The following is a 115343-nucleotide window of genomic DNA, read 5'->3' as shown; positions in this document are numbered from 1 at the left end:
CGGACGGTGAAGAGCAGGTCCGAGGGATCCGCCGCTGCGGCCGTCGCAAGGCCGAGGACAGACAAGGCACCAGCAGCCAAAGCACGGAGGCTTGGAAGAAGATTCATGGGAGAGGAAGCAAGGGTAGGATCCGGGAAATCAGCGGCCGTTGAGCGTATCGATCTGGCTTACGCGGTGGAGCTGGAAGCTGCCGCGGACTTTCAGACCGATGTCCTTGTTAGGGCCCAGCGGCTTGTGGAGACCGAAGATCTCCTCGTCGTAGATGCCTGAAATACGATCCACGCCGTAGGGGCCGCCCGCATTAGCCTGCGGGTCCGTGGGCAGGAAGGAGAGTTTCACCCGCCGGGTGATATCGAAGCCGGTTGTGTGGTCCGGGTGGCGGCGGTGGCGGAAGGGATTGGTCGGGTGGTTGGCAGGCAACACGATCTCCGCGGCCAGACCCGTGCCATCGGGGCCGAAGCTGCCGGTCATCCGCAATTGCGGCAGGAGTGCGCGCGAAGCCGCGGCTTGCGCCGGGGCCAAGACCTCAAGGGCCGCCTGCTGGGCCTTGTCCTTGATCGAAGCCGGAGTGGCCAGCAGGTTGGCCTTCTCCTTCAACGCTGCGGTTGCGGCAGCGGCGGCGGCGTTCGCCACACTGCCGGTGAATTCAGAAGAGTGGACAAAGGAGGTGTAGTCGATCGAGGGCGTCGAAGTCGGTCCCATGTATCGCGCCACCGATGAGGCCAGCGCATCCGCCGCGGCCTTCCCTGCTTGGGTCGCAAGCGGAGTTTCCTCGGTAGCCGTGGCGAGAACGATCGCATTGAGGAGCTGTTCGACGGCATCCGGAGCGCGGGTATCACTATACGCCGTGACCTTCACGTTCAGGGCCGAGGTCCGGGCCTGGCTTACTTTCGCGATTTGGTCGAGCGCACTGCGGATCGCCGCGGTCTTGCGCCACTTGCCGCCGGAGGCAGGCGCCCAGGAGCCCTTCACCGCAGGATTGCCAGTAGCTGCGACCCAAGGCACCGCAATGGTGAAGGCGTTGGCATTCACCACGGTGACGACCTGCTCGCCATTGTAAGCGGCGTTCCCCGAGCCGGAAATCACAATCCGATCGTCGCTGGCAAGGCCGTGGTTGGGAGCGGAGATCAGCACCGGCTGCACCGTCGGAGGGGTGAACTTCTTGATCGCAACCGGGATCTCCCAAATGCCCTTCACCGAGGGATTGCCGGCAAAGGCCACAGGGATCGAGAAGGAATCGGCATCGATCCGCGTGATCGTTTTCACTCCGTTGTAAGCCGCTTGGCTGGAGCCGCGAATCTCGATGTTCGTCCCGTTATTGAGGCCATGATTCGGCGCGGTGATCTTCACCCCCACCGAACCGCTTTCCGTACCGGCGTAACCGGTGATCTCACCGGACCGCATGGCCCACACGCCACGCTCGGCGGGATCAGATTCAAAGGGCAGATCGACGCTGAAGTGATCGGCATCGACTTTCGTGACCAGCTGCTTGCCGTTGTAGGACTCCAGCGAGTCCTGGATCATGATCCAATCCCCCGTCTTCAGGCCGTGCCCCGGCGATTCAATGGTGAGCGGTGCAATCGCGTTGAAGGCCGCATAGCTGCCGATCGCACCACCTGGCCGGAACGCCACCGGAAAGCGGAAGCGGTCGTTGTCGATGCGCACGATCTTATAGATGCCGTTGTAGGCGGAGACAGCAGTCCCAAAGACCGCCACTTCATCCCCGGTCTGCAAACCGTGGCCCGCCGATACCACCGCCGTGGAAGCACCGCTCTCCGCGGTCTGGAAACCGCTGATCGCTTTCGGCGCAATGCCATTGGCCGCAGTGGTAGCGGCAGCGGCGGCTTCTGAAATCATGTCGCCCAAGAGCTCGCCGGCCAGGAATCCATCGTAGTCCGGAGTGGCTTCGGCAAAGGCTGCCGCGGTATTGAGCGCGGCTTGCTCCTTCTGCGCCTGGGTGGCGGAAGCCGGCAGACCGGCAAGCGTCGCCACGATGGCGTCAAGCATCTCGACGCCGCGGGTATCCTTGTAGAAGGAGCCGTCGCGCAACGCATTGGCCGCGGTGCGGGCAGTGTTGAGCGTAGCGGCGTTGCCGTTCGCGATCGCCTTCACCTTGGCCGCGTCCAGACTGCTTTGAAGGAAGGTATTGAAGGCAGCAGTAGCATCCGCCTGGGTGATCACCGGGGCCGCTGCGGTCTGGGCCGCGCTCGCCACCGTGGCTTGGGTCGCCCCGTTTTGGGCGGCGGCTGTGGCCGCTGCGGTGGCGGCCCGTTCCGCGACCTGGTTCACAGCGGCCGCGGCCTTGGCGTCGCCGAAGTCAAAGGCCACGCTGGAAATCCGGGTAGCCGCTTGCGGAGGGAAAGAACCGTAAAGCCGCTCGTCAGTCACCAGCGAGATATCGTTCTCCGACTCCTGGATCCCGGCCTTGCGTCCGAGGATGGCCACCTGCTTGAGCAAGCTGGTGCGACCTGCTGCATCGACGTGCAGGATCAGCCGCAGGCTCGCCGCATCGGAGGTCGGTGTCGGCACATTCGGGTCCGGAGCGCGCGGGATGTTATTGGCATCCAAGGGCACAGCCACCTCATTGACGGCACCCAAGGTCGCTTCCCCCACCCACAAGCCGCGATAGGGGCTGGACTGGGAGAGTGCCGTGCCGGACGACGCAACGAGGGCGCAGCACGCAAGCACGGGAAATGGTCGAAACAACGTGGGCTTCATGTGGGAGACGACGAACAGACGAACGGACGGCAGTCGCGGACAGGAACCGCAGGCTGACGGGCAAACAAACGGGAAGGGATCGATCAGTTACCGGTGCCGTCACGGAAACCGTTGACGGGCACCCAGGCCTCAGTCCCGAGATCGGTAGTGACCTTCAGGAGTGAGCCCTGCTTAGGCTTGAGCAATTCGGACGATCGGCACTGCATGGGTACGGCGATTGCCGTACCAGCCTCCAGCGGTGGCAGGGATTGATCCCATGCGCTGGCAGGCATTTGCACCGGGGTCGCGGCGATCGGCCGCGTGGCATCCCCGAAAGTCTTGACTACGAAGGACAAGGGCAAGGCAGGGGCATCAGTGCCCGGCACTTGCTGGATCGTCGGTGAAAGCGGGTGGCCGCAGGTATTGCGGAAGATCATCTGATCCGCCCCGCTACCTAGCAGCAGACCGCTCTCTGAAAGGGTCTCAATCCGCAGCGGCCCCTGATAGTCGGACGAGCCCTTGGTGTAGATCCAGAAGGCCTCGCCGGCCCGCATGGTCTCTGCGGAGGGCTGCAGGACCTTCTTCCAGCGCCCTTCCGACAAGCGATAGATGGTTTGCCCGTTGTGGGCCTTCGAACCGGCGAAAAACTCTGCAAAGGTCGGGCCACCTTGAGGGCGCACCCCGAAGCCCACGAAATTATAGGCATCCGGGCGCCAGGCTGGCGCCTGCATAAGCGCATCTCCCGCGGCCTTCCAGCTACAGGCGGACTTGGCATGAACCAAGTAAGCTTGGTTTCCAACCACGGCATCCAGCGACTTCAGGAAAGCCTCGGGCTTGCCTGGCGCATACCATACGCCCCAGCCCTGCGCCTTGAACAAGTCCACCGAGGGATCGGTGACGAACTGGTTGGGTGCCGGGTTCTCGAAGAGCGTAGCGACCGTATCCACTGGCAGCCCGGCGAAGACCTTCTCAGGCGCGGCATCCACTGGCTGCACCGCCAAATACACCGCATTCCAACCTGCTGAGAGTGCAATCTCTTGCACCCTTTGATGTCCGGTTTCTCCTCCCCGTGCTGTGGCAAAGGTCCCGACTGCAATCATCGCGACGCAAAGCCGAGTACCACTGAGGAGGTAGGGATACATGCGCCTCCGGATACAGGAGCGGCACCGAATTTAAAGCAAAATTGATAATTTGTTTTTGTAGTCGGCTAAGGTTGCCGGCGTTCCTCTGCTTCCACCCTGTCATCGCACTGAATCAAGCGAAGGCCCGCAATCCCTTATGGAGTAAGGCTTCCAGCGCCATGCCTGAAAGCCCGCCTAGCGGCCGAGCCACGACCTCGCTGAATGGAATAACTGTAAAAATGCGCTGTGGAACAATTTTGCCATATCTCCGGCTCAGTCCCTACAGATGCTCCATGCTCCCGGAACAGCACAAGTCATTGCACACGACTGCGATCTGTTAGAGAGCCGGAAGCCCGCGCAGCAGCGGGCAATTCCGGTCACGGCGCGTGACCGCGGTGGAACAAAAATCCGCCCGTGGACCGTCTTTACGAGCGGCCCACGGGCGGATGTTTTTTGGCTGATCTTTCCGCCTACGCGAGTTGCATCCCGGTGCCACCGTTCTCCACCACGAAGGAGGCCGGTGTGCTCAGGGCCGAGCCGGGACGGGTAACATAGTCCACGGTGCGGAAGTCCGAGCGCCAGGACTTTTCTCCGATAGTGCAGCTCACGTAGCCGCGGCGGGCCGAGTGATACTTCACGAAGGGATTCTCCACGCTGAAGCGCGGGAAGCCCGGGCGATAGTCCGCACCATCCCCGGCGGAAGTAATCGAGGTGCAGACGAACTCCGTGCCCACCACCTTCGAGTCCGGCTGGTCGAAATCGGTGACCAGATCATTCGCCCAGTGACTGTGGATATCGCCGGTGAGCACCACCGGGTTCGAGACCTTCAGGTCACTGAAGGCGCGCAGCAGAGCGCGGCGCTCCGCTTCATATCCCGGCCACTGGTCCATGCTGCACTCCACTTCATTGCCGGGCGCAAAGTCCACCCGTGCCATCATCACCTGCTGGGCCAGCACATTCCAAGTCGCGTGCGAACGCTTCAGCTCGCCCATGAGCCAATCCCGCTGGATCTGCCCCATCATCGTGCCGTCCGGGCGCAGCACATCCGGGCCCGGTGCCTTCATGCCGTCTCCGTACGGCTGGTCGGTGCGGTACTGGCGCGTGTCCAGCACGTGGAAATCGACGAGGCTACCGTGGCGCACGCTGCGATACAGTTTCATGCCGGGGCCCTTTGGAACGCACGCAGCACGCAGCGGCATGTGCTCATAGTAGGCCTGATAGGCGGCGGCGCGGCGTTTCAGGAAGATCTCCCGGTCCACCATCCCCTTCTCTTCCGGAGTTTCTCCCGCGTAGTTGTTGTCGACCTCATGGTCGTCCCAAGTGACCACCCAGGGGGCCGCGTGGTGCATCGCCTGCAGCGCCGGATCCGTCTTGTACTGCGCGTGGCGATTGCGGTAGTCTTCCAAGGTCTGGATTTCCGGCCCGATGTGACGGCGCACGCCTGCATCTTTCTCGGAACCTTCGTAGATGTAGTCTCCCAAGTGGAAGACCAAGTCCGGGCTCTCGGCCAGCATGTGCTCGTAGGCGGTGTAGTAGCCGGCCTCGAAGTGCTGGCAGGAAGCGAAGGCGATCTTCAGCAGCGAGGTTTCCGCCGCGGCCTTGTCCGGACGCTCCAGGGTCCGGGTGCGGCCGCGCGGGCTGACCTCGCGTCCCGCCTTGAATTGATACCAGTACCAGCGGTCCGGCTTCAGGCCGGTCACCTCCACGTGCACGGAGTGCCCCCAGTCCGGGGTCGCCACTTCCTTGCCGCTGGCGACCACCTTGGTCATCGCTTCGTCTTCCGCCACTTGCCAATGGACCAGCACCGGCTCCGGCGGCATCCCGCCACCGTTGAGCGGCTGCGGCGCCAGACGTGTCCACAGCACGAAGCCATCCGCCTCGGGATCGCCCGAAGCCACCCCGAGCTGGAAGGGATAAGCGGTAAAATTCGGATACTCACGCAGGGTCTGCGTGGCACCCAGCACCCGGCCCGCGGCCAGTGCCGTCAGCATGGAGGCCGAGCCACCGAGGAAGGAGCGCCGGTTCAGCCGGGGTGAAGCTAGCGGGAATACCGGTACAATGACTTTATCGGAATGCATGGTTTTCGATTTCTAACAATAACTGGTTCAGACCTCCTCGCGCTTCAGCCAGCGGAAGCGCACCACCTCGAATCTGCGGCCAAAGCCGGACAGGTTGTCTTCCGCCTTCGGGTTCAGGCCCTGCGAGTCGCCGTCGATCGGCACCGGTGTGCGCTGCACCACCGCCTCGCACCAAGCTTCCGCCGCCTTGCCGCCATCCGCCGCGAGCGAGCTGCCATAGGCACGGATCACAAAGCTGTCGGACCGAGCCGAAAGTGCCGGCCCAATGAACTGCAACAGGTCCGCCTGGGTCAGGAAGCCGGGTGCACCCCAGGCCACGGTCGCCGGCTTCAGTTGCTGATCGAGACGGGTCGGGTCCTGAATGTGGTCTTCATTGTTGTAGTCCGGCAGCTTGGTCCGCTGCAGCGGCCACTCTTGCTCGAAGGCGTGGTTCAAACCCGACTTGTCGATCGCCGCTTGGAGCGCACCTTTTTCTCCGGTCTCGCCGTCGTTCAGGCGCCGATTCACGAAGTCCGAAAGCGAGAGGAAAGGTCCCCGCAGCTTCACCTCCGCCACGATGCACGCCGCCAGTCTGCGGATTTCATCGCGCGTGAAGAGCCGCTCCCCGCTCCAAGCCGCCTTATCGGTCGGATCCTTGGCGTCCCAGTCTCCCCCGGTGGCCCCGTAGATTCGCGGGAAGGCGACCTTGTCCCCATACATGCCGCCGGCTCCGGATAGAAGCAAAGCCTCCCAAGCTTTTTCGCTGGTTGAATTCACGTTGAAGGCCCCGTCTAACAAGAGCTTTGAGGCCGCGCGGTGGAAGTTCGTCAGATCGCTCGACTTGATCTCCTTGGCCGCTGGATTCAATTGCAGGCGTCCATTCGGCAGCGGCGACTTCTCCGAGTCTTTCAGGAAGGCTTCTTTCTCAGCCGGAGTCCCCGTCGAAAGGAAGAACTCGTCCCACATCGAGTGGTTCACCTCGTAGCTCAGGTCATAGATCATCGTCTGGTCAAGCGGCGCATCCCGCAGCAGCTTCCGCGCGAGGTAGGCCCAGCTATCCTCCTTCGAGACGCCCACCGTGCCATTCGGGTTCGAGCGGCCGTCCATGTTGTAGCCGATACTGTCCTGGTTCCACCCGCCCCGGTCACGGTTGATCTTCTCGCCGCGCTTGGGCTCTGTACCCAAGCGGCCGATCCGCGGGTCCACCAGCGAATTTCCCAGCGGATAGGTCGGATGCCAGATGAACTCCGAAAGCTTCGCGTGCTGGAAGGCCCCCAGGGATGCGATCTCAGTGTCTTTCCGCGGCAGGTCGAAAAGGACCCGCGGATGACTAAAGCGGATCGCTTGGTCGAAGGGATCGCCATGATACAGGCCGTTTTCCAGGCGCGGCATCATGCTATTCCAGTCCACCGCCCCATCGAAGAGGTCCCGGGTGTAGATCCCGAAGAAGTGCGGCGCCACGTCCGTCACGTTCTCAAAGGGGCTGCGCAGGGAATAGGTCGCGCGCATGTTCCAAGTCGCCAGCGGCGCGCACTGAAAGTGAGGGGTGTTCGCCAAGCTACCCGAGCCCATGACATTCGACTTATGCTCCTCGAACCAGCGCAGACGGAAGCCGTCGCGGGTGCGCCGGTCAGGCGCTTGGCTCAGCGATGCGTTGCCCTTCGTCGATTTCGGGAAGGGCACGGTGTTCGTCTCGGTCCACTCCACCGGCAGCTCATCCTCGTCACCATATTGATAGGCGCAGGAAACAAAGCTCCCCTGTGGCAGCGCGTTGAAGGCATTGAGATCGACGCTGCCGCTGCCTTTCATCGGCTTCCAGAGCATCAGGTAGTCGTCCGACTGGGTATAGCCGTTGGTCTGAAGGTCATCCTTCGGCCGCGGCGGCACGAACTCCCGCCACTCCGTCGGCATGACGTGCACCCGGTTGTTGAAGATCTTGGAATCGTTCGACGGATTGTCCGGCTTGAAGAGCGGCTGATTGTCCGACCGGGTATCCTGATAGAAGCTGGATCCGGGACTCGGAGCCGATTCCGGATACATGATGTTATTGGAGAAGGTGATCTCATCGTAGCGCCGGCTCTGCCGCGCCGACCAGACCACCGTCTCTCCGGGCCCCAGCTTGGTCCCCGTCATCCGGAAGAACATGCTCCCTTGGACAGCACCGCCGCCGGCACCCGAGCCCAAGCCCCAGTACATCCGATAGTTCAGAAGTTGCCCGTTCGAGAGCGTCACCTGGATCTGCTTCTTGCCGTTGATGTGCAGATAAATCATCGAGTTCGGGACCTCGATCTCGAACTGGTAGGGATTCCACAAGGCCACCCGTGGGTAGAAATGTGCCCGCAAGCCATACGGAGCGACCGCATTGGTCGTGGCATCCTCGTAATAACTAAGGTTGTAGTACATCGACGCCTCCACCAAGGTCGGCATCAGGTCGTTCTTTGAACGGTCGTACAAGTCCACCGGTGCGGATTGACGCCCGCCACCGGTTGTGAGCTGCGGCAATTCAATCGGGGTGGTGTAATCGCCGGAAGGCGTCGTGGCTCCGCGGCGCGCCCAATCCCTCAGCAGCCCGAAATTCGGTGCCACCCGGTCGAGCCGTGCTGACGTTGCGGTCGCATCTGTCAGGGCAGCGGCATCGCGATTGCGCGGCCCCACCAGATTGTCCGCGTCCTTCACCCCCACGGAGGGAATGCCGTCGTAGTCGAGATTCGGAACCGAGCCCGAACTCTGAAGGTAGGCGGTAAGATCCTTCCGCCAGCCACCGGCACGTGTGTCGGTGAGCAGGCCCTTCGAATCGGTGGTGAAGTCGTGGAAGTTTTTCTCCGCCACTTGTGTGTCCCCGCCAGCCAGCTCGAGTTCGCCACTCGAGACCAGCTTGCCGCGCACGGCATCGTCCAGTTCACTGCCACCATCGGCAGCAGACCACGAAGCATCCTGCGCAAGTTGCAGCGGTCGCCACTGTGACGCACTCTTCACGCGTTGCGAGGCATCACGCGTTGCCACGTTCGCCTTGATTCCCAGGTCGCCAACCCACCAGGCATAGCTGCCGCGCGCTTCGCCGCCCTCGCTCAGGTCGACACGGGGTGCCATCACCTGATTGTCCGCCCCTTTGGCCACAGGGGTCTTCTGCGAGACGAGCTCCACCATGTCGTCCCGGTTACCGGCGTTGTCGCCATCGTTGCGCACGGTGCCCTCATTGCCGCTTACCAGGGTCGCAATCCGCTTCTTGCGTGCGTCCCACGATCCACGACGCATGTCCTTGAGGCCGCCGTTCTCATTGTCGCGGACGATGAAAGGCAAGCCGTCGTCCTGCGTGGTCCGCCAGACGCTGGTCCAATGCGGATTCGCGGCATCCACCAGCCGCCCATCCGTGCTCACCCGCTGGTCGGGGCCCAGATTTTGTTGCAACTCGCCGATCGCGATCTGCAAGGCCAGCCGCGCATTCGCGCGTGCTTCTTCCATGGATCGCTGCGAACCGGAACTTCTCAGCGAGATCGAGGACAGGGTCAGCAAGCCGATCGCCAGGAGCACCATCAAGGGGAATACGACCAGCGTCGCCACCAGGGCGAAGCCGCGGTCCGCCAGTTTCTCCAAGCGCCAGCGCAATGCCGGCGTGGTCCGAATGGAAGGATCTTCCACCTTCTGCCTCCGGCCGAAGCGGGCCAAGAGCCCGTACTGCCTGGCCTTCCTACAACTACTGAACATTTGCATGGATCGAACGTGGATTGCGCCGGAGCGCTTGTTAGGCGGGAGGAAGTGGAGGGTTTTTGAAAACTTGGGGGGAAAGGCGGCCGCCTCCCATCGGGAAGCGGCCGCCATGGTCAGGTCGCACGGTAGCACCGCGCTACCCGGGTCAGTTGTTTCGATAGGTCACCAAGAGGCGGAAGAAGCGCTTCTGCTGACCCACCACTGGCACGGTCAGCGAGATCTCGTTCGCGTCGTTCACCGTCGGCACCACGTCCGCCCAGCTCTGGAGATCATTGCTGCCCCTGATCACATAGCTCAGGCGGGGATCCGTGCTGCTCTTCAGGAAGCGCAGCACCGCATTGCCACCCGTCATCTGCAGGCCGGGCAGTTGGTTGAACGCGTTCGGATTCAGACCCAGGGCATACTCAACCAATGCCGGGATGCCATCGCGGTCCGCATCCGAATCTGGGTCCACACCGATACCGTTGGTGCTTGCCCATTGCTCGAAGGCGTTGCCCGTCGTTTCCTTCGCGGTGTAGATCACCAGCTTCGGCTTCTTGTCCGCATACTGGCCGGTGCTACCGGGCCAGAAGAACTGCCAGCCATCGGTCGTCTCCGGCTTCACGTTGATGCCGTAGTTCGGGTTCCCCTCGCGCCAGGCTTGCACCACGCTGGTCACGTCGAAGGTCGCGGCCGTTCCATTGCCGAGACCGGCGACGCGGGTTTTCTCCGCGATCGCGATGTCCGCGCCAACCACCGGGCCGTTGAAGCCGAAGTTACTCGTCGGCGTGAAGTCCGTCAGCATCCGGTGCACCGCGACCGGTCCGGCCGAGCGTGCATCCAGCGAGCCGCCCACGAAGGAGGCGGAGGACGAATTGATCACCAGTTCGGCGCGGACGATTTGTTCCTCCGCCGGGATTGCGCCAACCGCACCACCGAACTCCACCGGGAAGTGGAAGATCCCTTCCTGGGTCGCTCCGGTTGCTTGGTCGACGAAGGCCATCTCCAGCGTCGAGCCGTCGAAGCTCGGCTCCGTGCCCACCAGGCGGACGGACTTGTCCACGTTGTAGCTGTAGCTCTTGGTCTGCTTGCCGGGCATCACGTAGGACACCACCAGCTTCGGACGCTTGTTCACATCGTCATTGCCGGAGGTGCAGAAGTTCCAGCCATCGGACGTGCTAGCGTCGTAGATGGTGAAGCCCATGTTCGCCGTATTCGGATTCGCGTCGGCCGCCCAGATCCGCAGATACTGGGTCACGTCAGCGGACTGCACATCGCCTTGCGCGTTGTTGCCGAAGCCAGCGAGCGGCGAGCGCGAGCTCAGTCCACGCACCCCGGCGTTCGAGCCTTGGGTCATCTGGATGTAGTTCGTGGTGGAGTCCACCGGGAAGAGCAGACGATCCACCACCCAGGGGCCGGGCGATTGTGCGTTGTCCGCCACCGCCGTGGTGATCACCAGCTCCGCCTTCACGATCGTGGCACCCACCGGGATCTGGCCCGGGGCACTGCCGAAGAGGTTGTCAAAGCGGAGGATGCCGTTGATATCCGGGCTGGTCTCTCCGACGTCGAGGCCGTCGAGCGCATACTGCTGGACCCCGGATTCAATCTGGTGGGTGCCGTCGCTGCCCACCCGCTTGCCGAAGTAGCTGAGGTAGCCGTTCGCCCCTTGTTGGAAGGAGGTGCTCGCCACCGCTGCTTGGAAGAGCACGTTGCGGATTGTCGCGCTGGCCGCACCACCGGCAGGACTGTAGCCACTACCTGCGGCGAGGGTTACCACCACCGTCTCGTCCAGTTCGAATTCCTCGTCCGCCAAGGTCGGCACCTGTACGTCCACCGTGGTCACACCGGCTGGGAAGTTCACCGTGCCGGTCAGGCCTTGATAGTCCGCTCCAGCGGTAGCCGAGCCAGCGATGTTGTAGTTGACCGTCAGCGGCTGGGACGAATCGCCACCCAGACGGGCGAAGCGGAAGAGGAGATTCGCAGCACCTTCCTCCACCATGCTCACCTGCGAGGATACGAACACCTCCGTGCCAGCACCCGCGATCGGCGCGATCGGCGCGGCCAGGAAGCGGAAACCGCCGCTCTGGAAGCCACCTGAGATGTTGGGCAGGTCGTGGGAGAACACCACAAACTTGTTACCGGACGCATAGTAGGAGTAGATATTGTCGCCGCCTGCGCCGTTGTTGAAGTCGGCGGAGAGAAACAGCGCCGTGTTCGCCGGATTCACCGCGTTGCCGTCGCCGAACTGGATTTCGTAGCCGTTCGGGCCCTTCACCACGGTTGCGCCGACTGCCGCGAGATTCTCATTGAGCGGAGTCAGGGTGCCGTCATCCACCACCAGACCGCTGAAGACCTGCGGTGCCGTGGTCGGCACGTAGAGGAAGCTGATGCTGTCCGCCTCGGCGTTGCCGTTGTTGTCCACGCTGCGCACCAGCCACTGGTTGCCGCTGCGGCCAATCGAGGCGACGTTGTCAGAGTTTTCGCCCTGGCTGACCGCCAACAGGTTGCCGCTCATCGGCAAGCCTTCGATCACGAAGTCGCTGGTGCCGGTCTTGGAGATCGCAATGCCCGAGGGCAGGTGAGAGTTGCCGCCCACGATCGAGAGATCGGTCGCGACGGTGGCACCCATCCAGCCATCCGCGAAGGGGAAGTAACCCAGCGCAAAGCGCCCGGACTCCGGACGCGTCACGGGATCGCCGCCGCCTTGCTTGTTGTCCCGCACCTTCAGTGCGTAGTTACCGCTGGCGCTATAGCCGATCACGTTGTTGTCGATCGCGCCGCGGGTCGTCGCATCGGCGTAGTTGTTGCCGGCATAGTTGGTGCCGAAGAGGATACCGGAGTTGAATGCCAGCGGCGCGCCGTTGATCTTCACCGCAGGTTCACCGCGCACTTCGCCCGTGCCGGTGAAGCCCTTCAGCCCGGGAGTATTCAAGAGCAGGGTCCAAGGCGTGGTCTCGGTCGGCACGTGATCCGGATCGAGTTCCGTCACGTCGGTTTCCAGGTCACCCCCATCAAGGATCGCCATCGAGTATCCGGGGATTGTCGGTGCCGCGACCGAGGCCTCGGCGAAGATTCCCACCCGGTTCGCACCGGCCACCTTGTTATCCGCGGTGTAGGCGAAGGCTTCCACCAGACGGTAGCCCGGTTGATCGACCGCCCATTGCAGGTCATACGGCGCGGCAGTCTTGGAGCCGACGAGTTGGCCGCCGACGTAGAAGTCCACCTTGCTCACCGTTACACCCGCGGGCACCGTTGCCGCTGCGCTGAGCGTCAGGTTCTGGCCCACTTTCGCGGAGATCCCGCTGATGGGGCTGGTCAAGGCCAGGGTCGGCAGTGGTGCGTTTTCGTAAGCGAACACCGGCTCTTCGCCTGGTGTCAGGAACACGAAGTTGAACATGGCTTCGTCGTTCGTGGCGCCATCTTCCAGCAGACCGGTGATATTCCGGCTCTGGATGATCCAGCCCTCGTCGGCCGCGCTCCACTGGAAGCTGACAAAGTTGTTGGTGTTGTTCGGCACCGGGTTCGCGCCCGCGGGTGCCACGCCGCCATCCGGCGAGATAATCAGGGTGCCGTCTTCATTCAGCACGCCGGTGATCTTCAGCAGCCACTGGCCAGTGCCCATCTTGGTGATCGTGAAGGGGCCACCGCCCAAAGCGGTACCGCCGTCGCTACGCACCTTGCCCACTGCCTTCACCTGGCCCATTCCCGCCGCAGTCACCGGCACATAGGCAAAAGCCACGCCGGCATTGATGTAGCCGGTGCCGTTCAGATCGGCATTGCTCTTGAGCGAAACCGAGAAGGTGCCGTCCGGATTGGCGTGGGACAGCGCGAAGTTGGCGGCATTGTCACCACCCGTGACCAAAAGCACGCCGTTCTGGGCGGTGGCAAGCACGCCGTGGGAGCGAAGGTTTCTCAAGTCCACGAGCGAGGTACCATCCCCGACGTTCACGAACTCCTTGCCCAAACGGATCGCGGGCGAAGAATACAAGGTGGCTGCCGTCTTGAACTGACCGGTCAACCAACCTTCTGCATGGGGGAACCACGCGGCCGAGACGTCGATGTTGAGTTCCGAGGCGGCGCCTTGGATGCTCCCCAGGGTCGCATGGGTCGGAATATAGAAACCCGCGGCGTTCGGCTCGGAGTGGCTGGTGCCGTAGCTAATACCGGCCGGTCCGCCCGCATGCGGCGCGACGCCGTTGTTGCGGCCATTCTCCGAGACGGAGGTGAGCATCACACCCGCCACCCGGTCATTTGCGCGGGTGGCCGTGAACTGCATATTATAATCACCCTTGCTGCTACCGGCTTGAACGAAGGTGAAACCGCTCGGGTCACCGGGGATGGCTCCTACGGCGCTGGTACTTCCCAAGTACTGGGAGATCGTGATCGAGGTGTCAGTGTTACCAGTATTCTTCTGGACGATCTTCAAGGTCCCGTGCTCGACTCCGAAGGCAGTACTGCCCAGGGAGCAAGCTACGAGCGTGGCTAGCGCTTGTGCATTGGAATTTTTCATGCGGGCGCAGACCATCATCACCACCCCCTAGCTCAACGAGTGCTTAAGAGTGACAACCCGGCCAGCAATTTGATGGGTAGCCTTCGGTTAGGTGTCGCGATCGCCATAAAAGCCATCTAACAGACCAATCTGCGGGCCCTTCGGTGACCAAATCTTAACCTAACAATTTCTTCACGGAGCACGGGTTCCCAAAACACGCATGCGATGTCCTTGCTGCGGGATTTGCATGAAGCTCTCTCCAATCCTGCCTTTCGCCGTTCTGCTTCCACTCGCCTCGCAAGCCGCTGTGGAGGTCGGAACGCTCCGCGTGACCCAGCTCGCGAACAACAATAACAACGCCGATGCCGCCACGCCGGGCATCTCCATCACCATGGGCCCCGGCAGCACTCCCGGCGGGGCCTTCCTCCCCTCCTCCAATCGAGGTGACTACAATCTGGACTTCGGCCAGAGCAGCGACACCGCCAGCGGCGTGGTCATCAGTTCGATCGCGCAACTGACCCGCAATGATAACGCCACGGGTGGTCCTGCCACCGGTGACTTCTTCGCTACCAGTAGCTTCGGCATCAACGAGACCACCAATAAGTACTGGCTCGCCATTCACTGGGCCCAGGTGGGCGACAACCTCGAGGCGAACTACGATGTCTCCTACGCCTACCTGCCCTACGACGTCTATCCCGGTGGCTTCATCTCCAACGAGTTGAACAATGGCCCGCTCACCCGTTTCACCGGCACGCCCGGCATCCAGTTTGAAGACCCGACAACAAGCTCCGGCCAGTACCACCTCGATCTCTCGAAGCTGGAGGCCCAGGCCTCCCAGCACGGCGTGCTGCTCGTCACCGGCGCGAAGAACGAAGACAACTACGCGCTGTCCCGCGCGAATGCCGACGGCAGCTTCGACCTCTTCTGCCACGACAATGCTGCAAATGGCGGCTCCTACGAGAACGATGGCGTCGGCTTCTCCTATCTGCCCGCAAGCGCCGCAGGAACTGGCCGTCTGGTCGCCCTCGGCCGAGTGAACGGTGATGCTTCGACCGATGTGGCTGGCGGAACTTTCACCGTCGCCAAGGGCACCACCGGTCGCTGGTATCTCAGCATCCCCGGCCACAATCAGAATACCGGCACCCTCATCGTAAGCCCCGAAGGCGGAGCAAACAACAACGTCGACAACATCGTCGCCGCGGGTTGGGACGCCGCCAACCAGCGCTGGATCATCGAGAGCCGCGACCTCAGCGGTGTCGATCCACAGGTGCCCGGGCTCCAAAACATGGCGAACGCCGGTGAAGATGCCTTCAGCTTCGCCTTCTTCTCCACTGCCACTGTCGGCCATTCGCCCGCCATCTCTGCCACCACTCCCGCGGCTGAGGCGATCAAGGTGCCCGTGAACGCGCCGCTTTCCACCACCGTCAGCGATCAGGGCGGTGGCCCTCTCACGGTGCGCTTCTATGGCCGCCGCGTCGCCGCCGTCGATCCCACGGATTCCTTCAGCGTGGTCGCACTGCCTGACACCCAGTTCTATTCGGAGAATGTTGGCGGCCAGCGTGCCGCGCTCTTCTCCGCCCAGACCGATTGGATCGTCGCGGAAAAGGATGCGCGGAATATCGGCTTCGTGCTTCACCTCGGTGACATCTCCCAAAACGGTGACAATCCCGCCACCGCGCTCGAACAATGGACCAATGCCTCCAATGCCATGTACCGCTTGGAGAATCCCAACACCACCGGGCTGTCGAACGGCGTGCCCTACATCATGGCCGTGGGCAACCACGACCAAACCCCGATCGGCGATGCGGATGGCACCAGCACGAACTTCAATACCTACTTCGGCGTCCACCCGCAGACCGGCCTCAACCACTTCCGCGACAAGGCCTACTACGGCGGCACCTCGGTGCCTGACAGTGCCGACAACAACTACACGCTCTTCACTGCCGGCGGCATCGACTTTATCGTCATCAGCCTTGAGTTCGATACCACTCCGGACGCTGCGGACCTCGATTGGGCCGATGCCCTGCTGAAGGCCTATCCTTCGCGCCGTGGCATCGTCATCACCCACCACATGGTGAACACCGGCAACCCCGCGAGCTTCAGCACGCTGGGCTCCGCCATCTACGAAGCCCTCAAGGACAACCCGAACCTCATCCTGATGCACGGCGGCCACGTCGCCGGCGAGGGCCGCCGCAGCGACACCTTCGAAGGCCGCACCATCCACTCCCTGCTCGCTGACTACCAAGGCCGCTCGAATGGTGGTGATGCCTGGCTGCGGATCATGAAGTTCCGCCCTTCGCTCAACCGCGTGGAGGTCAGCACTTACTCGCCGGTGCTCGATGTCTTCGAGAACGATGCCGACAGCCAGTTCACGCTCGATGTGAACCTGAAAGACGGCATGGGCCCCTTCACTCCGATCAGTAGCGTGACCACCGCACCGGGCACCGCCTCTCTCACTTGGCCAAACCTGGAGCCCGGCACCCGCTACGAATGGTATGCTACCGTCTCCGATGGCATCTCCACCGCCACAACACCCATTCGCTCCTTCATCACCGCAGGCGTGCCCTTCGCCCCGCTGGTGGATTTCAGCTCTCCGGGGAATGGCAGCGTCCACGCCGCCGACTCGAACATCACACTCCAAGCGAGCGCCAGCGATCTCGACGGGTCGGTGGCGAAGGTCGAGTTCTACAAGGGCACCACCAAACTCGGCGAAGCCAGCACCCCGCCCTACAGCTTCACTTGGCAGAATGCCCCCGCCGGCAGCCACACGTTGTTGGCGAAGGCCACCGACGATGAAGGCAACGTGGGCGCCTCCGCTCCACTCGCCATCCAGGTGGTGGCGGAGCCTGTCGTGCCAAACGTCTCTACCGTCTCCAGTGGACGCTTCAATAGCGGTTGGGCTCTCACCGCGGGGTCTTCTGCACCGCTTGCCTTCACCTCACCCGGCTCGAATGAGGGCGATATCGTGATCCGCGTGAATGGAGCCACGGTGCCCTTCCTCTCCGGGGTGACCGCCGCCAGCAACTGGGAAAACGCGGGCAACTCCGGCACCGATTCCATCGACAACATCGTCGCTCCCTATGCCGATGGCTCCGGCAACACCGCGGTCAACGTGATCGACAACTCGAACCCGAATGCCGCCGACGCCAATCCGGCCACCGCGGAAGAGTTCGCCGGCACTGCCGTGGCGCGCTTCCCCTACGCCGCCGGCTGGACCGGTGCCAGCATCTCGGCGGAAGGCACCATCCTCGGTGGCAATTTGCCCGCTGGCAGCAGCGTGCGCCGCACCGGCGATGGCCTCTACGCGATTTCCGGCATCGCCACCACCGGCAACCTGCTCGCGTTCCCGAACGGCAATGGCGGCACCGATGCCGACAACGTGCTCTCCGTCCGCAGCTCTGGCGGCCAGTGGCTGGTGGACGTACGCGACAACTCCGGCGACTCCCAGAACGGCAGCTTCAGCTTCCTCTACATCCCTGCCGGCACACCGGGTGTCCTCAGCGGCATGATCAAGGCGAACGGCACCTTGGTCCCGCTCAACAGCCGCCTCGCCACCATGGGCGCAACGGTCACCAAAACTACCGACTATTTCGAGATCACCTTCGGCGACGGTACGGATGTCCGCTCCGCCAGCGCGGCGCTCTTCCTCACCGGCGATTCCGGCAGCAACGGCGCCGCATCGGAGAACATCCTCTCCTACTCCAGCTCCGGAAACGCCTTCCGCATCTTCAGCCAGGACCTGCCCCAACTGAGCGGCGCCTTCCAAGCCTCGGATGTCCGCTTCCTCGCCGTGCCCTTCAACCTCTCCTCCCTGCAACCTTCGCAACCACCCGTGACGGTCTCCGTCGCCGCCAGCGATGCCAGCGGGGGTGAGTATGGTGAAGACCGTAGCGTGGCCTTCACCTTCAGCCGTGGCGAGGCCGGCTCACAGCCGCTGAGCGTCTCCTTCGCGACTTCCGGCAGTGCCAGCCCAGGCGTGGACTACACCACCCTGCCCGGCAGCATCGTGATCCCTGCCGGACAGACCTCCGTCACCATCACCACCGAGATCCAGCCCGATAACTTGGCCGAAGGGACTGAGGAACTCAAGCTGACGCTTCTGCCGAATTCCGCCTACACCGTCGGTGCCTCCTCCGCTGCCACCGCAACCATCGCCGACCGGCCCTTCCAAGCCTTTCTCCACGCCAATGGCTCCCGCCCCGCGGATGCCGACGACGATGGCGACGGCGTCTCAAACTTGCTCGAATACTACTACGGCAGCCACGCCGCCGCCGCGGACAGCCGCGGCTCGCTCCGCGCCACCGCGGTCGCAGGCAATACCTTCTCCGCCCGCTTCCCCCACGCGAAGTCCGCTACCGATGTCACCGCTGCCGTCGAATGGTCCACCGACCTGGCCCAATGGCACCGCAGCGGCGAAAGCAACGGCGAGCAAGCCGCCACAATCACCCTGCAACCCGTGTCCCCACTTGAGGAAGATCCGGAAACGATCGAAGCAGTCCTCACCATCAGCTCCGGACCCATCCCCGCCGCAGTCTACCTGCGCCTCGTGGTCACTCCCTAAGCCATGGCGGCTCGGTTGCGGCGGGGCTGCGCTTTGCAGTCCCGCCGCAACTCCCTTAATCGTTACTTCTGCACCGCCAGCGAGCGGAAGGCGATCGCGCGCCGCACCGCTGGTGGAGCCGGGGCATCCTTGCCCATCACGGCATGCCAGAGGATCTCGTTCAGCTCGAAGTCATCGACCCGGTCGTACTCGCTGAAGTCCATCTTGTTGGACCGCTCTGCACCGTAGGAGAGCTCCGTATTCTTCTCCTCCAGATCCACCTGCGCGGGCTCGTGCGTGTAGGCTCCCAGGTCCGCTTGTTCGGTGAAGCTGTTGTACATCGGCCGAGCCGCCGCATCATATTGGCTCAGCGGCTCCAGCCCCAGGATCAGCTCCATCGTGCGGATCAGGCTGACCGTCGAATACATGGTGCTGTCCACCGCCTTTCGCTTCGTGTAGGGCGAGATCACCAGCCCCACCGTACGCTGCGCGTCCACGTGATCCGGTCCGTTCTGGGCGTCGTCCTCGATCACGAAGATCGCCGTCTCCTTCCACAGCGGGCCGTGCGAGACGTGCTCAACGAGCTGCCCCAGCGCCAGGTCATTTGCCCCTACGCAGGCCTCCGGGCTGAAGCCGCCGACCTTGGTACCCTCGGTATGGTCCTCGCCGAGACTGAGGATCGTGAATTGCGGCATCGTCCCCTCCTTCACGAACTTGTTGTACTCCGCGTTGAAGACCTCAACCCTCTCCGTGTCCCGGCACTTTCTCACGCCCGGCTTGGCAAGGCCGTAGTCGGGAGACATGTGACCCACCAGACCCGGCACCCGTGCCTCCATCTTGACCGCGCCATTCCCGTCGCTGACCCGCTTTCCATACTCACCATAGCAGCGGTAGCTCACGCCCGAACGAGCACACGCGTCCCAGATGTAGCCCGATGGCGCGTTTTGCAGCTCGCCCTCGTCATCGTCCTCTACCCCTTCGCGGCGCGAGTAGGTCAGGTGCCAGTCACGGGCAATGTAATCCGTGTTGTAAGCCATCGTGCTCCAGGGATGCCCATCGCGGCTCACCTGGCCATTGCAGAAGAGGTTGTCCAGTAGCACGAATTCCTCTGCCAGCTTGTGATGGTTCGGGGTGACCTTGCGCGGGAACATGCACAAGGCGGGATCGCCATTGCCCTTCGGATTCGGGCCCGCGGCCAGATCCCCGAACACCTGATCGTAGGTGCGGTTCTCCTTGATGATGTAGATCACGTGCTTGATCGGGCTCGGATCGCCCACCCGCTGAGGGATCGCCGTTTTCACCGGATGCGGCGCGGCCGTCAGCAGCTCGTCCGAATACGGGCAATTGCGGTACACCGCAGCCGTGTATTCCTTCAGTTTCTCCTCGTCCGGCACCGGCAGCACGGTCAGCGCTCCGCTCATCAGCGTGCCGATGTAGGGAAAGTCCCGCTTCGCCCGCGGCCTGTCCTTGGGCTGGCCTTCTTCCTTCGCGGCCTCCGCGGAGTCGTCGTCCTTCTTCTCGATCGGATTCGGATGCGAGCGCAGGCCCTTGCCCACGCCGATCAGCAGATTCTTACCGTCCGGCGTCACCGACACCGCGGTGGGATACCAACCGGTCGGGATGAAGCCCTTCACGCCGCATTGGCGCCGCTCTTCCACATCGATCACCGCGATGCAGTTGTTGTCGGAGTTCGCGACATACAGGGTCTCCCCATCCGGATCCAGGGCCAGCGCCTCCGGCGTGCTGCCCTCCGGAGCCTTCGGAAACAGTGCCGTGAAGATCGTCTCCTCCACCTGACCGCGCTTGGTGTTGATCACACTCACCGTGTTGCTGGAAGCGCAGGCAACGAAAAGGCGGCCGTCCTCATGCAGCACCATCTGGTTCGGGTGCTCTCCCACCGGGATCTTGCCCACTACCCGGAACTCCACCGGATCGACAAGCAGCACCTGCCGGCCCGCCCAGTCGCTTACGAAGAGCTGCTTCGGTCCCACCACGATGTCATAGGGCCTCCCGCCCAGCTCCAGCGACTTCGTGCTGCTGCCGTCCTTCAAGCTGATCGCCTCAAGCTTGCCCAAGTTAACGTCCAGCGAATACAACAAGCCCCGCTCCTCATCGCGCGCCACGCCGGATCGGAATGCCTTGGCATCCGCCACCTCGCCCGGGCCGGGTTTGGCTTCCGCTCCCGCGCGAGCTGGCGGCGGCTCGGTGGGGCTGGTGCGGATGAAGCTGTTGTCCTTCAGGTCGAAGCTGTGGAGCTTTCCGTAGCCACCGCCGGACCACCAGACCTTCCCCTCGCTCTCGTCCGCGGCCAGCCCATACCAGCTCTCACGGCAGGTGGCCGTTGCCAGCTCTTTCGGATCCTCTCCACCGATATCCACGAGGTAGAGGTTGTGCTTGTTGTAGCCGCTGGTCGCGACCAGCACCTTCTTGGAATCACCGAAAGGAATGATGTTCAGCGGCAAGTCAGTCGTAACGAAATGCCGGCCCACCGGCGTGAGGTGCCAGCCGTTTGGAAGGAGATAGCCGGTCTCGGTCGGCCCAACCGCCGGAGCGGCCTCCTGGGCCATTCCCGACGAAGCGATGGCGAGCAAGCAGCCCAGAGCCTGGATTGCCGCTCTTCCCGTCTTGTGCGTGTTCGGATGCATGATGGATGAATGAATTTTCATAATTTCACGCGCCCCGCCACCCATGGGCACCGGAGAAAAGAGACAGCATCGTCACAAGTGCCGGGGTGAACATCAAGCCCGCTCGTTTTACACGCCCGCCATGAAGTCGCGCGCGATTCTTCTGCTGCTCTCCTTATCCTCTTCCTTGCTCTGCGCCCAGGAGCAGACGGCCCCACGCCATACCTTGCGGGTCCTGCCGCTCGGCGACCCGCCACCCTTCCTGCAAGAGGTGCGCAACGGCGTGCGTTACGAACTGCCTGCCCCCGAAGGCAGCGTGCCGCCGCGCGACCTGCAGCTCGCCGCCACCATGGAAGGCAAGGAACCGCTCAAGCTCCGCCTCCGTCTCGGCTCTGCCTCCACCCCGCTGACATTTCCGCTGCCTGAAACCAAGGTCATCGAAGTCCGCAATGGCAGCTCCACTTGGCTCAAGATTCCCCTTTCTACTTCCGAGGCAAGCCTTGCGCTTATCTGGCGTGGCGGTCCGGATTGGAGCAAGGCCGGCGTGATGACCATCGGCGATGGTGCTACCGACCGCCAAGGCGACTGCCGCTTCGTCAATCTCACCGCCAAGCCGATGGGCCTGGTCTGGGGCAAGCAACGCCTGAAGCTCGAGCCCCGCACCAAGCTCTTGTCCAGCATCCCGGCAGGCACGGAGGAGCAAGAGCTCAGCATCCTCTACTCCGATGCCCAAGGAAACCTCCGCCCCTGCCTGGCCACCAAGGTCACTCCGAAGGCTGACAAGCTCCAGCAGTTCATCATCTACGCCTCCGACGAGAAGGACCCACGCACGCCGGTGAAGGTCCTTCCCTTGGAAGAGCCGCGTTAAAATAGCCGGCTCTGCGCTACTCCCGCCTCAAGCGATAGTAAACGCTCCCATCCGGCGGGGGCGGCACTTCCAGCATCCCGGGTAGCTCATAGAGGCTCTCCCACCCGGAGAGATCGAAGCTCCTCTCCAAACCTGCATCCAAAGCCTCCCAATGGAGAAAATGCCTGCCTCCCGACTCCACTTGCCGGAGTTCCAGCGGCTTTCGATAGCTCGCCACCAGCTCCACGTCTAACAGGGCGTCACTCGACGTGATCGAGCTCTGGTGCAGCTCGATCGCCAGCACATTCGTCCCCGCCACCAGCGAAGCCAAGGGAATGGCAAAGCTGTGGTAGTCCGTGACGTTCGTCGCATTCGCCGAGAGCGCCGTATAGGTCGCCGGCACCGGCAGCAACGCTCCGTCCGTGCTATTCGCCACCGGCAGCGCCCCATCGTTCAGCCACGCGAGCACGCCGTCATCGCGCCGGATCTTGAGGGTCAATCCCAGCAACTTCGAAGGATCTTCAATCCCGAAGCTCTTCCGGAAATAGAAGGTCCGCGTCCGATCACTCGAAGAACCGGCCGCCACCGTCGTGGCGAAGCTCACCCCGCCCACGCTGCCAAATCCCGCCGGCAAAGTTGCCGCCTTCCATTCCGTCGCCGCCGGGCTTGAGTCATCAAAGACTGCACCCTTCCAGCCCGAAGGCGGATCACTGCGAGCCTCACGGTAGCGCCAGCCGCCACTGCCCTTCGCAATCACCACCGGATCCGCGGAAGGCGTGCCGCGGATAAACCACGCCGCAGGCCCCGTGACCCCCGCAGCCACCGGCGTATCGAGCTGTAGCACCAGCGTCGCGTAGTTGCCCGGATTCGCCAATGGTGCCGCAATCGCCTTGATCGTCTCGCCGGGCTGGAAGCTCACGCTGCCACTCGCCAAGGGCTGGAGAGGCCCGAAAGGATCCGTCGCTCCCGCCAGATGCCACGAGGCTGAAACCACCCGCGAACTGAAGCTGCTCAGCCGGACTGAAAAGCTCCCCGGATACGCGGCGGGCTCCATCGGTGCCGCTGACCCTAGGACTGCAATCCCGACCTCCGACCCGGGAAGCGGCATGAATGCCTCAAGCTCCGCCGCCTGCGTCGCCGGATCAAAAACCTCGTTATCCGGATGATGCACGGGATCCGTCGTGCTCAGCAGATTGTCATGAACCGAAAAGACTGGCGCTCCGTTGTAGTTCCAGCTCGTCCAGTCATAGCCCCACACATCGTGGTAAGCATTGTGCGCCAGGATCGATTCCTTCAGCTCCAGCGTGCCATTGTAGGTCCAGTCGTAATTGTCGCCATAGCGTGCACCGTTGAGATTGCCGATGAAGGCACAATTCCCCACCACCGCCTGTGGACCGCCACCACTGGCGCCGTAACCGCACTCCACCCCTTGCCCGCAATCCGTGAAGACACAGCCGGAGAACGAAACCGAGCGTTGTCCGGAGAGCGAGTGGCCCTCGTGATAGACCGACTCATACCAGTTCCCTTGGAGAGTAGTCACCGTTCCTGCTCCGCCGTCAGCGCCGGAGTCGATCCCGTCGTCCTTGGTCCAGCCAATCACGCTGCGGCTTACCGTCTGCGTGCCATTGGTGAAATAGAGGCCGTCGTTGTCACCATCGACGAAAGTCGCATCGTCGGAAGGAATCTCCACCACCGCCGAGCGGTCCACCGTGACCGAGCTGCCATTCAGTTCGCCGCCACTGGCGCAGCGCTGCACCAGCGTCCGCTGCAGGTCGATCACGGCTCCGGCACGGCTGTTCATGGCCTGACCCTTGAGATCGATCATCCACACGTCCTCGGTATGCAATTCCGCTCCCGATGCCCCGACGAGAAACAGCGCCTGCTCCTTGCGATGCGAAGAGTATCCTGAATGGCTACTGAACCAGGTGGTGTCCGCACCTGCGCCCGTGAAAATTGTCCCGGCCGCCAAGACCCGCGAGCTGGCGAGGTTCAGCTCGATTCCGCCCCAGGGCTCAGCGGCACTCCTCGGCGTGAAAACCACCGGTTCGGCCAGTGTCCCGTTGATATCGAGCATGCCATTAGCGACCACCTCCACTCCCGGATCCAGCTTCACGATACTTCCCGGCCCGATCGCCAACGTGTTGCCAGCATTGATCGTTAGCGTACCGGTCACGTGAATCCTTGAGTTCGCCGGCCAAGCGGTCTCACCAATCGTCCCCGAAACATCGGTCCAAGTCGTGGCCGCCTCCACATTCACTGGGCGGCTTGCGGCGATTCCCTGCACCTTGCCCGCAAGATCCAGCGGACCAGCCGCCGTGAGTCCCGGCATCAGGCGTGATCCCCAGCCACGCCGCAACCAGAAGCCACGCCCGGAGAAACCATCCAGCGTCACCCGGCCGTTCAAGCGCAGGCCCTCGCCGTTGCCACTGTTAGACAGCTTCGCCACCACCGGCAGCTCCAAGCCCATCGGCCAAGCGGACGGTGCGATAAGATTCAAGCTACCGGCCGCAAAGGCACTGCTCGCATCTGCCACGACAGGATGCGGCGTCCACGCGGGCAGACCGCTCTCGGAACTGCCACGCTCTGAAGCCCGGATAACGAAGCGTAGCTCGCGGGTCTCCGCCGCACCGCCCCCTGTCGGGGTCTTGCTCACCGCAAGCAAGTGGAATCCCGCGGTACCGACCGCCACTGGACTCCCAGCCGGCACCGGCGCGCCATCGAGCGTCGCCACAAAATCGTAGCCCGCCTCGGCCACGATCGTGAGGCTGGCACTATCGTTATAGTAGCTCTTGTCGGCGACCCCGTTCACCGTGATCGCCGCAGCTGCCACTCCCGGAAGAGCCGTCAGAAGGAATAAAGCTCTCATGGCCCGGAGACAGCAGGAGTGACGATACGATAGAAACGATGCGGCTTGCCCGAAGCACCCGGGTCGTTCACCGAGGTCTCTCCCGTTGCACCCTGTGCCGGAAGATCGGTCAGCTTCTGCCAAGCACCGGCACCAAGCGCCTCTGAATACTGCACGGTGTAGGTCCGCCCCGCCTGCGCGGTGAAGTGGATCACTACGGCACCGCCTTCGAGGCTCACCTTGCCATCGAAACGGCTGGCGGCATTGTGCGGGTCGGTCCCCGCCAGATACTCGTTCGCGTTGGAGATGCCGTCGTGGTCGGCATCAAGCGCTCCATCAGCGGCAGAGCTCGGGTTAAAGCCGTGGGCAATCTCCCAATCGTCCGGCATGCCGTCGCCGTCGCTATCGGTGCTACCTTGCACGTTGGCGGTTCCCAGGGTGGGCGTCATCACGAAGAAGGTCCCCGAACCATCCGGGAAGCGTCCTTGGCTCTTCCCGTCCGCCTGGCTTCCGAATGCCACCGCATCCAGTTGCACCCCGCCAGCACTGAAGAGACCCAGCGCCCCCCCATCATTGTCCAAGGCGAAATTCACCCGCCCGGGGGTTGCGGCGCTACCATCCGCGATGAAGGACAGCCAGCGGTCGGAGCCGGTGCCTATGAAGCTGAGCGGCGGCACGAGCTGACGCCTCTTGTCGGAAAGATGGTCGCTCAAATAGTTGCCGCCAATCGCCACAGGTTGCGTACCGGAATTATAGAGCTCAAAGCCATCAGGACCGCTCGCAGGATCCGCCAGCCACTCGTTCAGCTTCACGGCGGAAACTGAACCTATCACCGCCGCCGCATTCGCCGCACCCCGGGTCGGAGTCGCAAGCACGAAGGGCCCTGTGCCATCCGGCACCCGGCCGATCGAGAGATCCGCCAGTTGGTTGCCGAAGGTCACCGAATCCCGCAGACCACCACCAATCGAAGGCGCATGGAAGAGATAGATGGCACCGCCTGCGCGATTCAGATGGAAGCCGGTATTCGCCGCCGACGCCGGCAACGAAGGATCGCACCCGAGAACCAGATGCCCGCCAGCCCCCAGGGTGGTGCCCGCAGGCATCACCCAGGCCCGGGGATTGCCCAAGTCCGTGCTCAGGCTCATGCCCGAAATGTCGATCTGCCCCGCGGAGGGATTCTCAAGCTCGACCCATCCAGCCAGCGAGCTATCCGGATTCGGCAGCGATTGGTTGTGCACCAGCACCTCGTTGATCCGCAGCGGTGGCACCGTCGTCGGCACCTGCACCAGCGCGTCGAGCTTCATGCCCCACACCACGTCGCTGCTCCCGGTATTCACCTGGTGAACCTCCACCGCGATCACATTGTCACCCTGCACCAGCAGTGATGCGGGCAGATCGATACTCTCTTCAATCGCGTCATCCACGGTCGCATTCGAGGTCGTGGTGTAGATCACGTCGCCCTCGTTCATTCGCACCCGCGCCGCGGGCTGGCCGTTCAGGTAGATCACCGCCCCGTCGTCCAGCATGATGCGCGCACGCAGAATCACATCATCCGTCGGGCCATTCCAGGTGAAGTGACGCCGGAAGTAATTGGTCGCAAAGGGCCGGTTCGAATTGCTGGCATTCCCCGCAAGCGTCGTGGTCTTCACGAATCCGGTAGCCGAGGGCAGCGCAGCGGTCTCGATATAGAGAAGCTGCCCGCCACTGGACCAAGCCGAATCATCAAAGCCCACCTGCTGGAAGGTTCCCGCATAGCTCGTGCTCGTGGCACGATACTTCCACGTGGCATTCACCGGGATCAGGGTCTGCGTCTGGACCTCATTCACCACGGTGCTGCCGGGATTCGGCCCGCCCGGCGTCGGCTGTGTGAAGAAGGCCACCTGGCCCGCCCCATCCGGCGTGCGCCCTTGCGCGATGTCCGTCGTCTGCGGCCCATAGACCACCTCATCCACGCGCCCAAGCTGCGGCGTGAACAGTCCAATTTCCCCCTGCGAAGCGGAGAGCTTGAAGGCAACATGATCCGGCCCCTGCTCCCCATCGCCATCCGCCTTGAAGAGCGCATAGCCGCCACCTGGGATAAACGTCAGCGGCGCAATCGGCGAACGATCGGGCCACTCCACCGGATTGTCGGTTAAGAAACCGCCACCCAGATTCAGCGGCAAGCTACCGCGATTGTACAGTTCGATGAAGTCCGTCGCGCTGGACACCGCAGCGCTGGCCAACCACTCGTTGAGCCGGATGTCCGACCAGGAGCCCTGCGCCGCAACGACATTCGGTCCACCAAAGCTCGGCTTGCACAGGTCCCAGCCACCATCACCTTCTCGCCGCCCGATCGAGTAGTCTGGCAATTGCTGGCCGAAGCTCACTCGGTCCGCCAGATCACCGTTCGCCTTCGTCAAGGAGAGGACCTCGCCACCTTCCGAGAGCGCGTAGTTGGCGCGTGGACTTGGCACTATGCCTGCCGTAGATGCATACACCACGTAGTAGGCACCGGGCGCAAGGATCGTGCCCGTCGGGAATGAATAGCGGTATGGCGTAGCCGGCGTATCGCTTAGTCCCCATCCGGAAATATTCACCGGCGCATTCCCAGAGTTGTGCAGCTCGATCATGTCCGGGAAAGTTCCCGAGAAGCCAAGCGTCGCGACATTGCGCGCCAGCACCTCGTGGATCTTCACCGGTGAATCTCCCGCAGGCGGCACATAGCCCGGATCGATCGTCCACGCATAGCTGGCGATCACCGCATCCCCACCGAACTCGGCATCGTCTTGGAAATACAAGGCATCGTTCCTGCCAGAGACCTCAAGCGTGTGCGCCCCCGCCCCAAGCCCGCTCAAAGAAATCACCTGCCCGATCGGCGTGATCGCACTCCAGACCCCGCCATCCAGGCGCCAGCGGTAGTGCGTGTAACCAGAACTCCACGAAGCGACCAGCGGCTGCGGCCCCACGTTTACTTGGATCGAATCGAGCGCCGTGACGGCCCCCACATCCGCGTGCAGACAAACGCCCAGCGGAATTACCCCGCCTTTGTCGCGGCCATTCCCAGCCGTGCCGCGGGCCGGCGAGTTCGGCTTGAGCGCCAGCCATTGCTTCATCACCTGCGCGCCTTCCCAGGAATTGAAGTCCGTCTCGGCCAGTTCCGGCACATGCACCAGCAAGGGGTCCAAATCGGCGTTGCCGCTGCCCGTTCCCGTCCAGGGGAGCTTCATCAGGTTGCCTGAAATGCTCACCGCCGTGGAAGCGCTGTCGTAGTTGCGCAGCAACTGCTGGCAATCGACCAGCACATTGTCCTCCGCGATCAGGCCCGCCGCGTAGGTCGTGGGTGGCGCTGGAATTGCATCCTGCAGGTTCAGCACCCCACCTTCGATGTCCAGACCACCACTGATCGTCTGGTGCACCACCGTGTTATTCCGGAAAGTATAGTAGTTTCCCTGCTTCGCGGTCAGCGCGTGATCCACGTCGTAGAAAATATTCCCGATAATCGTCACCTCGGAGGTGTCGGCACCATTGCTGCCACCAGAGACCGCCGCAGAGGAGTCCGGGGCACCGTTCTTGTGGCAGTGCAGGAAGATATTCCCTTCCACCCAGGTGTCTGTGCCATCCAGGTCGAGCATGTCATCGTCGGTCCCGTCGAAGACACAGTTCAATACCTGCAGAATCGGTCCGGGCCGCTGCCCCCCGGTGAAGTCAACCGTATCGTTGTAACCCATCGGCGAACCGAAGAAACAATGGCGCAGGATCCCGCGCCCGCCAGCTTTCACACCGAGAGTCCCGTGCACCAACTCGAACTCTGCGGTCGCCTCCGGGAACACGCAATCGCTCACCACGAAGGAAGCGCCATCCAGCGAGATATACTGCTGCGTCGTGTTCGCGAATTCAAGGTGATCGAAGATCACATCACCCGCATTCACATCGATCGCCCGCGTGCTATTTCCCGCGATGCTCGCATGCGAGATCACCGAACGCGGCGTCCCCGCCGCACCATTGATCACAATCCCACTCCACGTCGCCCCGCTCCCCGGTGCCGTCGTGAAGCGGATCCGCGCGGCCTCACTGCCCGGCGCCATGATCCGTCCGCCCGATGCCACGGTAAGAGTGGCTCCGCCCGCCAGATACACCGTCGTGCCAGCTTCGATGGTCAGCGTCGCCCCGCTCGCCACGGAGATCGATGCGGAGACCAGCCACGGACCGCCCGCCGCCGTCCAGGTCGTATCCGTCGTGATGTTCGCAGCCACGGACTGCACGCTGCCGTCGTCATACCAGACATCTTCCGACATCCGCTCCGTCTCTTTGCCCGTTGCATCGAAGGCCTGGATCAGCACCCGGTTGATCCCCGGCTTCAGGGCCACCGCCGGAGCACTCCACGTCGCCGTCCAGCCGGTCCATGTGACCGCCTGGCCATTCACCTTCACGCTGCGGGTCGTGATCGCATTAGCCCGGCCACCCAGCGCGGCACTCGCCGTGGTTGTATGCGGATAGCCGCTCAGCACCGCCGGTGCCGTTGTAACCGACAAGCCTAGCGGAATCTGAGTCGCCACCCAGGCCGTCCGCTGCGCGTTGAAGGTCTCCATGCTTGAGATCACGGCAGGATCCACCCAGCCACCCAGCATCTCCGCCGCCGTGGCATTGAAATTCGCCGGCGCGAAGGCCCCGTCGATCATCCGCTTGAGCTCGCTGTAATAGACCGGCGCGAACTCCGGATGCTTCATGAAGGGGTTCACCGGTGCCGGCGGACTCCCGGTCAGCGATACGATCCGGCACATCTCGAACAAACCCCGCGTCACCGAGCTGCTTGAGCTGCGGCCGAACACGCTGTCCAAGTCATAGGGGATCAGCCGCGCCCGCGGATCCGTCACGCCGATATAGATGTTGTAGTCGTCGCCATAGCCGTTCGACAAATTCGTCTCGGTGTTGTCCGCGAGCGTATGCATCGCGAAGAAGCCCATCCACTCGCGCACATCAACCTTTGCGTTCACCGCGCTCACGTAGTCCAGCTGATAGACCGGCGCATCCAGCGTCGGGCTCTGGCCCTTCGCCAAGGCCTGGGTCACGCCGATCAGATCGGACCAATTGTCCTCGCTGCTATTCGTCTTCTTGAAATAATTCTCCCGGTAAGGCGTCGGATCGGCGAGCGCCGGATTGGGATTGTTGCTCAGGTCGCGCAGATCTCCACCCGGCTCGGTCGCTGTGCGGTCAGGATCATACACGCGATAGGCATTCCCTGAGGAATCGAGCGGGAAGTGCAGGTCGGCAAACTCCGATCCGACCACTTCATTCGCCACATAAAAGCCATAGGAAGGCGCACCGGCACTCGTCGGATTCACCGCATTCACCCTCACCTGCACCGCCCGGGACGCTGCCATCGGCGCGCCCGCACGGCGGAAGATCGCGCTGCCGATCAGTTGATACGGCGTGTTCTGGGTATTGAGATTGAGTCCCGTCACATCATCCCACGGCTGCTCATTCAGGAAATTGATGCGGTAGCTCTGCGGCTGCGCGGAACGGCTGCCATTCCCGCGATTGCGCAGCCCGCACTGATAGCGCAATTCGGTCCCGGTCCCACCGCTCATGATCGCGGTGGCATTCATCTCCACCTCGCTCTGCGTTTGATCCAGCCCCGCGATCGGCGGCGCATTGGTATTGATCCGCGTCAGCTCCTGCCGGTCCACCGCGCGCAGGATCATCCGATAGATCGGCATCGACCCGGAATAAACGGTATCATCCACCTGATAGAGGCAGTTCGTCGCCTGCTCCGGCTGCCCCGCTTGATCCAGCGACGGCGCCGGCCATGTCCGCGAGTGCGACCCGCTATCCGCGGCGCTGACGTAGAACTCGATGATCGTGCCCTGTGCCTCCGGCGGCAAAGTCGCGCCATAGACGCCATCGTTGGCCAAGCCGTCCCCATGCTGCCCGTCATCCGCCATCGCGGCGTTTGTGAACGAAGGCCCACCATCCACCCGCCAATGCACCGCCGCACCCGCCAGCGTCCCGTGGTCATCATTGATCCGCGCCGTGACCTGAACCGGCTCGGACGACTTCGGCACCAAGGGGAAATGTCCCACCTCGCGGATCAGCGGAGCGATATCCGTAGCTGCCACGGAATTGGCCGCACCGGGTGTGCCGCCTGCGACACCACTGGCGGCCCAGTTCTGGCCGCTTGAGTTGTCAAAACCAGCCTCCACCAACTCCAGCGAGCGCCCGCCACCATCGGCCGGATTGTTCCAATGCCAGCCGAAATGTCCGAAATCCGCGACCGTATCCTTCGCGCGCACCGCCCAGTCGCCGTCGTCGCTGTACTCCACCTCGTCCACCTTCACGCCGTCGGCATCGACGAGCTCAATCCGGTTCGAGCTGTTGGAGAGCCTTCCGCTCCATCCTCCCACCGCTCCTGTCACCGTCGGATACTTCGCCGCAAAAGCAGCCAAGTCCGCCGCGATCACCAAGTGCCCTCCAGCCGGCACAACGGTTTCCGCAGGAATGGTGAATTCCACTCCGCGGGTGATGGACCAACTGCTCACATCCACCGGCTCGGCACCGTTGTTGTGAATCTCGATGAATTCGCCGGAGGTTCCTTCGTCCGCAGGATGGTACATGATCTCACTGATCATGACATCCGCGGTCAGAGGAGCGACCAACGCGACCGGAAGGGCGCAAAGGATGGGTGTTTTCATGTCTAAGGCGACAGGTTCCGCGATCCGGCAAACCGGGCCACGGCGGGCAACCGTGCATTGGAACCGGAAGAGCATGAGAAAACGGTGAGAATGGGCGATAAAAATCTCAGGACCCTCGTTCCGCCGTTCCGCGTTGCCATCCACTCGCTTGGAAGATATCCACCCCGCTGAGCCATTCTTCCCGCCCCATGCGCTGCCTCCTGATCGAAGATTATCTCCCCCTCCGCGACAACATGCGCGAGTGCCTCGTCGAGGAAGGCTTCGTCGTGGATGACTGCGGAGCTGGCGACGAAGGCCTCTGGAGCGCGGAGAACCACTCCTACGAGGTCATCATCCTCGATATCATGCTCCCGGTGATCGATGGCCTCTCGATCCTGAGGCGACTGCGCAAACTGCACGACAAGACTCCGGTCATCATGATCAGCGCCCGCGACTCGGTGGAAAACCGCGTGGAAGGTCTCAATGCCGGAGCTGACGACTACCTCGTCAAGCCCTTCGCTCTAGCCGAGCTGGTGGCCCGGGTCCGCGCCCTCAACCGCCGCCGCTATGATCGCGAGTCGCATATCATCTGCATCGCCGACCTGCAGATTGACACCCTCAGGAAGGTGGTCACCCGCGGCGAACGTGAGATCGTCCTCACCCGCCTCGAATACCGCATGCTCGAGTACCTCGCTCACCGCGAGGACCAGACTGTCTCACGCATGGAGATCGGCGAGCATGTTTATCAGGACCACGACAGCGGCAATAGCAATCGCGTGGACGTCTATATCAGCTATCTCCGCAGAAAGCTGAACTCGGAGGGCGAATCCGATCTCATCAGGACCGTGCGGGGCCTCGGCTACGTCATCTCCGGCCGCAGCCCATGAAGCACCCCTCGATCAAGACCCGCCTGATCTTCGGCAGCACCTTCCTGGTCGCCATCGTCCTGCTGCTTTCGAAGCTCGCCATGTACCGCGAGGTCGAGCGCTCAATGCGCCAAGAGGTCGACGATGAGCTGCTGTACTCCGCCACCCTGCTTTCAAAGTCTACCGAGCTGGAGTGGGGCGGCGTCGTCTACGAATGGAAGGAGGCCATGGACTCCACCGCAGGCTTGGGAATCCAAGGCCTGTTCCAACTCTGGGACCTCAAGAGTCAGCAAACGGTACGCTCTCCTGACCTTGGTAACGCCGACCTGAAGTTGTTTCACGGCGAGTTGAACAAGCCGGTTTATGAGACCATTCAGCTGGCGGATGGCCGCCCGGCCCGGGCGGTGGGCTTCCTCCACCTGCCTTTCACCAACGAATATGGCCGCGAGGAAATGCGCCGTCGCGGCAAGATTCTCGATCCCACCGACTACCCCCAAGTCATCGTCTGTGCTTTGGACACCCGGGATCTGGAAAATCGACTCTCCGGCACTCGCGCCGATCTCCTGTGGAGCGGCGTATTCACTCTGCTCGCCGTTTGGCTGGCGGTTCTCCTGATCACCCGCTGGTCCCTGCGGCCCTTGAGCATTCTGGCCACAAACCTCCTCAAGCGTTCCTCCGAGGTCGGCACTCCCCTTCCCGAAATCCCACCCACCTTGCCGCGGGAGCTGGTCCAAGTGACCTCGGCCTTCCGCACCACCCTCGAGCGGGTCGAAACGGCACGCGCCCATGAGAAGGACTTTGCCCTCAGCGCCGCCCACCAGTTGCGCACTCCCATCGCCGGCCTGAATGCCATCCTCGAGCAGGCCTTGGCTCGTCCCCGGGAAATGGAGAATTTGTTAGGCCGAATCCAGCGCGCCCACGAGGTGGTCCACCAGATGCACCAGACCATCGAGGGCCTGATGCAGCTCGCCCGCTTCCGCAGCCGCGTGGATCAAGCCATAGTCGCGCCGTATCAGCCGGTCGAAGTCGTCCGCCAGCTGATGGTAAATCACTCTCACTCCGAAGGACCGGAGAGCCGCCGCCAGCTGAAAATCTCCGCCCCTTCTGAAGACATACGCGTGGCCGGAGATAGCCGCCTGTTTCAGGTGCTCGCCTCTACCCTGATCGAAAATGCCTTCCGCCACTCACCGGACAATGGCCGGATCGACATTTCGATGCGCACCCGCAGCCGCGATTTCATTCTCTCGATCGCCAACGATACCGATGACTTCGATCCCGCGGACTCAGAGCGCCTTTTCCGCCCCTTTCAGCGCGGCAAGAATACCTCGGTGAATTCACCGGGAGCTGGCTTGGGCCTTGCTTTGGCCAAGGAAATCTCCCTCTGCATCGGAGCCCTCTTGCACCTCTCCAGTCAGAAAGATGGCATGGTGATGTTCGAGCTTACCCTGCCGGATGCGGTGCAACAAAGCGCCAGCTGAGGCAATTGCGCCCGCCCAATAATTCCCGTGATGGGAGGGGCTGAGGCCCGAGGCGCCAGACACCGCCCAACCAGTCCCTTAAGCTACTACTCCAACCGTACCTGCTTGCGTCGCCACCGTCCCGCTCCGCCCGTCAATCGCATCCATCACCACATCACAAGCCGGCGGCGTCTTCCCGCCCGCAAGAATCCCATCGGCCAGCTCCTCCATCCGCACAAAGCGGCATCCCCGGTCAAAGGCGGCCAGCAGAAAGCTGCAGAACAAGGGCATTTGCCTGCCGCCCTCGATCTCCGCGTGGATCGTCAAGACATTCGGCCGATCCTCCCGCAGCAGCTTCAGGTAGTGCGGGACGATTACCTCCTCCGGAAACTCTGGCCGGCCTAGTAGCTCATCCAGCGTCGGCAGGGTCGTCGGGATCTCCAGCACCTTGAAGGTCTCGCCGCCGATCCGCGGAAGGAAGGCAGACTCTCCCCGGCAGTCACTTGCATAGTAGAGCCCGGCATCGTCATACACCTGCTTGCTCGCCATGCTCGCCTGCCAGCCCGGCGCACCCGCCGTCCGCGCTTCACAGCCGAAGATCCGCATGAATTCACCGCGAGCCTTGTTGAACTCCGCACGGGTCTGCTCCGGCGACATCCGGAAGAGATGATCCTGCCAGCGGTAATGATCGTAGCAATGGATCCCCACCTCGAAGCCCCGCGCCTGCACGGATCGCAAGACATCCGTGTTCCGCCGGCCAATGTGCGGCGCGGGCAGCAGCGTGCCATTCAAGAGAGTCCGCACGCCGTAGGTCTCCACCACGCTCGTGCGGCTTACCTTCTTGAAAAACCCGGGACGGAAAATCCGCGAGACCGCCTTGCCGGTGTTATCGGGCCCCAGGGAAAACAGGAAGGTCGCAGGCACCCCGAATTCCTCCAGCAGCCTCACCAGCGCGGGCACCCCTTCGCGGGTCCCGCGCTCGGTGTCGACATCCACCTTCAGTGCGATCACCTCGCTCATGCCGCCGAGGTCAGTTCGTAGTCCTCATGCGCCAGATGGTAGTCCAGCGTGTGGCGGATCGCGGTCTCCAGATCCACCTTCGGCCACCAACCGAGCGCTTCCTTCGCCGCCTCGATCGAGGGCACCCGCGTGTGGATATCCTGATAGTACTTCCCGAAGTAATCCTGCGACGAGACCGAGACCACCTGTGCCTGATCCGCATGCTCCCGATAGTCGGGGTATTGGCGGAAGGCCTCGATCATGATCTTCGCCAGGTCCGCCACCGTCACATTGTTGTGCGGGTTGCCCACGTTGAAGATGCGCCGGCTGGCGGCACCGTCCTTATTCTCGATGATCTTCAGCAGGCAGTCGATGCCATCATCGATGAAGGTGAAAGACCTGCTCTGCAAGCCACCGTCCACCAATTGGATCGGCTTACGGAAGATGATGTTGCTGATGAACTGCGTGAACAGGCGCGAACTCCCTTCCTTCGGCTCCATCACATTGTCGAGCTTGGGCCCGATCCAGTTGAAGGGCCGGAATAGGGTGTAATCCAGCCCTTCCAATCCGTAGGCGTAGATCACGCGGTCGAGCAATTGCTTGGAGGAAGCGTAGATCCAGCGCTGCTTGTCGATCGGCCCGTAGACCATCGTGCTACTTTCCTCATCCAGCACTTCGTCCGGACACATCCCGTAAACTTCCGAAGTGGAGGGAAAGACCAGGCGCTTCCCGTACTTCATGCACTTCCGCACAATCTCCAGGTTCGCTTCGAAATCGAGTTCGAAGACCCTCAGTGGCTGCTTCACATACTGCGCGGGATTCGCAATCGCCACCAGCGGGATGATCACATCGCACTTCTTGACGTGATACTCGATCCACTCGCGGTTGATGGTGATGTCCCCCTCCACAAAGTGGAAACGCTTGTCCCCGAGCACATGGCTGAGCTTGTGATCACCCACGTCCATCCCGTAAACTTCCCAATCCGTCCGGCGTAGGATCGCCGAGGTAAGGCTGCTGCCGATGAAGCCGTTGGCTCCAAGGATAAGGACTCGCAATGGCTTGTTCTCTTGGTTCATAGGATATCGCCCGCGGCCAGGCCGCGGGTAGGTTGCCCCCGCCACTCGGAGCGGAGTAGTTGCACGGCACCATCGCCAGTGGCGATGGTGAGGGGTTCAAGGGAGAATATCTCGCCAGGCTCGCCCCAGTGGCCGGGGAGAGCCTTGGTCTGCCACACCATCAGGCGGGCTCCGGCAAAGTCGGTGAAGGCTCCGGGGTAGGGATCGGTCACGGCTCGCACCAGATTGTGGACCTTTTCCGAACTGAGCGCCCAGTTGATGCGACCATCTTCCGGAGTACGGCCACCGTAGTAGGTGGCCTCGGCTTCATTCTGCGGCGTGCCGGTCGCCGTTCCGGCGAGCAAGTGGTCGATCTGCCGCCCCAGGACCTCAGTCGCACAAGGCAGCACCTTGCGGAAGGCCTCCTCCGCAGTGTCGTCGGGACCAATCTCAACACCTTCCTGATCGACGACTTCACCCGCATCCGGGCGCTTCACCATCCGGTGCAAGCTCATCCCGATCCGCGACTCGCCATGCAGCACGGCCCAGTTGATCGGCGCGCGCCCGCGGTATTTCGGCAGCAGCGAGCCGTGCAGGTTAAAGGCCCCCAGCGGCGCAAGCCTCAGGATCGCCTCGGGAATCATATGCCGGTAGTAAACCGACAAGATCAGGTCGGGCTGCATTTCCCGGATCCGCTCCACCCACTCAGCGGATTTCACCGACTCGGGCGTCAGCACCGGGATGCCATGGGCCTTGGCGATCAGCGCCGGCGTCTTGAACCAGATGTTCTCACCCGCCTGGTTCTCGTGCGTGATCAACGCCACCACATTATGGCCGCGCTTGACCAGCAGCTCGAGGCAGTCATGCCCGACTTCGCTGTAGCCGAAAAACAAGATGCGGGGCTGGCTCATTCGCGGACCTCCAGGACGTGGTCGATGTGATAGCGGGCGCGGTTTCTCACCACCTGATAGGTCCGGCCCATGTACTCGCCAATCAGCCCGATCCCGACCATGCAGACGCTGATCAGGAAGAACAGGATTCCAAACAGCGTGAAGATCCCGCCCTCTTCCGGACCGATCTTCAGCCGCCGCGCCGCAAGCACCACCACCAGCAGGAAGCTCCCACCTGAGCAGGCCATCGCGAAGATCGTGAAAAGCTGCAGGGGTGCCGTCGTGAAATAGGTGATCAGGTCGAAGTTCAGCCGGATCAGCCGGTAGAGCGAGTAGTTCGAGACCCCCGCATGCCGCTCCTCATGCTTGATCGGAATCTCCGTCGGCGTCTTCGCCAGGCTATAAGCCAGCGCCGGAATGAAAGTATTGATTGCCCCGCTGCGCACGATGCCATCCACCACCTCGCGTGAATAGGATCGCAGCATGCAGCCTTGATCCGTCATCCGGATGTTCGTCATCCGGCCACGCAGGCTATTGATCAATTGCGACATCCGCCGCCGGAAGAAGCTGTCCTTGCGATCGAGTCGCACGCCGCCCACACAGTCCGAGCCCTCGTCCATCTTTTTCAGGAAGGCGGGGATCTCCTCGGGCGGATTCTGCAGGTCGGCATCCAGGGTCACGATGATCTCGCCGCGCACCCGTTCCAGCGCGGCCATCACCGCCATGTGCTGGCCGTAGTTCGCAGTGAATTCAATCACCCGCGTCACATCCGGCCGCGCGGCATGCTGCGCCGCCAGCAAGTCCGTCGAGCGGTCCGCGCTGCCATCATTGGTGAAGATCACCTCGTAGCTCCGGTCCAGCGCATCCAGCACCGGATAGAGCCGCGAAAATAGCATTGGTAGATTCCCTTCTTCGTTGAAGACCGGAATCACCACGGACACTTGGATCTTGGTTCCTTCCCTCATGATTGGACCTGCGTGCGTAGCACCACGGTAAGAGCATCCACCACCCGGCGGACGTCGTCCATCGTCATTGCGGGGAAGAGCGGCAAGGTCAGGATATTGCGTCCGATCTCCTCGGCATACTTGAAATCCCCGGGCTTCCATCCCATCTGGCGGTAGAGCGTGAACAAGTGGATCGGCGGATAGTGGACTCCGGTGCCGATTCCCAGCTCCTTCATCGCTTCCATCACTGCCGCCCGGCCACCCGGCAACCGCCGCCCCGGCAGCACCACCTGGAACATGTGCCAGTTGCTCTGCTTGAAATCCGGCAGCGGCAGAAGCAGCCCCAGTCGCTTGATCTCCGGTGTGTCTAGTAATTCGCTGTAGCCCCACGCCAGATCACGGCGCGCCAGCGTGAACTCCTCGAGCCGCCGCAGCTGCCCGATGCCCACGCGCGCTGCCACATCGGTCAGGTTGAACTTTCCTCCCGCCACCGCCACATCCATCCCATCCACCCCGCTGCGCACCACGCCCTGCAGGCGATACTGCTCCGCCAGCGCCGCCTCGGCCTCATTGTTCATCACCAGACAGCCGCCCTCGATCGAGGTGACGTTCTTGTTCGGATGAAAGCTGAAGGACACCAGATCACCGGTGCTGCCGATCAGCTTCCCCTCCCAATTGCTGCCCAGCGATTGCGCCGCATCCTCGATCACCCGCAGCCCGTGCTTGGCCGCGATCCGTGCCAAATGCCCGCGATCGACCGGAAATCCCGCCAAGTCCACCGGCATGATCGCCTTGGTTGCCGGAGTGATGGCTGCCTCTGCCCGCTCGAGGTTGATGTTCCGCGTGAAGGGTTCGATGTCCACAAACACCGGCCGCGCACCCACGTTGAGAATCACATTGCTGGTGGCGACCCAAGACAGCGGCGTGGTGATCACCTCATCACCTGGGCCCACACCAGCCAGGCGCAGCGCGACCTCCAGGGTGGCCGTTCCCGAATTGAACGCCCGCACAGGACGGCCGCCAAACAGCTCCGAAAGCTGCTGCTCGAACTCCTTCACCTTCGGCCCCGACGTGATCCACCCCGAACGCAAGACTTCGCAAACCCCTTCGATGGTCTCCTCATCGATGCTCGGGCGAGTCATCGGCAGGAAGGGTCGGGCGATCCCGGTCAAGGGACTGATCAAGGAGGAAGCACTCATAAGGAGGAAGAGGGGGAACGATTCACCACCAGGTAGAGATCTCCGCTCTTCCCGATGACTTCGTTGTTGAGGCCAAGCTGGCTAAACCACTTGTCGTAGTACCAATTGCGCATCACCGCATAGGTCGTCCTGGCGTCCTTCCATTCTTCGATGAAACGCGCGCGGGAGATGAAGCGGTCCGCCGTCTTCTCCGGCTCCGCATCGATGCCAAACTCCAGCTCGCCCTTGTAGCCGGCCACATCAATCTGCCGGTTCAAGTAGACCGGCATGTCCTGCGCATAGAGCGCGACATGCACGACCCGGTCCTCTGGCTTGAGCCGCTCTTGGAGAATCCGCGACAGCGCAATTGAGGAGCCGGCGTCAAACGCGCGCCCCATCGAGGCGATCGCGACGAACAACACCGCCACCGTGACCATCATCCCGCCGGCCACCCGTCCTGCTTGCCGCTTCAACAGCGCAAAACCAGTGAAGCCCGCACCGGCTAGCAGGATCGCAGCCGCCAGCCCGGGCCCGTAGGGGTAGTGCAGCGTTAATCCATCGTGACTACCCGGCACCTTGATTAAAGGGATGGCCACGCCAGCCCCCACCGCCAAAACCACAAAAGCCCACCCCCCGCGGCTGAATCCAGCCTCCATCCCCTCACGGCGACGTTCCGCCACATAGCGCCCGATCAATACCGCGCAAGCGGGAATCACCGGCAGGATATAGGGAATCAGCTTCGATTGGGACGCCGAGAAGAAGCCCATCACGAAAACAATCCAGATCACCAGGAACCACGCCTCCGCCTGCTCCTTCCGGCCCTTCCAGCCGCCGCGAAGGGAACGCGCAACCGCCTGCCAGGCAAATACCGTCCACGGCAGCAAGCCCCCCACCAGGATCGGCAGGAAAAACCACCACGGTTCGAAGCGGCGGTGCACGGTCGTCGTGAAACGCTCGAAGTGCTCGTGCACAAAATAGAACCACGTGAAGTCCAACTTGTGATTCGCCGAGTGGTTCGCCAGCCCGACCAGCACATGCCATGGCACCGCAATCACCAGGAACAGCGCGATCCCGCTCACCGGATAGAAAGGCCTCAAGGAGCGCCACCGTCCGAGCAGCAGCAGCCACAGGAACATCACCGCACCAGGGATCAGGAAGCCAATCAACCCCTTGCACAGCGTCGCCAGCCCCATGAAGGCATAGTGCGCCATGAATAGGCTCCGTCGCTTCGCTCCCCGCGGCTCCCGCACCCCCAGCAAGAAGCTGAATAACGCCCCGCTGATCATCACGGATACCGCCATGTCCAGCAGGATCACCTGTGCCAGCACATAGTAGATCAATGTGGTGGCCAGCACCCCAACCGACCAGATCCCCGCCGCCCTGCCGTAAATACTATAAGCTGCGTAGTACGTCAGCAGGCAGCCGAGCACGGCAAACACCGCGATCCACAGCCGCGCCGTGAAATGATTGACCCCGAAGGCCTTGAAAGTGAGAGCCGACAGCCAATAGACCAACGGCGGCTTCTCGAAATACTTCACCCCATTCAACCTCGGCGTCACGTAGTCGCCGGAGATTGCCATCTCCCGGGAGATCTCGGTGTAGCGGCCCTCGTCCGGATCCGCCAGCGGCCGCAGCCCGATGAAGGCGCAAAACCAGATCGCCGCCGCCATCGCCACCAGCACCAGCTCTTTGAGCTTGGGCGCGGCGTGACGAACCGGCTGCACCTCGCCCGGAGATGTCGGTGCCCCCCCGGAGGCGGCTAACTCAGAATCACTGGCTTCGCGGAACTTCAAAATCGTGCCGCGATCAAAGCGGAACGAACATGAGAGCCCGATGAGGACAGGGATTTTTCCTCTATTCCCCGGCTTTTCGCCCCGCCAGATGCTCGCGAACCAGTGCCGCCGCCAGCAACACGAAGGCCAGGGCCCCCAATCCACCGAGCAGCCAGCCCCAATGCCCGGTCGCAAAGGATTTGCCCGCCGCCATGTATCCACCGCAAATCATCATTTCCACCGGCAGCGAGACGATCACGTACAGTCCCAGCGGAATCCCCGCCAGCGCTAGCAGGTAGTTTTGCACGATCAGCGGCGCACCTGGCGTCACCCGCACCAGCAGCACCAGCTTCCACGCGGAAAGCTTGCCCACCTGCGGCATCGTGATCCCGAATCTCGCCACCATCCGCTCCACGAAAGGCCGCATCCGCCGCGCAATTGCATGACTCGCCAAGAGATTCAGCAGCAAGGCCGCCATTCCCGCCGCCAAGGTCACCGGCAGCCCGTAAAGCGGCACATACACCGCCCCCGCCATCAGATAGAAGGGAACCACCGGCACCCCCACCAGCGGCAATAGCGCCATCGCCAGCACAAACACCACCAGCGGAACTCCGCGCAATGCATTGAAGGCAAAATCCATCCAATGCTGCACCACCGCCAGCGGGTGCTCCGGCGCATACCATCCGGCCAGCATCGCCATGGCCATCACCCCGATCAGCACGAAGGCCAAGCGGTGACGGTGACGGCGGAGAAACTGTTTCATGCGGTCATGCGGGCTTGCCACTACCCATCGCAAGCACCAGCGCACCGGCAACGATCAGAGCCCCGCCAAGGGCATGCTGCCACGTCAGTCGCTCCTTCAAGAAGATTCCCGCAAACACGATCGCAAAGATCACGCTCAGTTTGTCGATCGGTGCCACCCGTGACGCCTCTCCCAGCTGTAGCGCCCGGAAATAACAGATCCACGACAGTCCTGTCGCCAGCCCGGACAGCGTGAGAAATACCCAGGTCCGCGAGGAAAGCCCGCTCAGGGCCACCACCGGCCTGCAACTCGCAAAGGCGATCACCCAACTGAACGCCAGCACCACCGTTGTCCGTACTGCGGTCGCTAGATTCGAATTGACCCCGTCGACCCCCGCCTTGGCGAGCACCGCGGTGACCCCAGCGAAGAATGCCGCCAGCAATGCCCAGATCAGCCAGTTCATACCTATCCTTCACGCCCTAAGCACCCTCAGCGCAAGCCCCGGAACATCTAACAGCTGTTACGGCACCGCGAAATCCCGCTCCCTTTCGAATCCGCCATTTCTCACGACTTTCTAATCCCCATTCCGTTACCCTCGCTTGCACGGAGACTCCTCGGCCCCCAACGACGCCGCTTCCGACTGCTGCCAATGCCTAGCCCCGCCCGAATCGTGCTGGTCGACGATCACCCCATGGTGCGCGAACGACTGGCCGAACTGATCAACCGCGAATCCGACATGATCGTCTGCGGTGAAGCCGAGGACCGCGGCGAAGCCCTCGAGGTGATCACCCGCGAGCAACCCCGGCTCGCCATCGTCGATCTTTCCCTCAAGCGTTCCAGCGGCCTCGATCTGATCAAGGATCTCAGGACCCTCCAGCCCCAGCTTCTCATCCTCGTGCTCTCCATGCAGGAGGAAGACCTCTACGCGGAGCGCGTGATCCGCGCCGGCGCCCACGGCTACATCACCAAGCAAGAGGCCACCCGCAAGATTCTGGAAGCGATTCGCCAAGTTCTGGAAGGCCGGATCTTCATGAGTTCCCAGCTCTCTGGAGATATTTTGTCGCGCATGCTCGGCAAGAACCGCTCCAGTACGGATCCCCTCAAGGAACTCACTGACCGCGAGCTCCAAGTCTTCGATTTGGTCGGCCAGGGATATGCTGCGCGCTATATCGCCGAGCATCTGGGGCTCGATTCTAAAACAGTGGAAACCTACCGCGCGCGGATCAAGGATAAGCTGGAGCTGAAGGATTCCTCCGAACTTCTGCGCCGCGCCATCGCTTGGAAGACCTCGCAAGCCCGGGAATAGGCTAATTCCTGCGTTTTGAGACCACAGCTCGGGGGTCTACGGGCGGGGTACGTCCGCACTCGCGAAGGTTTGGAGTTCGCCCAACCCGCCCGCCGACCTCCACTGCTGGCCGGCGGCCAGCGGGGGGCACTCCCTACCCACCCCTGGGAGGGAGTGCCTGTCGCTTAAACCTTTACGGTGCTTTCGCGCCGCTTAAGCAAACGACAACTCTGCTGTTCCACCGGTGGATTTAGCATACCAGCGATGAGAAAATGGTTAGAATGGAGCGGAAAAAAGAGGCTATTCGGGGCGAGAAAAGGCCCGGTTCCCCTCCCCCCGATGGGTATTTCTGGCCTTGCCGGGGGAGGGCGGGAGGCATGATATGTGATGCCATGAGAAAACTTATGCCCCTGCTCCTGGCCTTGGCTTTGTCTCCGCTGGCGTTTGCCGCAGAGCCCGCCCCGGCGGTGCCACCGCAGAGTTTGAAGAAGCAGCTCACGGCGACGCCCTTGGCGGAGATCGTGATCCCGAGCTTCAGTGCGGATCAGACGACCTTGGGCGATGCGATCGCGGTGCTGACCCAGCAGGTGAAGAAGAACAGCAAGAACGGCCTGGAGCTGCAGTGGGTCTACAAGGACGTCGATGCCGCGAAGTGGCCGCATACGGTGACGCTCACTGCGAAGGACAAGTCGGCGGGGAAGATCCTCAGTGAGATCGCGGCGCAGGCGAAGGTGGAGGTGAAGCTGGAAGAGCACGCGATCGTGATCAAGCCGATCGCAGCTCCGGCCGCGCCGAAGGCCCAGAGCGCGGCTCCCACTCCACCGCAGACGGCGGCGGCTCTGGAGAAGAAGTCGCCCTTGGACATGCCGAGTTTGGACAAGGGCTCGGTCGAGTCTTCGCGGATCGATGACGAGTATGACCAGACGCCGATCAAGGGTCGGAATCCGATCAAGAAGTGAAGCCTTGGGTGGCGCGGGCTAGCCGATCGAGGTGGGACGAGTGTCGTCGGTGGCCGGTCCCAAGTACCTTGAGTTGCCAAAGGCGAGGATCGGGAAGAACACGAAGGGCAGGAACATCAGGCCGAAAGCGAAGCCGGTCTTCTTGCCGAAGCACTTCGCCGTGTCCAGGCAGAGGAACAAAAACACCAGAAAGTTTACCCAAGGCACGAAGCACAGGATAACGGCGACCCACACTGGGCGCCCCAGGATATCGACCCAGGCAAAGCTATTGTAGAATGGAATCACGGCTTGCCAGCCCGGCCTGCCGGCCTTCTGGAAGAGCACCCAGAAGGAAGCGATCATGCCCACGGTAAGGGCCACTGTCAGGCCCACCACAATGGCCTGAACCTCGCTGTTCATGGGCTCCGGTGCGGGGACGCGGGATGCGGTCTGGAGTTCGGATACTTTGGCCAAGAGGAGGGGGAGACATTCCATGGCGGGAGGGACTAACAGGTCCGGACGCAGGCCTGAAGAAAATTGGATGAAAACGCCATGTCTGCCTCAGAACAACTCGCCCTGCGCTGGTGGTTTCGCAGGCGGTGGTTCGAGCGCGGGGATGGTGGTGATCTTGCCCGCGCTATCGAGGCTGCCGAAGAGGGCGAAGCGGGTGTCGTGGAAGTAGGCGAGTTCCGCGGGGCTGGCTTCGACGGTGACCATCTTGGCGAGCTGATAGCTATTGCCGGCCTTGGAGACGACGGGTGGTTCGAGCACCCAGATGAGGTGTGCACCGGGTGGGGCGTCACCCCAGATGAATTCCTTGGTGTCCTCGGCTTCGATGGCGACGGCGGCGATCTCTTGAGCGGATTGGGCGATGCCGTGGTCGGGTTTGCGGAGCCACCAGGCGAGCTTCTCGCTTTGGGCGCAGCCGCCCCAGATCACTTCCGCTTGGCTGCCATCGGGGAGGCTGACGGTGAAGGGGGTTTTGCTGCCCGGGCCGTAGATTTTGCCGTCGATGGTGCGGAAGCGGTGAGGCATGGAAGGGATTATTGCAGCGGATGGCAGAGGTGCGAGTCCTGCGTTCTTGGGGAGGACTCGCACTGCCGGAATGGCGGCAGCCATTCCGCTACCTTGTGGGCTACTGCTTCGGCTTCTCTTTTACTTCGAGCTTGGCGATGGCTTCCTTGAGCTTGGCTTGGGCTTCGGCGGATTCGGGAAGGGCCTTGTCCTGGAAGGCGGGGATGAGCTTGTCCCAGATGGCATCGAGTTCGCGCTGCATGTCGGCACCGCCGGCGGTCATCGCGATGACAGTGTCCTGGTCGGGCATGACGACGCAGAATTGGCCGCCGGCGCCATCGCCGCGGAAGGCGTTGTGCTGGCAGCGCCAGAATTGGAAGCCGTAGCCCTGACGCCAGTCGTTGCCCATTTTGACGTGGGAGCCGGGGTCGTTGGGGACTTGCTTGCTGGTGGCCTCGGCGACCCAAGTTTCGGGGAGGATCTGTTTGCCCTTCCACTGGCCTTTCTGGAGGTAGAGTTGGCCGAGCTTGGCGATGTCTTCGGTGCGAAGGAAGAGGCCGTAGCCGCCGAGGGAGTTGCCTTCGGGGCTGGCGTCCCATTTGTGGTCCTCGATGCCGAGGGGCTCGAAGAGGCGGGGCGTGAGGTAGTCCACGACGGTCTGGCCGGTCACCTTGGTGACGATGGCGGAGAGCGTGTAGGTGCCCATCGTGTTGTATTGGAAATGGGTGCCGGGGGTGTGCTCGACGGGGGCGGCAAGGAATTGCTTCACGCTGGGGCCGCCGCTGTTAGGCGCAGCCTTGGGCTCGATCTCGTGGCCGCTGTTCATGGTCAGCAGGTTCTTCACGGTCATCGCCTTGAGGTTGTCGGAGGGGTCGGCCGGCGCGTCGGCGGGGAAGAATTTGAGGACCTTGTCGTCGAGGCTGAGTTTGCCTTCGGTGATGGCGAGGCCGACGGCGGTGGAGGTGAAGCTCTTGCTGACGGAGTTGAGGATGTGGGCTTTGTCGGCGACTTCGGGTTTCCACCAGGCTTCGGCGATGACCTTGCCGTGGCGGAGGACCATGACGCTGTGGAGGGTGGGGATCTGGTCGAGGGCTCCCACGAAGTCGACGACGGCGGGGGTGGGCAGGCCTTCGGCTTCGGGAGTGCTGCGGGGAATGGGTTCGAAGGCGGCGTGGAGAGGAAGGACCGCGAAGAAGGAGGCGAAGGTGATGAGACGGGTCATGGGAAGGGGGTTACGGGTGTTGGGGGGCGGGTTTAGCGGGGATGACGGAGTGGGAGGCACCACGGATGAAGCGGGAATCGCAGGGATGGAAAGGCAGGTGGAACCACGGATGGGCACGGATTTACACGGATGAAAGGCAGGGATTTTTTGCGGGGGATGGGGTGGATGTTGGAGGGCGCTCGGCTGTTCGGGCCGGCTAAAGCCGGCGCACCCAGTGGGCGGTCCGTGAGGCGGGGATGTTGGGATGGGGCGGATTTGCCCAGCCGGAATGGCGCAGCCATCCCGCTACGCTGCGCATTCGGCGCTAGCGGGGTTCGAAGGAGATTTCGTCGAGCCAGACGTTGGGGAGGGCGCCGGAGGTGCGGCCGAAGATTTGGAAGCCCCAGATGATGGGTGGGGTGCCGGAGGGCTGGAGGGGGATTTGGAAGCTTTGCCAGGTGGTGGTGAGGGGCGGGAGCTGGATGAGGGAGGAATAGGTCTGAGTGCCGCCGTAGGTGGTGCTGCCGTAGAGGATGAGGCCGACTTGGTCGGCGGTGAGGGCGGTGGCGGAGCGGATGGCGAACTTGAAGACGCCAAAGTCGGGGCGAGCGAAGCCGGGGTAGTTGGAGAAGGTGGCACCGGCGAAGCCGCCGAGGCTGGAGAGGCGGAGGCTGGCGGTGCCGGCGTAGGCGGGGGCGCTGGTATCGGATACGGTGAGGCTGGCGCCGCCGTAGGGGCCGGAGGACCATTGGTCGCCGGGGACATTGGTGAGGGCATCGCGGTAGGCGGGGCGGATGCGGTGCTCGGGCAGCGGGGCCAGGGCGGTGGCGGGGAAGACGGTGAACTGGGCGGGGCCGGTGATCTTCTGGTTGTCGGTGAGGGAGGCGATGGAGGGAAAGGTGATCACTTCATCGAAGCGGCTGGTGACACGGACTTTCACCGGGAAGGCCAGGGGCAGCACGGAGCCGGCGGCTTGGTAGACGAAGCTGTTGTAGGCGGTGCGCGGGAGGGTGACCCAATTGCTGCTGCCATTGATCTGGAGCTCCATCTTGCTGATCCCGGCGCGGTAATTGTAGGCCCGCAGCTCGGTGTAGTAGATGCTCGCGCTGGTCGGCACCACGAAGAGCTTCAGATTCCCGGTCACCGGGGCGGGGACGAGGCGGAAGCCGGCGGTAAGGGCCCCCGAGGTGCCATCGCCGCCGCCGATGAGGATCTTGAAAGGCTCCGGGCCTATGTCGAAGAAGCTGCGGCCGACATCCACGGTGCCGGTGGGCGCGGTGGTGGTATCGGTGATCATCAGGGTGGTCCGGCCGAAGGGGCCGGCGAGCTCGTAGCACTCCCCTGCTGCCGCGGCATTCTGGCCGCCACGATGGTACTCCACGGGGGCCAGCGCGCCGATGAAGCCGTCCTTGAAGATCTGCGGCATGTCCGAGTAGATCTGGCCGAATCCGGCCGAACCCTCGTTGTTGGGCGCGAGGGTGTGGGAGAAGACGGTGGCATCGCCGAGGGGCAGGGCGGGAACTTCAGCGCGGAAGAAATTGCGGGAGGCCGCGAGTTCGGGGCTGCGGAGGGCGCGGAGGTAGCGGCCGGTGGAATCGGGATAGACGAGGGCGAGGTCGGTCCAGGCGGCGAGATTCGGGGAGCTGTCCAGCGCCACTTGGGTCGCGCCGGGTTCCCGGCCGGAGAGGGTCCAGGCGGCGGGGCCGAGGGTTGGGGTGAGGGTCCCGGCGGTGAGGATGCGCTGGAAGCGGTAGTTGGCGGTGGCAGGGAAGCCATCGAGGCGGACGCTGACCGCGGAGCCGGTGCCGCCGACCAGGACGCCGGTGGGGGTCCAGGTGCCGGAGGGCTGTTGTTGTTGCTCGACCTGCCAGGTGGAGGAGGCGGGCAAGGTGGCATTCAAGAGCGGTGCCCGGGCGAGCTCCAAGGCCGCCATGGCGGGGAGGCTGCCCCCAAGCGTAGCAAGAGCGATCGCCAGGATCCGGAACATCGGAGGGACACATAACTCATCCCGGTATTCCCCGAAAGCAAAGCTTCTGCCACGTCGGGCAAGCCTGAGAAGGAGCCGAGGGACTTGGGCGAGTTTTGAATTCAACCGCGAAGAGCCCGAAGCTTCCGTTGGAGTCATGGCGAGCCGCTCAAAGAACAGCGGCGACGGACGATCCAGCACCTGCGGGATCAGGGGACGAGCACACGGTAGAAGTTCTGCCGGGCGCCGGCGGCGGAGGGGTCGGGGACGTCGAGGAAGGAGACGGAGCCATTCGCATTCGCCGGGAGGGTGATCAGGTTTTGCCAGGGATCGGCTTGGCCCAGATCGGTGGAGGCTTGGAGGGTGGCATTGGCGAGGGGCAGGGCACCATTCACCACGCCGGTGAAGTAGGGCGTGGTCCCATTCGGGTAGGTGACCTTGAAGGGGTTCAGGCGCAGGCCCAAGGACTGGGTGGAATTGCCGAGGCTGAGCTTCAGGTTGTCCATGGCCCAGGATTCATCGCCCAGGTCCTGGACGCCCTGGCCTTCGATCACGAATTCCAAGGTCAGGGAGGAGGCAGTGTGGGGAATGCCCTGCAGGGCGGGCTCCATGCCGAAGTCGTAGGCGCTGTCGGTGTAGTAGCTGCCGGGGCCGGTGAAGCCGAGGTCCTGGTGCCGCGCGAGCTGCGCGCCGGGAGCGGGCACGTAGCTCTGGAATTGGTTGGGGGAGGCGTTCGCCAGCGATTCCCGGAAGATGGTCACGCCGTCCAGCTTGAGGTGGAAGTAGTCGCCGGAAGGGAAGCCGCCGGTGCCGTCGAGTGAATCGATGGCCGCCAGCAGGAAGGCGATGTTCACGGTGGTGTGCGCCGGGAGCTTGCTGAGTTGCAGGCTCACCACGTTGGCCGTGGGGCTGCGCAGGAAGGTGCCGCCAAAGGTATTCCCGGTCGCGCCGAGCCCGGCGAAGTCCTGGACGCCGGTCAGGGTCGCCGTGCCTGCGGTGATCCCGGCCGGGACGGTCGGGTCATCGAAGTTCGAGCTGAAGACTGTCTGGGCCAGGGCAGCTGGGGCCGAAGCGAGTAGGAGGAGGGGGAGGAGGGCGGCCTTCATCAGGATGTGAGCACATCCGATAGAAAAGCGCAGGCTTCCGCAAGCCGGGGTGCTTGGGCGGGCGGGGACTCAACCGCGATAGAGGCGGGAGCGCGGGGTCTGGGCGAGGGTTGGATTCAACCGCGAAAAACAAGGCTAGCTAGCCCAACTCCTCTTCGATGAAGGCGAGGACGAGGTCGGGAAGTTCGTCCATGCCCTCGAAGAGTTCTTCTTCGATGGTGGTGAGGTATTCCTCTTCGGTTTCGCTGTAGTCGTGGCGGTCGTCGGGGCGGGTCTCGCACCACTGGCTGGCCTTGAGGGGATCGACCAGGGTGGTGGCACCGATGAGCTCGAAGGACTGGATCACCCGCTGGTGATTCACCCCGCTCTGCCAGAAGCCGTGCAAGCCATCCTGGCTCTCCAGCACGGGGACGGTCTCATAGACATCCATGAGCGCCCGCTCCTCGCGGCTGAGTTTCCGCCCGGCCGATTCGCTCTCAAGACGATCGACCAGCAGTTCGACTTCATCCGGCCATTCGATCGGTTCGTGGGAAAGCATCGCGCGCGGGGCTTAGAACGAGGGGGCGATGCTGGGCAAGCGAAACGATGATAGCTGATCGACAGGAAAATGGGATTGGAGGGTGGACGGACCCGTACATTTCCTTATAAAATAAACGAGACAGGCCTTTTAACGGGTCAAATTGGTCAGATCAGACAGCAGTGAGCAACTCCTGAAACGACGCAAACCAATCCGGCCCCACCCTCACTTTGTTGTCGAGATGAAGGGGGCACTTCTGGTGGGCAGCAAGATTGCGGGTGAATTGGTATTTGAACTCCCACTTCTCGGTGGAGGGGTGGAGGCATGCCGCCAGAACTTGGAACTCGTCGCGACGGTAGTAGCGCGAACAAGGATTCGACTTCGAAGCACGTGTCTTCTGGAAATCCACGCGAATCGTCCCGTCCGCCATCTGGCGGCGAAGCACATTTTTGCACTCGATGCGAAGGCTCTTCCCTCCTCGCAAAACGAGATCAAAATCGGGCTGACCATCCTGTTCGAGTCGCCGGAGCTCGGAAATCTCGGGTATGCCTCGGAGTAGGGATTCCAGATGAGTTTCGGCGACCCAACCCCGCACTGCCATTTTTAGACGTGGCGCTGTATCGATCAGCGATAGGATGTCATCGGGATCGAGTTCGAACTCTCGCGCCAGTCCATGAAGTTCACGCGCTGCAGGTGTCCGGATTTCACCAGCGGCCGCTTGCTGATGGAGGTTAAGGATTTTGCCACCATGCTGCCCTACCTGCTCCGCTAGAAGGAAGCGATGGCCTTGATCCAAGGCCAAAGCGGCTTGTTCGAATCGAACATAATCCAAGAACCTTTCAGCCCGGCCGCCAACGACTGTCTCCACCGGCGAATCGAACCCTCGGGTGGTCTTCTCCCTCTCCCAGAAGTGCCAGCCCTCCTGAAGGATACGCTGCGCCTGCTCCTCCTTGAATTCAATGGAGATGAACATCCGCGTCGGGCTGTGCAATACAGGATCTACACCCACAAAGAAACCGGTCTCAGGGTTGATGCCGACAAAGAGAGTGGTGTAAAGCCCGTAGGGATCTTGCCACAGCGGATGCAGCGCGCCGTCTTTGGCTCCATACTTCACTTGGAAGCGGTGCTCATCGGCCGGTCGATTCTTGGTCAGCTTGGTATTTGCCAGAAACGCGTAGGCAACAATTCCCATCCGCTCTCCCAACGAGGTTTCGAAAGAAACCTGGAAGGGGGCGATGCTTGGATCGGATTGCTGGAGAATACGGCATCCAGCCGATTTCAGCGCATCAAGCATGAACTCGACGAGAGGCTCCTTGGCCTTGCGTGAAACCGTATAGCGCCGATAGCCGGGCATCGCTTGCGGAGGGAGGGAGATCGCTAATCAGGCTACGTTCAATCTTCGTACTGCACCGTAGCCCAGTCCCGTGCCGGGATGAGCTTCATGGTTGCCTTGCAACGAGAGATACTTCCGGGGAACGGCTTGCGTCTGCTCGGCGGCAGGGCGCTTTCGCTTGCGCGTAGGAAGGAGCGTTAGAGGGGTGGCGGCGAACTTCTTCTCGCCGAAGAAGCGCGCACGAATCTGGTAGCCGAGCATTTCAGCGAGTGCGGACGGAACCGCATTGCCGACCTGCTTTTGAGCGGAGGCTCGGTTACCAAGAATCTGGTAGCCCTCTGGAAAAGTTTGAAGCCGAGCAAGTTCGCGGGCGGAAAGATGGCGGTTCTTCCAATGAAAGGGGCCGGTGGCAGGTCCAGGCTGGGCCGTCAGCGTCCACGAGGGCAGGTCCTTAGAGAGCTTAAGAAGAAAATTCCAAAAGCGCCGACGCCATCCGAACAAAGGCAAGCCGTCCCCCCGTTCGGTGTGATAGAGGTAGTTAAGTCCTTCAGGCACAGAGGGCAATAGGTCGGCCCACTTACCCTTCATGACAAGTTCCGGAGAATCATCGTCTTCCAGATCACCGATCGCATCCCACGCGGTCATGAGCGGCAGCAGCAGCGAATCCGTTTGCCCCGAATCGGTGACTTCACCGTGGGTGGGTGAGATTTGACCAAAGGTCTTTCCCTCACGCGAACCGACAATGATGACTCGCTCGCGAATCTGCGGCACGCCGAAGTGCGCGGCATTCAAACGAAGAACCTCCACCCCATACTCGAGGCCGTTGCGGCGGTTGATCGAATCAATTGATCGTTGGAGGTACTCCAGCCCCTCCGACTTCCCACGGTAGGCAAGACCACTGACGTTTTCTAACAAAAATGCCCGAGGCTTCGCTGCTTCCAAAAAACGCAGATAGGCATCAAGCGTGGTTGCCCGGGGATCATCCAGACGCTTGGAATCGCCGCTCGACCAATAGCCAGATTTGGAGAAAGGCTGGCAAGGCGGCCCTCCCGCCAAAAGGTCAGCCTCTCCCTCCTTAAGGTTAGCCGTAGACAGCAGGACCTTGTTCGTCACCCCATGCACATCCCCTTCGATTACCTTCCAAGCGCGATTATGTCGCAGAGTCCTTGCGCAAGTAGCATCAAATTCAACGGCTGCCCTCGTCTCAAACCCCGCAGCCTCAAGTCCCAAGTCGAGACCACCCGCACCAGTAAAGAGGCTGATAGTACTAGAAACGTTCATTTGTTCTTTTGAACAGTTAATGAGAAAGCTGTCAACTAGGGAAATGGCAAAAGCTTTTTGATGGCGAGGCTGTTTGGCTCAGTCGCTATTAGAATTCAACGCTCCTATTATCTCTTACCACCTCGTCCGCTTCTCAAGATTTCGGATTTCGACTCCGAAAGGTGCTGGATCACTTGGGCTAGAACCTTTTCCACCGGCAATGGCTTGATCGGCATCCTCGAAAGCGCGCTGTTGATCGCAGCTAACTTCGGGGATGGAGGATTCGTTTTCAATCGCCCTGAAGATGTTCCGTGCGCCGAAATCGTCAACCGGCGAAGCGGGCGACGTTTCCGCCGCCCGCCCTGAAGTTCTTCACTGACACGCCTCACACGTCCCGCCATTCATCATGGCGTCGATGGAGCACTCCATCTTCTGCTCGGCGGTGTAGGTGGGCTTTTCCTCGGGGCTGACGCCGCCATCCCGGGCCATGAGGCCGCGGATCTCCTTGGTGACCTTGCCGGTGAAGGACTCGCTGTCGTTCGCCTGCAGGGTGCGGAGGTAGTAGGTGGTCTTGAGGCCCTTGTCCCAGGCACGGCGATACATGTGGGAGAGGGTCTTGAGGTCCGGGGTGGCCAGGAAGAGGTTCACGCTCTGGCTCTGGTCGATCCACTTTTGACGGCGGGCGGCGGCATCGATGATGTATTCGTGCTCGATGCTGAAGACCGTCTTGTGCTTGTGCTTGATGGCCGCGGGGATGCTGTCGATGTCCTCGAGCTCGCCCTTGAAGTACTTGAGCTCGTCCACCATCTCCTGGTTCCAGAGGCCGACCTTCTTGAGGTCCTTCACCAGCTCGGAGTTCAGGATGATGAACTCACCGCCGAGGTTGCTCTTCACGTAAAGGTTCTTGTAGTTCGGCTCGATGCAGGGCGTGGTGCCCATGATGTTCGAGATCGTGGCGGTCGGGGCGATGGCCAGGACGTTCGAGTTGCGCATGCCGTGCTTCTTGATCTTCTCGCGGACGACCGACCAATCCATCTTGCCGCCGCGCGGCACATCGATCTTGCGGCCGCGCTCGTCTTCGAGGAGGTCGACGGTGTCCTGCGGCAGCAGCCCGCGGTCCCACTTCGAGCCCTTGTAGCTGGAGTAGGTGCCGGCTTCCGCGGCGAGGTCGCTGGAAGCACTATAGGCATAGTAGGCGATGGCCTCCATGAACTCGTCATTGAACTCCACCGCGGCATCCGAGGCGAAGGCGAGGCCGCGCTTGTAGAGGGCATTCTGCAGGCCCATCACGCCGAGGCCGATCGGCCGGTGGCGGCTGTTGGCGGTCTTGGCGGCGGGCGTCGGGTAGTAGTTGATGTCGATGACATTGTCCAAGGCCCGGACGGCGACGGTGATGGTCTCCTTGAGCATCTCGTGGTCGAGCGCGCCATCGCGGGTCACGTGGGTATCGAGGATCACCGAGCCGAGGTTGCAGACCGCGGTCTCTTCATCGGAGGTATTGAGGGTGATCTCGGTGCAGAGGTTGCTGGAGTGGATGACCCCGCAGTGGTCCTGCGGCGAGCGGACGTTGCAGGGATCCTTGAAGGTGATCCAGGGGTGACCGGTCTCGAAGATGGTCTTGAGCATGGTCTTCCACAGCTCGATCGCCGGGAGCTGGCGGGACCAGATCTTGCCTTCCGCGGCCAGCTTCTCGTACTCGGTGTAGCGTTGTTCGAAGGCCTTGCCGTAGAGGTCGTGCAGGTCCGGTACCTCGTTCGAGCGGAAGAGGGTCCAGACGCCGCGTTCTTCCATGCGCTTCATGAACAGGTCCGGAACCCAGTTCGCGGTGTTCATGTCGTGGCAGCGGCGGCGCTCGTCGCCCACGTTCTTGCGGAGCTCGAGGAAGTCCTCGATGTCGTTGTGCCAGGTCTCGAGATAGGCGCAGCCGGAGCCGCGGCGCTTGCCGCCCTGATTAACGGCGACGAGCTGGTCATTGTGCAGCTTGAGGAAGGGGATGATGCCCTGCGACTCGCCATTGGTGCCCTGGATGTAGCCGCCGGTGCCGCGCACCGCGGTCCAGGAGCCACCGAGGCCGCCAGCCCACTTGCTGAGGAAGGCATTCTCCGCGATGCCGCGGATCATGATGCTCTCGATGGAGTCATCCACCTTGTAGAGGTAGCAGGAGGAGAGCTGGCTGTGCAGCGTGCCGGAATTGAAGAGCGTGGGCGTGGAGGAGCAGAAGCGGCGGCCCTTGTAGAGATTGTAGAGGCGGATGACCCAGCTCTCGCGGTCCTTTTCCTCGCGCTTGAAGAGGCCCATCGCCACGCGCATCCAGAAGAACTGCGGGGTCTCGATGCGCTTCGGCTTGGAGCCGGTCTTATCGACGACGAGGTAGCGGTCATACATCGTCTGGATGCCGAGGTAGTCGAAGTCGAGGTCGGCGGTGGGGTCGAAGGCCTCGGAGAGCTTGTCGAGGTCGTAGATGTCGAGCAGCTCCGGGCTGAGGCGTTTGATGGCGACGCCGTGCTTGAGGTAGCTCTTGAAAGCGAGCTTGTGGGCCTGCTTGAGCTTGTGGATGCCATCGCGTGAGATGCTCCAGTCGAGGACTTCCTCGTAGATGTAGGAGAGGAGGATGCGGCCGGCGAACTTCGCGAAGTCGGCGTCCTTTTCGATCAGCGCCTTGGCGTTGAGGATGATGGTGTTCTTGAGGTCCTTCTCGGAGATTTCCGAGCCGACGGAGCGGCGCAGCTCGCGCTCGATCTCAGCTTCCGGCAGGCAGAGGTCGAGGCCGGTGGAGGCGTAGGCGATGCGCTTCTTGAGCTCGGTGCCATCCCAGAAGGAGGCCTTGCCGTCATCGGTGGTGACGGTGACCATGAACTCCTGGTTCGGGTCTTCCGCACTCTCCTCCTGCTCGATGCGGAGGCGGGCGCGCTGGGCGCGATACAAGATGTAGTGCTCGGCGGCCTTGAACTTGCCCTGGCGCATCAGCTCCTCCTGGACCATGTCCTGGACGTCCTCGATGTGGACGAAGGACTGGTCGCCGCGGCGGATGCGCTCGGTGACGGCCTTGGCGATGTCCACCGCCGACTCGGGGTTTTCCTTGATGGTGAGGAAGGCCTTGCGGACGGCGATCTCGATCTTGGTCTCGGACCAAGGCACGACATTGCCGCTGCGGCGGATCAGGCGAACCGGCAGGGCGTGCGGGCCGGCGTGGACGTCAACGGCCCCGGTCTTTTCCATCGAGCGACGGAAAGCGAGGGACTTGGCGACGTCGTACGCTTCGTTTTCAAGGAGTGCCTTTTCGATGAGCAAATATAGGTCGGCCTCGGAAAGGCGCAAACGGCCGCCTTCATCGAGCGACTTGGTCAGGGAATTCGCCACCGCGTGGGCGACATCCGAGACGAACTTGCGGTTGACGTCCGAGAAGATGGAGGTTTCGTCCTGCTGGCGCGAGACGAGGAGGTCAGCGAGCGATTCCCCAATCGCATCGGCGACGTCTTCGAGGGAGAAATGCGTGTCCGCATTGCCGCGGGTCACGATGATGTCCGTGATGGGCTTGCGCTTGTCGGTCGGCAGGACCTCGCGCCACGAGTAGGCGCGGTCAGAAACAGGGAGGGTGAAGCGGTCGGTGATGACTTGCTTCAGCAGGTAGTCTTCGTCGGGATTAACGGCGCGGTACATGGCAAGTGTGAGTGGGTGAGGAAAAGGCGGGAGGTTTTTGTTTGGCGACGGGCGGTGTGTGGAAGCAGAGGAAAAGACTTGGTGCCGAGTGATCGGTGATCAGTGATCGGTGGAAGAATCGTTGAGACGACGTCTCAGGGAATTGATGAGTCCTTGGAGCATTTTGGAAATCTTCCGAGTTTCGGAAATCATTTCGCGAGAGCCGCCGAGCGATGGTTGGCTGAGCTTTTGGCGGACACGTTCGGCGATGTAGAGCTGGGTGCGGAGTTCGCCGCAGGAGCCTTTGCTGTAGCGGAGGAATTTGATGAAGTCTGGAGTGCTGTCGCGCTCGGCTCCTTCAGCGATGTTCGATGGAATGGAGATGGCTGCGCGCTGCATTTGGTCTTTCAGCGCGTAGTCCTTTGAATCTGCCGTGGCCACGCACACATCGACCGCGAGCTGGCAGCCAAGCTTCCAGACGTCCAAGTCTTCAAATGTGCTGATTTCCGACATGTTTTCTTCCCTAAACTCTTCCACCGATCACTGATCACCGATCACCCGGCACAAACGCTGGGCTTCAGAGTTCGTCGTCGTCTACCGAGGAAAGTGCCGATGCTTTTTGGTACTCAGTGACGCGGCCTTCGAAGAAGTTGGTCTCCTTCTTGATATCCATCATCTCGGCGAGCCAGGGGAATGGATTGCTCACGTTCTCGTTGAGCGGGGCCAAGCCGCAGGAGATCAGGCGGCGGTCGGCGATGTAGTCGATGTAGGTCTCGAAGTCGGCGGAGTTCAGGCCGATGCCGGCGACGGGGAGGCAGTCGCGGATGAACTGCTTCTCGAGAGTGATGCCTTCCTTCATGGTGGCGCGGAGGTCTTCGCGGAAGTCCTCGGTCCAGATGTCGGGGTTTTCATCGACGAGGTCCATGAGCAGGTTGCGGAAGACCTCGATGTGGTTCGACTCATCCCGCAGGGTGTAGCGGAACATCGAGCCGATGCCCGGGAACTTGTTCTGGCGGTAGAGGCTGAGGATCATGCCGAAGAGCCCGTAGAACTGGGTGCCCTCCATGACCTGGCCGAACATGAAGATGTTCTTGGCGAGGGCCTGCTTGTTCGCGGTGACGGTGAGGTCGATGTCGCGGCGCAGGGCGCGGCTGTTGGAGACGACGAAGTGGTTCTTGGCGGTGATCGAGGGGACGTCCTCGAACATGGCCTCGCACTCGTGGGGGTTCAGGCCCAGGGAGGAGAGCATGTAGACGAGGCTATCCGCGTGGATGTTTTCCTCGTGGGCGTGGCGGCCGAGGACGAGCTTGAGTTCCGGGGCGGTCACCACCTCGCGGACCACGTGCAGGACGTTGTCGCCCACGATCCCCTCCGCGGCGGAGAAGTAGCCGATCCCCATTTTGATGATCCAGCGTTCCACGTCGCTGATTTCATCGGAGCGCCACTGCTCGACATCCTTCTGCATGGTGATGTCCTCGGGCTCCCAGTGGTTGTTCTTCATTGTCTTGTACAGATCGTACGCCCACTGGTATTTCAGCGGGAGGATGTTGAAGAACATGGTCTCGCGACCGTTGATGACTTTCTTGGCGGCGAAGGCTTGTTCGGCTTTTTCGCGGTCTAGGACGAAGGTGCGGGCTCCGAGGGTAATCGTGGTGGTGGCGGACATTTGGGGAAGGCGACTTGGAAAGGATTCAGGGTGGTTTCCGGGCCCGCCGGTGGCGGCGGGCGCCGTGGGCACAGCGTGGAAGATGCTGCCTGAATGGAGAGCAAGGCTCAAGCCGATTCTGTCCATATTGTATCCACAAATTATTAACAATACAACATGTAGTGGTATGGGGTGTGTGAAGTTCTCGTCACGCAATCTTGACAAGCGATTGCGAATCCCCGAACGCTTGAAAAATGAGGGGATCGTGAAAGTACGCAGAATTCGGGGCGTCGCTCCCCCACCCTCCTCTAGCGTGCCGAATTCTTTGCCGCTTCTAGTGCTTGCCTTTTCACTACTCCGGGCGGGCGCAAAATCCTAAAAAGTTAGGGCGGGAAACTACCCGGAATCCGCCAAATCCCACAAAGTCCGCGAGGATGGCGGGGTAAAATTTTTAGGCAGTATGAAGGGGTATTGGGAATGAGGGAGTTTGGCGGGCGCGGAGGTCCACGGCGCAAACCCGACATTTCCTTTCGGGGCGGATTTCCCCAGCCGGCATGGCGCCGCCATTCCGCTACTCCGCCCGGTAGGCCAGATCGCTCAAGCCTTGGCGCTCCAGCTTGCTGAAGGCGGCGGCCTCCCCTTCCAGGCTGCCGCCGCGGATGGCGCGCAGGATTCCCAGCCAGGCCTGGATCTGGGGCTCGGTACCATCGGCCTGCTGGAGCTTGATGATCGCTTCCTCGTAGCGGCCGAGACGGGCGAGGGCCATGGCTTGGGAGAAGAGGCTCTCGCCGGGGGCCAGGACGTGCTTCACCACACCCCGCAGCTCCGCCGGCTGGACCGGCTTGAGGAGGAAGTCCACCACGTGGCCGGTGATCGCGCGCAGTGCCGCCGAGGGCGTGATCGCCGCGCTGCAGAGCACGATCGGCAGGAGATTGCCATGGCGGCGGAGCGATTCGATCACCCGCAGGCCGTCGATATCCGGCATGCGGAGGTCGAGGATCACGATGTCGTAGTCCTCGGCGTTGAGCTTGTGGAGGGCCTCGGTGCCGTTCGCCGCGGTGTCCGTATCGTGATCGGAGAGGGCGTAGGAGAAGCCGAGCCGCAAGGTCGGCTCGTCATCGACGACGAGGACCTTGTAACGGGCACCCGGCCCGGCAGCCGTTTTGCTGTCAGGCAATGGGTACATCGATGAAGAATTCAGTCTGGTCGGCGGTGCGCTCGCGCAGGCCGATGCGGCCTTCGTGTGCGCGCATGATTTCACGGCAGATGAAGAGGCCGAGCCCCACTCCGTCGTTTTCTTGTCCGGGAGCGCGGAAGAAGCGCTCGAAAATCCGATTCTGCGCGCTCTCCGGCACGCCGGGGCCCTCGTCGATCACGGAGACGCGCATGTGATCGGCGTCCGGCTGGCTGGTGCGCAGGATCACCGTGCCGCCGTCCGGGCTGTGCTTGATCGCATTGGAGACGAGGTTGTTGATCACCTCGTCCAGCCTCAAGGGGTCTGCGCTGACGTCCGGCAGGTGGCCGTTGCTTTCCACCCGGATGTTCACGTGGCGGTCGGAGGCCTTCGGCGTGAAGAGACGCTCCGAGCGCTTCAAGGCTTCTGTTAGGCCAACCGGTACCCGCTCGAGGTGGGTGGTGCCGCTTTCCGCGCGGGAAAGGTCGAGCAGGGAATTGAGGGTCGCCAGCAGCCGCTCGCAGTCGTCATTGGCGGAGGAGACCATGGTCTTCTGGATCGGCGAGAGCTTGCCCGAGCGCTCCTCTAACAGAAGGTGCAGGACCATGCGGATGCCGGTCAGCGGGGTCTTGATCTCGTGGCTGACAGTCGAGAGCAGATTGGTCTTCATGTCATCCAGCCAGCGGATGCGGGTGACATTGTGGAGCAGCACCGCACGGCCGGAGTGGACGCCATCCTCCGAGGTGAAGCGGAAGATGCGCGGCAAATAGAAATATTCCTTCTCGCCGATGCGGAAGAGCAGCGCCTCGCGAGGATCATCCGGCAGGTGGTTGGACTCCGAGTCCGCGGACTCGTCCAGGATGCGCTGGATTTTCGCCGGCAGGCGGTTGGCCACGCCGAGGTCTTCGGTCAGGACCTCCGCCGCGGGGTTGATCTGGAGAATCCGGCCGTCATCTCCGAGGACGAAGACCGGCGAAGGGATGGCTTCCAAAATCGCACGGTTCACCAGGTTGGTGCGCATCACGCGCTCCTCCGTCTCGCCACGACGCAGGCGGAGCTCGGCCGCCATGTCGTTGAAAGCGGCAGCCACGCCGCGGAACTCGCTGTCATTGCCGGGCTCCGGCAGGGTCAGCTCGAAGTTGCCCTTGCGGATCTCATCGATCGAGCGCTGTAGGCCCACCACGGGATCCACGAGGTGGCGGACGAGCTGGAAGTAGATGAAGACCGCAATGGCGGTGCCCACCAGCACCAAGACCACCACGAAGAGGGTGTTATTCGCCGACTTCGCTTGGGCGACCACACTGGCCTTCATGCGTTGCTCGGCGAGCAGGAACACCGCCTCCGAGTTCTGCGCGATGTCCAGCGAGCGCCGGTTCATAGTGGCGAGGAACTTGTCCGCTTCCGCACGGGTCTTCACGCCGCTTCCACGGCCGAGCAAGCGGTCATAGTCCTCGAAGTACCCCATCAGCGACTGCTTGAGGCGGCCCACCACTTCCGCCCACACCTCGTCCTGCTGATTGATGCCCTCCAGCAGGTCCAAACTGGTCGTCAACTGGCCTTGGTTGAAGACGAAGACGGTCGACTCAGGAGTCTCATACGGTGGATCGGAGGCGAGTGCCGGCAGGTAGTGGGCATTGATCGCCGCGGTGAGGCTCTGGAAATTCCGGGCGGTTTTGATCCCCGGGTAGTTCGCCTCCAGGCTGCGCTCGTAGTTGCGATTGGCCTCCCGCACGAGGACAAGCGCGGCTGCCCCGACTCCCCACAGAAGGAGGATCAAGGTCACGAGACCGTAGAACAGCCGGGTTCGTAACATTCAGATTGTAAGGGAGGCTTAGTCCATACCGAAACGTTTGCGCTTGCGATAAAGAGTGGCTTTGTCGATGCCGAGGATCGCGGCGGCGTCCTGGAGAGTGGGCGCCCAGCGCAGCACCTCGCGGAGGTGAGTCTGCTCAATGTGATCGATGCTGTATTCGCCTCCGATCACTGGGTTGGCGGCACCGGCGACGGCGGGAACCTCCGCCGCGACCGGGATAGGAAGGTCTTCCGCCTCGATCTTCAAGCCGCGGGCTAGGATGGCGGCGCGCTCGATGGCGTTGCGGAGTTCGCGCAGGTTGCCCGGCCAAGAGTGGCGCAGCAGCGCCTGACGGCCGGTCTCGGAGAAGCCTTCGATCTTGCGGCCCATCTGCGAGCTGAAGAAGGACAGGTAGTCATTCGCAAAGCGGACCAGATCCGAGCGGCGCTCGCGCAGCGGCGGGACGGTCACGCTGATGACGTTCAGACGGTAGAAAAGGTCCTCGCGGAAGGTGCGGGCGGCGACGTTGGCGGCAAGGTCGCGGTTGGTCGCAGCGATGATGCGGACATTGCTTTCGCGGACCTTGTTCTCGCCGAGGCGCTCGTACTCGCGCTCCTGTAGCAGGCGCAGCAGCTTGGGCTGAATCTCCATCGGCAGCTCACCGATCTCGTCGAGGAAAAGGGTGCCGCCTTCCGCCGCGTGGACCTTGCCCCAAGTGTCCTTGATCGCGCCGGTGAAGGAGCCTTTGACGTGGCCGAAGAGGACGCTCTCCAGCAATTCCTTGGAGAGGCTCGGACAGCTGACGGTGACGAAGGGCTTGTCGCGCAGGTGGCTGCGGTCGTGGACCTCCTTGGCGATCACGCTCTTGCCCGTGCCGCTTTCCCCAAGAATCAGGACCGAGGCTGGGGAGGCCGCGGCACGGAAGAGGGTCTCCAGCTCAAGCTGGGTGCGCTCGTCCTCGGACTTGAACTGGAGTGGCGGAGAACTGGTCTTCACCTCACTCTTGAGCTCTTGCACCGTCTCTTGGAGGCGCACGACCTCGACTTGCGTCTGCATCGCCTTGTGGGCCTTGGCGAGGATCGCGCGGAGTTGGTCCGGCGTGAAGGGCTTCTCGAGGTAATCGAAAGCGCCCAACTGGGTCGCCTTGACGGCGGTCGAGACCGAAGCATGGGCAGTGAAGATCGTGACCAGTTGCCGGGGGTTCTGCTTCAGGATTTCCTGCAGCACCTTCAGCCCGTCCTCATCACCCAGCCTCAGGTCGAGGAAGACCAAATTGAAATCCTCTTCCTTCAGGCGCTTTATCGCGGAAACGCTGTCCTCAGCGGTTTCGACATAATGGCCCTCCGATTCCAGAGCAAGGGAGGTGGTAAGTCGGATCGACTGTTCGTCGTCTACAATGAGGATGTCCATGACTGAGGGTTGGCGCTTCCCTCCTAACAATCCCCATGCCGCGCAGCCCGAGGATCTTGGGCCACTGAAAATCAGACCATTATGCGGCGATACCGGGATTCTGCGGGGAGAAATAGGCGTGCAAAATGCTACTGCTGGGAAGGGGTGGTTGCAAATTGCATTATGCAATAAGCACGATTCCGCCCAAAAATCTCCCAGTCAGCGCCGGAATTGATGCGAAGTGCAAGAACGGCATGAAGACCCGACTCGCTCAAGGCAGCAGCGGAACCCTTATACTTTTCCCGTCCCGACCTCTTCCGGCCCCAACGAAAAAGCCGCCCGTGGAATCCACGAGCGGCTTCTAGAGAATCAGTGCTGGAGAGCCTATCAGGCGGGGAGGGCCCGACCACGGCGGATTTCCGCGAGGTGGCGGAGCGTCTCCTTGGTCTCCTTGCTCCAGTTGCGAAGCGCGTTGCGGGAGAGATCCACGCGGTCGGCCATCGCCTTTTCCAGCTCGTGGTAGTTCTCGGCGAGGCGCTCAATCAGAGAGTTCATGGACTCCAGCGCCTTGTCGCGCCAAGGGTGATCTCCGGCGGCTTCGAGACTGGCGAGTTCCTGATCGGCACGGCGGCGGGCTTCCGCCATTTCGGCGAGGAGCACCTTGGTGTCCGGCACGCGGCGCAGGTCGCTGGTGAGGCCTAGCTTGGAAAGCGTCCAGATCGCCCACTTGGTGGGGTCGAAGTTCCAAGACTTCACGCCGTTGCGGTAGTCGTGTTGGAACTCGTGGTGGTAGTTGTGGTAGCCCTCGCCGAAGGTGAAGAGCGACATGATGAAGCTGTCGCGGGCGCTGCACTTCGTCGAATAAGGGCGGTTGCCGATGGTGTGGCAGAGCGAGTTGATGAAGAAGGTGCTCTGCTGGACGCAGAAGACGCGGAACACGCCGACAATCAGGAAGCCACCGAGAGCTCCGGCGGCACCGCCAGCGAAGTAGTAACCGATGACGGACGGGAAGACGAGGCCCACCAGCAGCGCGACGACCTTGTCCCAGCGGTGCTGCCACATGACCAGCTTGTCCTTGCGGAGGTCCTGGACGTTGTCCATCGGCGGCTCGGGCAGGGTCTTGAAGAGGATCCAGCCGATGTGGGCCCAGAGGAAGCCCTTGGAAATGTCGTACGGATCATCGTCGTGATCGACGTGCTTGTGGTGGCGGCGGTGGTCGGAGCACCAGTTCAGCGCGGAGTTCTCAAAGGCGCAGGCACCGAAGACCAAGGTGAAGAGCTTCACCGGCCATTTGGCCTTGAAGGACAGGTGCGAGAAGAGCCGGTGGTAGCCGAGCGTGATGCTCATGCCGGTGGCAATGCAGTAGAAGGCAAACATGCTCCACAGGACCGGGCCTGCATCATAGTGCCAGAGGTAAATCGGTGCGGCGACCAGGGCGAGCAGGGTGATCATCATGAGGAAGACCGTGTTGAGCCAGTCGACCCGCTCGAAAGGGATACGCAATTTCATGAAGTAGGTTTACCCCGGAGGGCGCGGAGGGATACTCCTATTAGGGCCCGAGGTCAATGTTACTCGCCCCTTCCGAACCATTCTTTTGCGAGATTGGCGGAGACCTGCGTGAATGCACGCAGGCTTGTCTTAAAAATTCCGTGCTTGATCCCCGTCACGATCTGTCCATGGTGCCATCGCGCTCGCCGCCCTGGCAGATTCAAGGCATGGAGGGTCATCAAGTGAATTAGTTCAGTGGTGATTTGAAACCCGGTTCGCGGGAACAGTCGAAGAAGAGACAGAGATAGTTCGGGCCACTGATTGAATATGAGCAAGATGTACGTGGGCAATCTGCCCTTCTCCGCCGGCGAAGAAGAACTGAAGGAAGCTTTCGGCCAATTCGGCGAAGTGACCGATGTGAGCCTGGTGATGGACCGCGAAACCGGCCGCCCGCGTGGCTTCGCTTTCGTGACCATGGGCAGCAAGGAAGCCATGGAAGCCGCAATCCGCGGTCTGGATGGCAAGGATTTCGGCGGCCGCAACCTGACCGTCAACGAAGCCCGTCCCCGTGAAGAACGCCCGTCCTTCGGCGGTGGCGGTGGTGACCGCCGCGGCGGTGGTGGCGGTGGCTACGGCGGTGATCGCCGTGGCGGCGGTGGTGGTGGCTACGGCGGCGGCGGCGGCGGTGGTGATCGCCGTGGCGGCGGTGGCGGCGGCAAAGGCGGCTACGGTGGTGGCGGCGGCGGCGGCAAGCGCTGGTAATCAGCAGCTTGCTCCAGCCTAACACTGGAATTTCAAAGGCGGACCTCTAGCGGGGTCCGCCTTTTTCGTTTTCATTTCGAGGTGAGGTTCCTTCAGGCCTCCAGCCGAATCCATTCATTTCGCGGGGTCCTCCACGGGTGCCGTCCCGGCTTCCGCCTGGCGGATGGCCTCTTCCACCTTCTCACGCAGGTCGGGGAAGCGGGCGGCATGGTTCTGCAGGCCTTTCGCGGCAGCCGCTATGGCGTCGGCCGACCATCTCTCATTGCAGGGATCGCTCTGGGCTGCGGCGAATTTCCCGGCTGCATCGATCAAAACCTCGGCTCGAGAAGAAGCCCTTCTCGTCGTAGAGAGCCGACTTTGCCGAGAACTCCAATGGCGGTTTGCGGGGTCACGCCCTCTGATAGAGGCTGCGCCGCGATTGGCGGGGCCGTTTTCTGAAAGAGCGGGCAGCTTCATCATCCGGCTCCGCCTCCCCAAACGACAGAAGCCGTCTCTTGCGAGACGGCTTCTTGAAAATCGAGCAACCCGTAGGGGAATCGAACCCCTATTGCCAGAATGAAAATCTGGAGTCCTAACCGTTAGACGAACGGGTCTTGCTAGTGTTGCCGCGAGCGGCGGGCGGAAAAATAGGCAGGGGCGGTGCCTTGGCAAGAAAAAAGAGGCATCAATCTTGGATGAATCTTCGGCCACCCATGCGCGTGTCGCATTCATACCATCACTGCCATGCAAGGATGCTGCCCCGCTTGCCGCTTGCCAGCGGGTTTCCAGACCCTACCCTGCCCGCCCTTGTCCGACAGCTCCGATCCGCTTCTTACCACGATGAATACCGCGATTCTCTCCCAAGCAGCCACGCAGGCCCGCGGCCTGGCGATGGACGCCGTGCATGCCTGCAACTCCGGACACCTCGGTCTGCCACTCGGCTGCGCGGAAATCGGCGCGGTCCTCTACGGTGCTGGCGGCCTGCGCTACTTCCCGGACGCCCCGAAGTGGCTCAACCGCGACCGCTTCATCCTCTCCGCCGGCCACGGCTCGATGTTCCTCTACAGCTGGCTGCACCTTTCCGGCTACGCGCTGCCGCTGGATGAGCTGAAGCGCTTCCGCCAGCTCGGCTCCCACACCCCGGGTCACCCGGAGTCCTTCGAGACCGTGGGCGTGGAAGCGACCACCGGCCCGCTCGGCCAAGGCATCGGCAATGCGGTGGGCTTCGCCCTCTCCGCCAAGCGCGCCGCCGCGAAGTTCAACACCGCGGAGCACACCATCTTCGACCAGCACATCTTCGCCCTGCATGGCGACGGCTGCTTGCAGGAAGGCGTGGCCAAGGAGGCGATCGCCTTCGCCGGCCACTTCGGCCTCGATAACCTGATCCTGATTTACGATTCCAACGACGTCACCCTCGACGCGATGGCGATCAAGACCCAAGGCGAGGATGCCGAGGGCTACTTCCACTCCCAGCAGTGGGACGCCGTGACAATCGACGGCCACGACTTCGCAGCGATCTCCGCCGCGATCACCAAGGCCAAGGCCGACAAGAACGGCCGCCCGAAGGTGATCATCGCCAAGACGGTGATCGGCAAGGGCATCCCGCAGGTGGCCGGCACCGCCGGTGCCCACGGTGAAGGTGGCGCCAAGTTCATCGACGAAGCCCGCGCCGGTCTCGGCCTGCCAGCGGATGAGCACTTCTATGTCTCCTCCGATGTGCGCGCTTACTTCGAAGGCGTGAAGGCCGAGTCCAAGAAGGGGTTCGATGCTTGGCAGGAAACCTACAATGCCTGGGCCGCCGCGAATCCCGAACTGGCCGCCGAGCTGAATGCCGGTGTCGCCAAGTCGGTGCCGAGCGACCTGTCCGCGAAGATCCCGGCCTTCGCCGCGGACTACAAGGATGCGACCCGCGGTGCGGGTGGTGTGGTGATCCAGGCGGTGGCCAAGGCCGTGCCGCAGTTCATCACCGGATCGGCTGACCTCTACGGCTCGACCAAGAACTACATCAAGGACGGCGGCGACTTCTCCACCGAGAACCCCGGTGGCCGCAACATCTGGTTCGGCATCCGTGAGCACGCGATGGGCGCCATCTGCAACGGCATCGCCTACGACGGCATTTTCCGCGCGAGCGGCGCGACCTTCCTGGTCTTCGCCGACTATGTGCGCCCCGCGATCCGCCTCGCCGCGCTGTCGCACTTGCCGGTGACCTACATCTTCACCCACGACTCCGTGGGCGTGGGCGAAGACGGCCCGACCCACCAGCCGGTGGAAACCGTCAGCGGCCTGCGGGTGATCCCGAATCTCGACGTGATCCGCCCGGCCGATGCCGAGGAGACCGCCGGTGCCTTCGTCGCCTCGATGCTGCGCACCGATGGCCCGACCCTGCTGAGCCTGACCCGCCAGGCGGTGCCGCTGATGAACGAGCTGTCCGTGGAAGAGCGCCGCGATGGCGTACTGCGCGGCGCCTACGTCGCCAAGAAGGAAACCGGCGATCTCAAGCTGATCCTCATGAGCTGCGGCTCCGAGCTGCAACACTGCATCGCCGCTGCCGCCGAACTCGGCGATGGCGTCCGCGTGGTCTCCGTCCCCTGCTTCGAGCGCTTCGACCGCCAGGGCAGCGACTACAAGGAAAGCGTGCTGCCAGCCGCTTGCACCAAGCGCATCGCCATCGAGGCGGGCGTGTCCGACCTGTGGTGGAAATACGTCGGCCTCGGCGGCAAGGTGCTCGGCATCGACCGCTTCGGCATCAGCGCCCCGGGCAACACGGTCATGAAGGAACTGGGCATGACCAAGGAGCACGTCGTCGCCGCCGCGAAGGCGATCTGATAGGGTTTACCGCTGATTGAATTTGAAAGGCGCGCTCTCCGGAAGGAGAGCGCGCTTTTTCATGAAACAAGGTGAGTATGCTACCTTATTGATCACAGGCCTCCTTAGTCTTTAACACTAGAAGACGGAAATAGGTTAAAGGGTCGACACTAGTCGACTTGCCAAGCCCCATAGACCTGCTCGAATCGTTTCATGAGTGCCAATCTCCAACCCACTACGAATGCAGATTGGACGTTGGCTTTCGTGATGCCTAACTTGAAATCGCGGGAGCCATTCGATTTCGGCGACGTTTCGATTGTTGGTGGCGACGAAGAACTGCTTGAAGAGATCGAGAAGGAGAGTCCCGCATCGCGGGCTCTTCTTTCGGGATTCAAAACGAGTCTTGGAGTTGATAAGCGCCCCGCCGCGTTGATATACCGAAAATCGCATAAGTTCTCGAATCCTTGGATGGCCATGGTTGACGCTAGGAACGCGGTCGCCGTTGCATCTGCTTGCTACGGATGGATTCGAACTATCGGACAGGCCAACGCGTTCGCTCTTCGGTATACCGACCATTTTGATTTCTATCCACGCTGGCCGTCGGCTGACGGCAAGCACTTGATCTATCAGGGGCCCGCTATCAGTCTTCTAAGCGAGGTCACCAAGTTCAGCGGGACTACACATCCCTACCTCTCTGTGACTGACTTTTCTCAGCCCGCATTTGACCTCGATCTACTGCATTCGTTGGCTAAAGCGTGGCGAAGGGTTCATGTCACACAACGACCTTCGCGCCAAGATCGCCGCTTGTTTCGGGCTCTCTCAGTTGCCTACGAGGCTTGCCGAGTTCCACAAGCGATGGACACCCCTTTATATGATCATGGTAAACATTGTTCCCTCTGGGTATCCGCCTTCGAGACCTTGGCTCACTCCGGAATTTGGGCGGGCCACACACAGGTGGTAACGCTAATTGGCAAACGTAATCTTGCCGATGCTCGCCTCAGTCGGAAGGTTTCCATGAAAATTTCAAAGAAGGGTGGAAAAGGAGGGAAACCCAAAACAGCGTCTCTAAATCTGCCGCAGAGACTTTATACGCGTCTCTATGCCGCTAGGAACAACTTCCTGCATGGAAACAAACTTTCTCTCCAAGATTTGATACCGAAAGGCCTCGGCGATCAAATACGGTTGCTAGATACAGCTCCTCTGGTTTTTTACACCGCATTGGAAGCCTGCATGCTGACCAAGCCCTTGCCTCCAACCAAAGATCCCATGGAGGAAATCCGCCGAATCTTGCGTTACAATGCGCTCGAAGAGAGTTTTGTCAGAGCCTTGGGACTCTGATCTGAGGGATAGCTTGACTGAGGCCATTTCGCGCTTGCGTTCGCACGGGGTGCTCGTTGAGCTTGCCTAAACTGGGGCAAAGTCAACGTAACTTGCGGCCCCACGCGTCCATTTCCACCGGTCACCATCGTGAAAGGATTGTTCTTCCTCGCGCTCGCCGCCCTGACTGATCCGCTTGCCTCCGCCGCGGAGAAGGCGGGAGTGCCGCAGCTCAGCCCTTTCGGGATCGGCAGTTGTTACATCAATGGCCGATCGATGGAGGACAATGCGCGCTGGGTGCCGCAGATGGAAGAGATCGGCCTGACGGCGTTGCGCACGCCGCATACCGATTGGGGCGCGGTGGAGCCGGAGGAAGGCAAGTGGGCTTGGGAGGCGCTCGACAAGCAGATGAAGTATCTGGACGAGCACAAGTTCGTCTATGGGGCGTTGCTGATCGGGACGCCGGGGTGGAACAAGAAGGATGCTCCGGGCTCGCTGCCGGTGAACAATCTAAGCGGCTGGTCGAATTATGTGACCGAGCTGACGAAGCACCTCAACGGACGGGTGAAGCGCTTCGAGGTGTGGAACGAGCCGCCGAACTTCACGGGCAAGGATCAGACCCCGGAGGATTATGCCAAGCTGGTCGCGGCCTCTTACAAGGCGGTGAAGGCGGTCGATCCGAACGCGCTGGTCGGGCTGGCGGCGAAGTCCGCGCACATCAATTACCTGGAGCAGGTGATCAAGGCCGGGGCGAAGGACCACTTCGATTACATCGTGCTGCATCCTTATGAGATCCTCGATGGCCTCGCTGAGGACAATGGGTCGGAGGCGGTGTTCCTGAACATCGTGCCGACGGTAAGGAAGATGCTGGCGGCGCAGAACCCGGCGAAGGCGAAGGTGCCGGTGATCTTCACCGAGCTGGGAATCGATGCGAAGAAGGGCAATGAGCGGCAGGCAGCCGGACTGGTGAAGGCCTATACGCTGGGGATCGCGCAGGGGGTGGAGTGCATCCAGTGGTTCGAAGGACGCGATGGCGACAGCGGGCCGATGGGCTTGCTGGATGGCGATGGCAAGCCGCGGCCGGCCTACACGGCGCTCGGCCAGATGATCAAGCACCTGGGGCAACACCCGAGCTATCTGGGATGGCTGCTGCTGAAGGACAAGCACTACGGCTTCGTCTTCAAGGGAGCCGCGGGACCGGTGCTCGTCTCGTGGGTATCGAACGGCAAGCCGGACACGATCGGCTTCGGCAAGGAGATGCAGGTGGTCGACCCTCTAACAGGGAAGTTCAGCGCGGCCAAGTCCATCGAGCTGACGACGACGCCGGTGTTGTTGCTCGGGGTGCCGGATGAGCTGGTCACGAAGGCCAAGGCCAACCTGCGCAAGCCTTTCCCCTGGGGCGGCGATTTCACGAATGCGAAGTCGGTCTCGATCAGCTTCGGCGAGAAGACGGAAGAGAAGGGGCTGCACACGCGGTCGGGAAGCGCGCTGGCCGAGGCGGTAGTGGCCTACGGTGGATCGGCGCGGGCGGGAAACACGCCGGGCGGCAGCGTGTTCATCGTGGATCCTAATTTCCTGAGCTACACAAGCACGCCGATCGAGATCACCGCGGTGGTCCGCCGCAACGAAGCCAACGACAACGCGGGCTTCAAGCTGGTCTATGAATCCACGAAGGGATTCGAGACGGCGGGCGGGTGGTACACGGTGCCGGACAACAAGGAGTGGCACACGGTGAAGTGGCAGATCGATAATCCCCAGTTTGTTTCCTACTGGGGCTACAACTTCATTCTGGAGTCGGATGGCAACCAGTACAACAAGTACTTCATCCAGAGCGTGACGGTGACGAAGCGCTAGCTGGCGCAAGGTCTCGCGAGGGTGACGGAGTCCTTTTCCCTGCGGCCGAGCTTGAGAAAAAATCGGGGAGGAGCGGCCGCTGCCACTCCTCCCCGGACCTTGCTACAAAACCCGGATGAGATGCTTTATGGAGTATCCACGGTCACGGTAAGCCGGGCGAATTTCGCGATATCGGGTGCGAGGGGCAGCGTGAGTGTGACGGTGTCGGTCGCACCATTGGTGATCACGGTAACCCCGCCACTGGACGACGCGGTATCGGCGCCGACATTGAAGAGCGTGTTCATCGCCCCAAGGTCGGTGCCCACTTCGATAACGACGGAGACGTCCTCCGTCATGTTTGTGCGGGCGCGTTGGAAGGTGAAGGTGAAGTTACTTCCGACCACGGCAGGAACGGGAGCACTGGCAGCGCTGGGAACCTTCGGGTCGGACCCCAAGACGTACTCCACGCTATCGGCCAAGCCGTCATGATCGAAGTCGGCAGCTTCATCTCCTGACAAGCCATTAAGCGTGGCCCAGGCGGAGTATCCATCTTTGACCAGCCGGACTTGCACGCCGTCTTCCTTGATCGTGTAGCCGGCCGGGAGGCCGACGACGCTGAAGGAGCCGGTGAATATGCCGCTGTTGCTGGCCAGGATGTAGCTGGTGCCTGTCAGCGGGCTGACCACTGACAGCTCGAGCACGGCCCCGGTGACGTCGAGGTCGCCAGTGACCGTCAGGCGGTCGGCGGTGGCCCCGGAGAGCTGGCACGCGTAGCGGCCGGCGATGACGGTGTTTGCCAGGTTGAGGTTCCCCACGCCATTGGCACCCGGAGCGATCGTCCCCCCGGCATTGACCGTCGTGACCTGGCCCAAGGTGCCGGTGCCGGACAGTGTGCCGCCAGTTTCGACCGTGACGGCGGAGCCGGCCAGGTTGTTGGCGAGAACCAGTGTGCCACCGAGGACCTTCGTAGGCCCGGTGTAGCTCAGGTTCCCTGACAGGGTCTGGGTGCCGGTGCCATCCTTGGTAATCGCCACCTTGCCACCGAGCGTGCCACCGTCGATGTCGCGGATGTTGCCGTTGTAGGAATAGCTGTTGGAGCCGGTGGGTTTGATGACAAGTTCGCCGGTGGGATAGTCAGAGGCGTCGCCGAAGCCACGGTTCTCGAGCACCACGAAGCCGCCGACGCCGGTGGAGACGAGGCCGCCGATGGTTTCCTTGTGGCCGTTCAGGCGGAAGTAGGTATCCGCCTGGCCGATATTGGCCCAGGAGACGATGCTGGTGTCCGCGATTTGTTCATCGCCCCCCAGCACGAGGCCGGAGTTGTTTGCGGTGAAGGAGAAGGAATCCAGGAAGATATCGCCGGGGATGGCGATCTGCCCCGGATCCTTGGCCAAGACGATCTTGCCGATCCCCTTCAGGCTGGTGGTTCCCGTATAGGTGTTGCTCGCCGAACCGGTCAGGCGGAGAATGCCATTCCCCTGCTTGATGAAGCCGCCAGTGCCAGCGATCACCTGCGACATCACGGTCGTGCCGGCGGTGACGTTGATCATCGGAGCGGAGGCGCCGAGCGTAAGGGTATCGCCCGTGAAGACATAGCCATCGGTATTGACGATGACGCGATCAGCATCGATCCCGCCTGACAGTGTGACGGTGCCGGAGGTACCGCCAAAGATGGCGACCTTCCGCTGTCCTGCGTTGTCCCAGGTGATGTTGTTGGCACCGGCATCAGTCGTCCAATTGGCGGAAGCCAGATTGGCCCAGGTGGCGCTACCGCCGGTGATGACGCTGTCGCCGGCACCCGCGGAGCCGGGGCTCACGTCCCAAGCGATGGTCGGGATGGACCCCGGGACGTTGGGATCGGTCCCGTGGGCGACTTCGTAGCCGTCGCTGTAGGTATCGCTATCGGAATCGGGATTGAGTGGATTGCTGCCGGTATCGGCTGCATTGACGAAGGTGTGGCTGTCGCTCTCCACGCCATCGAAGAGGCCGTCACCGTCGGTGTCGGGATTGTCGGGAAGGGTCCCGCGCTGGTACTCCTGAAGGTTGGTGCTGCCGTCGTTGTCCAGGTTGCCGGCCCCGTCATTGGTTCCCACAACCAATCCGTGGAGAGTTTCCCACGCGTCATCCATGCCGTCGAAGTCGCTGTCGTTCGCCGGGAGGATGGTGCCGAAGAGCTGGCACTCCGCGACCTGCATGGAGTTGGCGCTCGCCACTGTCCTGACCGTGGGGAAGGTCATGCGATAGGCGAGATAGGGATTGGTGTTGCCGATGGGGATGATCGGCCCGAGAGTGCCACGGGTATTCGGCAGGGTGACCGTGCCGGCGGCGATCTGAGTCCAGACGCCGTTGGGGGCCATACCGTGCAAGGTCCAGGAAGAGGGGTCGCGGACGTCGGAGTCGTTGGCCGTGGTGAGCTGGAAGCTGGTGACCACGCTGGCACCGACGCTGGGGACGACGAAGAAGCCGGAATTCTCTTCGCCGAAATTCAGGTACTTGGTGCCGCCGTTTCCGTCGATGACGCGGCTGACGAATTCACCGCCCGCAATGGAGCTGTTCCAGCCGGTGCAGAGGGTAGGATTCCCGGGTGCGAAGATCGGAGTGCCGGTGCCGCCCGTGCCCGTGTAGAGCTGGATCTCGGCGATCTGCATCAAGTTGTTCCCCACCGTATCCCGGGTGGTCGGGAAAACGATCCAGTAGGACGAGAAGGATTTGGTATTGGGAATATCGATGGCCGCCGCCGTGGTATTGCGCGTTGTCGGCAGGCTGAGCGTGCCTTGGGTGATGTAGGTCCAGTGGTCGGCAAAGCCGTTGCTCTTGTCCGTGCTGGTGATCGGTTGGTTCGTACCGAGAATGATGTAGCTGGAAGGATCGCGTTCCGCAGCATCGTTGGCCGTGGTCAGGACGATGCTCTTGGCCGCGGCAGCGGTAGTGGGAGTGACGATGATGCCGGCACTGTACTTGGATTGATTGAGGTATTTGGTGCTGGTGAGGCCATCCACCGCCTTGGGGGGATTCTCATTGCCGGGATAGTTGACGGCGGGATAGGTGACCGATCCTGTGGCACCGCCTGCGGTATCGAGGTCGTATGCAAAGATGGGATCGCCCGGAGTGAGCAAAGGGGCGGCGTGAGCGGCGGCAGAGGCGAGCGCGACCAAGCCAGCGACTCGCATAAGCCTACTGCGAGTGGAGTGAGCCAATGAAGCGGGGAGAGCTGGATTCAAGGTCCAAGCCGCAAGAGACGGGTTTTGTTTTTTCTGGTTCATCAGGGTTGGTTTTATTGGGGAGATAAGCAAACGCGGAGGAACGTGGGCTTAAAAGTGTCTGACAACTCGACCGGGGCCAAAGACCACTAGGGACGCTGGCGTGAACGGTCGGGATCTACGCATGGGGAAAAATGCCGTGCCGGCAACGAAGGCGTCGCTCCATCGGCAAGGCGGAATGAGGGGCTCCGTTAGCCGCTCCGCCGGCCAGCTTGGCGCTGGCGGTGACTCGGCTGAACGGGCGAATAGCGTATGTGATACTTGGGAGGTACACGCTCGTATTAGGGGTATCCGCCAGCACTACGCCGAAAGTCGAAGGGTGGGTTTAGTTTGCTGACCAAGAAAATTCCGGAGCAGCTGGCGACCGATGCCCTCGCGCGTTGCCTCAACGCGGGTGGGCAGACTCATTCATGGGCACGATCAGCTTCTCGACGCAGGAGAGCATCGACTTGCCAAAATGAAGCGACGGCATCTGGTAGAGATGCCGTCGCAGCAGGGAACCCAAATAATGGTCAGGCGATCCTTACGAGCCAGGATGGCTTGAGATCACTCGTAGCACAGCCCGACGGAATCAAAGATCCCGGTGTCGCCAGGCTTACCGGCGACGACAAGGCCCACGCGGGGAGCGCGGTCCCAGGGCGGGATGAAGGCGCCGTCGATCGCTTCGCCGATGGCTTTCCACTCTTGGCCATCGGTGCTTGAGGAGAAGCGGATGAGGCGGCCTTCGCGCACGCTCATGCGGAGTTGCAGCTTCTTGCCTTCGGGAAGGGCAGCGGTGGCGAGTTGCTTGGCCTGCCCTTTCTCGACCTGCGATACGACCAGACCAGCGTCCTCGATCCGCAGGGCGAGCGCGCTCTTAGCCTCGCCGTAGATGGCGAGGCCTTCTTGGGCGGAGCCGCTGCGATCAATGGTGGCGGTGAGCGTGTAGTCGCCCTTTTGCACGCGCACACCGAGGAAGGTTCCGGCCGGGCTCGCCGTGGCAGCGTCCGAGACGCCGAGATGCAGAGCTCCATCCGCGATTTTGATCACGGGCTCGCGCTGGAGATCCCATTGCCATGCCGGCGCCAGCTTGGAGCCGTCGAAGCTGTCCACGAAGTCCGCAGGAGATGGTGCCTGCCTCTTGCCGAAGGGCGAGACCGCCGTGGTGCTCGGCGACCGGCCGCCTGCGAACATCGGCCAGCCATTGTCCTGCCAGACCAATTCGTCGAGCATACCCTGGCGGCCGGTATAGACATTCTCCTTCGCGTTGTAGGCGTGATAGAGGAAGAAGCTGCGCTTGTCCGGCAGTGTGAGCAGAGTGCCGTGACCGGGACATTTCCATTCATCGCCGCCGGCGAGGATCGGGTTTGCGGGCGAAGGCTCCCATGGTCCCTTCACGCTCTTCGCGCGGGCCACTTCGAGCTGATAGTCGCAGCCGCGGCCGCAGCAGCCCTTCGAAGAATAGAACAGGTAATACCAGTCGCCGTGCTTGGCCATGACCTGGCCTTCGGCAGAGATCGGCTTGCCATCCGCTTGCAGGAGTTCGAAGGGCTCGCCCGTGAGCTTCAGGAGGTCATCGCTCATCTCGCAGGCCAGCAGCGAAACCGGACGGTTCTTTTCCAGGCCATAGGCCTTCCAGGAGAAGTAGGACTTGTCGTCATCATCGCGGAACACGAAGCCATCGATGGCCTCCGAACCCCACTCGCGGATGATGCCGCGATCGGTGAAGCCCTTGCGCGGATCGTCGCTGGTGGCGACGCCGATCACCGAGACATTGTCCGCCTTTCGCCGCGCGGTGTAGTAAACGTAGAAGATGCCATTGCGATGATACAATTCAGGCGCCCAGAAGCTACCGGAGGCCCATTCCGGTAATTTTGCGAAGACGGGGCCGATCTGCTCCCAGTTGACGAGATCCTTCGAGGTGTAGATCGGATAGAAAGGCGCCCATTCGGATGAGGTGCCGACGGCATAGTAGGTATCGCCGACGAGGATGACGCTCGGGTCGCAGAAGTCCCCGGCGATCACCGGATTCCGGTAGGTTTCCTCGGCTTGGGCCTGCAAGGCACCGCCACAAAAACCGAGGCTGGCGAAGCTGAGGACCGGCAGCAGCGTGAAAGCGCATTTTTTGAGGCGGAGAGTCATGGCTCCAAGAGACCCCTACCCTGCCGGGAAATGCAAGGAGGCTTTGCACCCGGCCCAAAGGAACAGGCGCGGAAAGACAGTTCCCCGGCCTCGCGTATGTGGCCGGATTGCGCAATTCTCTGGATTCCTCACCCCGTCTCGCCCGCTGATGAGATCACTCCCTTGGCTTCTGCTACCGCTCGCCCTGAACCTTGGTCCGGTCGCAATGGCCGAGGATCACTACCTCGAATTCAACCAAGGCCAGGACCGCGGTGGCGCGGAGTGGGTGCAGGCGATCGCGGTATCGACCCCGGCGCCACGCTCCGAGGTGAAGGGCGACGTGGAAGTGAAATTCAAGGCCAAGGGCATGGTCGCCGCGAAGGCGCTATGCTGGCAACAGCCGACCAAGGAGCAGCCGGGCGAATGGGGCCACGATGAGAATCTAACACCAAATGGAATCACGCTTGGAGACTCGGGCGAGGGCTCCTTCATCTTCCCCGCCGAACGCTTCCCGAATGGCCCGGCCAATGTGCGGATCTTCGCAGAGAGCAAGGAGGGCAAGAAGGACATCTATGAGCTGCAGCTCTTCAACCTTGGCGGAGTGAAGTGGAACCAGGGCATCCCGAAGAAGGATCCGCCCGCAGCCAAGGGACTGAAGCAAGTTTACGCGGACGACTTCAACGGCCCGCTCTCGATCTCGAATGACGGTCGCGGTTCCCGCTATGCATCGCACAAGCCACGCTTCGGTGACTTCAGCGGCTGGCAGTTCTCCGATGTGCTGGGCGAGGGCAAGCCCTTCTCACAAACCGGCACCTGGCTGAAGATCGCGGCGCGGAAGGACGATGCATCGCCCAAGGGCCGCAGTGGGATCATTTCCTCCGTGAACATGGATGGCAAAGGCTTCTGGGCGAAGCCGCCGGCCTATCTGGAGTGCCGCTTTACCGCGCAATCCGCGCCGGGCACCTGGCCCGCCTTCTGGACCATCACCGGCCTCGACCAAGGCTCGAACGGTGATGAGCTCGACATCATCGAAGCCTATGGCGGGAACGGCAGCGGGCATCCCAATCATCCGGGCTATTCCATCGTGACCCACCCGTGGGGACAGAAGGGCTCCGATGGGAAGGAGAAGCCGCATCCGAATACGGTGGTCAAGATGATGGATCTCGGTGGCAAGTCCTACTGGTCCACCACCTTCCACACCTATGCGGTTTCGATCGGCTTGGACGACACGGTCTACTACTTCGATGACATCGAGGTCTTCCGCCATCCCTCCAATCCGGTGTCGAAGGAGAATCCGCACTGCTTCCTGATCAACTATGCGATCGGCGGCATCAGCGGCTGGCCAATCGACCTCGAACGCTACGGGAATGGCAGCGACATGTATGTGGACTACGTGCGGGTCTATGCGAAGGAAGCGATCCCGGACCACGTGCTGCCACTGCCCGGCAGCGCGCCGGAGATCAGCACTCACGGCATCGGCCTGAACTTCTCCGTCGCAGGGGATGCTGGCACGGAGCTGGCACCCGGCGATATCGCGGGCGTCAAGGGTGTCTCCCAGACGAGCTGGAACAACCTGCCGGGAGCCAGTGGCCGCGCTGCTGAACTCAAGGACTCGACAGGCAAGGCCGCGGAGGGACTGAGCGCAACTTGGGAAGTACCGGCCGGCGATCAGGCATGGCGCAGCAAGACTGGCCGCGAATGGGGCTTCAACGGTGGCAACCTGACGATGCAGCGCGGCTACATCCAATCCGGCGGCAAGCTCGCGGTGAAGGGCATCCGCTATCCGCGCTATGAGGTGCACGTCTACTTGAATGCCGACGACAACGGCGGCTCGGGCCGGGTGAGCCTCCAAGCCAGCGGCCGCAAGGAAGACCGCTACTACAAGCTCGGCTGGCACGAAGGAAAGTTCATCGAGTCCGTCGGCACCACCGCGGAGACAGCCGCAGGCGGCAATCTGGTGGTCTTCCGCGGGCAGACCGCCGGCGAATTCTCGCTGGATTGGGATGGCAACCTGAGCGGCGGCTGGACTGGAGTGAGCGGGGTGCAGATCGTGGAGACCCCCTGAACCGCTTCGTTCCGCAAGGACTCGCCAGAGCGCGTCTGCCTACTAGACTACCGCCGCGTGGCATCACAAACACCACCATCGTTGGAAGGTCGCTTCAGCTCCTGGTGTCGGGAAGGTGGAGCGAAGCCAGCCATCGCAGCCTCCCTCTGGGCCAGCGTGGTGACACGCTATTCCGAAGAGCAGCGTCACTACCACAATCTCGGCCACATCGCCGCTTCACTTACGGAGTTGGATCGCTGCGGGGTGCAAGACTTTACGATCGAAGGCGCGATTTGGTTCCACGATGTGATCTACGATCCGCATCGTAGCGACAACGAAGATGCAAGCGTGGCCTGGTTCCGGGAAAACACGGATGCTTGGCTGGATCCTGTCCTCGCGGCAGAGGTCACGGCACTGATCGAAGCCACGGATTTCCGGCGCCCCCGCACGGAGGATTCCGCCTCAGCTCTGATGGTAGACATCGATCTCGCGATCCTCGCCACGCCGGAGGAAGCCTACGATGCCTACTGTGCGGCAATCCGGAGGGAATATGCCCACGTTCCCGACGAGGCCTTTCGCAGCGGGCGAGCCAAGGTGATGGCCGGATTCCTGGCGAAGCGCATTTATCGGACTGAATACTTCGCAGACCGCGAGGAAGCCGCCCGGAGGAATATTCAAAGCGAACTTGACGAGCTCGGAGCCTCCGCTTGAGCCCGCCCTCACTCCGCCGCCTCGGCAAGCCATTCACCCAAGGCTTCCAGTGGATTGAGGCGCAGTGCCCGTTCGGTATTGGTGTGGTCCGGCGGCATCACTTCGACATTCACCACAATCCGGTTGCGCTCTGGTCCGCTGCCGAAAATCCCCTTGGCATCCAAGCGCCGCAAGGCGGCCTCCATCGCACGCAAGCGCAGCTCATACTCCGCCGAGCAATCCGCGAAGGAATCCATCGCCGGCCTTGCAGCGAAGAGCTTGCGCACAGCCTCGAAATCCTCCGGGCTGAAGTCACAGTAAGGGCAGTCGGCGTAGGACCATTTGATTTCCTTCCTGCCCGCTAGTTTTTCAACCGACCAAGCCGCGAGAAAGGGAGCGTGGGCTTCACCGGTCGTGATCAGGCTGCAGTAATAGAAGCTCTCGGGCTGTTCCCGGAACAACCGCCCGATGGCCCTTTCGGCGGCTACCCCGATGGCGTCGGCAAGTTCGCTCTCGTCCGGCATGCTCATTCCGGGATGATGAAGGCCGGAGACCCGCAGCACCAAGCTTTGTCCAGTGACAGGGATTGCGGTGGAAAGGAATGGGCTCCATCCTCCGGGCATGGAACTCGACCTGCTCGGAGAGCACGCGGACCGCGCCTACGCCATTCTCGCCGGACTGGTCATGCCGCGGCCGATCGCCTGGGTCACCACCCTCAACGAAGATGGCACGGTGAACGCCGCTCCGTTTTCCTTCTTCAATGTCTTCGGCGATGATCCGCCCTTGCTGATCTTCGCACCTGGAGACCGGCCCAATGGCACGCCGAAGGACACCGCGCTGAATGCCAAGCGCAGCGGTGAGTTCGTGGTGAACCTGGTCAGCGAGGAACTGAAGGAAGCGATGAACGGCACCTCCGCGACCTTGCCGCACGGCGTCAGCGAGACCGAGCATATGGGTCTGGTGACCGCGCCTTCCAGCATCGTCGCGCCACCGCGGATCGCGGCGGCCCCGGCTTCGCTGGAGTGCAAGGTTCACTCGATCCAGGAGATCGGCAGCAACCGTCTAATCCTCGGCATCGTCCACCGCGTCCACGTCCAGGAGCTGCTGCTGGATCGCGAGCACCTGCGCATCCATCAGGAGATCTATCATCCCGTAGGACGCATGGGCTCGCCGAATTGGTACTGCCATACGGCTGATCTTTTTGAGATGGTGCGGCCGAAGTGAGATCGCTCTTTCCATCGGGCCGCCCGGTCCTCTACCTCGCACCGATGCAGGACGTGACCGACCTGCCCTTCATGCGCGTGATGCATGAGTATGGCGGTGCGGACATCTACGTGACGGAGTACTTCCGGGTGCACAATGACTCGCGTCCGAATGCGTGGATCCTGCGCTCGATCGATGAGAATCCGACGGGACGACCGGTCTTCGCGCAGATGATCGGGCAGGACATCCCGGCGCTGGTGAAGACCGCAAAGGCGCTGCTCGAGCATCCGGTGGCGGGCATCGATCTCAACCTCGGTTGCCCGGCCCCGGTGGTGTGCAACAAGGAGGCCGGCGGCGGGCTGTTACGGAATCTGCCGAAGGTGGACCGCATTCTCGGGGCCCTGCGCGATGCGATCCCCACCCGCTTCACGGTGAAGACCCGCATCGGCTATCACGACCACGCCGAATTCCCGCTGCTCTTGGAGACCTTCCGCAAGCACGCCATCGATGCACTGGTGATCCACGGCCGCACGGTCCAGGAACGCTATTCGACTCCGGTGCATCCGGACTGCGTGAAGATGGCGGTGGAAGCCCTGCCCTGCCCCGTGATCGCGAATGGCAATGTGGTGGATACGGCCACCGGCATAGCCTACTTGGAACAATCCAAGGCCGCCGGGCTGATGGTGGGACGCGGCGCGATCCGCAATCCCTGGCTCTTCGACCAACTGCGTGCCGCCTTCGAAGGAAGAGAGGGCCTCGTCCCGCGCTGCCGCGATCTGCTAGGCTATGTCGTGCGACTCTACGAGGAACTGGCCGCATCGGTCGGCGAGCGCTTCGATCCTGTCGGTCATGTGCAGCGGATGAAGAAGACGATGATCTTCGTGACGCAGGGCCATGACCCGGATTTCGAATTCCGGGTCCGCCGGGCGAAGACTCCGGAGGACTTCCACTCCGCCTGCCGGGACCACCTTGATCGTGACGATCCGGTGCCTGCCGCACCGCAGGAAGACTCGCGGGTCTTCTGCGGCTTCAGCGAGTTGCTGAGCGCCAGCCAAGCCTAACGGCTCACCGGCCCGCCGGGTCGACGATCAATTCGTCGCCCACCTGCGGCTTCAATTCATCGAGAATGCCGGAGGGATTGCCGCCCGCCGCTTCCGGAGTGACCTCGCCCACCGTGACGCGGCCGATGATCCCCGAGTTACGGCGGATAACTAGCACGGCCCCGGTCTTCACCACGGCGGCATCCTTGACCTCCAAGGTGCAGAAAGAGCCCAACTCGGGGCTTTCCTCCCAGGTCTTGATCTTCGCCACCGCGGGTGCGGCCAAAATCATAGCGGCCCGATCCTGCAAAGCTGGTGCTGGTGCTGGCGGTGGAGCCGGGACTGCGGGAACCACGGCCTGAGGCGGTGTAGCCTCTCCCTCGCCCTGAGGCGGCGGCGCGGGAACCAAGCCTTCCGAAGGCAGGGCAGCGTCCGGATTCGACAAGCTGGAGGCGGCATCGATCGCAGCCAGATCGGCTTCGGAGGGAACCGCGGAGGATTCTTCAGGCGTTGCTTCCGGTACTACCGGGGTCTTGGGGACCTCCCTGCCGAGAATCCGGTCACGGTCGGCCTGCATCCGCTCCTTGTCCTTCCGGATCTCGGCGATCTGGCGGTTGACCTCGTAGACCTTCTTGGGGTCCTCCCCCGCGCGGGCCTTCTTAAAATCCTTCCACGACACCCCAAGCACCGCGACCAAGCCGGCGAAGGCCATGCAGAACAGGAGCTTGAGAGTGTCCACGGGGCAAGACTGGCGCGGCGGGCGGGCGAAGTCAACGGGCGCAAACCCGCATTCCCTACTTCAGGGGCACGTCCTCCGCCGTCCCGTCAGGCTTGATGATGGTGAACTTGCCCTTCGCGAGAAGGGCGAGCTTCTTCATCCCCGCGTCCGCCTCCGGCTCCATCAGCGACATGGTGTTGATCACGGTCCTGCGCCCCCGGGCCTTGCGGGCCAAGTCCTCGATCATCTTGTCGGTCGTGCCGGGAGAGGCCCCGTCCGTCATGAAGAAGATGACCTCCGGAGGAGGCTCCATCGCCAAGGCCATCTCCAAGGGCCCTACCCAATGGGTGCCATACTCCAGCTTGGTTTTCGCGATGCTGGTGGAGGCTTGCTCGATCGCCTCAGTCGTGACGTCGATCCAGTCGGCCTTTTGCTTTTTACCATCGGGCTCCCAAGCGCCTTTGCCGCCCTCGAGCTTCTTCCAATGGTAATCCGCCCCCCGTGGGTGACCGTGGCTTCTTGGTCGTTGAAGGCCAATTCCACATTGTCTCCGGCAATCCATGCGGGGCCGCAGAAGAAGATCATCTGGAACTTCATCGGAGCCACCAGCTTGCGCACGGACTTCTCCAACTCCGCGCGCATCAGCTCCTCGCGCTTGCCCTTCATGGACTTGGAGTAGTCGATCACGTAAGCCACCCGGCTGGCCTTGACCTCCTGATTGAAGAACATGGCCCCGGCCACAAAGGCCCCGGTGCCGACACCACTACCACTCCCGCTGCCCGTGCCCACGCCGGTGCCATTGCCGCCGCCACGACCTCCGCCACTGCCGCCACCCATTCCTCCGCCGCCGGTCAGCGATCCCATGGAGGCCATGCTTCCAAAACTATCTCCAGGATCCGGCATCACGACCGAAGCGGCCGCGCCTTCAACGACCACCCGCTTGGCCGAATGCTGGCTGGCAATCTTCTGGGCCATCTTCTGGGATTTCATTTCCGCTTCGCTGGCACCTCCCCCGCCACCGCCGGGATTGAAATCCACCACCTTCTGAGGCTCATGGAGGGTGCGGATCACCCAAAAGGCCCCCAAGACCAGGATCAGGACGTGGAGGATGATGGCCACCATCAGCGAACCGCCGCCGAGCTTCCGCCAGAAGCGCACAAAGCCACTTTCCTTAGGCGCAGAGGGTGGAGGACTTTCCTGATACTGTGGCGGATCTCCGCCGGGCACCAAATCGGGTTCGTCGTTGCTCACCCTACAGGAAGGCCTGAGGGCAGCATTTTCTTGGGAGAAAGATTAGCGGCCCCTTGCAATTCCCTGCCCCGGCGGGCGTACGCGAAAGCAGGGATCCGGCGGTTGCCGGATCCCTGTCGGGAAGAATCAGTTCTCAAGCACGGGTCAAGCCCGCGGCGCGCAAGCCGTTAGACTAGGACTTGTAGCGGAGCCGCTTCTTGTGGCGGTTCTGCTTCATGCGCTTCTTGCGCTTGTGCTTGTTGATCTTCGTCTTACGGCGTTTCTTGAGCGAGCCCATGATGATGCTTGGGGTTACGGTTGGATAGGAAAGGGTTCAGGGAACGATCTTGTTCAGCGGGTACTCGATGATGCCTTCGGCACCCAGCTCCTTGAGCGTCGGGATGATGTCGCGGACGACCTTCTCGCAGATCACGGTTTCCACGGCGACCCAACCCTCTTCCGAGAGCTGGGAGACGGTTGGACGGCGCATCGCGGGGAGCTTTTCGAGCAGGGCGGACAACTTGTCCGCGGGAAGATTCATTTTCAAGCCCACCTTGTCGCGGGCTTCGAGTGCGGCCTTCAGTAGAAGGACGAGGCGCTCCATTTTCTGGCGCTTCCACGGATCCGCGGCGGCGGCCTGGCTGGCGTAGAAGTGCGGGAAGGAGGTCAGCAGCGTGTCCACGATCCGCAACTTGTTGGCTTTGATCGAGGAGCCCGTCTCGGTGACGTCAACGATGGCATCGACGAGGTCAGGGACCTTCACTTCGGTGGCACCCCAAGAGAATTCCACTTCGGCCTCGATGCCCTTCGACTTCAAGTAGCGCTCGGTGATTGCCACCCCTTCGGTCGCGATGCGCTTGCCCTGGAGGTCTTCCGGCGCGCGGATCGGCGAGTCGTCCGGCACCACCAACACCCAGCGGGTGGGCATGGCGGAGGCGCGGGAGAAGGGCAACTCGGCGAGATCAACAAGGCTACCGTCGAACTCACTGGCCCAGTCGAGGCCGGTAATCCCGCAGTCGATGAAACCTTGGTCAATGTAGCGGCCGACTTCCTGAGCGCGAATCAGATACAGATCCAGCTCCGGGTCATTCGACCCGGGGCGGAGGCCGCGGGAGGAGACATAGACCTCGTACCCGGCCTTCGCCAGAAGGTCGAGGGTAGGCCCTTCCAAGGAACCCTTGGGAATGGCCAGTTTCAGTGTCTTTTCGGAGGTCTCCGGCATCGCGGCGGGCGGCGGGGATAGCGGGCGATGCGCCGGGAGGCAAGGGAAGTTTTTAAAAGTAAAAGCGCGCTCGTGCGTTATCGACTAAAGGTCTCGCCAGCCGAGGCGTTACGCCAATGATCCAAATGCTCCCCGAATCGGGGAGCTCGGTGTGTCTCCTCCAAAAAAGACGAATTTATAGTCACATTTCGTTCATCTACAGCGGATATAGGAAACGTGTCGGACAGGAAAGGAGAAAAAACTTTCAATGTGAGTATCCGGTAACTACTTCGTAATTGCATGAAACCCATTTCGTCGCACCCTCTTCTGTGCGTCGGTCTTTTTGTGGCCGGTTGTCTGTGCTTTTTAGTCGCATTGAACCCGCCGTGGATGCCCGACGAGGACGAGGGCCATGGTGCGGCGGGTGGCGGTAGCATTCCGGGACTGGCGCCCCCCCGGCGTCCCGAGAAGCCTCCGGAGGGCGAGGCAAAACCCAATGAAGGGGGAGCCAAGGATCCTGCCACCCCGGATCCAGAGAAGCCAAAGAAGAAAAACAGCTCCGAAAAGAGCGGCTTGGCGAACCCCGGAAGTCCCTGAAATCAGGAGATTTTCGCCTTGCCAATGGGGGCTGGCGGCCTAGCTTCGCCGCCCCGTTTCACGTTTCAAAATGCTGGCGAGTAGTTGGAGCCCCGTGGCTCGCCGGTTCTTCCATCGGGGCAATTGTCGGAAGGAAAAGCGAAACCAAACCAACCTAACCTTAACCCCGTTAAGACATGAGCACCGCAGTGCTTGAATCCACAACCAATCAGGAACTTGCCGATCTGATCGACTCCAAGTTCCGCGAGTTCCGCGAAGGAACCATCGTGAAGGGCACGATCATCGAGATCCGCCCGCAAGTCGTCCTCGTCGATATCGGCTACAAGTCCGAGGGCGCCATCCCATCGAACGAGTTCGAGGATGAAGAAATCGAAGTCGGCGACGAAGTCGAAGTGCTTCTCGAAAAGCTTGAGAACGATGAGGGCATGGTTGTCCTCTCGAAGGAAAAGGCAGCCCACAAGCAGAACTGGGAAAAGATCGTCAAGGTGTTCCAAGACGGCGGCTTGGTGCGCGGCAAGGTCAAGTCGGTCGTCAAGGGCGGTCTTACCGTCAACGTCGGCGTCGAAGCCTTCCTGCCCGGTTCCCAGGTGGACATCATCCCGCCGAAGGATCTCAACGAATACGTCGGCAACATCTACGAGTTCAAGATCGTCAAGGTCAACGACGAGCGGAAGAACATCGTGCTTTCCCGCCGCGAGGTCATCGAGGCCGAGCGTGCCGAACTGCGCCAGCAGTTCCTGCGCACCGTCAAGGTGGGCGACAAGGTCACCGGCGCGGTCAAGAACATCACCGACTTCGGTGCGTTCGTCGACCTGCAGGGCATGGACGGCCTGCTTCACATCACCGACATGTCGTGGGGCCGGATCAACCACCCTTCCGAGATGCTCATCATCGGCCAGCCTGTGGATGTCGTCATCCTCGACGTGGACCGCGAGAAGGAGCGCGTCTCCCTCGGCCTGAAGCAAATGTCCGACAACCCGTGGGAAGACATCGAGCGCAAGTTCGCGATCGGTTCCCAAGTCAAGGGCAAGGTCACCAAGCTCCTGCCTTACGGCGCGTTCATCGAACTCGAGCGTGGTGTTGAAGGTCTGGTGCACGTTTCCGAACTGTCCTGGGTCAAGCGCATCACCCGCCCGAGCGACGTGCTCGAACTCGACCAGGTCATCGAGGCCGTCGTGCTCGGCATCAGCATCGAGGAGCAGAAGATCTCCCTCGGTGTCCGCCAGCTCGAGCCAAATCCTTGGGACGAAATCGAAGTCCGCTACCCGATCGGTGCGACCATCAAGGGCCCGGTCCGCAACCTCACCGCTTACGGTGCGTTCGTGGAGCTGGAAGAAGGCATCGACGGCATGGTCCACGTCTCCGACATGTCCTGGACCCGCAAGATCAACCACCCTTCGGAAGTTCTCAAGAAGAACGACGAAGTGGAAGCGATCGTGCTCTCCATCGACAAGGCCAACCAGCGCGTCTCGCTCGGCCTCAAGCAGCTTGAGGACGATCCATGGAGCCACATCGACCAACGCTTCAAGGTGGGCGACCTGGTCAAGGGCACCGTGGCGAAGATCGCTTCCTTCGGCGCCTTCATCAGCCTCGATGGCGACATCGACGGTCTGATCCACATCTCGCAGCTCAGCGAAGACCACGTGGAGAAGGTGAAGGACGTGATCAAGGTGGGCGACGAAGTCGAAGCCCGCGTGATCAAGGTGGACAAGGTCGAGCGCCGTATCGGCCTCTCGATCAAGGCCGTCAACTACAGCGAAGCCGACCTCAAGAAGGAAAGCGCCAGCTTCGAAAGCCTGCGCCCGTCCTCCGAGATGGTGGGCCTCGAGCAGGCCTTCAACCTCGCCGCGATCGCGGCCGAGGAGTGGAGCCCGTCCGACGACTGATCCGCTGTTCGCGACAGAACGAATTCAAGAAGCCGGGAGGGAAACCTCCCGGCTTTTTTCGTGGGCGGACAGACGCCTAGGCTCGCACACTACACCCCAGTTGGATCGGGCCTACAGCCCTCCAATTTCTCCCACCGTTCCTGGGCTGTTAGCCCAGGCTGGTATAGGTCGGGCCTTTGGCCCTGAAGAGAGATCCTAGGCGACCGCCAGATCCGCAGCGAGGCGGTCCACCTCTGCTTCCGCCGCGCTCACCATGTACCGCCACGCTTCGTCTTTGTATTCCTCGCGCGCGACCTTCGTGTAGGCGATGTCGCCGAGGCCGATGAAGCCGAGGATCGTGGCCAGGTGGGGTTCGAGGAAGTTCAGGGACTCTAGTACTCCACCCGCTTCGTATTCGCCGGAGCCCTTGGAAGTGACGAGCACCACCGGCTTGGAGGGGATCAGTGCTTGGTAGGGGTTCTCCGGATCTTCGGTGAAGGCGAAGGTGCGGCCGACACGGACGATCTGGTCGAAGTAGGCCTTGAGGGCGGAGGGCATGCCGAAGTTGTACATCGGTGCACCGATCACGATCACATCGGCTTGGAAGAGTTCGGCGATGAAGGTCTCGCTATTGGCGAGTGCCGCAGGCGTTTCGCCATTGGGCTCGCCGAAGGCGGAGGCGATCCAAGCCTCATCAATGGCAGGCGGTGGATTGGCGCCAAGGTCACGGTGAATCACGGCGGCCTCCCCAAAGCGGGCTTGCCATGCAGCGGCGAAACGGGCGGTCAGCGCGCGGGTGGTGGAGCGGTTCGAACGGGCGCTGGAGTCGATCACAAGCAGTGTCTTCATACACCGCCAGAGTGGCATGCTGCTGCGGCTCCTGCTTCGTCCCAAGATTGTGAGCCGCTCACAACAATGTGAGTAAGCGACTCTAGCAAGGGCGCGCCGCCACTTTGCCCTGGCGTTCGAGGTGCCTGCTGCCCCAGTTCTCCAACTCATCCATCAGCGTGGCTAGGGAGAGGCCATGCTCGGTCAGGCCATACTCCACCCGCGGCGGGATCTCCGGATAAACCGTACGCTCGATGATGCCGTCCGCCTCGAGCTGCCGCAGCTGCACGGTCAAGGCCTGGGCACTGATCCCGGGCATCGCCGCCTGGAGGTCGGAGTAGCGGCGCGTGCCGTCCTTGATCTCCCAGAGGATCGAGGGCTTCCAGCGCCCGGTCAGGACATCCAAGGCGGCACGAACCGGGCAGTGCTGGCGCAGCGGATCGATCTTCGGCGAGTAGTCGCGCTCCTGCTTCACGTGAGGAGCTTGGACCACTTGCAGGCCGGATTCAACCCGCTGGCCTGTTGTTTTCCTCAGCCGCTTTCAACGCGGGCCCACGGCGATAAAGTGTGCGCGAGAACTATTAAACGCAGCGCCATTGTCCAGAGTAACTCCGCTGGCACTCACCTCAGTGGGCGGCGTGAAAAATCCACCCAAGGCAATCCCCTCACCAACTGAACTGATGGTCGGGAGGCCCGAAAACGGAGTGCTGAAAGTTATCTTCAAATCACTGCCCACCTTCTCCACCGTAAATCCCTGACCTGCGATAATCGCGAGGGTCCCGTCTTGCTGGACTTCCACCGTGCCGCGGATCGTACGCAGGTCTTCCGGTGTATTGATCGTGCTCTTCTTCTCGATCTGCAACACCGCCGCATAGCCCTTGGAAGGGCCATCCTTCGAGCCAAGCTGCACACTGGCCGCTCCATCGCTGGCAATCGCGAAGCCGAAGTCAGTAGCGGGCGAGGTCAGCCAGGACTTCACCTGCGCGGTCACATCCACGAGCACGAACTGCTTGGCGACCACCGATTCGGCAGGAATGGTGGCGATCGATTCGGTGAGGAAGGTCGGCGCGACCGGCTTGCCTTCGACGACCTCCGTCCAATTCTGGGTCACGGCGTGAACCTTCAGCGCACCGGGCTTGGCGACCTCGGACAGATAGACCATGAGCCATGCCTTCTCGATGGTGGCGGCAGGGTTAACATCCGCATAGCTACCAGCCTCGAAGCGAATGAAAGCGGTTTGCTTGGGACCCGCGCCCAGGGTAGTGGCGCTGCCGGCCTTGGCGCTCAGCAGCTGTGCCTGCTGTGGTCCGAGGGTGGAGGTGGTGTCCGCCGAGACGGGGATGGTCAGTCCGTGGGCGAGATTCATGGACAGGCAGGCAAAGGCCGCCGCGAGCAAGCGGGAGAAGGAACGGGTGATCTTCATGGTTAATGAGTGATGCCGGGATTCCAGCCGGAGTTGCCCAGCTTTCAAGTGGCTTCTAACCAAACGCCTTCAGTCCGGTCGATCTTGCGGTAGTGAAAAATCCGTGAACCGGGCAGGCGCCGCCGCCGGTGCCGCAGGAAGACCACGGATTCACCCTGAGGCTCCCCGCCCGCGCCGCCTCACTGATACCCAAGCCACAAGGAGAAGAAGAATCCCCGGACCGCACTGCTTCTTCATCCGCTGTTCAACATCCCTTCACGCCAGCAGCTGAGCCTTTCCCAAGCTACTCCGAAGCGATTGTCCCCAACCTGGGGCGGCCAAACCCGCCCGGTAGTCCAACTAACGCTGGAAGTGTCGGCTTGCGACTCGCTCATTTTCAGTTCCTAAAATTGATAAGTGAAGCTGCCCACCCTATCTCTGGCCCTCGTGCTTGCGCTCTTCTGCGGCGCCCTGATCGGCGTGACCCGAAAACCCGGGTCATCCTCTGCCCCCGCCACGTCTCCGGCCAAGGTGGGCCTGCGTTCCCCAGCCGTCCTATCTCCGGAGCCAGACGCAGCGGACGAAGCCACAGCCAGCCCCGGAGATACCGCGAATGACTTTGCCAAGCTGCCCCGCGCCGCTCACCGCCGCCTGCCCGATGGCCCTGAACCCGCAGGCCCGCTCAGTGCCGAGGAGCTTAAGGCGCGCAAGCAGGAGGCTCTGGAGGATATCCTGGCCAGTATCGGTAGCTTTCCCGGCCTACCGGAGGAACATCACGAGCGCCTGGCCGCCTACGCCGCCCAGCTCGCCACCGCCGAGGCTCCGCGCGTCCAATGCTGGGGCCCGGGTACGCCTCCGGAGATCGTTCACGCCTACATGCGGGTGGAGCAGAAGATCCAGCAGGCAGCAGGGATGCAGGTCCAGGCCTTCCAGCTCGGCAACCACTGGTCACAGACCGCGACCAATGGCAGTGGCCAAAGCCTCCAAGGAACGCCGGTGACGATCCGGTGGAGCATCGTGGCGGATGGCACCGCGATCTCCGGCACGGGCGCGGGAGAACCGGTCGCCCCCAGCAACTTGCGCTCGCGGCTGACGGCGATCTACGGCGGCAGTGCCACTGGCAATCCCAGCGCCCAACCGTGGTTCGCCACCTTTCAGACCACCTTCGACAACATCGCAGCCAATACCGGACTGCGCTTCGTCTATGAGCCGAATGACGACGGTGCCGCTGTCGCCTCAGCCGCCAATCCCGGGATCGTGGGAGTGCGTGGCGACATCCGGATCAGCGGACATTCGATCGACGGCAACAGCGGGATTCTCGCCTACGCCTACTATCCCGACAACGGCGACGTGGTGATCGACACCAACGACAGCTTCTTCAGCACGATCACCAACACCTCGATCCGGCTGCGCAACGTGCTGGAGCACGAGCTCGGTCATGCGCTCGGCCTCGCCCACGTCTGCCCGGTCAACGAGACCAAGCTGATGGAGCCTTACGTCACCTCCGCCTTCCGAGGCTCCCAGTTCGACGACATCTACACCTTCCAACGCCACTACGGCGACATGCTCGAAGTCCGCCCGGGGATGAACAACAACGACAGCATGGCGACCGCCGCTCCGCTCGGCCTGACGCTCAACACGACCGCCTCCTGGCAATGGCTCAGCATCGACGACAACTCGGACAGCGACCTCTATTCCTTCAACGCCGCCAGCCAGAACAAGATCACGGTCCGCATCATACCCTCCGACCCGATCCTGCCGACCAACCCCACGGTCAACGCCTATCTGGAGGGGCCACAAGCGACCTGTAGCACCGGCAGTCCCTTCGATCCCACCAACCAGCAGGATCTGGTGCTCGACCTGCTGAATGGCAGCGGCACGGTGGTGGCTTCCGCAAGCAGCCGCCCGGCTGGCCAGACCGAGGAAATCGTCGATTTCCAACTGCCTGCGCCAGGCACCTTCTATATCCGGGTCCGCGGCGGCACGGCGGATCGCGCACAGCTCTACCGCATGGAGGCCTTACTCGGAACGGCACCACAGAGCCCGGACGTGGTGATCTCCTCCACCCGTTTGGAGACCGAATCCAATGCCGTTGGATATCAGTCCGTGGATTCGGGTGAAACCATCCGGCTGGGGATCACCCTCGCAAACAATGGCAACGCCGCGATCAACAATCTGAACGCCACGCTCACCGGGCCGACCGGCACGACCATCTTCGCAGGAACGAAGAGCTACGGCAGCATCGCCGCGGGTACTTCCGCCGAGCAACTCTTCACCTTCGCCCTGAGCGGCAATGCCGGGGAGGTGAAGACGTTGCAGCTTGCGCTGAGCGGCAGCGGCTACTCGTCGACTCTTCCCCTCACCTTCACGCTCGGGACGATGCTGGCAAATACATCCTTGGATGAGCATTTCGACACCATCGGCAGCCTGCCCTTCGGCTGGAGCCAATCGGTGACGCAGCAAGCCGCGCCGTGGACCGTTTCCGACAACTTCGCCAAGGGTCCGCCGGGCTCGGCCTTCGCGCCCGCGGTGGAGCGGAATGGCGACGCAACACTGATGTCACCCACGGTGCCCATCCCGCCGGCCGGCATCCTGGAGTTCGCCCATCGCTTCGACCTGGACGACAAGCTCGATGGCGCAGTGCTGGAAGCGAAGATCCAGGGAGTTTACAGCGACTTGTGGTTCGACCTCCTGAACTCGCCGGACGTGACGGTGCTGGCGGGGAACTACACCGGCACGATCGAGGCACCTCCGCAGTATTCTTCCATCAGCGGCCGCAAGGCCTGGACGGGCAGTTCGACCGGCTTCATTAGCACCCGCGTCCAGTTCCCCACCTTCTGGGCCAACCAGAACCTCACGCTGCGCTGGCGCGTGGTGCACAACAATTTCAGGGCAGTGGTGGGCTACAATTTGGACGACGTGAAGTTGTCCTCGATCAGCTACTTCACTTCCACTTTCCAGCCCTACCTCTCGCTTACCAGCTCTGGTGGCACCCTGACCGAAGGAGGTCCAGCGGTAACCTTGACCCTTTCCACGCCGCTACCGCTCACGCAGCCTGTCACCGTGGGCTTGGACCTGAGCGGAAGCGGAAATGCAGATGATGTAAGCGGACCGCTCGTCCTAAGCCTGCCCGCCGGCCAAACCAGCGTCAGCAGCCAGCTCTCGGCGATCGCCGATGGAGTGGCGGAAGGTCACGAGACCTTAACGCTCACCGTTCCCGGCTGGACCTCGGAATATGCGCAGTACGAGCCCTACCGAGTGGAATTGAACCTCGAGGATCCACCCGGGGTGCCAGCGACCGTCAGCCTGTCCAAACTCGTCGCGATCTTCGATGGGACCGCGAAATCCGCGACGGTGAGAACCAGTCCCGCCGATCTCGCAGTGACGGTGACCTACAACGGCTCCGCCACGCCGCCGGTGAACGCCGGCAGCTACGCGGTGGTAGCCACGGTGACCGCCCCTGGCTTCTCCGGGAGCTCCACTGGCACCCTGGTGATTGCCTCCTCCTATGCGTCTTGGATTGCCGCTTTCCCTGGCTCAGAGGGCGCAGCGGGGCTCGCCAGCGGGGATATCGATCGCGACGGCTGGGACAATGCCGCGGAGTATACCTTCGGCACCTCGCCGGTGGATGCAAGTTCCGTGCCGCAACTAGTGCCGGTGGTGACGCCGGACGCGGTGCAATTGATGGTGCCGCCCGCCCCGCCAGGGATCACCCGCTTCGTCGAGACCTCCAGTGACCTCACGATCTGGACCACCACCGGGGTTGTGCCGATCAACGGTGGCTTTCAAGTGGCGCGGGATGGCCAGCAGCGCTTCCTCCGGGTCGCCTACGAGGTGGCGAATTAAGGGCCGTGCCAGCCTTCCCGGTCCAAATTCCCAGCTTGCGACAAACTCTGGTTCAGGCACTTTAGATGAAAAGTGAAGAGAACCAAATTACCACTGGCCTTGCTGGTGGCGCTTCTCGGTGGGGTTTGGATCGCGACGATCCAGCAGCACTCCTCTTCTGCTGACCCGGCCCCTGCCGCAGCCAAAGTCTCCGACCGTCCGCTACCCGTCCGCTCCTCCAGCGAACTGGCATGCGATGAATTGTCAGCAGTGCCGGCCCCGGAAGATTCCTTCCGGAAGATCCCGCGCGCCGTTCACCGAGATTCCAAAGAATCGCCCGAAGTGGCGACCACCGCCAGCAAGGAGGAGATCCAAGCCCGCAAGCTGGCGGCGCTGGAAGAGATTCTTGCCAGTATCGGCAGCTTCCCCGGACTCCCGAAGCAGTATCACGACCGCTTGGCGAATTACGCGGCCCAGCTTGCGACCTCGGAGACTCCGCGCGTGCAATGCTGGTCGCCGGATACCCCGCCCGCAATCGTCCATGCCTACCTGCGGGTCGAGCAGCGGATCGCCCAAGCATCCGGCCTGAGCCTGCAATCGCTGCAAGTCGCCGACCGCTGGACCCGCACCGCCGTCGATGGCACCGGCCAAAACACCCAAGGCCTGCCGGTCACTCTCACCTGGAGTATTGTTCCGGACGGCACCCCAATCCCTGCCAGCGAGACCGGCGAATCTTCCGACGCCAGCAGTCTGCGCGCGCGAATGACGTCAATCTATGGCGGCAACGCCAGCGGCGACCCCACCGCACAGCCGTGGTTCGCGGTCTTCCAAGCCGTCTTCGACAATCTGGCGGCGATCTCCGGCCTGCACTTTGTCTATGAACCGAATGACGATGGGGTTAGCATCACCGGCTCGAGCAACGGTTCCAACTGGGGTGTCCAGGGAACCCGCGGTGACATCCGCCTGAGCGGGCACTTGATCGACGGAGAAGGCGATAACGTCAACGGCAGCGTCCTCGCCTACGCCTACTATCCAGATGCCGGGGATGTGGTGGTTGATACCGGCGACAGCATTATCGAGAGCACCGCGAATACCTCGATCCGTCTGCGGAATATCCTCGAGCACGAGATCGGCCATGCCCTTGGTCTCGCCCACGTCTGTCCGGTCAATCAGACCAAGCTGATGGAGCCCAAAATCAACCTCGGCTTCCGCGGTTGCCAGTTCGACGACATCTACTCCCACCAGCGGAACTATGGTGATCCGCTGGAAGCCCATGACGCGGTCCGCAACAACGACAGCGCCGCCAATGCCACGCCGATCGCGTTGACCCCCGGCACCACCTCATCCTGGCAATGGCTAAGCATCGACGATAACAGCGACATCGACTTCTATTCCTTCTCCGCCACCGATCAGCAGCAGGTCACGGTGCGGATCATTCCTTCGGATCCCATCCTTCCCGCCGATCCGATCAACAACTCCTATCCGGAAGGTGCCCAAAATTTTGATGGCACTTGCAGCGCCGGCACCGCCTTTGATCCCACCAACCAGCAGGATCTGGTGCTGGACCTCTTGGCTAGTAATGGCAGCACGGTGGAAACTGCCGCCCCAAGCCAAGCCGCGGGCCTCACGGAGACCATCAGCACCTTCCAGCTTCCCGCTTCAGGCACCCACTACATCCGCGTACGTGGCGGCGCGAATGACCGCGCCCAACTCTACCGGATGGAAGTGCTGCTCGCGAATGCGCCCAAGATCTCGATCGCCTCCACCCGGCTCGATGCGGAGTCGAACAGCGGTGCCAACGGTTTCCCGGATCCCGGCGAAACCATTCGCCTCGGCATCACGCTCGCGAACAACGGCAATCTCCCGGCTTCCGCGCTCTCGGCCACGCTCTCCGTGCCGGGTGGCTCCACGGTCTTCAGCGGCACCAAGAGCTACGGTACGCTCGCTACCGGGGCTTCCTCCGAGCAGCTCTTTACCTTTGCCCTTGCCGGAGTAGCGGGCCAGATCCTGAACCTTAATTTGAACGTCAGCGCCACCGGCTACTCGGCGACCCTGCCGCTCACGCTGACCTTGGGAAGCACCCCGCTCGACGAACATTTCGACGCTTCTTCAAGCCTACCCGCGGGCTGGAGCCAGTCGACCTCCGGGGCCGGTAGCGCTTGGGTCATTTCGACCAATCGCTCGAATACCGCCCCGAATTCCGCCTTCTCTCCTTCCGTCAGCCCGAATGGCGAAGCCCTTCTGGTCTCGCCCTCTCTTATCATCGGGCCGCAAGGCGGCACCCTGGAGTTCAAGCATCGCTACGAGCTTGAATCCCGCTCCGATGGCGGAGTGGTCGAGGCCTCGCTCAACGGCGGAGCATGGTTCGATCTCTTCACCTCCGCGAACACCACGGTTCAAGCCGGCGACTACAACGACACCATCCGTTCGAATTCCAGCTCAGCGCTGCACGGTCGCGAGGTCTGGACTGGGACCTCCGGGGCCTTTGTCACCTCCCGCGTCGCTTTGCCGGCTAGCTGGGCGGGTTCCTCCGTGGCCTTTCGTTGGCGGCTGGTTCACAACAGTGCCACGGTCCTCTCCGGATGGAATGTCGATGACGTGAAGTTCGCCAACTCTGTTTCGGATCCCTTCCGGCCCTTCCTCTCGCTGATCGCTTCCGGGATCACGCTTGCGGAAGACACGCCGGCGACGCCTGTTCTGCTGACCCTTTCCACGCCGCTACCACTGGCCCAGCCGGTCAGCGTAAGCTTGGATACAAGCGGCAGCGGCAATGCGGCGGATCTCGATGGCGCCTTGACCCTCACTCTACCGATTGGCCAGACCAGTGCCTCGTTCGCGCTTACCGCTGCCCAGGACGGCTTGGTAGAAGGGCCGGAATCGATCGTGCTTTCGATTCCTTCCGCCGCGGCCGGTTTTGCTCCTCTGGCACCGTCGTCGGTCACGCTCGATATCGCGGATGCCACCGTCCACCCGGTGACCATCACTCTTTCGAATCTGGTAAACACCTACGATGGCCTGCCGAAAGCCGCCGGAGTCTCCACCGCTCCTTCCGGGGTAACCGTCGCGCTGACTTACAATGGCTCATCCGAGCCTCCGGTTAATGCCGGCACCTACGAGGTGGCGGCTACTGTCACTTCACCCGGATACAGCGGTAGCGCGAGCGGCACACTGGTGATCACATCGGCCTACACCGCTTGGATTTCCACCTTCGTGGACCCGGAAGATCCTGCGGCCGGCCCCGGAGATGATCTGGATGGCGACGGCTGGGACAATGCGGCTGAATACACCTTCGGCACCTCGCCAGCTGATGTAGCCTCACAGCCACACGTGGTTCCGGTTCTGGGCGCGGAGACTCTGGAATTGGCCGTGCCGCCTGCACCGCCGGGCGTGATCCGCTTCGCACAGACCTCAAGCGATCTGAGCAACTGGACCACCGCTGGCGTCGCCGAGATCCCCGGCGGTTTTCGGGTCACCCGCACCGAGGGCCAGCGTTTCCTGCGGATCGTCTATCAGGTGGTTAACTGATTTTCCCTCCAAGCGCTTCCGAAATCGCCTCGGGATTCTCATTGAATCTTGCGGAGTTTCGGAATCAGGATGGTAGCGAACCAACTACCTCCGCGCTATGGGACTCATGGACTTCATCAAGGGCGAGCTTCTCGAGATCATCGAGTGGCAGGACGATTCACGCGACACCATCGCCTGGCGTTATCCGGACGATGACAAGGCGATCAAGAATGGAGCCCAGCTCATCGTGCGTGAGAGCCAGACCGCGCAGTTCCTCTATCTCGGCCAGTTCGGGGATACCTTCGGTCCGGGCAAGCACACGCTCACTACCGACAACATCCCGGTGCTGACCCGCATCAAGGGTTGGAAGTACGGCTTCCAGAGTCCCTTCAAGGCGGACGTCTATTTCGTCAATACCCGGCTCTTCACCGGCAACAAGTGGGGCACCGCGAACCCGATCATGCTGCGCGACGCCGATCTGGGCATCGTCCGCGCGCGGGCCTACGGGACCTACGACTTCAAGGTGGTGAACGTGCAGACCTTCCTGAAGGAAGTGGCCGGCTCGGATCACGACTTCCGCGTGGATGAATTCGGCGACACGATGCGCTCGCGGATCGTGAGTATTTTCTCCGATGCCTTGGCCAGCGCGCACGTGCCGGTCTTCGATGTGGCGACGCGCTACACCGATCTCGGCGATGCGCTGTTGCCGCTGATCAATCCGGTGATCTCCGCAAAGTACGGGATCGAGGTCGCTTCCTTCGTCGTCGAGAACGTCAGCGTTCCGCCGGAAGTGGAAGAGGCGATCGACAAGCGCTCGGCGATGTCCGCGATCGGCAACCTCAACGACTACGTGAAGTACCAGATGGCGCAGGGTATGGCTGCCGGCGGCGGTGGTGGTGCCGCGGGCACCGCCAGCGAACTGGCGGTCGGTTTCGCCGTGGCCAAGGAGCTGATGCAGCAAGGTGGACTCACCGGTGGCGGGGCTCCGCCGCCGCTGCCGGGCGGTGCACCTGCCGCTGCTGCTGCCGCACCGGCGAATCCTGATGTACTGGATCCGCCCACGGTCGCGTGCATGCTCGGGGTTTCCGAAGCGGACGTGATGACGGAAATCGAGTCCGGCAATCTGGCCGCCAAGAAGATCGGCTCCAGCTATCGCGTGACGCGCGCAGCGCTGGATGCCTTCCTCGCCCACTGAACAAACTGACGGTGAAAGCTTGATGCTGGGGTGGGACCACCCCGGCACCACACCATGGAGACCCCAGAGTCACCGGAGCTTCCGGACGCGAGCCAAGCGCCGATCGAGGTACCGACCAAACGCATGCCGCCGCCCCTGCCGGGGGACCGCGGCGTGGCGGCGGAGGTTCGTTCGCTGGAGCGACATGTCTGCCCGGAGTGCGGCGGCAAGGGCGAGTGGGACCCCGGCAAGAAGGAACTCGTTTGCCCTTACTGCGGCACGCACTTCCCGCGCGTCGGGCCACCACCCCTGGTTGGCTCGATCATCGAGCACGACCTTGACCAGACGCTTGCGGATTTGGGCGACAAGGCCAGCGAGGTCGATACCGCCACCCGCCGCGTGCAGTGCACCAACTGCCACGCCGTACTGGTGCGCTCGGCGGATACCGTGGCCCAGCACTGCGACTTCTGCGGTTCGCCCGAGCTACTGGACTACACGGACATCCATAGTCCGATCAAACCGGAGTCGCTGCTCCCCGCGGTGGTTTCGAAGGAGACCGCCTACCACTCACTGAAGAAGTTCCTCGGCGAGCGTTGGTTCGCGCCGAACGATCTGAAGCGTCGCAACCTCGTCGATCGCATCAATCGCGTCTATCTGCCGTACTGGACCTTCGATGCCTCCGCCGAATGCCCGTGGACCGCGGAGAGCGGCACCTATTACTGGGTGACCGTCACCGACCGTGATGCCAATGGTAGGACCGTGACCCGCCAGGAGCGTCGAGTGAAGTGGCGGCCCGCGAGTGGGCACGTTTCGACATGGTTCGACGACGTCGTGGTTTCCGGCTCTCGCGGTCTCGATATCGGCTTGCTGATCAAGCTGGAGCCCTTCCCGACCAAGGATCTGGTGCCCTACGAGACGCGCTATGTCTCCGGCTGGCAGGTCGAGCACTACCAAGTCCCGCTGATGGATGCCGCGCGCAACGGCTTCGGCACCATGGAGGCCATGCTGCGGGAGATGTGCGGGCATGAGGTGCCCGGCGATACCTACCGCAACCTCAACATCTCCCCGGAATTCTCCGACAAGACTTTCAAACACATCCTCGTTCCCATCTGGCTGCTGGCCTACCAGTACCGCGGCAAGACCTGGCAAGGGGCAGTGAATGCCGTAACCGGTGCGACCTATGCGCGCTTCCCGCTAAGCCCGTGGAAGATCGCCTTCGTCACACTGCTGGTGATCCTGGTGATCGTGATCATTGCGGTAATGGCGAACTCAAGATAGCTTCCCAGCTCATGTCCAAGGGAGGGATCAACACGAAGTCGATCTCCACGCCGCCCGAGGCCAAGGACGGCCTGCGGGTATTGGTGGCGAGATTTCGCGGCCATCGCGTGCCGAAGAGTCGCTACGATTTGTGGCTCCCGAGCCTCGGGCCGAGTGAGGACTTGTTGAAGCAATTCCTCGCAGGAGAGATCACTTGGGCGAAGTTCTCCCGCGAATACGGTCGCGAGCTGTGGCTGGACGGTGGCGCGGATGAGCGCAATCACACGGTGAAGAACCACGGGCAGAAGGGGCTGCTGCGGATACTCAAGTATCTCGCGCGCCAGCAGACCATCACGCTGCTCTGCCATTGCGCGGAGGATGAGAAGCATTGCCACCGCCATCTGCTGCGGCAAACTCTGCTCGGAGCAAAAGTGACGCTCTGAACGGCTGATGCGCATCGATATCCTGACCCTCTTCCCCGAGATCGCGCTCGCGCCGCTGAGCGAGAGCATCATCCAACGCGCTCGCGCCGCGGGACTGGTGGAGATCCAGGCGCACAACATCCGCGACTGGGCCACGGACAAACACCGCCGCACCGACGATACGCTCTGCGGTGGCGGACAGGGAATGCTGATGATGCCGGGGCCGATCTTCGCCGCGATCGAGGAACTGAAAACACCAGAGACGAAGGTGATCCTGATGACTCCGCAAGGCCGGGTCTTCAAGCAGGCCATCGCCCGTGAGCTCTCGGAAGAGAAACATCTGATCCTGCTCTGCGGTCACTATGAGGGCGTGGATCACCGCGTGATCGAAGAGTTGGTCGATCTTGAGCTTTCGATCGGTGACTACGTGCTGACCAACGGTGCGATCGCCGCCGCGGTGGTCACGGATGCATTGGTGCGATTGCTACCCGGTGCCTTGGGCGACGAGCGTTCGCATCAGGATGAATCCTTCTCCGATCCGAATCTGCTCGAAGCACCGGCCTACACCCGGCCGATCGATTTCCGCGGCTTGAAAGTGCCCGATGTGCTGATCTCCGGACATCACGCGAAGATCGCGACATGGAAGAAAGAGAAGGCGTTGGAGCGCACGCGCGCCAATCGCCCGGATCTTTTGCATGACGCTGACGCTTGAGTGTCAGTGGTGACCATTCCGCCCCAGTTCTTGGCGCTTGCCCGGCGTGGCGGCGCGAGTAGAAATAAAACGAACGGCTTTGCTTAACTTTGATTAATTATCGCTTTCCGTCGTGTAGAGTAGCCGTTATCGATGGAACCGACGAACAGAACCTGAAACTCACCGTTTGTATTCTATGAAGCGTATTTCGACCCCAATCTGGATGAGTCTCGCCCTTGCCCTGAGCCCGCTTGCCGTGGCCCAGGAAGCCCCCGCCCAACAACAGGCACCCGAAGCCCCCGCCGCGCAGGAAGTTGTGGCGAGCAAGGCTGACGAGATTGCCGCGATGCAAACCGCCATTGCGGAAGCCCGCAAAGAAGCCGCCAGCGTAGCTGGCGAACGTGACACCGCCCTCAAGGAGACCGCTGCGATCCGCGAAGCGAAGCAGCAGCTCGAAATCCAACTCGCCGACCTGCGCAAGCAACTGGAGCAATCCAACCACGAGGTCTGGCAGTGGAAGGACAAGGTGGCAGTGCTCGAGAAGAAGCTCGGTGCCGGCGAGGAAGCATTCGCGAAGCTCGCGACCTTCCGCGACGAAGTCGCCGTAGCGATGAAGGAGATGGCCACCCTGAAGGAAGGCCTTGCTGATGTCCGTGGCGAACTGCAAGCCCCCGCCGAGCGCGTGGCGCTGAAGCAGGAACTCGCTGACCTGAAGGCCGCCCGTGACACGGCGACCGCCAGCCTCGAGGACCTCCGCAACACCTCGAAGCAGCAAGTTGAGACGCTGGCCAAGGTGCAGCACGAGCGCGACACGCTCACCAAGAACCTGACCGCCGCCAACGAGCAGCTCCAGACCGCTCGCAACGAAGCCGCTGGCTTGATGGATTCCAAGGCAGTCGCCGAGAAAAACCTCGAGGCGACCCGCACCGAACTCGCCGCTACCCGCGACGCGCTCGGCAGCCTGCAGAAGGAGTCCGCACAACTCCGCGGCACCCTTCAGCCGCTGGCCGCCGAGATCCAAGCCGTGAAGGACCAGGCCGCCAAGGCCAGCTCCGCGATCCAGGAAGCCTCGACCGCCCGCGAGAAGGCTGAACTGGCCCGCAACAAGGTGGAAACCGAGCTCAAGGAAGTGAACGGCCAGCTCGCCTCCGCCCTCGACACGCAGAACGGCCTGAAGCAAATGGTCGCTACCAAGACCCAAGAGATCGACGGCCTGCGCAAGAAGATCGAGCAGATGGAGCAGACCGCGAAGAACGGCACCGAGCAGTAAAGCCCGGCGTTCCCAACTTATTTCAAAAGCCGGATCCGAAAGGGTCCGGCTTTTTTGTGTCCTGTGAAGGACTGCATCTCAGCGTGACTCCTGCCGGCTCCGATACTCCCGCGGCGAGCGGCCGGTGACCTTCTTGAAGACGCGGGAAAAGTAAGCCTCGTCGCAGAAGCCGAGGGTGCGTGCGATCTCCGCGGACTTCAGGTCGGTGGAGTCGAGCATGCGGGCCGCGAGATTGATCAATTGCTGGCGGTGATACTTGTGGGGAGGCACGCCGGCATGGGCGCGGAAGGCACGGCGGAAGGTCTCGTAGTGGATGCCCAGTTCCTTCGCTGCATGCTCTGCACTGGAGTCTGGACGTGCCAGCAGGCGGCAGGCATCTGCAAACCAAGCAGGTCCCGAAGCCACCGCTGACATCTGCGGATTGGCGCCTTCGATTGCTGCAGCGAGCAGCGACTGGAAAGCGCAGAGCCGGGTGAGCGGGCCCGAGGTTTCGTCGAGCACCCCACACCAGAACTCTTCCAGCCAAGCCTCCGGATTGCCCAAGTGACCAGTCGGCACCTCCGGATCAAGCAAGCGCTGCTGTCGCCAACTTTCAAAAACCGGTCCCTCAAACATCACGTAGATCTCGTCCCAGCCACCCGGCCGCTGCGGCCCATAGCAGTGACCCAGTTCGGGAAACACCAGGATCCAATCGCCCACCGCGATACTCCGTTCACGCCCGTGCTCGTCCTCGTAGTGACCCTCGCCGCGGGTAATCACGACGAGCGCGTGGCGCCGCAGGTAGCGGAAGCGACTCATGCGTCCGGATGAATTCCGGACCTCACCGATTTCGACCAGGGTGCCGAGCCGGGACCGCACCTGCTGCGACCAGATATTCCAGACTCGCTCGCTCATCCGTCACCCATTTCGGTGACTTTCTTACCAAAATCCACAAGAATTACCATGATCGTCCAAGCGGGGACGGTGAGAGATTGAGGGATTCCCGCGTATGATGTGCCCCAAGCGATGCGCCGCGTTCTTCCCATTATTGCCCTGTCAAACCTGTCCCTCCAAGCGGTGGAACCGGTCGACTTCAACCGCGACATCCGGCCGATCCTCAACAAGAACTGCACCACCTGCCATGGCGGGGTGAAGCAGGCCAGCGAGGTGTCTTTCATCTACCGCGAAGAAGCGCTGGGCAAAGGCGAGTCCGGCAAGGTGGTGGTGGTGCCCGGCGATCCTGCTGCCTCCGAACTGGTGCACCGGATCAAGAGCAACGACCCGGAAGAAAAAATGCCGCCGCCGAAGGAGCATCCGCATGGCCTCGAGCCGCAGCAGGTCGAGCTGCTCGAGCGCTGGGTCAAGGAGGGCGCGAAGTGGGGTGAGCATTGGTCCTTCCAGAAGCCGGAGGAACCACCAGTGCCAAGCTTGCAGAATACCGCTTGGCCGAAGCAGGACCTCGACAAACTTGTGCTCGCGAAGCTGGAAGCACTCAAGCTGTCCCCTGCCCCGGAAGCATCTCCCGCCGAGTGGTTCCGCCGGGTTTCGCTGGATCTGATCGGACTACCGCCCTCCCCCGAGGAGTGGACCGCCTTCCAGCAAGCAGCGGCAGCCAATCCGCAGGCGGCGATGGAAGCTGCAGTCGACCGGCTGCTGGCATCACCACAATTCGGTGAGCGCTGGGCGGCGATGTGGCTCGACCTCGCGCGTTACTCGGACACCACCGGCTTCGAGAAGGATCCGCACCGCGACATCTGGCCCTTCCGCGATTGGGTGATCCGCGCCTTCAACGCGGACATGCCCTTCGATCAGTTCACGATCAAGCAGCTCGCGGGTGATTTGTTAGACAACCCGGAAGCCGGCGACCTGATTGCCACCGGCTTCCACCGCAACACCCAGAACAACACCGAGGGCGGGACCGACGATGAGGAATACCGTCTGGCCGCGGTGATGGACCGGACCAACACCACTTGGACGGCGTGGAATGCCACCACCTTCGGCTGCATCCAGTGCCACTCACACCCCTACGATCCCTTCCCGCACGACGATTATTACAAGTTCATGGCCTTCTTCAACAACACGGAGGACGTGGACCTGAACAACGAGTTCCCGCGCACCAAGGTGGCGGACGATGCGGCGAAACAGGCTGATGTGGTGAGGTTGGAGAAGGCAACGCGGGCCCTGCGCTCCGCGATCAATGACGAAGGCCTGACTGTCGCGGATCAGTTGGGCAACTGGCAGGTCTTCATCACCACTTCCGCCAAGTCGAGCGGGCCGGAGGGCGTGCTCACACCGCAATCCGACGGCATCATCCTTGCCTCCGGCACCAACCCCACCGGCGCGGTTTACACTTTAACAGGACCGGCGAAGTCCTTCGCCACGCTGCAGCTCGATATCCTGCCGAAGAGCGATAACCCGAAGGACTGGGCCGAGCGCGGCGCGATGGTCTCGAAGCTGGAGGTGGATCTGGTGAAGGCGGATGGCTCGCGGACGCCGGTGAAGTTCAAGGAAGTGGTCGCCGACTTCATGGCCGGTCCTTTTGATCCGAATGAAGCAATCCGCGATGGCGTACCCGGCTTCGGTGACTTCCCGATGCTGCGCGGCCCGCGCCGTGGTTGGTTCGTGCCCGATGGCCCGGTGGTTGCCGGAGAGGGCGATCAACTTGAGGTCCGCATCCGCCATGGCGCGGTGTGCAATGGCGAAAACCAGTCCTGCGTGCTGAACCGCTTCAAGATCTCGCTGACGGATGAAGCGAAGCTCAACGACTTCGTCCGCACCCCGGAGCGCGCCACCCGCTGGCAGGAGCAGCAGCAGAAGCAACAGGAGCTCGGGGGCATCCCCGGCAAGGGCATTCCGGTGATGCAGGAACGGATCGGCAAGGCCACGCGCGACACGCGGGTCTTCATCCGCGGCAACCGCATGACCCGCGATCACTCGGTGCAACCCGCCATTCCCGCGATCACCGGACCGCCGGAGAAGAAGGACAATCTGAACCGCCTCGACATGGCGCAGTGGATCGTCGGCGACAGCAATCCGCTGGCGGCCCGGGTGCTCGCCAATCGCCTGTGGGCCGAGCTCTTCGGGGTTGGGATCGTGGAAACGCAGGAGGACTTCGGCAGCTCCGGCCTGCCGCCGTCCAATCAGCCGCTGCTCGATCATCTCGCCCTGCGCCTGCAGAAGCATCACACTTGGCACATCAAGCCCTTCCTGCGTGAGCTGGTACTATCCGCCTCGTACCGCCAGGCCTCGAAGGCCGCTCCAGATCTGGTCGCCCGCGATCCCAAGAACCAGCTCATTGCCCGCGGCCCGCGTTTGCGGCTCACCGCGGAGATGGTGCGCGACCAAGCGCTGCTCGTGTCCGGCCTGCTTTCCACCAAGCAATTCGGCCCGCCGGTCTTCCCGCCGCAGCCGGATGGCATCTGGAAGTCCGTTTACAATGGCGAAAAGTGGAATACCTCCCAAGGTGAAGACCGCTACCGCCGCGGGATCTATACCTACTCCAAGCGAACCAGCGGCTACCCCGCCTTCCTGACCTTCGATGCTCCGACGCGGGATGTTTGCTCGGCACGCCGGATCTCCACCAACACTCCGCTGCAGGCCTTGGTCACGCTCAACGACCCGGCCTACATCGAACTCGCCCAGGCCTTCGCCAAGCGGATGGCTGGCAGTACGCCCGCCGAACGAATCGCCGCTGGCTACAAGCTGATCACGCTCGAAGACGCGCCACAGCCGGTCATCGACACGCTTGCCAAGCTCCACACCGCGGCGAAGGCGGATTACGAGCAAACGCCCGCGGAATCCGCCAAGCTGGGCCCCAGTGCGGATGAAGCCGCAATGGTCCTAGTCGCCAACACCCTTCTTAACTCCGACATCGCGCTGAACCGATGAACTTGTTCCAACAACTCCACATCGAGCGTGCCCAGCACCACACGCGCCGGCACTTCTTGCAGAACTGCTCGATGGGGCTCGGAGCCCTGTGGTTCGCTTCCCAAGGCCAGGGGGCGCCCTTGCAGAAAGATCCCGCGAATCCGCTGCTGCCAGACTTGCCGAACTTCGCGGCCAAGGCGAAGCGGGTGATCTTCCTCCACATGGCGGGCTCGCCGAGCCAGCTCGAGCTCTTCGACTACAAGCCGGAGCTCGCGAAGCTCGATGGCAAGGAGTGCCCGAAGGAATTCCTCGAAGGCAAGCAGTTCGCCTTCATCCAGGGCGTGCCGAAGATGCTCGGCTCACAGTTCCCTTTCCATCAGGCGGGCAAGAGCGGCCAGTGGATCTCCGACCGCTTGCCACAGTTCGAGCAGGTCATCGACGATGTCTGCTTCATCAAGTCGATGTGGACGGACCAGTTCAACCACGCCCCGGCACAGTTGCTCCTCCACACCGGCAACCAGATCCTCGGCTCGCCCTCGATCGGCGCTTGGTCCACTTACGGGCTTGGCTCGGAGAATTCGAATCTGCCCGGCTTCATTGTGCTGACTTCCGGCGGTAACAACCCCGATGCTGGCAAGTCGGTGTGGGGCGCGGGCTATCTACCGAGCGTTTATCAGGGCGTGCAGTGCCGCTCGCGCGGCGAACCGGTGCTGTATCTCTCCAATCCCGATGGCGTCTCGCAGGCACTGCGCCGCCGTACGCTCGATGCACTGAACGACCTCAACCAACGCGTCGCCACCGAGACAGGCGATCCGGAGACGGTCACCCGCATCGCCCAGTATGAGATGGCCTTCCGCATGCAGATCCATGCCTCGGATGCCTTCGACCTGAAGCAGGAGCCAGAGTCGATCCACCAGCTCTACGGCACCAAGCCCGGCGAAGAATCCTTCGCCAATAACTGCCTGCTGGCCCGCCGCCTGGCCGAGCGCGGGGTCCGCTACATCCAGCTCTTCGACTGGGGCTGGGACTCCCATGGCACCGACAAGGGGACGGACCTCAAGCAGGGCTTCGTCAGCAAGTGCAACCAGATCGACCGTCCGATCGCGGCCCTGATCAAGGATCTCAAGCAGCGCGGTCTGCTCGATGAAACCCTGGTCGTCTGGAGCGGCGAATTCGGCCGCACGCCGATGCGCGAAAACCGCGGCGGCGTCGAGATGCCCTTCGTCGGCCGCGACCACAGCCCGGGTGCCTACACGCTGTGGATGGCCGGCGGCGGGGCCAAGGGTGGCCTCAGCTACGGCGAGACTGATCCTGTCGGCTACGAGGCCGCGATGAACAAGGTCAGCGCCCACGACTTCCACGCCACGCTCATGACCATGCTCGGCTTCGACCACAAGAAGCTGACCTATCCCTTCCAAGGCCTCGACCAGCGGCTCTCCAACGTGACCAAGTCCTCGCGGATCGTGAAGGAGGTCATCGCTTGAAGAGAGATGGCTCCTTCTCATCTGACGTGCCTTGCCTTCGGGGCTGCGCCGCAAAAGGGACCAGCCACCTGAAGGGCGAGCAAACCGCGGAAGAAAACTTTTCCTGATTTTTCTGCAGCCCTGTTGTCTGATTTTCCGAGTGAGTGCCGGTAAATCGGAAAAGATGCAGGCTTCGATCGATTCACCGGCCGGATTGGCCACGGATTCCGAACTCTTGGCGCGCTTCGCTGGCAGCGGCGAAGAGGCGGCCTTCGCCGAACTGGTCCGCCGCCACAGCCCCTTGGTTTTTGCGATCGCGCGCCGCCGCTTGGGAGACTCCGGCTTCGCGGAGGACGCGGCACAGCAGGCATTCATCGCCATGGCCCGGCGGGCGCAGAAGCTCCGCTCGATTCCCTGTCTGGCAGCTTGGCTGCACAGGGTGACGGTTTATGAGGCGACCACCATCATTCGCCGCGAGGCCCGGCACCGCCGCCGCGCTTCACAGGCGGCACAGCCCGATTCCGGCATGGCTGCCGGGCCGGATCTGGATGAGGCGCTGGCCTCGCTGCCCGGGCGCGATCGCGAGATCCTCCTCCTCCACCACTTCGAACGGCTCGGTTACACCGAAATTGCCCGGCGCATGCACATCACGGCAGCGGCGGCCCAACGCCGCGGGCACCGTGCGCTGGCCCGCCTGGCGGGGTTGCTGAGGCGGCGGGAGAATGAGGCTGCCTGTAGTATGTGGCTGGCGGCAGGGCTTGCCCCGCTCAGCACGGAGGTGCCGGGGCGCTTCACCGAGCGGGTGCTGGCCATCAAGAAGCCCGCTTCCTTCGGCGTGCCGGGGCTGCCCCTGCTCGCCGGCTTCGCCGTGGTGGGTGCAGCGGCGCTTGCCGTGCAGGTGACCCGCCCTCCGGCTCCTCCCCATCCTGCCGTCGTACCGCCCGCGGCACCATCCACCGCGATGTTGCCGCGCGGCGAAGTCCGCAAGCCCCGCTATAGCGTGGCGGACGAGCAATTGGCGGAGGACTTCCGCGAATTCATCACCCGGGCGAAACTCGATTCCAAGGACGCCTGGGAATGGGCGAAAGCGCGCCCGGCCGGACCCATGGAGTCGCGGTGGATTTCAGAAGGCCCCCAGTACTTCCTGGGCCAGGCGGCATGGCATCTGGCGGATCGTGACCTGCGCGCGGCGGAACGACTACTCGAGGTGGTGGAGGGAACGACCGAACGCACGGCCATCATCGGCGGGATCTTCTACTCGCGCGCGCGGGACAACTTCGCGTCCGCCATCGCCTGGGTGGATTCGTTTCCGGAGGAATACGAGAGGAGAGGAGTCTTCCACTCCGGCGTCTACTTCCACAGTGAGAACGGGCGGGACTACGACTACCCGGGTGCTCTCAAGCTCGCGCGCTCGCCGGAAGTGCGGGAATGGCTGATCCGGGAAACCTTCTTCAAGTCGCGCAAGTGGGACGAAGGCCTGATCGAAAGCGTCGCCGGCGAATTGCAGGGCGATGACCGCCGCGCCGCGCTGGCTCACGTGGCCATGATGCGGCTGGAGCGCAATGACCCGCAGGCCTACCAGATCCTGGATGAGATCAAGTTCGCCGATTCCTTTTCCATCTTCCCTGCCGTGGGCAGGGAGCTCCGCGATCCGCGGCAGTTCTTGGACTGGATCGCCACGCAAAAGGATGGGGCGGAGCGCCATAGTCTGGTGATGAACCTCTGGCGGGACTGGTCGTTCGAGGATGCCCCTGCTGCCGCCGCTTGGGCACTGGAGGCGAACCGCAAGGGCGGAGTCGCTGGTATCACCCTGACGCCTCAAGACCCCGTGACCCAACGCCTGATGACTCCGGCATCGCCATGAGAGCCTCCGCCATCTTGCCGCTGATCCCGCTGCTGGCCATGGCCGCGTGCTGGGAAGAGAAAGCCGCGGTGCCAGCCGGGAAGCCTGCGAAGACGCAGACATCCTTGCCACCGGCTACGAGTTCCAGCGTGGGAACGAATGATGCCTACAACACCTTCGTGGTTCGGACCCCGGAATTCCTGATCCGGACCAGCGGGGAAATCTGGGTGAAGTCCAATCTCTCCGCAGACGAAGCCGCAGCGGCCTTGGCGGAGATCCGCAAACTACCGCTTTCCTCGATGCGCGATGCGGCCATCGGCCAAGTGATCCGCGAGCTGGCAAAGGGTGATCCTGCGCAGGCCCGCGCGCTGCTCAAGGAGTGGACGGATGCTGCGAACGGAGCGTGGAAGGACGCTGCTGCTACGGTGGCGATCGGCTACGCCAAATCCAAATCAGATGAGCTGATGGGTTTCGTCACGGTGGATGTGCCTCCCGGCCTGCGGAGCGAGATCTGGGGCTCCTGCCTTTGGGAGATTCCTGCGAAGGAGCGCTTGGCCTACTTGGATCAAATTGTCGAAAGCCGCCAGAAGCTGTGGATCGTCGGGGACTTGGTATCGGACTGGCTGCGGGAGGACCCGCAGGCTGCCGTGGCTTGGCTGGACGGCTTCGCGGCGGGAAAGGACCAAACGGAACTCGCGATCCTCGCGGAGCCTCATGTCTTCTTCAGCCTCGATCGGATGTCGCCTCCGCCCATGTCGGGGGAAAGTTGGCTGGCGGCGCTGCGTCTGGCGTCGACTCCGGAGGCGCGTGCCTTCCTGGCGCGGCAAGCGCTCGCGGGGGCCGGAGCGGAGCCAGCGGGTGCGCTCATGAACGAACTGGCGGAGGCGGATCCGGCAGTGGCTGGCTTGGCCCGCGATGCGAGGAGCAAGCAGGATCCCGCTGCCTATGCTGCCGGGCTGGACCCCGCGGAGGCCATGGCCCTCCCCGCTGCGGTCGCGGAGCAGCTGGTGCAGGCATGGGCGGAAAAACAGCCGCGCCGCGCCCTGGAGTGGGCCTTGGAACAAGGCCGGCCGGAGGCTGCCACTGCGCTCGAAAAACTCTATTCCCAAGAGCCGCAGGAGGCGCTCGCCCTGCTGCCCAAGCTCACGCCGGGCAAGGAGTTGGACAATGCCCTAGGTTGGATCTGCATCACTACTGCGGACCAAGGTCAGGCGGAAATGGCGCGCAGCTTCCTGAAATACGTGGGCGATCCTGACCGCCGCGAGAAGATCCGCAAGCGCGTGGAAGAGGAGGCCGCCGCCAAGGCAGCGCAGAAGTAAGGGTGCGGGAAAAACTTCCCTGTTTTTTCCGTCCGCTTTGTCTGATTCTCCCGCTCTGCGGCAGGGAGTCTGTGAAATGCACCCTTCACTTGAATCGTCACCCACCACGGCAAACGACGCCGACTTGCTGGCAGCCTTTGCGGCCAGCGGGGATGATCCGGCCTTCGCCGAGCTGGTGCGGCGCCACCTGCCTCTGGTGCTGGCGGTCACCCGGCGGCGCTTGGGCGGCTCCGGCTTGGCGGAGGATGCGGCCCAGCAGGTCTTCATCGCCCTGTCGCGGCGAGTCCGGCAGCTGAAAAACATCCCCTGCCTCCCGGCATGGTTGCAGCGCGCCGCGGTGCTGGAGTCCTCGCGCCTCGCCCGCGGCGAATCCCGCCACCGCCAGCGGGCGGTGGCAGCACAGGGCCTGCACAATGGCCCGGCAGTAGACGCAGGTGCCCGCGAACTGGACTCCGCCCTGGCCGCCCTGCCGGAAAAAGACCGCCAGATTCTGCTGCTCCACCATTTCGAAAAGCTCGCCTATGAGCAGATCGCCCGCCGCTTGGGTATCACGCCAGAGGCCGCCCAGCGCCGCGGCCACCGGGCGCTTGAGAAGCTCCGCGGGCTGCTCCAGCGGCAAGGCCACAGCCACAGCGGCGAGGCCTGCGCGATGTGGCTGGCGGGAGGCCTGGCACCGGCTACCACGAGGATCCCCAAGGACTTCGTGACCCAAACCGCGGCGCTGAAGAAAACGGCCACCGGCACCCTGCCTTGGCTACCCCTCGCTGCCGTCGTGGTGCTCGGGGGTGGCACTTGGGCAGCAGTGGAAGCCAACCGCCCGCCACCGCCGTCTCCTTCTCCCCCACCCCTCGCTACCGCGCCAAGCGCGGAGCGCAGCGTCTCGCACCGGCGCGCGCCCAAGACTCCGGACGACAAACTCAGTCCCGCCATCCACGAGTTCATCTCTCTCGCCAAGAAGGATCCGAAGGCGGCCTGGGAGTGGGTCAAGGAGCATCAGGAGTGGAAGGAGTTCTTCCGGACGGCCGTGCCTGCACTGGCCGACCGCGATCCTGCGGCGGCGGAAGGTTTCCTGGAAATCCTAACGGGACGCGAGGTGCGGGTGAAGGTCATTGGCGGAATCTTCAACTCGCGAGCCGACGCGAATTTCGATACGGCGGTCGCGTGGATCGATTCCTTCCCCGAGTCCTACGAGCGGCTGGCGATCATCCATGGCAACCATTCTTACATCAATTCAGAGTGGCTTGATCACGACTATGCGGGTGCCCTGAAGTTCACTCATTCCCCGGAGATCCGGCATTGGTTGATCCGAGAAGCCTGCGAGAAATACGCCGCAGTGAACGAACCGGAGATCGAAGCCCTGGGCCGACGCCTGCAAGGCGATGACCGGCGCCAAGCGCTTGGCTGGGCCGCCTCGCTTTTGCTCCAGCGCGACGATCCTCGCGGCTACGAACTGCTCGACGAGGTGAAGCCCGACGATCTTCCCAACGGCGATGAACTCGCCAAGCGCGACCCGAAGGCGCTACTCGATTGGGCCGCGCGACAGACGGACGGATTGGATCGCTACAGCATGATGTTCGGCATTTGGAACTGCTGGGGCCAACGCGATGCAGCCGCCGCTGCGGCTTGGGGGCTGGAGTACAACCGACGGTCCAAGGATAGGCCTTTTTCCCCCTTCGACCCGGCTGTCGAACGCCTGATGAAGCAGCCATGAGACCGCATCTCCTGCCCATCTTGTTCCTGTTGGCCTGCGCCTCCTGCCAACGGGAGGAAAAGACTGCAAGGGCCGCCAGCGCGCCCGCGCCCGCCCCCGCAAAGCAGGCGGAGCGCTCCACCAGTCCTCCGGATCCCATCGATCAGAAGCCCCTGTTAAATACCCCGCGGATCTGGATTTCAGCTGTCGGCAGTGCCTCTTCTCTCAAGGGCGATGTCGCTACGAATGCCGCGGACATGATCGCGGACCTGAACACGCTGCCACCGTCCTCATCACGCGACAGCGTCTATCAATCGGTGATCTCGCAACTCTCCAAGTCCGATCCGGCACAAGCCCGCATCTTCCTGAAGGAATGGAAGGGCCTAGCCGGAAACTGGAGCAAGGCAGCACAAGAGATCGTCCGCCAACTCGCGAAGTCGCAGCCCGCGGCGGTGACCGACTTCATCACCAAGGATGTGCCGCCCGGGCTCCAGATTGAAGTCTGGGGGGCCTATATCCAAACGCTCTCGCCCGAGGAACGGCCCGCCGTTCTTGAGACCCTGCCGGAGAGCCGGGAGAGGCTCTACATCGTCGGCTCCCTGATCCGTGATTGGGTGGTGACGGATCCCGCCGCCTTGGCCGCGTGGCTCGATCAAAACCCCCTCGGCAATGACTCTTCCGAGCGGCAGGCTCTGGAGTCGCTCCGCGGCATCTTCAATCCCGCGGCCAACGAACCCACTCTCTGGCTCGCCGCCTTCCACGCCGCCAAGACTCCCGAGGCGCAGCGTTTCTTCGCCGAGAATGCCCTCCGTCTTGCCAATCCTGAGCAGCGCGCCCAATGGCGTATCGAACTCGCCACGGCCGTGCCGGGCCTCAACGATGGCAGCGACAAGCGTCCATGGAGCGATGATCCCGCCGCGTGGACTGCCAATCTTGCGGAGGCCGACATCGCCAACATGCCCGGGGAAAACGCCGAGGAATTGGTTAGAAGCTGGGGTCAGAAAAACCCGCGCAAGGCTCTGGAATGGGCGCTTGCCCACAACCGCCCCGAGGCGGCCCAAGCGCTCGACTTGCTCTACTACCAGGAGCCGAAGGAAGCGGTCGCCATGGCCCCCAATCTCGAAGCGGGTCCGGCACGGGATGCGGTCCTGTCAACGATCTGCTCCGTGGCTGCACACTTTGGAGATACCCACGCCGCGCAAACCTTATTGCCGCTGATCAGTGATCCGAGCCGACAGGAGCTTACCCGCAGGCAGGTCGAGGAAAGCCTGGCGAGGAAGAAGAAGAGATAAGGGCCGCCGGCGGAGCACGAGGTGCGCTCCTTACGCAAAGAACCCCGGCCGCCGTAGTTATCGGGCCGGGGTTCTCGTGGGAGGGCTGGAGGAGATTCTTGGCTCAGTTCTCGGCACCGTTCACGCGCAGGAAATTGCGCGTGCCACTGACCGGGATGGTGGCCTCCATGCGGGTGTAGTCCGCAGGTGCGCCGGATTGATCATTGGCGGTCGCCGGGTTCACCGGACTGGTGGTCCATTCCCCGGCAAGGCTGGCATTCTGTTGGAGTGTGTAGGTCACGCCGCTGCTCCGCTGCAGCCAGCGCAGCACCATACCGCTTGCACTGTTGCTCGCACTGACCGCGCTGCCGCTGCCAACCGCAGGCGAGCTACCGAAGAAGAACTCCTTCTCGTTGCTCAGCCCATCGCCATCCGGATCGCCCTCGCGCGAGGTATCCGAGAGACCGGGGAAAGTCGCGATCCATGCGGTGAAGCCGGTCGCTGGTGCGGCGTCATTGTAGTAAACCACCGGCAGCACCTGCTGCTGCGCGTTCGGGCCGAGATTGAAGGTCCGGTCAGCACTGGTCTCGTAGCCGCCATTCGGACCGCCATCGATGAAGAACTTGTAGTTGCCGAAGGAGATCCCGGCGAAGCCCGCGGCAGTGTAGCTGCCGGTGTAGATGCCATCCGCATTCGGATCGCTGAGCACTACACCGCCGGAAGTATTCCAGCCTTCGAATTGGCCGACGACCCGCACCACGCCGGTCGTCGCATTGAAGTTCCCTTGGCTAATCGCCACCGACATGTTCACCTGGAAGACCACCTCCCGTGATTCCGGCGCTACCACCAGCGGCTCGGGATCGGTATTGTCGGGCAGGCCGTCGCCGTCACTGTCCGCATTGTAGGGATCGGTATTGGCGGTGAACTCGGCCTCGTTGTTGCGACCATCAGCATCCTGGTCCGCTCCTGCTGCCAAGCCGTAAGCCGCGAGGTAGGCCGTTGCATCCGGGAAGGTCGCGCGGGTGACCGAGTAGTCCAGCGTCGCGGTATTGAAGGAGATCCGGTAGATCCCGCTGGCATCCACCACGCGTTCAATGTTGCCACCATTGAGCGCGGCCTTGCCTGCTGCAGCACCTGTGCCCCAGTTCGTGGCCCAGGCCCCGTTGGTGAACTTGAAGGTGATGCTCGTCTTCGGAGTGGCGATGCGCTGCAGCAGCGAGTATTGGAACTGACCTGTTAGACTGGTTCCCGCTACCGTCATCTCGTTGCTGGGAACGCTGGCGCCGGTCTCGTTCCAGGCATTCGGCAGATTGAAGGTGCCGGGCACCGTGATCTTCGCATAGTTGTAGTGATTCGGATCGCGCACGTAGGCCGCGGAGATGGACTTCACCTCGTCGCCATCCGTCTCGCCATCATCGTCCGAGTCGGCATCCACCGGATTGCTGCCGGTGTGGGTGGCGTCCACATAGATTCCGGTGAGCGTCTCCTCGCCGTCCTTCAGGCCATCGCCATCGGAATCATCCACCGCAGGGCTGAGGCCCTCGATATCGAGATCGAATTCCTGCTGATTGGTCAGGCCATCATGATCGTAGTCGTTGCCGGGCAGCGCATCGTTGCCGAAGAGCCCGAAGCTATCGATCCAGGTCGCGTAGTCCGGTGAGCCCGGCATCGTGAAAGTCCGGGCCGGATTCGTGGCCGCTCCGACGGCACCTGTGCTGTAGGCAGCACCCCAGCCGGTTGCTGATGGGGTTGCGGCAGAAAGCGCTTCCACCGCCGTATCGCCACCGCCGCCGCCACTGGAATAGACATCGAAGGAGAAGGTCTCGCCCGGCGAGAGTGCGAGGGCGGTCACCGGCAAAGTCACGCTCAGGCTAGTGGCATCGGAGCTTAGCGCACCGGCGGTGCCAGCGACCCAGCTACCATTATAAACATAGGTATTCGTCCCCGTGCCGCCATCCATCCAGCAGCCGATCCAATGGGTCATACCGCCCGCCATCGAGATCGGCCGCCCGCCCCAGCCGCAGCTGGTAGTCGTGCCACCCGGGCTCGAGCGGATGCCGATCATGTACTTGCCCCAGTTCGGGCTGGAGGGGTTGCCTTGAAGGCTGATCTTGAAGGTGATGTTCGCCGCCGCCGCATCCACCGTGACATCCACGGCATTGATATCGAGGTGGGGGAAGGTGCCGACCGCGATTTCTCCGGTCGCGTCGGTGTAGTGTTGGGTCGTTTGGGCGAGGGCCGCGCCAGAAGAAGCGAGGCACAACGCGGCGAGGAGCCGGTGGGTCTTCATGGGTTCTTGGGGTGGCTGGGTGGCCCCGTGGTCGCTGGCCTTGGCGCGCTTAGACCGCGCCAGGTCCGGGTCCATCATGGAGATGTCGGCCCCCCGGCAGGCGGTTTAGAAATTTTGTTATCTGCCCTCACCCGCATTACCCGCTCCGGGCTGTTCAAGCAGCTCCCCCTCATCCAGAAGTCCGCTCACCAAACCATGCCCGCGACCGCCACCCGACTGTCCGCCTTCACTGAGTCCGTGATCCGCGGGACCACGCGGCTGGCCACCCGTCACGGTGCCATCAACCTGGCCCAGGGCTTCCCTGATTTCGATCCGCCGGAAGAACTGCTCACCGCGCTGGAACGCGCCACCCGCGGGCCGCACCACCAGTATGCCACCACTTGGGGAGCGCCGCGTTTCCGCGAGGCACTGGCCCGCAAAATCAGCCGCTTCAGTGGTCTGGCCATCGATCCCGACCAACACCTGGTGGTCACTTGCGGCAGCACGGAGGCGATGATGGTCGCCATGATGACTGCCTGCAATCCTGGCGACAAGGTGGTGGTTTTCTCCCCCTTCTACGAAAACTACGCCGCGGATGCGATCCTCTCCGGCGCCGAGCCGATCTACGTTGCACTCCGCCCGCCGGACTTCTCCTTCGACCGCGAGGAACTTGCCAAGGCCTTCGAGCAGAAGCCGAAGGCCATCGTCGTCTGCAATCCCTCCAATCCCACCGGCAAGGTCTTCACCCGCGAGGAGCTGCTCTACATCCTGCAACTCGCCGAGGAGCACGATGCCTTCATCATCACCGACGAGCCCTACGAGCATATTGTCTTCGAGCCTCACCAGCACGTCCACACGGCCGCGCTGCCAGGGGCCTTCGAGCGGACCATCGTCTGCAACTCGCTTTCCAAGACCTACTCGATCACCGGCTGGCGCCTCGGCTACGTCCAGGCCTCCGCACGCGTGATCGCCGAGGCACGCAAGGTCCACGACTTCCTCACGGTCGGTGCTGCAGCGCCCTTGCAAGAGGCGGCGGTCGCCGGGCTGGAGATGCCGGACAGCTACTACCTCGGCCTGCGTGACCACTACGCGGCGAAGAAAGATGTCTTCCTCAGCTACCTCCGCCAGCTCGGCCTGCCCTTCACCGAGCCACAGGGCAGCTACTTCGTGATGATGGACATCTCCTCCCTGGGCTTCGCCGATGACAGCGAGGCCTCGGAGTGGCTGATCAAGGAAATCGGCGTCGCCGGGGTGGCGGGATCGAGCTTCTTCCGCGAGCCGGTGAATCACCTGATCCGCTTCCACTTCGCCAAAAGCGAGGCCACCCTGAGAGCCGCAGGGGAGAAATTGCTGGCCATCAGGAAGCGCTAGCAGTGCTCCTTTCCTTTTCGCAGATGCTCCCACCCTGCCTGCACGTCGGT

75 protein-coding genes and 1 tRNA gene (1 of these 76 running past the window's edge) are annotated in these 115343 nt (G+C 62.5%); 29 read left to right on the top strand and 47 right to left on the bottom strand.

Translation table 11 applies throughout. The annotated features are described in order from the left end of the window. The 6 genes from BV071_RS19250 to BV071_RS19225 form a co-directional block, all read right to left on the bottom strand. Positions 1–107: the 5' end (the start) of a hypothetical protein gene (locus BV071_RS19250; protein ID WP_035610765.1), read on the bottom strand. Its footprint begins 8686 nt before the window's first position; only the first 107 of its 8793 coding nucleotides appear in the window; its start codon is at positions 105–107; the stop codon falls past the left edge of the window. A 31-nt stretch (positions 108–138) separates the two neighbouring features. Beyond that, positions 139–2688 (bottom strand): hypothetical protein, encoded by a 2550-nt coding sequence (locus BV071_RS19245; protein ID WP_265594628.1) that lies wholly within the window; start codon positions 2686–2688, stop codon positions 139–141. 113 nt (positions 2689–2801) lie between these two features. Next, the gene (locus tag BV071_RS19240) at positions 2802–3740 is read right to left on the bottom strand and encodes a hypothetical protein (protein ID WP_035610760.1); all 939 of its coding nucleotides are present in this window, start codon (positions 3738–3740) and stop codon (positions 2802–2804) included. A 548-nt stretch (positions 3741–4288) separates the two neighbouring features. Continuing rightward, entirely contained in the window at positions 4289–5896 is a 1608-nt protein-coding gene (locus tag BV071_RS19235) for an alkaline phosphatase D family protein (protein ID WP_052573584.1), read from the bottom strand. A gap of 27 nt (positions 5897–5923) precedes the next feature. Then, positions 5924–9580, bottom strand: coding sequence for a hypothetical protein (locus BV071_RS19230; protein WP_265594627.1), 3657 nt, complete (start codon positions 9578–9580; stop codon positions 5924–5926). A gap of 148 nt (positions 9581–9728) precedes the next feature. Further along, the gene (locus BV071_RS19225; RefSeq protein WP_265594626.1) at positions 9729–14072 is read right to left on the bottom strand and encodes an Ig-like domain-containing protein; all 4344 of its coding nucleotides are present in this window, start codon (positions 14070–14072) and stop codon (positions 9729–9731) included. A gap of 226 nt (positions 14073–14298) precedes the next feature. Here BV071_RS19225 and BV071_RS19220 point away from each other — a divergent pair, with 226 nt between their 5' ends. Beyond that, on the top strand, positions 14299–18612 hold the full coding sequence (locus BV071_RS19220; protein WP_035610753.1) for an Ig-like domain-containing protein: 4314 nt from the start codon (positions 14299–14301) through the stop codon (positions 18610–18612). Between the two features lie 62 nt (positions 18613–18674). On the opposite strand, the gene BV071_RS19215 is transcribed toward BV071_RS19220, so the two are convergent. After that, positions 18675–21236 carry an alkaline phosphatase family protein gene (locus tag BV071_RS19215; protein ID WP_035610751.1) on the bottom strand — a complete coding sequence of 854 codons (2562 nt, stop codon included), beginning with the start codon at positions 21234–21236 and terminating at the stop codon, positions 18675–18677. A gap of 121 nt (positions 21237–21357) precedes the next feature. Between BV071_RS19215 and BV071_RS19210 the strand changes: the two genes are divergently transcribed. Then, complete coding sequence (locus BV071_RS19210) at positions 21358–22083, top strand: hypothetical protein (protein WP_035610749.1); 726 nt, start codon at positions 21358–21360, stop codon at positions 22081–22083. A gap of 16 nt (positions 22084–22099) precedes the next feature. Here BV071_RS19210 and BV071_RS19205 read toward each other — a convergent pair whose 3' ends face one another. After that, positions 22100–24928, bottom strand: a complete 2829-nt coding sequence (locus BV071_RS19205; RefSeq protein WP_265594625.1) for a hypothetical protein — start codon at positions 24926–24928, stop codon at positions 22100–22102. Then, entirely contained in the window at positions 24925–31575 is a 6651-nt protein-coding gene (locus BV071_RS19200; RefSeq protein WP_265594624.1) for a lamin tail domain-containing protein, read from the bottom strand. Before BV071_RS19200 ends, BV071_RS19205 begins: the two co-directional genes overlap by 4 nt. Positions 31576–31763: 188 nt before the next feature. Between BV071_RS19200 and BV071_RS19195 the strand changes: the two genes are divergently transcribed. Continuing rightward, positions 31764–32441, top strand: coding sequence for a response regulator transcription factor (locus tag BV071_RS19195; RefSeq protein ID WP_035610744.1), 678 nt, complete (start codon positions 31764–31766; stop codon positions 32439–32441). Further along, positions 32438–33898 (top strand): HAMP domain-containing sensor histidine kinase, encoded by a 1461-nt coding sequence (locus BV071_RS19190; protein WP_035610742.1) that lies wholly within the window; start codon positions 32438–32440, stop codon positions 33896–33898. The genes BV071_RS19195 and BV071_RS19190 overlap by 4 nt, the downstream gene beginning before the upstream one ends. 78 nt (positions 33899–33976) lie before the next feature. Here BV071_RS19190 and BV071_RS19185 read toward each other — a convergent pair whose 3' ends face one another. The 8 genes from BV071_RS19185 to BV071_RS19155 all read right to left on the bottom strand — a co-directional run bounded on the left by BV071_RS19185 (position 33977) and on the right by BV071_RS19155 (position 41920). Then, a complete protein-coding gene (locus BV071_RS19185) occupies positions 33977–34897 on the bottom strand; it encodes a polysaccharide deacetylase family protein (RefSeq protein WP_035610739.1) in 921 nt (306 codons plus the stop codon). After that, the gene (locus BV071_RS35540) at positions 34894–35952 is read right to left on the bottom strand and encodes a bifunctional UDP-4-keto-pentose/UDP-xylose synthase (RefSeq protein WP_265594623.1); all 1059 of its coding nucleotides are present in this window, start codon (positions 35950–35952) and stop codon (positions 34894–34896) included. The genes BV071_RS19185 and BV071_RS35540 overlap by 4 nt, the downstream gene beginning before the upstream one ends. Beyond that, on the bottom strand, positions 35949–36842 hold the full coding sequence (locus BV071_RS35535; RefSeq protein WP_075090954.1) for a formyltransferase: 894 nt from the start codon (positions 36840–36842) through the stop codon (positions 35949–35951). The genes BV071_RS35540 and BV071_RS35535 overlap by 4 nt, the downstream gene beginning before the upstream one ends. Continuing rightward, positions 36839–37786 (bottom strand): glycosyltransferase, encoded by a 948-nt coding sequence (locus BV071_RS19175; protein WP_035610737.1) that lies wholly within the window; start codon positions 37784–37786, stop codon positions 36839–36841. The genes BV071_RS35535 and BV071_RS19175 overlap by 4 nt, the downstream gene beginning before the upstream one ends. Then, positions 37783–38964, bottom strand: coding sequence for a DegT/DnrJ/EryC1/StrS aminotransferase family protein (locus BV071_RS19170; protein ID WP_052573582.1), 1182 nt, complete (start codon positions 38962–38964; stop codon positions 37783–37785). The genes BV071_RS19175 and BV071_RS19170 overlap by 4 nt, the downstream gene beginning before the upstream one ends. Continuing rightward, positions 38961–40667 (bottom strand): glycosyltransferase family 39 protein, encoded by a 1707-nt coding sequence (locus BV071_RS19165; protein ID WP_265594622.1) that lies wholly within the window; start codon positions 40665–40667, stop codon positions 38961–38963. Before BV071_RS19165 ends, BV071_RS19170 begins: the two co-directional genes overlap by 4 nt. A gap of 130 nt (positions 40668–40797) precedes the next feature. Next, positions 40798–41478, bottom strand: a complete 681-nt coding sequence (locus tag BV071_RS19160) for a hypothetical protein (protein ID WP_035610732.1) — start codon at positions 41476–41478, stop codon at positions 40798–40800. A 4-nt stretch (positions 41479–41482) separates the two neighbouring features. Next, positions 41483–41920 (bottom strand): EamA family transporter, encoded by a 438-nt coding sequence (locus BV071_RS19155; protein ID WP_035610730.1) that lies wholly within the window; start codon positions 41918–41920, stop codon positions 41483–41485. A gap of 186 nt (positions 41921–42106) precedes the next feature. Here BV071_RS19155 and BV071_RS19150 point away from each other — a divergent pair, with 186 nt between their 5' ends. Together BV071_RS19150 and BV071_RS19145 are read left to right on the top strand one after the other, a co-directional pair. Continuing rightward, positions 42107–42763, top strand: a complete 657-nt coding sequence (locus BV071_RS19150) for a response regulator transcription factor (RefSeq protein WP_035610728.1) — start codon at positions 42107–42109, stop codon at positions 42761–42763. Between the two features lie 371 nt (positions 42764–43134). Continuing rightward, positions 43135–43701, top strand: a complete 567-nt coding sequence (locus BV071_RS19145) for a hypothetical protein (RefSeq protein WP_265594621.1) — start codon at positions 43135–43137, stop codon at positions 43699–43701. A gap of 18 nt (positions 43702–43719) precedes the next feature. Here BV071_RS19145 and BV071_RS19140 read toward each other — a convergent pair whose 3' ends face one another. The 15 genes from BV071_RS19140 to BV071_RS19070 all read right to left on the bottom strand — a co-directional run bounded on the left by BV071_RS19140 (position 43720) and on the right by BV071_RS19070 (position 63225). Next, positions 43720–44175, bottom strand: coding sequence for a DUF5684 domain-containing protein (locus BV071_RS19140; protein WP_265594620.1), 456 nt, complete (start codon positions 44173–44175; stop codon positions 43720–43722). 66 nt (positions 44176–44241) lie between these two features. Beyond that, positions 44242–44715 (bottom strand): hypothetical protein, encoded by a 474-nt coding sequence (locus BV071_RS19135; protein ID WP_035610722.1) that lies wholly within the window; start codon positions 44713–44715, stop codon positions 44242–44244. A 100-nt stretch (positions 44716–44815) separates the two neighbouring features. Next, on the bottom strand, positions 44816–45916 hold the full coding sequence (locus BV071_RS19130) for a serine hydrolase (protein WP_035610719.1): 1101 nt from the start codon (positions 45914–45916) through the stop codon (positions 44816–44818). A 304-nt stretch (positions 45917–46220) separates the two neighbouring features. Beyond that, the gene (locus tag BV071_RS33275; protein WP_052573579.1) at positions 46221–47882 is read right to left on the bottom strand and encodes a hypothetical protein; all 1662 of its coding nucleotides are present in this window, start codon (positions 47880–47882) and stop codon (positions 46221–46223) included. A 188-nt stretch (positions 47883–48070) separates the two neighbouring features. Continuing rightward, the gene (locus tag BV071_RS19120) at positions 48071–48967 is read right to left on the bottom strand and encodes a hypothetical protein (protein WP_052573578.1); all 897 of its coding nucleotides are present in this window, start codon (positions 48965–48967) and stop codon (positions 48071–48073) included. Positions 48968–49106: 139 nt separating this feature from the next. Beyond that, positions 49107–49505: a hypothetical protein gene (locus BV071_RS19115; protein ID WP_035610717.1), complete on the bottom strand. Its 399-nt coding sequence runs from the start codon at positions 49503–49505 to the stop codon at positions 49107–49109. A 151-nt stretch (positions 49506–49656) separates the two neighbouring features. After that, complete coding sequence (locus tag BV071_RS19110; protein WP_035610715.1) at positions 49657–50838, bottom strand: hypothetical protein; 1182 nt, start codon at positions 50836–50838, stop codon at positions 49657–49659. Positions 50839–50865: 27 nt separating this feature from the next. Beyond that, positions 50866–52098, bottom strand: coding sequence for a DNA cytosine methyltransferase (locus BV071_RS19105; RefSeq protein ID WP_035610712.1), 1233 nt, complete (start codon positions 52096–52098; stop codon positions 50866–50868). A gap of 351 nt (positions 52099–52449) precedes the next feature. Continuing rightward, positions 52450–55737, bottom strand: coding sequence for a ribonucleoside-diphosphate reductase subunit alpha (locus tag BV071_RS19100; protein ID WP_035610710.1), 3288 nt, complete (start codon positions 55735–55737; stop codon positions 52450–52452). A 99-nt stretch (positions 55738–55836) separates the two neighbouring features. Further along, positions 55837–56253 carry a four helix bundle protein gene (locus BV071_RS19095; protein WP_265594619.1) on the bottom strand — a complete coding sequence of 139 codons (417 nt, stop codon included), beginning with the start codon at positions 56251–56253 and terminating at the stop codon, positions 55837–55839. Between the two features lie 40 nt (positions 56254–56293). After that, the gene (locus BV071_RS19090; RefSeq protein WP_035610706.1) at positions 56294–57382 is read right to left on the bottom strand and encodes a ribonucleotide-diphosphate reductase subunit beta; all 1089 of its coding nucleotides are present in this window, start codon (positions 57380–57382) and stop codon (positions 56294–56296) included. Positions 57383–57932: 550 nt separating this feature from the next. Then, positions 57933–58547 carry a response regulator gene (locus BV071_RS19085; protein ID WP_081886101.1) on the bottom strand — a complete coding sequence of 205 codons (615 nt, stop codon included), beginning with the start codon at positions 58545–58547 and terminating at the stop codon, positions 57933–57935. After that, positions 58531–60348 carry an ATP-binding protein gene (locus BV071_RS19080; RefSeq protein ID WP_081886100.1) on the bottom strand — a complete coding sequence of 606 codons (1818 nt, stop codon included), beginning with the start codon at positions 60346–60348 and terminating at the stop codon, positions 58531–58533. The genes BV071_RS19085 and BV071_RS19080 overlap by 17 nt, the downstream gene beginning before the upstream one ends. Before the next feature lie 18 nt (positions 60349–60366). Then, positions 60367–61737, bottom strand: a complete 1371-nt coding sequence (locus BV071_RS19075; protein WP_035610700.1) for a sigma-54 dependent transcriptional regulator — start codon at positions 61735–61737, stop codon at positions 60367–60369. Positions 61738–62103: 366 nt separating this feature from the next. After that, the gene (locus BV071_RS19070; protein WP_035610699.1) at positions 62104–63225 is read right to left on the bottom strand and encodes a fatty acid desaturase; all 1122 of its coding nucleotides are present in this window, start codon (positions 63223–63225) and stop codon (positions 62104–62106) included. Positions 63226–63531: 306 nt separating this feature from the next. Between BV071_RS19070 and BV071_RS19065 the strand changes: the two genes are divergently transcribed. Beyond that, positions 63532–63966: an RNA-binding protein gene (locus tag BV071_RS19065; RefSeq protein WP_035610697.1), complete on the top strand. Its 435-nt coding sequence runs from the start codon at positions 63532–63534 to the stop codon at positions 63964–63966. Positions 63967–64080: 114 nt separating this feature from the next. On the opposite strand, the gene BV071_RS19060 is transcribed toward BV071_RS19065, so the two are convergent. Both BV071_RS19060 and BV071_RS19055 read right to left on the bottom strand, forming a co-directional pair. Then, complete coding sequence (locus BV071_RS19060; RefSeq protein ID WP_035610695.1) at positions 64081–64278, bottom strand: hypothetical protein; 198 nt, start codon at positions 64276–64278, stop codon at positions 64081–64083. Between the two features lie 209 nt (positions 64279–64487). Then, positions 64488–64559: transfer RNA gene (locus tag BV071_RS19055), tRNA-Glu, on the bottom strand. Positions 64560–64785: 226 nt separating this feature from the next. Here BV071_RS19055 and tkt point away from each other — a divergent pair. The 3 genes from tkt (at position 64786) to BV071_RS19040 (ending at position 69921) form a co-directional block, all read left to right on the top strand. Continuing rightward, a complete protein-coding gene (gene tkt / locus BV071_RS19050; protein WP_035610841.1) occupies positions 64786–66771 on the top strand; it encodes a transketolase in 1986 nt (661 codons plus the stop codon). Positions 66772–66963: 192 nt separating this feature from the next. Continuing rightward, a complete protein-coding gene (locus tag BV071_RS19045; RefSeq protein ID WP_265594617.1) occupies positions 66964–68088 on the top strand; it encodes a hypothetical protein in 1125 nt (374 codons plus the stop codon). Between the two features lie 129 nt (positions 68089–68217). Then, entirely contained in the window at positions 68218–69921 is a 1704-nt protein-coding gene (locus BV071_RS19040) for a hypothetical protein (protein ID WP_265594616.1), read from the top strand. Between the two features lie 125 nt (positions 69922–70046). Here the strand turns inward: BV071_RS19040 and BV071_RS19035 are convergent, their stop codons facing one another. Together BV071_RS19035 and BV071_RS19030 are read right to left on the bottom strand one after the other, a co-directional pair. Next, positions 70047–73070 (bottom strand): autotransporter-associated beta strand repeat-containing protein, encoded by a 3024-nt coding sequence (locus tag BV071_RS19035; protein WP_035610688.1) that lies wholly within the window; start codon positions 73068–73070, stop codon positions 70047–70049. A 636-nt stretch (positions 73071–73706) separates the two neighbouring features. Continuing rightward, entirely contained in the window at positions 73707–75281 is a 1575-nt protein-coding gene (locus BV071_RS19030; protein ID WP_035610686.1) for a family 43 glycosylhydrolase, read from the bottom strand. A gap of 148 nt (positions 75282–75429) precedes the next feature. On the opposite strand from BV071_RS19030, the gene BV071_RS34370 reads away from it, so the two are divergent. Then, complete coding sequence (locus BV071_RS34370; RefSeq protein ID WP_081886098.1) at positions 75430–77325, top strand: family 16 glycosylhydrolase; 1896 nt, start codon at positions 75430–75432, stop codon at positions 77323–77325. A 57-nt stretch (positions 77326–77382) separates the two neighbouring features. Continuing rightward, on the top strand, positions 77383–78015 hold the full coding sequence (locus BV071_RS19020; protein WP_265594615.1) for a hypothetical protein: 633 nt from the start codon (positions 77383–77385) through the stop codon (positions 78013–78015). A gap of 8 nt (positions 78016–78023) precedes the next feature. Here the strand turns inward: BV071_RS19020 and BV071_RS19015 are convergent, their stop codons facing one another. Next, entirely contained in the window at positions 78024–78524 is a 501-nt protein-coding gene (locus tag BV071_RS19015) for a DUF4303 domain-containing protein (RefSeq protein ID WP_052573574.1), read from the bottom strand. Between the two features lie 91 nt (positions 78525–78615). On the opposite strand from BV071_RS19015, the gene BV071_RS19010 reads away from it, so the two are divergent. Both BV071_RS19010 and BV071_RS19005 read left to right on the top strand, forming a co-directional pair. Then, a complete protein-coding gene (locus tag BV071_RS19010) occupies positions 78616–79218 on the top strand; it encodes a flavin reductase family protein (protein WP_052573572.1) in 603 nt (200 codons plus the stop codon). After that, positions 79215–80258, top strand: coding sequence for a tRNA-dihydrouridine synthase family protein (locus tag BV071_RS19005; protein ID WP_035610684.1), 1044 nt, complete (start codon positions 79215–79217; stop codon positions 80256–80258). Before BV071_RS19010 ends, BV071_RS19005 begins: the two co-directional genes overlap by 4 nt. A 4-nt stretch (positions 80259–80262) precedes the next feature. On the opposite strand, the gene BV071_RS19000 is transcribed toward BV071_RS19005, so the two are convergent. The 5 genes from BV071_RS19000 to hisG all read right to left on the bottom strand — a co-directional run bounded on the left by BV071_RS19000 (position 80263) and on the right by hisG (position 83407). Then, a complete protein-coding gene (locus BV071_RS19000) occupies positions 80263–80976 on the bottom strand; it encodes a hypothetical protein (RefSeq protein WP_035610682.1) in 714 nt (237 codons plus the stop codon). A 55-nt stretch (positions 80977–81031) separates the two neighbouring features. Beyond that, the gene (locus BV071_RS18995) at positions 81032–81268 is read right to left on the bottom strand and encodes a hypothetical protein (protein ID WP_265594614.1); all 237 of its coding nucleotides are present in this window, start codon (positions 81266–81268) and stop codon (positions 81032–81034) included. 23 nt (positions 81269–81291) lie between these two features. Continuing rightward, complete coding sequence (locus BV071_RS33270; RefSeq protein WP_265594613.1) at positions 81292–82206, bottom strand: hypothetical protein; 915 nt, start codon at positions 82204–82206, stop codon at positions 81292–81294. A gap of 172 nt (positions 82207–82378) precedes the next feature. Further along, positions 82379–82483: an AURKAIP1/COX24 domain-containing protein gene (locus BV071_RS35530; protein ID WP_169454664.1), complete on the bottom strand. Its 105-nt coding sequence runs from the start codon at positions 82481–82483 to the stop codon at positions 82379–82381. Between the two features lie 36 nt (positions 82484–82519). After that, the gene (gene hisG / locus BV071_RS18985; RefSeq protein ID WP_035610678.1) at positions 82520–83407 is read right to left on the bottom strand and encodes an ATP phosphoribosyltransferase; all 888 of its coding nucleotides are present in this window, start codon (positions 83405–83407) and stop codon (positions 82520–82522) included. 752 nt (positions 83408–84159) lie between these two features. Between hisG and rpsA the strand changes: the two genes are divergently transcribed. Then, positions 84160–85869 (top strand): 30S ribosomal protein S1, encoded by a 1710-nt coding sequence (gene rpsA, locus BV071_RS18975; protein ID WP_075090952.1) that lies wholly within the window; start codon positions 84160–84162, stop codon positions 85867–85869. A 195-nt stretch (positions 85870–86064) separates the two neighbouring features. On the opposite strand, the gene BV071_RS18970 is transcribed toward rpsA, so the two are convergent. From BV071_RS18970 to BV071_RS18960, 3 genes are all read right to left on the bottom strand, one after another. Continuing rightward, a complete protein-coding gene (locus BV071_RS18970; protein WP_035610674.1) occupies positions 86065–86697 on the bottom strand; it encodes an NAD(P)H-dependent oxidoreductase in 633 nt (210 codons plus the stop codon). Positions 86698–86779: 82 nt separating this feature from the next. Next, a complete protein-coding gene (locus tag BV071_RS18965; RefSeq protein WP_265594612.1) occupies positions 86780–87169 on the bottom strand; it encodes a helix-turn-helix domain-containing protein in 390 nt (129 codons plus the stop codon). 48 nt (positions 87170–87217) lie between these two features. After that, complete coding sequence (locus BV071_RS18960; RefSeq protein ID WP_035610672.1) at positions 87218–88099, bottom strand: DNRLRE domain-containing protein; 882 nt, start codon at positions 88097–88099, stop codon at positions 87218–87220. A gap of 396 nt (positions 88100–88495) precedes the next feature. On the opposite strand from BV071_RS18960, the gene BV071_RS18955 reads away from it, so the two are divergent. The 7 genes from BV071_RS18955 (at position 88496) to BV071_RS18925 (ending at position 100221) form a co-directional block, all read left to right on the top strand. Continuing rightward, positions 88496–91924, top strand: a complete 3429-nt coding sequence (locus tag BV071_RS18955; RefSeq protein ID WP_035610670.1) for an MBG domain-containing protein — start codon at positions 88496–88498, stop codon at positions 91922–91924. 72 nt (positions 91925–91996) lie between these two features. Then, the gene (locus BV071_RS18950) at positions 91997–95428 is read left to right on the top strand and encodes an MBG domain-containing protein (RefSeq protein ID WP_265594611.1); all 3432 of its coding nucleotides are present in this window, start codon (positions 91997–91999) and stop codon (positions 95426–95428) included. A gap of 97 nt (positions 95429–95525) precedes the next feature. After that, positions 95526–96602 (top strand): SPFH and helix-turn-helix domain-containing protein, encoded by a 1077-nt coding sequence (locus BV071_RS18945; protein WP_035610666.1) that lies wholly within the window; start codon positions 95526–95528, stop codon positions 96600–96602. 30 nt (positions 96603–96632) lie between these two features. Then, positions 96633–97859, top strand: coding sequence for a zinc ribbon domain-containing protein (locus BV071_RS18940; protein ID WP_265594610.1), 1227 nt, complete (start codon positions 96633–96635; stop codon positions 97857–97859). A gap of 11 nt (positions 97860–97870) precedes the next feature. Next, positions 97871–98281, top strand: a complete 411-nt coding sequence (locus BV071_RS18935; RefSeq protein ID WP_035610664.1) for a DUF488 family protein — start codon at positions 97871–97873, stop codon at positions 98279–98281. 7 nt (positions 98282–98288) lie between these two features. Continuing rightward, positions 98289–98972: a tRNA (guanosine(37)-N1)-methyltransferase TrmD gene (trmD, locus tag BV071_RS18930; protein ID WP_035610662.1), complete on the top strand. Its 684-nt coding sequence runs from the start codon at positions 98289–98291 to the stop codon at positions 98970–98972. 202 nt (positions 98973–99174) lie between these two features. Beyond that, positions 99175–100221 carry a hypothetical protein gene (locus BV071_RS18925; protein WP_265594609.1) on the top strand — a complete coding sequence of 349 codons (1047 nt, stop codon included), beginning with the start codon at positions 99175–99177 and terminating at the stop codon, positions 100219–100221. A gap of 78 nt (positions 100222–100299) precedes the next feature. Here the strand turns inward: BV071_RS18925 and BV071_RS18920 are convergent, their stop codons facing one another. Continuing rightward, the gene (locus BV071_RS18920; protein ID WP_265594608.1) at positions 100300–101019 is read right to left on the bottom strand and encodes an AraC family transcriptional regulator; all 720 of its coding nucleotides are present in this window, start codon (positions 101017–101019) and stop codon (positions 100300–100302) included. A gap of 207 nt (positions 101020–101226) precedes the next feature. On the opposite strand from BV071_RS18920, the gene BV071_RS18915 reads away from it, so the two are divergent. From BV071_RS18915 to BV071_RS18890, 6 genes are all read left to right on the top strand, one after another. Beyond that, positions 101227–104088 carry a PSD1 and planctomycete cytochrome C domain-containing protein gene (locus BV071_RS18915; RefSeq protein WP_052573567.1) on the top strand — a complete coding sequence of 954 codons (2862 nt, stop codon included), beginning with the start codon at positions 101227–101229 and terminating at the stop codon, positions 104086–104088. Beyond that, on the top strand, positions 104085–105551 hold the full coding sequence (locus BV071_RS18910) for a DUF1501 domain-containing protein (protein ID WP_035610656.1): 1467 nt from the start codon (positions 104085–104087) through the stop codon (positions 105549–105551). The genes BV071_RS18915 and BV071_RS18910 overlap by 4 nt, the downstream gene beginning before the upstream one ends. 163 nt (positions 105552–105714) lie before the next feature. Continuing rightward, the gene (locus BV071_RS33265) at positions 105715–107394 is read left to right on the top strand and encodes a sigma-70 family RNA polymerase sigma factor (RefSeq protein ID WP_052573564.1); all 1680 of its coding nucleotides are present in this window, start codon (positions 105715–105717) and stop codon (positions 107392–107394) included. Next, positions 107391–108692 carry a hypothetical protein gene (locus BV071_RS18900; RefSeq protein WP_035610654.1) on the top strand — a complete coding sequence of 434 codons (1302 nt, stop codon included), beginning with the start codon at positions 107391–107393 and terminating at the stop codon, positions 108690–108692. Before BV071_RS33265 ends, BV071_RS18900 begins: the two co-directional genes overlap by 4 nt. Before the next feature lie 76 nt (positions 108693–108768). Next, positions 108769–110403 (top strand): sigma-70 family RNA polymerase sigma factor, encoded by a 1635-nt coding sequence (locus tag BV071_RS18895; protein WP_035610652.1) that lies wholly within the window; start codon positions 108769–108771, stop codon positions 110401–110403. Then, on the top strand, positions 110400–111674 hold the full coding sequence (locus BV071_RS18890; protein WP_035610650.1) for a hypothetical protein: 1275 nt from the start codon (positions 110400–110402) through the stop codon (positions 111672–111674). Before BV071_RS18895 ends, BV071_RS18890 begins: the two co-directional genes overlap by 4 nt. Before the next feature lie 103 nt (positions 111675–111777). On the opposite strand, the gene BV071_RS18885 is transcribed toward BV071_RS18890, so the two are convergent. Further along, entirely contained in the window at positions 111778–113943 is a 2166-nt protein-coding gene (locus tag BV071_RS18885) for a hypothetical protein (RefSeq protein ID WP_265594607.1), read from the bottom strand. 195 nt (positions 113944–114138) lie between these two features. Between BV071_RS18885 and BV071_RS18880 the strand changes: the two genes are divergently transcribed. Then, complete coding sequence (locus BV071_RS18880) at positions 114139–115293, top strand: aminotransferase class I/II-fold pyridoxal phosphate-dependent enzyme (protein WP_035610808.1); 1155 nt, start codon at positions 114139–114141, stop codon at positions 115291–115293. Positions 115294–115343: the final 50 nt, after the last annotated feature.

The organism is Haloferula sp. BvORR071 (assembly GCF_000739615.1).
Classification (GTDB): Bacteria; Verrucomicrobiota; Verrucomicrobiia; order Verrucomicrobiales; family Akkermansiaceae; genus Haloferula.
The sequence above is the reverse complement of the archived record's forward strand: the minus strand, read 5'-3'. Positions and strand labels throughout refer to the sequence as shown.

Bases quoted from the DNA above. Each gene is read 5' to 3' on its own strand.
- BV071_RS19015 (WP_052573574.1), bottom strand. From the start codon at position 78,524: ATGAGCATGCCGGACGAGAGCGAACTTGCCGACGCCATCGGGGTAGCC.
- BV071_RS19100 (WP_035610710.1), bottom strand. From the start codon at position 55,737: ATGTACCGCGCCGTTAATCCCGACGAAGACTACCTGCTGAAGCAAGTC.
- BV071_RS34370 (WP_081886098.1), top strand. From the start codon at position 75,430: ATGAGATCACTCCCTTGGCTTCTGCTACCGCTCGCCCTGAACCTTGGT.
- BV071_RS19230 (WP_265594627.1), bottom strand. From the start codon at position 9,580: ATGTTCAGTAGTTGTAGGAAGGCCAGGCAGTACGGGCTCTTGGCCCGC.
- hisG (WP_035610678.1), bottom strand. From the start codon at position 83,407: ATGCCGGAGACCTCCGAAAAGACACTGAAACTGGCCATTCCCAAGGGT.
- BV071_RS19235 (WP_052573584.1), bottom strand. From the start codon at position 5,896: ATGCATTCCGATAAAGTCATTGTACCGGTATTCCCGCTAGCTTCACCC.
- BV071_RS18935 (WP_035610664.1), top strand. From the start codon at position 97,871: ATGTCCAAGGGAGGGATCAACACGAAGTCGATCTCCACGCCGCCCGAG.
- BV071_RS19200 (WP_265594624.1), bottom strand. From the start codon at position 31,575: ATGAAAACACCCATCCTTTGCGCCCTTCCGGTCGCGTTGGTCGCTCCT.
- BV071_RS18920 (WP_265594608.1), bottom strand. From the start codon at position 101,019: ATGAGTCGCTTCCGCTACCTGCGGCGCCACGCGCTCGTCGTGATTACC.
- BV071_RS35540 (WP_265594623.1), bottom strand. From the start codon at position 35,952: ATGAACCAAGAGAACAAGCCATTGCGAGTCCTTATCCTTGGAGCCAAC.
- BV071_RS18960 (WP_035610672.1), bottom strand. From the start codon at position 88,099: ATGAAGATCACCCGTTCCTTCTCCCGCTTGCTCGCGGCGGCCTTTGCC.
- BV071_RS19155 (WP_035610730.1), bottom strand. From the start codon at position 41,920: ATGAACTGGCTGATCTGGGCATTGCTGGCGGCATTCTTCGCTGGGGTC.
- BV071_RS18945 (WP_035610666.1), top strand. From the start codon at position 95,526: ATGGGACTCATGGACTTCATCAAGGGCGAGCTTCTCGAGATCATCGAG.
- BV071_RS18880 (WP_035610808.1), top strand. From the start codon at position 114,139: ATGCCCGCGACCGCCACCCGACTGTCCGCCTTCACTGAGTCCGTGATC.
- BV071_RS19035 (WP_035610688.1), bottom strand. From the start codon at position 73,070: ATGCGAGTCGCTGGCTTGGTCGCGCTCGCCTCTGCCGCCGCTCACGCC.
- BV071_RS18970 (WP_035610674.1), bottom strand. From the start codon at position 86,697: ATGAAGACACTGCTTGTGATCGACTCCAGCGCCCGTTCGAACCGCTCC.
- trmD (WP_035610662.1), top strand. From the start codon at position 98,289: ATGCGCATCGATATCCTGACCCTCTTCCCCGAGATCGCGCTCGCGCCG.
- BV071_RS33275 (WP_052573579.1), bottom strand. From the start codon at position 47,882: ATGTTCCGGATCCTGGCGATCGCTCTTGCTACGCTTGGGGGCAGCCTC.
- BV071_RS18890 (WP_035610650.1), top strand. From the start codon at position 110,400: ATGAGACCGCATCTCCTGCCCATCTTGTTCCTGTTGGCCTGCGCCTCC.
- BV071_RS19010 (WP_052573572.1), top strand. From the start codon at position 78,616: ATGGAACTCGACCTGCTCGGAGAGCACGCGGACCGCGCCTACGCCATT.
- BV071_RS19115 (WP_035610717.1), bottom strand. From the start codon at position 49,505: ATGCTTTCCCACGAACCGATCGAATGGCCGGATGAAGTCGAACTGCTG.
- BV071_RS18910 (WP_035610656.1), top strand. From the start codon at position 104,085: ATGAACTTGTTCCAACAACTCCACATCGAGCGTGCCCAGCACCACACG.
- BV071_RS19210 (WP_035610749.1), top strand. From the start codon at position 21,358: ATGAAGTCGCGCGCGATTCTTCTGCTGCTCTCCTTATCCTCTTCCTTG.
- BV071_RS19185 (WP_035610739.1), bottom strand. From the start codon at position 34,897: ATGAGCGAGGTGATCGCACTGAAGGTGGATGTCGACACCGAGCGCGGG.
- BV071_RS19130 (WP_035610719.1), bottom strand. From the start codon at position 45,916: ATGACCCGTCTCATCACCTTCGCCTCCTTCTTCGCGGTCCTTCCTCTC.
- BV071_RS18895 (WP_035610652.1), top strand. From the start codon at position 108,769: ATGCACCCTTCACTTGAATCGTCACCCACCACGGCAAACGACGCCGAC.
- BV071_RS19075 (WP_035610700.1), bottom strand. From the start codon at position 61,737: ATGGACATCCTCATTGTAGACGACGAACAGTCGATCCGACTTACCACC.
- rpsA (WP_075090952.1), top strand. From the start codon at position 84,160: ATGAGCACCGCAGTGCTTGAATCCACAACCAATCAGGAACTTGCCGAT.
- BV071_RS19110 (WP_035610715.1), bottom strand. From the start codon at position 50,838: ATGCCCGGCTATCGGCGCTATACGGTTTCACGCAAGGCCAAGGAGCCT.
- BV071_RS19085 (WP_081886101.1), bottom strand. From the start codon at position 58,547: ATGTACCCATTGCCTGACAGCAAAACGGCTGCCGGGCCGGGTGCCCGT.
- BV071_RS18995 (WP_265594614.1), bottom strand. From the start codon at position 81,268: ATGGAGCCTCCTCCGGAGGTCATCTTCTTCATGACGGACGGGGCCTCT.
- BV071_RS19205 (WP_265594625.1), bottom strand. From the start codon at position 24,928: ATGAGAGCTTTATTCCTTCTGACGGCTCTTCCGGGAGTGGCAGCTGCG.
- BV071_RS19170 (WP_052573582.1), bottom strand. From the start codon at position 38,964: ATGAGTGCTTCCTCCTTGATCAGTCCCTTGACCGGGATCGCCCGACCC.
- BV071_RS19080 (WP_081886100.1), bottom strand. From the start codon at position 60,348: ATGTTACGAACCCGGCTGTTCTACGGTCTCGTGACCTTGATCCTCCTT.
- BV071_RS19225 (WP_265594626.1), bottom strand. From the start codon at position 14,072: ATGAAAAATTCCAATGCACAAGCGCTAGCCACGCTCGTAGCTTGCTCC.
- BV071_RS19175 (WP_035610737.1), bottom strand. From the start codon at position 37,786: ATGAGGGAAGGAACCAAGATCCAAGTGTCCGTGGTGATTCCGGTCTTC.
- BV071_RS19195 (WP_035610744.1), top strand. From the start codon at position 31,764: ATGCGCTGCCTCCTGATCGAAGATTATCTCCCCCTCCGCGACAACATG.
- BV071_RS19105 (WP_035610712.1), bottom strand. From the start codon at position 52,098: ATGAACGTTTCTAGTACTATCAGCCTCTTTACTGGTGCGGGTGGTCTC.
- BV071_RS19070 (WP_035610699.1), bottom strand. From the start codon at position 63,225: ATGAAATTGCGTATCCCTTTCGAGCGGGTCGACTGGCTCAACACGGTC.
- BV071_RS19045 (WP_265594617.1), top strand. From the start codon at position 66,964: ATGAGTGCCAATCTCCAACCCACTACGAATGCAGATTGGACGTTGGCT.
- BV071_RS18900 (WP_035610654.1), top strand. From the start codon at position 107,391: ATGAGAGCCTCCGCCATCTTGCCGCTGATCCCGCTGCTGGCCATGGCC.
- BV071_RS18915 (WP_052573567.1), top strand. From the start codon at position 101,227: ATGCGCCGCGTTCTTCCCATTATTGCCCTGTCAAACCTGTCCCTCCAA.
- BV071_RS19030 (WP_035610686.1), bottom strand. From the start codon at position 75,281: ATGACTCTCCGCCTCAAAAAATGCGCTTTCACGCTGCTGCCGGTCCTC.
- BV071_RS19190 (WP_035610742.1), top strand. From the start codon at position 32,438: ATGAAGCACCCCTCGATCAAGACCCGCCTGATCTTCGGCAGCACCTTC.
- tkt (WP_035610841.1), top strand. From the start codon at position 64,786: ATGAATACCGCGATTCTCTCCCAAGCAGCCACGCAGGCCCGCGGCCTG.
- BV071_RS35535 (WP_075090954.1), bottom strand. From the start codon at position 36,842: ATGAGCCAGCCCCGCATCTTGTTTTTCGGCTACAGCGAAGTCGGGCAT.
- BV071_RS35530 (WP_169454664.1), bottom strand. From the start codon at position 82,483: ATGGGCTCGCTCAAGAAACGCCGTAAGACGAAGATCAACAAGCACAAG.
- BV071_RS19140 (WP_265594620.1), bottom strand. From the start codon at position 44,175: ATGGAATGTCTCCCCCTCCTCTTGGCCAAAGTATCCGAACTCCAGACC.
- BV071_RS19215 (WP_035610751.1), bottom strand. From the start codon at position 21,236: ATGCATCCGAACACGCACAAGACGGGAAGAGCGGCAATCCAGGCTCTG.
- BV071_RS19145 (WP_265594621.1), top strand. From the start codon at position 43,135: ATGAGAAAACTTATGCCCCTGCTCCTGGCCTTGGCTTTGTCTCCGCTG.
- BV071_RS19065 (WP_035610697.1), top strand. From the start codon at position 63,532: ATGAGCAAGATGTACGTGGGCAATCTGCCCTTCTCCGCCGGCGAAGAA.
- BV071_RS19120 (WP_052573578.1), bottom strand. From the start codon at position 48,967: ATGAAGGCCGCCCTCCTCCCCCTCCTCCTACTCGCTTCGGCCCCAGCT.
- BV071_RS19160 (WP_035610732.1), bottom strand. From the start codon at position 41,478: ATGAAACAGTTTCTCCGCCGTCACCGTCACCGCTTGGCCTTCGTGCTG.
- BV071_RS18885 (WP_265594607.1), bottom strand. From the start codon at position 113,943: ATGAAGACCCACCGGCTCCTCGCCGCGTTGTGCCTCGCTTCTTCTGGC.
- BV071_RS19150 (WP_035610728.1), top strand. From the start codon at position 42,107: ATGCCTAGCCCCGCCCGAATCGTGCTGGTCGACGATCACCCCATGGTG.
- BV071_RS18925 (WP_265594609.1), top strand. From the start codon at position 99,175: ATGAGTCTCGCCCTTGCCCTGAGCCCGCTTGCCGTGGCCCAGGAAGCC.
- BV071_RS33265 (WP_052573564.1), top strand. From the start codon at position 105,715: ATGCAGGCTTCGATCGATTCACCGGCCGGATTGGCCACGGATTCCGAA.
- BV071_RS19135 (WP_035610722.1), bottom strand. From the start codon at position 44,715: ATGCCTCACCGCTTCCGCACCATCGACGGCAAAATCTACGGCCCGGGC.
- BV071_RS19090 (WP_035610706.1), bottom strand. From the start codon at position 57,382: ATGTCCGCCACCACCACGATTACCCTCGGAGCCCGCACCTTCGTCCTA.
- BV071_RS19220 (WP_035610753.1), top strand. From the start codon at position 14,299: ATGAAGCTCTCTCCAATCCTGCCTTTCGCCGTTCTGCTTCCACTCGCC.